This window comes from Methylobacterium sp. 275MFSha3.1 (assembly GCF_900108435.1).
Classification (GTDB): Bacteria; Pseudomonadota; Alphaproteobacteria; order Rhizobiales; family Beijerinckiaceae; genus Methylobacterium.
Genome location: NZ_FNWP01000027.1, coordinates 1 through 91403, shown reverse-complemented (window position 1 = coordinate 91403; position 91403 = coordinate 1). Strand labels below are relative to the sequence as shown.

88 protein-coding genes and 3 pseudogenes are annotated in these 91403 nt (G+C 69.1%); 65 read left to right on the top strand and 26 right to left on the bottom strand.

The window, feature by feature from the left end; translation table 11 throughout:
* Positions 1 to 508: 508 nt before the first annotated feature.
* The 6 genes and pseudogenes from BLW78_RS25830 to BLW78_RS25805 form a co-directional block, all read left to right on the top strand.
* Positions 509 to 1308, top strand: a pseudogene (locus BLW78_RS25830) (IS5 family transposase); the annotation flags it as partial.
* Between the two features lie 53 nt (positions 1309 to 1361).
* Positions 1362 to 2570: pseudogene (locus BLW78_RS25825) on the top strand (IS3 family transposase).
* A 144-nt stretch (positions 2571 to 2714) separates the two neighbouring features.
* Positions 2715 to 4640, top strand: a complete 1926-nt coding sequence (locus tag BLW78_RS25820) for a heavy metal translocating P-type ATPase (protein WP_091682959.1) — start codon at positions 2715 to 2717, stop codon at positions 4638 to 4640.
* 99 nt (positions 4641 to 4739) lie between these two features.
* Complete coding sequence (locus tag BLW78_RS25815; RefSeq protein WP_091682958.1) at positions 4740 to 5552, top strand: universal stress protein; 813 nt, start codon at positions 4740 to 4742, stop codon at positions 5550 to 5552.
* The gene (locus tag BLW78_RS25810) at positions 5552 to 5878 is read left to right on the top strand and encodes a c-type cytochrome (RefSeq protein WP_091682956.1); all 327 of its coding nucleotides are present in this window, start codon (positions 5552 to 5554) and stop codon (positions 5876 to 5878) included. Before BLW78_RS25815 ends, BLW78_RS25810 begins: the two co-directional genes overlap by 1 nt.
* An 81-nt stretch (positions 5879 to 5959) precedes the next feature.
* The gene (locus tag BLW78_RS25805; RefSeq protein ID WP_091682954.1) at positions 5960 to 6364 is read left to right on the top strand and encodes a BLUF domain-containing protein; all 405 of its coding nucleotides are present in this window, start codon (positions 5960 to 5962) and stop codon (positions 6362 to 6364) included.
* 272 nt (positions 6365 to 6636) lie between these two features.
* Here BLW78_RS25805 and BLW78_RS25800 read toward each other — a convergent pair whose 3' ends face one another.
* Positions 6637 to 7497 (bottom strand): universal stress protein, encoded by an 861-nt coding sequence (locus BLW78_RS25800; protein ID WP_091682953.1) that lies wholly within the window; start codon positions 7495 to 7497, stop codon positions 6637 to 6639.
* 262 nt (positions 7498 to 7759) lie between these two features.
* Between BLW78_RS25800 and BLW78_RS25795 the strand changes: the two genes are divergently transcribed.
* The 3 genes from BLW78_RS25795 (at position 7760) to BLW78_RS25785 (ending at position 10395) form a co-directional block, all read left to right on the top strand.
* Positions 7760 to 9310, top strand: a complete 1551-nt coding sequence (locus BLW78_RS25795; RefSeq protein ID WP_091682951.1) for a PAS domain-containing sensor histidine kinase — start codon at positions 7760 to 7762, stop codon at positions 9308 to 9310.
* Entirely contained in the window at positions 9300 to 9908 is a 609-nt protein-coding gene (gene fixJ / locus BLW78_RS25790; RefSeq protein ID WP_091682949.1) for a response regulator FixJ, read from the top strand. Before BLW78_RS25795 ends, fixJ begins: the two co-directional genes overlap by 11 nt.
* 88 nt (positions 9909 to 9996) lie before the next feature.
* Complete coding sequence (locus BLW78_RS25785; protein WP_091682947.1) at positions 9997 to 10395, top strand: response regulator transcription factor; 399 nt, start codon at positions 9997 to 9999, stop codon at positions 10393 to 10395.
* A 577-nt stretch (positions 10396 to 10972) separates the two neighbouring features.
* On the opposite strand, the gene BLW78_RS25780 is transcribed toward BLW78_RS25785, so the two are convergent.
* A complete protein-coding gene (locus BLW78_RS25780) occupies positions 10973 to 12052 on the bottom strand; it encodes a PAS domain-containing protein (protein WP_091682946.1) in 1080 nt (359 codons plus the stop codon).
* A gap of 441 nt (positions 12053 to 12493) precedes the next feature.
* Between BLW78_RS25780 and BLW78_RS31520 the strand changes: the two genes are divergently transcribed.
* From BLW78_RS31520 to BLW78_RS25745, 10 genes are all read left to right on the top strand, one after another.
* A complete protein-coding gene (locus BLW78_RS31520) occupies positions 12494 to 12631 on the top strand; it encodes a hypothetical protein (protein WP_170855247.1) in 138 nt (45 codons plus the stop codon).
* Positions 12624 to 15029, top strand: coding sequence for a putative bifunctional diguanylate cyclase/phosphodiesterase (locus BLW78_RS25775; protein WP_091682944.1), 2406 nt, complete (start codon positions 12624 to 12626; stop codon positions 15027 to 15029). The genes BLW78_RS31520 and BLW78_RS25775 overlap by 8 nt, the downstream gene beginning before the upstream one ends.
* Positions 15030 to 15172: 143 nt before the next feature.
* Complete coding sequence (locus BLW78_RS25770; RefSeq protein WP_091682942.1) at positions 15173 to 16870, top strand: methyl-accepting chemotaxis protein; 1698 nt, start codon at positions 15173 to 15175, stop codon at positions 16868 to 16870.
* Between the two features lie 138 nt (positions 16871 to 17008).
* Complete coding sequence (locus tag BLW78_RS25765; RefSeq protein WP_091682941.1) at positions 17009 to 17329, top strand: hypothetical protein; 321 nt, start codon at positions 17009 to 17011, stop codon at positions 17327 to 17329.
* A 440-nt stretch (positions 17330 to 17769) separates the two neighbouring features.
* Positions 17770 to 19230 (top strand): methyl-accepting chemotaxis protein, encoded by a 1461-nt coding sequence (locus tag BLW78_RS25760; protein ID WP_091682939.1) that lies wholly within the window; start codon positions 17770 to 17772, stop codon positions 19228 to 19230.
* Positions 19231 to 19509: 279 nt separating this feature from the next.
* The gene (locus BLW78_RS31080; RefSeq protein ID WP_139307748.1) at positions 19510 to 19896 is read left to right on the top strand and encodes a hypothetical protein; all 387 of its coding nucleotides are present in this window, start codon (positions 19510 to 19512) and stop codon (positions 19894 to 19896) included.
* Between the two features lie 285 nt (positions 19897 to 20181).
* Positions 20182 to 20385 (top strand): hypothetical protein, encoded by a 204-nt coding sequence (locus BLW78_RS31075; protein ID WP_139307747.1) that lies wholly within the window; start codon positions 20182 to 20184, stop codon positions 20383 to 20385.
* A gap of 492 nt (positions 20386 to 20877) precedes the next feature.
* Positions 20878 to 21246 carry an SPW repeat protein gene (locus BLW78_RS25755; protein WP_091682937.1) on the top strand — a complete coding sequence of 123 codons (369 nt, stop codon included), beginning with the start codon at positions 20878 to 20880 and terminating at the stop codon, positions 21244 to 21246.
* A gap of 90 nt (positions 21247 to 21336) precedes the next feature.
* Positions 21337 to 21558: a hypothetical protein gene (locus BLW78_RS25750; RefSeq protein WP_091682979.1), complete on the top strand. Its 222-nt coding sequence runs from the start codon at positions 21337 to 21339 to the stop codon at positions 21556 to 21558.
* Between the two features lie 121 nt (positions 21559 to 21679).
* A complete protein-coding gene (locus BLW78_RS25745; RefSeq protein ID WP_091682935.1) occupies positions 21680 to 22372 on the top strand; it encodes a helix-turn-helix domain-containing protein in 693 nt (230 codons plus the stop codon).
* Here the strand turns inward: BLW78_RS25745 and BLW78_RS25740 are convergent.
* Positions 22329 to 23276, bottom strand: coding sequence for a LysR substrate-binding domain-containing protein (locus BLW78_RS25740; RefSeq protein ID WP_244527059.1), 948 nt, complete (start codon positions 23274 to 23276; stop codon positions 22329 to 22331). The two genes, BLW78_RS25745 and BLW78_RS25740, sit on opposite strands and share 44 nt — an antisense overlap.
* Before the next feature lie 336 nt (positions 23277 to 23612).
* Here BLW78_RS25740 and BLW78_RS25735 point away from each other — a divergent pair, with 336 nt between their 5' ends.
* From BLW78_RS25735 to BLW78_RS25725, 3 genes are all read left to right on the top strand, one after another.
* Entirely contained in the window at positions 23613 to 23891 is a 279-nt protein-coding gene (locus BLW78_RS25735) for a hypothetical protein (RefSeq protein WP_091682933.1), read from the top strand.
* A 323-nt stretch (positions 23892 to 24214) separates the two neighbouring features.
* Positions 24215 to 25915, top strand: a complete 1701-nt coding sequence (locus tag BLW78_RS25730) for an ABC transporter transmembrane domain-containing protein (RefSeq protein ID WP_091682931.1) — start codon at positions 24215 to 24217, stop codon at positions 25913 to 25915.
* Positions 25899 to 26921 carry an efflux RND transporter periplasmic adaptor subunit gene (locus tag BLW78_RS25725; protein WP_091682930.1) on the top strand — a complete coding sequence of 341 codons (1023 nt, stop codon included), beginning with the start codon at positions 25899 to 25901 and terminating at the stop codon, positions 26919 to 26921. The genes BLW78_RS25730 and BLW78_RS25725 overlap by 17 nt, the downstream gene beginning before the upstream one ends.
* Positions 26922 to 27140: 219 nt before the next feature.
* On the opposite strand, the gene BLW78_RS25720 is transcribed toward BLW78_RS25725, so the two are convergent.
* The 4 genes from BLW78_RS25720 to BLW78_RS25705 form a co-directional block, all read right to left on the bottom strand.
* The gene (locus tag BLW78_RS25720; protein ID WP_091682928.1) at positions 27141 to 28001 is read right to left on the bottom strand and encodes a universal stress protein; all 861 of its coding nucleotides are present in this window, start codon (positions 27999 to 28001) and stop codon (positions 27141 to 27143) included.
* Positions 28002 to 28116: 115 nt separating this feature from the next.
* Complete coding sequence (locus BLW78_RS25715) at positions 28117 to 28413, bottom strand: hypothetical protein (RefSeq protein WP_091682926.1); 297 nt, start codon at positions 28411 to 28413, stop codon at positions 28117 to 28119.
* 51 nt (positions 28414 to 28464) lie between these two features.
* On the bottom strand, positions 28465 to 31089 hold the full coding sequence (locus BLW78_RS25710; RefSeq protein ID WP_091682978.1) for a cation-translocating P-type ATPase: 2625 nt from the start codon (positions 31087 to 31089) through the stop codon (positions 28465 to 28467).
* An 85-nt stretch (positions 31090 to 31174) separates the two neighbouring features.
* Positions 31175 to 31576 (bottom strand): DUF6455 family protein, encoded by a 402-nt coding sequence (locus BLW78_RS25705; RefSeq protein ID WP_091682925.1) that lies wholly within the window; start codon positions 31574 to 31576, stop codon positions 31175 to 31177.
* Positions 31577 to 31792: 216 nt separating this feature from the next.
* On the opposite strand from BLW78_RS25705, the gene BLW78_RS25700 reads away from it, so the two are divergent.
* From BLW78_RS25700 to BLW78_RS25660, 9 genes are all read left to right on the top strand, one after another.
* Positions 31793 to 33319, top strand: a complete 1527-nt coding sequence (locus BLW78_RS25700) for a bifunctional aminoglycoside phosphotransferase/ATP-binding protein (protein ID WP_091682923.1) — start codon at positions 31793 to 31795, stop codon at positions 33317 to 33319.
* Between the two features lie 220 nt (positions 33320 to 33539).
* The gene (locus BLW78_RS25695; RefSeq protein ID WP_244527058.1) at positions 33540 to 34829 is read left to right on the top strand and encodes a S41 family peptidase; all 1290 of its coding nucleotides are present in this window, start codon (positions 33540 to 33542) and stop codon (positions 34827 to 34829) included.
* Between the two features lie 38 nt (positions 34830 to 34867).
* Complete coding sequence (gene mgtA, locus BLW78_RS25690) at positions 34868 to 37468, top strand: magnesium-translocating P-type ATPase (protein ID WP_091682920.1); 2601 nt, start codon at positions 34868 to 34870, stop codon at positions 37466 to 37468.
* Positions 37469 to 37557: 89 nt separating this feature from the next.
* Positions 37558 to 37905: a DUF1476 domain-containing protein gene (locus tag BLW78_RS25685; RefSeq protein WP_091682918.1), complete on the top strand. Its 348-nt coding sequence runs from the start codon at positions 37558 to 37560 to the stop codon at positions 37903 to 37905.
* A 71-nt stretch (positions 37906 to 37976) separates the two neighbouring features.
* Positions 37977 to 38627: a BON domain-containing protein gene (locus BLW78_RS25680; protein ID WP_091682976.1), complete on the top strand. Its 651-nt coding sequence runs from the start codon at positions 37977 to 37979 to the stop codon at positions 38625 to 38627.
* Between the two features lie 11 nt (positions 38628 to 38638).
* On the top strand, positions 38639 to 38953 hold the full coding sequence (locus BLW78_RS25675; RefSeq protein ID WP_091682917.1) for a hypothetical protein: 315 nt from the start codon (positions 38639 to 38641) through the stop codon (positions 38951 to 38953).
* A gap of 112 nt (positions 38954 to 39065) precedes the next feature.
* Positions 39066 to 39542, top strand: a complete 477-nt coding sequence (locus tag BLW78_RS25670; RefSeq protein WP_170855246.1) for a hypothetical protein — start codon at positions 39066 to 39068, stop codon at positions 39540 to 39542.
* Positions 39539 to 39781 (top strand): hypothetical protein, encoded by a 243-nt coding sequence (locus tag BLW78_RS25665; RefSeq protein WP_091682915.1) that lies wholly within the window; start codon positions 39539 to 39541, stop codon positions 39779 to 39781. Before BLW78_RS25670 ends, BLW78_RS25665 begins: the two co-directional genes overlap by 4 nt.
* A 449-nt stretch (positions 39782 to 40230) precedes the next feature.
* Entirely contained in the window at positions 40231 to 40941 is a 711-nt protein-coding gene (locus BLW78_RS25660; protein WP_170855245.1) for a Crp/Fnr family transcriptional regulator, read from the top strand.
* 46 nt (positions 40942 to 40987) lie between these two features.
* Here BLW78_RS25660 and BLW78_RS25655 read toward each other — a convergent pair whose 3' ends face one another.
* Together BLW78_RS25655 and BLW78_RS25650 are read right to left on the bottom strand one after the other, a co-directional pair.
* The gene (locus BLW78_RS25655) at positions 40988 to 42103 is read right to left on the bottom strand and encodes an acetate/propionate family kinase (protein WP_091682912.1); all 1116 of its coding nucleotides are present in this window, start codon (positions 42101 to 42103) and stop codon (positions 40988 to 40990) included.
* A gap of 9 nt (positions 42104 to 42112) precedes the next feature.
* Positions 42113 to 44668, bottom strand: a complete 2556-nt coding sequence (locus BLW78_RS25650; RefSeq protein ID WP_107645859.1) for a phosphoketolase family protein — start codon at positions 44666 to 44668, stop codon at positions 42113 to 42115.
* A 127-nt stretch (positions 44669 to 44795) separates the two neighbouring features.
* Here BLW78_RS25650 and BLW78_RS25645 point away from each other — a divergent pair, with 127 nt between their 5' ends.
* The 6 genes from BLW78_RS25645 (at position 44796) to BLW78_RS25620 (ending at position 48843) form a co-directional block, all read left to right on the top strand.
* Positions 44796 to 44996 carry a hypothetical protein gene (locus BLW78_RS25645; protein ID WP_091682911.1) on the top strand — a complete coding sequence of 67 codons (201 nt, stop codon included), beginning with the start codon at positions 44796 to 44798 and terminating at the stop codon, positions 44994 to 44996.
* Positions 44997 to 45027: 31 nt separating this feature from the next.
* Positions 45028 to 45672: a BON domain-containing protein gene (locus BLW78_RS25640; protein WP_091682909.1), complete on the top strand. Its 645-nt coding sequence runs from the start codon at positions 45028 to 45030 to the stop codon at positions 45670 to 45672.
* A gap of 13 nt (positions 45673 to 45685) precedes the next feature.
* Positions 45686 to 46669, top strand: coding sequence for a zinc-dependent alcohol dehydrogenase family protein (locus BLW78_RS25635; protein ID WP_091682907.1), 984 nt, complete (start codon positions 45686 to 45688; stop codon positions 46667 to 46669).
* A gap of 123 nt (positions 46670 to 46792) precedes the next feature.
* Positions 46793 to 47608, top strand: a complete 816-nt coding sequence (locus BLW78_RS25630; protein WP_091682906.1) for a universal stress protein — start codon at positions 46793 to 46795, stop codon at positions 47606 to 47608.
* Positions 47608 to 47943, top strand: a complete 336-nt coding sequence (locus tag BLW78_RS25625) for a c-type cytochrome (protein WP_091682904.1) — start codon at positions 47608 to 47610, stop codon at positions 47941 to 47943. The genes BLW78_RS25630 and BLW78_RS25625 overlap by 1 nt, the downstream gene beginning before the upstream one ends.
* Positions 47944 to 47955: 12 nt before the next feature.
* Positions 47956 to 48843: a universal stress protein gene (locus BLW78_RS25620; RefSeq protein ID WP_091682903.1), complete on the top strand. Its 888-nt coding sequence runs from the start codon at positions 47956 to 47958 to the stop codon at positions 48841 to 48843.
* A gap of 65 nt (positions 48844 to 48908) precedes the next feature.
* On the opposite strand, the gene BLW78_RS31860 is transcribed toward BLW78_RS25620, so the two are convergent.
* From BLW78_RS31860 to BLW78_RS25580, 8 genes are all read right to left on the bottom strand, one after another.
* Positions 48909 to 49172 carry a hypothetical protein gene (locus BLW78_RS31860; protein ID WP_091682971.1) on the bottom strand — a complete coding sequence of 88 codons (264 nt, stop codon included), beginning with the start codon at positions 49170 to 49172 and terminating at the stop codon, positions 48909 to 48911.
* 11 nt (positions 49173 to 49183) lie between these two features.
* Positions 49184 to 49993 (bottom strand): universal stress protein, encoded by an 810-nt coding sequence (locus BLW78_RS25610; protein WP_091682901.1) that lies wholly within the window; start codon positions 49991 to 49993, stop codon positions 49184 to 49186.
* Between the two features lie 72 nt (positions 49994 to 50065).
* The gene (locus tag BLW78_RS25605) at positions 50066 to 50713 is read right to left on the bottom strand and encodes a BON domain-containing protein (RefSeq protein ID WP_091682899.1); all 648 of its coding nucleotides are present in this window, start codon (positions 50711 to 50713) and stop codon (positions 50066 to 50068) included.
* A gap of 48 nt (positions 50714 to 50761) precedes the next feature.
* Positions 50762 to 51214 carry a response regulator gene (locus BLW78_RS25600; protein ID WP_091682898.1) on the bottom strand — a complete coding sequence of 151 codons (453 nt, stop codon included), beginning with the start codon at positions 51212 to 51214 and terminating at the stop codon, positions 50762 to 50764.
* A gap of 70 nt (positions 51215 to 51284) precedes the next feature.
* Positions 51285 to 52613 carry an NRAMP family divalent metal transporter gene (locus BLW78_RS25595; RefSeq protein WP_091682896.1) on the bottom strand — a complete coding sequence of 443 codons (1329 nt, stop codon included), beginning with the start codon at positions 52611 to 52613 and terminating at the stop codon, positions 51285 to 51287.
* The gene (locus tag BLW78_RS25590) at positions 52610 to 52861 is read right to left on the bottom strand and encodes a hypothetical protein (protein ID WP_091682895.1); all 252 of its coding nucleotides are present in this window, start codon (positions 52859 to 52861) and stop codon (positions 52610 to 52612) included. Before BLW78_RS25590 ends, BLW78_RS25595 begins: the two co-directional genes overlap by 4 nt.
* 10 nt (positions 52862 to 52871) lie before the next feature.
* The gene (locus BLW78_RS25585) at positions 52872 to 53087 is read right to left on the bottom strand and encodes a hypothetical protein (RefSeq protein ID WP_091682893.1); all 216 of its coding nucleotides are present in this window, start codon (positions 53085 to 53087) and stop codon (positions 52872 to 52874) included.
* 85 nt (positions 53088 to 53172) lie between these two features.
* Positions 53173 to 53691, bottom strand: a complete 519-nt coding sequence (locus BLW78_RS25580; protein ID WP_091682892.1) for a potassium channel family protein — start codon at positions 53689 to 53691, stop codon at positions 53173 to 53175.
* Positions 53692 to 53869: 178 nt separating this feature from the next.
* Between BLW78_RS25580 and BLW78_RS25575 the strand changes: the two genes are divergently transcribed.
* The 8 genes and pseudogenes from BLW78_RS25575 (at position 53870) to BLW78_RS25535 (ending at position 59694) form a co-directional block, all read left to right on the top strand.
* The gene (locus BLW78_RS25575; RefSeq protein ID WP_091682970.1) at positions 53870 to 54109 is read left to right on the top strand and encodes a biotin/lipoyl-containing protein; all 240 of its coding nucleotides are present in this window, start codon (positions 53870 to 53872) and stop codon (positions 54107 to 54109) included.
* Positions 54110 to 54126: 17 nt separating this feature from the next.
* Positions 54127 to 54498, top strand: coding sequence for an SPW repeat protein (locus BLW78_RS25570; protein ID WP_091682968.1), 372 nt, complete (start codon positions 54127 to 54129; stop codon positions 54496 to 54498).
* A complete protein-coding gene (locus BLW78_RS25565) occupies positions 54495 to 54869 on the top strand; it encodes a c-type cytochrome (protein ID WP_091682890.1) in 375 nt (124 codons plus the stop codon). Before BLW78_RS25570 ends, BLW78_RS25565 begins: the two co-directional genes overlap by 4 nt.
* 2 nt (positions 54870 to 54871) lie before the next feature.
* Positions 54872 to 55867 (top strand): glucokinase, encoded by a 996-nt coding sequence (locus tag BLW78_RS25560; protein WP_091682889.1) that lies wholly within the window; start codon positions 54872 to 54874, stop codon positions 55865 to 55867.
* 70 nt (positions 55868 to 55937) lie between these two features.
* Positions 55938 to 56756: a universal stress protein gene (locus BLW78_RS25555; protein ID WP_091682887.1), complete on the top strand. Its 819-nt coding sequence runs from the start codon at positions 55938 to 55940 to the stop codon at positions 56754 to 56756.
* Positions 56757 to 57226: 470 nt separating this feature from the next.
* Positions 57227 to 57906: pseudogene (locus tag BLW78_RS25545) on the top strand (DDE-type integrase/transposase/recombinase); the annotation flags it as partial.
* 126 nt (positions 57907 to 58032) lie between these two features.
* The gene (locus BLW78_RS25540; protein ID WP_244527057.1) at positions 58033 to 58497 is read left to right on the top strand and encodes an MFS transporter; all 465 of its coding nucleotides are present in this window, start codon (positions 58033 to 58035) and stop codon (positions 58495 to 58497) included.
* A gap of 15 nt (positions 58498 to 58512) precedes the next feature.
* Positions 58513 to 59694 carry an SRPBCC domain-containing protein gene (locus BLW78_RS25535; protein WP_091682885.1) on the top strand — a complete coding sequence of 394 codons (1182 nt, stop codon included), beginning with the start codon at positions 58513 to 58515 and terminating at the stop codon, positions 59692 to 59694.
* 1310 nt (positions 59695 to 61004) lie between these two features.
* Here the strand turns inward: BLW78_RS25535 and BLW78_RS25525 are convergent.
* From BLW78_RS25525 to BLW78_RS25490, 8 genes are all read right to left on the bottom strand, one after another.
* Entirely contained in the window at positions 61005 to 61592 is a 588-nt protein-coding gene (locus BLW78_RS25525; RefSeq protein ID WP_020095775.1) for a TetR/AcrR family transcriptional regulator, read from the bottom strand.
* Positions 61589 to 62053 carry a nuclear transport factor 2 family protein gene (locus BLW78_RS25520; protein WP_020095776.1) on the bottom strand — a complete coding sequence of 155 codons (465 nt, stop codon included), beginning with the start codon at positions 62051 to 62053 and terminating at the stop codon, positions 61589 to 61591. The genes BLW78_RS25525 and BLW78_RS25520 overlap by 4 nt, the downstream gene beginning before the upstream one ends.
* A 244-nt stretch (positions 62054 to 62297) precedes the next feature.
* Positions 62298 to 65441, bottom strand: a complete 3144-nt coding sequence (locus BLW78_RS25515; RefSeq protein ID WP_091682883.1) for an efflux RND transporter permease subunit — start codon at positions 65439 to 65441, stop codon at positions 62298 to 62300.
* Positions 65442 to 65459: 18 nt separating this feature from the next.
* Entirely contained in the window at positions 65460 to 66638 is a 1179-nt protein-coding gene (locus BLW78_RS25510) for an efflux RND transporter periplasmic adaptor subunit (protein ID WP_091682881.1), read from the bottom strand.
* Positions 66639 to 66664: 26 nt separating this feature from the next.
* Positions 66665 to 68473 carry an ABC transporter ATP-binding protein gene (locus BLW78_RS25505; RefSeq protein WP_091682879.1) on the bottom strand — a complete coding sequence of 603 codons (1809 nt, stop codon included), beginning with the start codon at positions 68471 to 68473 and terminating at the stop codon, positions 66665 to 66667.
* 18 nt (positions 68474 to 68491) lie between these two features.
* On the bottom strand, positions 68492 to 69088 hold the full coding sequence (locus tag BLW78_RS25500; RefSeq protein ID WP_020095780.1) for a TetR/AcrR family transcriptional regulator: 597 nt from the start codon (positions 69086 to 69088) through the stop codon (positions 68492 to 68494).
* A gap of 273 nt (positions 69089 to 69361) precedes the next feature.
* Entirely contained in the window at positions 69362 to 70774 is a 1413-nt protein-coding gene (locus tag BLW78_RS25495) for a sensor histidine kinase (RefSeq protein WP_170855244.1), read from the bottom strand.
* A complete protein-coding gene (locus tag BLW78_RS25490) occupies positions 70771 to 71436 on the bottom strand; it encodes a response regulator (RefSeq protein ID WP_020095782.1) in 666 nt (221 codons plus the stop codon). Before BLW78_RS25490 ends, BLW78_RS25495 begins: the two co-directional genes overlap by 4 nt.
* A 116-nt stretch (positions 71437 to 71552) precedes the next feature.
* Between BLW78_RS25490 and BLW78_RS25485 the strand changes: the two genes are divergently transcribed.
* Both BLW78_RS25485 and BLW78_RS25480 read left to right on the top strand, forming a co-directional pair.
* Positions 71553 to 72629, top strand: coding sequence for an ABC transporter substrate-binding protein (locus tag BLW78_RS25485; protein ID WP_091682877.1), 1077 nt, complete (start codon positions 71553 to 71555; stop codon positions 72627 to 72629).
* Positions 72630 to 72821: 192 nt separating this feature from the next.
* Positions 72822 to 74114 (top strand): MFS transporter, encoded by a 1293-nt coding sequence (locus BLW78_RS25480; protein WP_020095784.1) that lies wholly within the window; start codon positions 72822 to 72824, stop codon positions 74112 to 74114.
* A 158-nt stretch (positions 74115 to 74272) separates the two neighbouring features.
* On the opposite strand, the gene BLW78_RS25475 is transcribed toward BLW78_RS25480, so the two are convergent.
* Complete coding sequence (locus BLW78_RS25475; protein WP_091682964.1) at positions 74273 to 75061, bottom strand: GntR family transcriptional regulator; 789 nt, start codon at positions 75059 to 75061, stop codon at positions 74273 to 74275.
* Between the two features lie 163 nt (positions 75062 to 75224).
* On the opposite strand from BLW78_RS25475, the gene BLW78_RS25470 reads away from it, so the two are divergent.
* The 18 genes from BLW78_RS25470 to BLW78_RS25385 all read left to right on the top strand — a co-directional run.
* Positions 75225 to 76649, top strand: a complete 1425-nt coding sequence (locus BLW78_RS25470; protein WP_026605338.1) for an MFS transporter — start codon at positions 75225 to 75227, stop codon at positions 76647 to 76649.
* 139 nt (positions 76650 to 76788) lie between these two features.
* Complete coding sequence (locus tag BLW78_RS25465) at positions 76789 to 77580, top strand: sterol desaturase family protein (protein ID WP_091682874.1); 792 nt, start codon at positions 76789 to 76791, stop codon at positions 77578 to 77580.
* Between the two features lie 50 nt (positions 77581 to 77630).
* Positions 77631 to 78020 (top strand): hypothetical protein, encoded by a 390-nt coding sequence (locus tag BLW78_RS25460; protein WP_091682872.1) that lies wholly within the window; start codon positions 77631 to 77633, stop codon positions 78018 to 78020.
* A 28-nt stretch (positions 78021 to 78048) separates the two neighbouring features.
* The gene (locus BLW78_RS25455) at positions 78049 to 78264 is read left to right on the top strand and encodes a hypothetical protein (RefSeq protein ID WP_020095789.1); all 216 of its coding nucleotides are present in this window, start codon (positions 78049 to 78051) and stop codon (positions 78262 to 78264) included.
* Positions 78264 to 78584, top strand: coding sequence for a DUF6166 domain-containing protein (locus BLW78_RS25450; protein WP_091682870.1), 321 nt, complete (start codon positions 78264 to 78266; stop codon positions 78582 to 78584). Before BLW78_RS25455 ends, BLW78_RS25450 begins: the two co-directional genes overlap by 1 nt.
* Before the next feature lie 152 nt (positions 78585 to 78736).
* Entirely contained in the window at positions 78737 to 80026 is a 1290-nt protein-coding gene (locus BLW78_RS25445; RefSeq protein ID WP_091682869.1) for a cystathionine gamma-synthase family protein, read from the top strand.
* A gap of 237 nt (positions 80027 to 80263) precedes the next feature.
* Entirely contained in the window at positions 80264 to 81556 is a 1293-nt protein-coding gene (locus tag BLW78_RS25440; RefSeq protein WP_170855243.1) for a YjgN family protein, read from the top strand.
* 3 nt (positions 81557 to 81559) lie between these two features.
* Positions 81560 to 82696: a M48 family metallopeptidase gene (locus BLW78_RS25435; protein ID WP_091682867.1), complete on the top strand. Its 1137-nt coding sequence runs from the start codon at positions 81560 to 81562 to the stop codon at positions 82694 to 82696.
* 175 nt (positions 82697 to 82871) lie between these two features.
* Positions 82872 to 83243: a DUF971 domain-containing protein gene (locus BLW78_RS25430; protein ID WP_020095794.1), complete on the top strand. Its 372-nt coding sequence runs from the start codon at positions 82872 to 82874 to the stop codon at positions 83241 to 83243.
* Positions 83244 to 83307: 64 nt separating this feature from the next.
* Entirely contained in the window at positions 83308 to 85059 is a 1752-nt protein-coding gene (locus BLW78_RS25425; protein WP_091682865.1) for a fumarate reductase/succinate dehydrogenase flavoprotein subunit, read from the top strand.
* A gap of 26 nt (positions 85060 to 85085) precedes the next feature.
* Entirely contained in the window at positions 85086 to 85319 is a 234-nt protein-coding gene (locus BLW78_RS25420; RefSeq protein WP_091682863.1) for a 4Fe-4S dicluster domain-containing protein, read from the top strand.
* An 8-nt stretch (positions 85320 to 85327) separates the two neighbouring features.
* Positions 85328 to 86293 carry a HEAT repeat domain-containing protein gene (locus BLW78_RS25415; protein WP_020095797.1) on the top strand — a complete coding sequence of 322 codons (966 nt, stop codon included), beginning with the start codon at positions 85328 to 85330 and terminating at the stop codon, positions 86291 to 86293.
* A 165-nt stretch (positions 86294 to 86458) separates the two neighbouring features.
* Positions 86459 to 87235: a Crp/Fnr family transcriptional regulator gene (locus BLW78_RS25410; RefSeq protein WP_091682861.1), complete on the top strand. Its 777-nt coding sequence runs from the start codon at positions 86459 to 86461 to the stop codon at positions 87233 to 87235.
* 164 nt (positions 87236 to 87399) lie between these two features.
* Positions 87400 to 88824, top strand: coding sequence for an ABC transporter substrate-binding protein (locus tag BLW78_RS25405; RefSeq protein ID WP_244527056.1), 1425 nt, complete (start codon positions 87400 to 87402; stop codon positions 88822 to 88824).
* Between the two features lie 6 nt (positions 88825 to 88830).
* Positions 88831 to 89721: an ABC transporter permease gene (locus BLW78_RS25400; RefSeq protein WP_091682858.1), complete on the top strand. Its 891-nt coding sequence runs from the start codon at positions 88831 to 88833 to the stop codon at positions 89719 to 89721.
* A 73-nt stretch (positions 89722 to 89794) separates the two neighbouring features.
* The gene (locus BLW78_RS25395) at positions 89795 to 90655 is read left to right on the top strand and encodes an ABC transporter ATP-binding protein (protein WP_091682857.1); all 861 of its coding nucleotides are present in this window, start codon (positions 89795 to 89797) and stop codon (positions 90653 to 90655) included.
* 23 nt (positions 90656 to 90678) lie between these two features.
* Positions 90679 to 91017 (top strand): ferredoxin FdxA, encoded by a 339-nt coding sequence (gene fdxA, locus BLW78_RS25390; protein WP_091682855.1) that lies wholly within the window; start codon positions 90679 to 90681, stop codon positions 91015 to 91017.
* Positions 91018 to 91035: 18 nt separating this feature from the next.
* On the top strand, positions 91036 to 91403 hold a 368-nt coding region (locus tag BLW78_RS25385; protein WP_244527055.1), incomplete at its 3' end, for an FAD-binding oxidoreductase.

The following is a 91403-nucleotide window of genomic DNA, read 5'->3' as shown; positions in this document are numbered from 1 at the left end:
ACCACATCTTGGCACCGAGATGCCGTCAGTCGGAGCGGGAGCCATCCACCCCATCTGCTTTTCTCGCGGACCTTCACGGAAGCGGACCGGCGGCTTTCGGCCATACTTCGTCACGCCGAATTACCGGCGCGCAGGACCTGACATTCGGCTGCGCGCCCATTCCAGTCACTAGATGGCCCTCTTGTGCGTCTCCGAAGCAGACATCGATCAAGCCGGCGGCCGCGACATCCTCCGGAGGGGTCGCCCCGATCAGGTCCCGAGCCTCTCCAGGGCCTTGATGGCCTCCTGCACCTGCTTAGCCTCGTCGGCGAGGCCGCCGTCCCCCTGCTTCCAAGCGCCGTCCATGGCGAAACGCACGGACAGCGCCATCATCGCACCGGCGATGACAACCGCCGTCAGTGCCTTGAAGGTCGAAGTAGCCCACCACCTTCGCCGCGTCCGTCACCTTGGGCCTAGGGCGTCTCTGCAGGGGGTTCACAGGCCGCGGGATCGGCCCCATGTGGGCCTGATGCGACGCTTTGAACTGACTGACGCGCAGTGGGAGCAGATCGCCCCGCTGCTGCCTGCGCAGAAGCCGCGCACGGGCCGGCTTGCGGAGGATCACCGGCAAGTCCTCAACGGCATGCTCTGGTTCCTTCGTACCGGTGCTCCCTGGGAGGACCTGCCGGCCCGCTACGGGGCGGTCGGAACCGTGTCGAGCCGGTTCTACCGCTGGCGCAAGGCCGGCGTGTTCGACCGGGTGCTGCAGCGCCTGCAGGCGCAGGCGGATGCGCGCGGCGACCTCGACTGGGACCTGCACTTCGTGGACGCCACGGTGGTGCGCGCCCACCAGCACGCCGCCGGGGCACGCCGGTCCGGCGCCATCGGGGGGTGAGGCGACCGTCGAAGGCGTGGGCGAAGCGCTCGGGCGCAGCCAGGGCGGCTTCTCGACCAAGCTGCATCTGCGTGCCGAGGGCGGAGGTAAGCCGATCACGGCGGTGCTGGCGGCGGGCGAGCGCCACAAGCAGTTTGCGTTGGATGCTCTCATGAAGGGGCGCGGTGCCACGTCCAGGGCGAGGCCGCCCGCGCCTACGTCCCCGCCGGACGGCAGGCGACCAGGGCTACTCCAGTCCGCCGGGCCGTCGTCGCCTCCGACAACGCCGGGTCGAGCCGGTGATCCCCACCCGCAAGGATCAGCCCCGCCAGCTCGATTTCGACAAAGCCGCCTATCGCCAGCGCAACAAGGTCGAGCGGTTGATCGGTCGGCTCAAACAGTATCGCCGCATCGCCACCCGCTACGAGAAGCGAGCCGCAAACTACCTCGCCATGGAGTTGACCCGGTCTCGTGGAGCCCTTCAGACTTTCCGCACGAGGTGCGCTCCATGCCTCATACACGCCCGCCCTACGCCCCCGAGTTCCGCCGCCAGATGGTCGAATTGGTCCGCGCCGGACGCGACCCGGCCGATCTCGCCCGCGAGTTCGAGCCCTCCGCCCAGGCCATCCGCAACTGAGTCGCTCAAGCCGACCGCGGTGAGAGCCGTGGCGCCTCCAAGAATGACGTCCTGACGCTCGCCGAGCGGGAGGAACTGGCCCGCCTACGCCGCGAGGTGCGGCAGCTTCGGTTGGAGCGCGACATCCTCTCAAAAGCCGCGGTCTGGTTCGGACGGGAGAGCGGCGCGGTGCCGTCGGGCTCTTCCAGTTCATGAGCGCGAATCAGGTCGTCTTCCCCATTGCGGCCATGGCACGCAGCGGGCACCCCATCGCGGCCTGCCGCGATGGGAACCCTGCTCGGCGTGTCGGAGGCCGGCTATCACGCTTGGCGGCAGCGCACGCCCTCCGTCCGTGCCGTGGCGGATACCGCGTTGTTGAAGCAGATCCGCACCGCTCACGCTGGTTCGGGCGAAATCTACGGTGCGCCGCGCGTGCACGCTACGCTGGCAGCGCAGGGCGCACGACACGGACGCAAGCGCATTGCGCGGCTGATGCGCGAGGCGGGCCTTGTCGGCGTCAGCCGCCAGCGCGGAGGCGTCGTGACCACTCGACGCGACCGGGAGGCTCGCCCCGCGCCCGATCTCGTGGACCGCACCTTCTCGGCCGAGGCCCCCAACCAGCTCTGGGTCGGTGACATCACCTTCGTGCCGACCGCCGCGGGCTTCCTCTACCTCGCCGTGGTGGTCGACGCCTGGAGCCGGCGCGTCGTGGGCTGGTCGATGGCCAGCCACCTGCGGACCGAACTCGTGCTCGACGCACTGGAGAGGGCCATCATGCAGCGCCGGCCGCGCGATGTGATCCACCACTCCGACCAGGGATCGCAATACACGTCGCTGGCCTTCGGCGGTCGCTGCCGCGAAGCGGGCGTGCGGCCCTCCATGGGCTCGGTGGGCGACGCCTACGACAACGCAATGTGCGAGAGCTTCTTCGCGACGCTGGAGTGCGAGTTGCTCGACCGCCGGCGCTTCGCCTCTCAAGCACAGGCCCGCATGGCCGTGTTCACCTTCATCGAGGGCTTCTACAATCCCGAGCGCCTGCACTCCGCGCTCGGTTATCGCTCACCCATCCGCTACGAACAGGAGATGCTCGCCAACCCTTGATCCGCAAGCGTTCCACCGCTCCACCAAAACGGGTCAACTCCAACTCCAGCTGACTCCGCGGTCCCGCCACGACGCGTTGATCCAGCGCAAGGCCCGCGAAGCCGGACCGAGCTCATCTCGTAGGCTCAAACGGGAGGGGCAGACATGAAGACGTCAGCCCTAAGCTCGCCCGGGACGGATCGACCGGTGACCACCGGATGGATGCCGGGCGTGCACGGGTGGCTTGCAGCCCTGCCGCTTGCCGGCCTCTGTGTCGGCTTGGCTGTGCAGGTCATCGGTCGAGCAGATATCGCGGCGGCGGCCTGGACCCTCGCGACCCTGGCGGTCCTCGGAGCCCTCGTGTTCCAGGTTGTGACGAGCCTGGCGAAGGGCGACGTCGGGCTCGACCTCGTCGCCCTGCTCTCGATGGGCGGCGCGCTCGCCCTTTCGCAGCCGCTGGCCGGCGCCGTCATCGCCCTGATGTACGCCGGCGGCCAGTCGTTGGAGGCGTACGCGTCCGGCCGCGCCGGCAGGGCGATGACCGCGCTGGTCGCGCGTCAGCCACGCACCGCCATGCGCGAGGACGGTGGCGCCCTGACGGAGGTGCCGCTCGCGGCGCTGGTCCCGGGAGACCGCATCCTGGTGCGCGTCGGCGACGTCGTGCCGGTCGACGGGCGGGTCGCCGCAGGTCGCGCCATCCTCGACCGGTCCAGCCTCACCGGCGAGCCACTGCCGGTCAGCTTCGGCGCGAACGAGGCCGTGTTGAGCGGTACGGTGAACGCGGGCACGCCGTTCACCTTAGTGGCGGAGCGGCCCGCGGCCGAGAGCACGTATGCCGGGATTGTCCGCCTCGTAGAGGCGGCGCAAGCCCGGAAGGCGCCGATGGCACGCCTGGCGGACCGGTACGGGCTCGTTTTCCTCGTTCTCACGCTGCTGCTGGCCGGAGGCGCTTGGCTCGCCACCGACGACCCCGTTCGGGCGCTGGCCGTGCTGGTCGTCGCCACCCCGTGCCCGCTGATCCTGGCGGTGCCCGTCGCGCTCGTCTCCGGCCTCTCCCGCGCCGCCGGCCTCGGGGTCCTCATCAAGGGCGGTGGCGCCCTCGAGATGCTGGCCAAGGTCCGCGTCCTGGTCGTCGACAAAACCGGCACCCTGACCCACGGCACCGCCCGGATGGTGTCCATGCGGATTCTCGGCGCCTTTTCCGAGGACGAGGTGCTGGGACTCGCGGCGTCTCTCGAACAAGCCTCGGGGCACCCGGTCGGGCAGGCACTGGTCGAGGAGGCGCGCCGACGAGGTCGGACGCTCTCTCAACCCGAAGCCGTCGTGGAGACGCCCGGGGAAGGCGTGACCGGTCTCGTGGAGGGGCGGCACCTCGTCGTCGGGGGGCTGCACCTGATGCGAATCCACGGGATCGACTTCCGGATACCGGACGAGGCGCGAGGCCTGGCGGCAGCCGCGGCGACGGTTCTGGTCGCCATCGATGGCGCGCCGGCCGCCATCCTGGAGTTCGCCGACCCGCTCCGTGCGGACGGCGGCATCGCGCTTCTAAAACTTCGCGCGTGCGGCATCGAGCGGGTAGTGCTCGCGACCGGAGATCGGTGTGCCGTCGCCGAGGCGCTCGTTGCCGGTCTGCCCGTCGACGCCGTCGCCGCCGACCTCGACCCGACGGCGAAGACGAACACCGTGGCCGCCGAACGTCGCAACGGGCCCGTGATGATGGTCGGCGACGGGGTGAACGACGCGCCGGCATTGGCGGCCGCCGATCTCGGCGTGGCACTCGGCGCGAGGGGGGCGGCGGCCGCGGCCGAAGCCGCGGACGTCGTCCTGCTGGTCGACAGCCTGGCCCCGCTGCCCGATGCCATCCGCATCGCCAAGCGGACCCGCACTATCGCGCTTCAGAGCGTGTGGATCGGCCTCGGCCTGTCGCTCGCCGGCATGACTGCGGCGGCGCTGGGCCACCTCTCGCCCCTTCAGGGCGCGTTGCTCCAGGAGGTTATCGACGTGGCGGTCATCCTCAACGCCATGCGTGCGCTCGGCGGCTCACAGGACGCTCGCAAGCCGACGGCGCGACAAGTTGCGCGGCATCCATGAGGCCGTCGACGGCCCGCGGAACTTGCGATGGATCAAGGTGGCCCGTTCCCGCCAGGACCAAGCTCCCTTCGTCGGCATCGACGCACAACGGAGGCCGCCATGGACTACGCGAACATCCTCGTGTCCGCCGACCTCGGCGAGGCCGCACCGAATCGGATACGGCTTGCCGCCGACCTGGCCCGACGCTTCGGGGCGACCCTGACAGGTGTGGCCGCCCACACCGTTCCGGCCCCCATCCTGGTGCGGGACATCTACGATGCCATTGACCAGGAAGGCCGCAACAAGGCGCAGATACAAGCCATCCTGGAACAGGCGCACGCGTCGTTCGAACGCTTCGCCGGGGATGGCATTCCCACCGACTGGCGCTGGTGCTTCGCCGACGCCACCGCACATCTCATCGAGCAGGCGCGCGCCGCGGACCTCGTGGTCGTGAGCCGGAAGGGTCCCGGAGACCAGGATCCAGGGCCTCTCGGCGTGCCGCCCGGGCCCGTGATCATGGAGGCAGCCAGGCCGGTCCTGGTCGTGCCGCCGAGGACCGCGCACCTGAAGGCGGCGCGCATCTTGGTCGCCTGGAAGGATAGCCCCGAAGCACGACGGGCGGTGTCGGCCGCGCTGCCTCTCATGCGGGAGGCGGACCAGGTCCTCGTCGCGACGGTCGGCACGGACGCACACCTTACGGGCGCGGAAGACGTCGCCTACCACCTCGCGCGGCACGGTGCCCACGTCACACCGCACCGCCTGCACACGAAGGACGACGACGGCTCGGAGATCCTGCGCTTCGCCCTGATGCAGGATGCCGACCTGATCGTCCTCGGCGCCTACGGCCATTCCCGGTTGCGGGAGTGGATATTCGGCGGCGTGACGCGAGACCTGTTGGACCGCTCGCCCCTCTGCAGCCTGATGTGCCATTGATGACCGGCAAGCGTGTCCTGCTCGTTGCGAGCGTCGCGCTCCTACTGCTCGCCGGGCCTGCCGCGGCGGAGGAGGCTTCCGCCGCGCGCGGTCGGGCCCTGGCGGGCATCGTCTGCGCTCGCTGTCACGCAGTGCGTATGACGGGCGAGAGCCCGATGCGCGAGGCGCCTCCGCTCCGCAAGCTCGCCGAGAGCTTCCCCATAGGCGACCTCGCCGACGTCCTGGACGAAGGCGTCGAACGCCGGCATCCCGCCATGCCGGACTTCCGGCTCGACCCGAGCGATGCGGCCGACCTGACGGCCTATATGCGGACGCTGAGGCGGTGAGACGGACGTCAAGGCGCCGGCAGCCGCGAGACCAAGGACGAGGGTTCGACGGGACGCCGAGCCCCGAAGGGAACGAGCACCATGGAAGGGTCGCTTCTCTACGTCAGCCGGCGGATGTCCACCGATGCTGAGGTCCGGAATATCGTCGAGACGTCGCTGGCCAGGAACGCCCAACTCGGCGTCACGGGAGCGCTCGTCGCGTCGCGCGGGCGCTTCGCACAGATCCTCGAAGGCCCCCGCGCCGCGGTGGACGCGCTGATGGACAGCATCCGGCGCGATCGGCGCCATGCAGGCGTGGAGGTGCTGGTCTACGATGACATCGACAGGCGGCGCTTCGCGGACTGGACCATGGCCTATTCCGGCGCCTCCGTTTTCGTCGATGGGCTGATCGGAACTCTAACCGAGCGCGCCACGCCCCTGCCGCATCGAGGCGACGTGCGCCGCTTGATCCAGGCCATTGGGGAACTCGCGCGCGCACGAATTTGACGGCCCGGCAAACCCGGGCCGCCTGAAGCGGTGCGCGGCCGCTCTACTCGACGAAGCTCCAGCCGGCCTTCAGGGCGGCGCGCTCCTCCTCGTTTATCGGGCCGGGCCACTCCGGCCTGTTCGGTGCCCGCACCTGAGGCGGCACCTCCCCGACATCGAGCTTTGCCGGTGCGGATTGGCTGCGCGCGCTCGAGGTACCGCGTCTCCGGGCGGCCCGACCGGTCGGGCCGCTCCCTGAAGATCCTTGCTTGAACACGGTCGGCCTCCCGGGCTCAATGGGCGAGGAACAGCGGTGCCGGGCTGCCCCTCAGGAAGGAGCGGGTCACCCCGCCGAAAAAGTATTCACGCGTGGGAGAGTGCCGGTAGGCACCCATCACGATCATGTCGGCCCGGAACAAGCCGGCCTGGGCGCGCAACGTGTCGGCGACGCTCTCCCCCTTCGGCAGGTCGTTGACGCTGACGTTTACCCCGTGCCGCGTGAGATGGGGTGCGAACTCGGCGCCTGGCACCCCTTCTTGGATCTCTGCCTCGGTGCCGACCGAGACGATCTCGACAGCCTCGGCCGAACGCAGGAACGGCAAGGCGTCGTTGGCGGCGCGGGCGGCCTGGGCGCTGCCGTCCCAGGCGACGATGATCCGCCGTGCCGCGAAGGCGTCGTGTCTCGGCGGGACGGCGATGACCGGCCGGCCGCTGTGAAACAGCGCCTTCTCGACCATTTCGCGGTCGAGGTCGTACGTCCGCGGACCGATGTCGAGGACCGTCAGGTCGTGCAGGCGCGCGCGGGCGGCGAGACGGTTCACGATCTCCGGATACGGCAGGCTCGGCGTCTCCGTCGTGCAGACCACGCCGGCCTGCGCGGCATCCCCAGCCGAGCGCTCGGCGACGGAGCGGGCCAGGGCGTCGAGCCGGCGGTCCATGACCGAGACGCCTTCGTAGTCGAACTTGCCGAGCCAGGCGTCGTCGCCCGAGAGGCGCCACGAGGCCGACTGGACGGTGAGGTGGGCGCCGGCGGCCTTGGCCAAGGTCAGGCCGTAGCCGATGGCCGACGAGGCCTCCTCGCGCTCGCCCTCCACGGCGGTGCCGACGAGGACGTCGCGAATGCCTGCGAGGTGCGAAGGGCTGAATCTGGACATGGAAGTTCTCCGGGTTGAGCCGATCCCATGATTCCTCCCGTCGTGGCTGCGCGGCGTTGATCCATCTCAAGCGACCGGAGCGACGCGGTATCGGTGCCGGTTCGGCCCAAAGAGCTACTCGACCCGGGCCGCGAATACGCACCTGCGGCTGTTCCCCACTCCGAAATCGCAGTAATAACTGGGCACGAGATGCAGCCGGGTGGCGGTCGGACACGGGCGAGTTCCACAACGGCCGCGCGCAGGACTTCTCCGGGTGCGCTCGATGACGGACACCGTCGACCGGCCCAGCGCCGACCTTGAGCGTGACGTCACGCGAGCGAGCGACGAGCTTCGGCAGACCCTCGACGAGGTCGGGATCTGCGTCTGGTCGCTGGACATCCCGACCGGGCGGGCCACGGTCTCCCCGACCTGCGCGCGCCTGTTCGGGGTGCCGCCCGAGCGGCTGACCACGTTCGCTGATTCACAGGCGTTGGTTCACCCGGACGACCGCCAGGCCCGCGCTGACGCCATCCAGAAAGCGCTGCGTGAGGGCGGGAGCTACGAGGTCGACTACCGCGTCGTGCGGCCGGACGAGTCCGTCTGCTGGCTGCGCTCGCGCGGGCGGGTGAACCTCGACGCGGCTGGCAGGCCGGCGCGCCATCGCGGGGTTGTCCAGAGCATCGACGAGCAGAAGCGGGCCGAAGAGGACATCCGGGCGCGCGAGGCGCACCTGCGCTCGATCCTCGACACCGTGCCCGAAGCCATGGTCGTCATCGACGAGGCGGGCCTCATCCATTCCTTCAGCGCCGCAGCCGAGCGGCTGTTCGGCTACGCGGCTGGCGAGGTGGCCGGGCAGAACGTCCGCATTCTGATGCCGGAACCGATGCGGGGCGAGCACGACGGCTACCTCGACCATTACCGGCGGACGCGGGAGCGGCGCATCATCGGCACCAACCGGATCGTAACCGGCCGGCGGGCCGACGGCACGACGTTCCCGATGGAGCTCGCCATCGGTGAGATGCGCTCGGGCGAGCAGGTGTTCTTCACCGGGTTCATCAACGACCTCACCGAACACCAGAAGACGCAAGCCCGGCTCCAGGAACTCCAGACCGAGCTCGTCCACGTCTCCCGCCTGAGCGCGATGGGCGAGATGGCGTCCACCCTGGCGCACGAGCTGAACCAGCCGCTCGGTGCCATCGCGAACTACACTAAGGGTTGCCGTCGGTTGCTCGCGCGGTCCGGCCCGGAAGCCATCGCCAAGTCGTTGGACGTTCTCGACAAGACCGCCGAGCAAGCCCTGCGGGCCGGCCAAATCATTCGCCGGCTCCGGGAGTTCGTTACCCGCGGGGAGACGCAGCGACGGCTGGAGCCGGTCTCGCGGCTGATCGAGGAGTCAAGCGCCCTGGCCTTCATCGGTGCCAGGGAACAGGGCGTCGTTGCTAAAATCCGGGTGGCCCCCGGCCTGAAGGCCGTACTGGCCGACCGAGTCCAGATCCAGCAAGTCTTGGTCAATCTCATGCGGAACGCGCGCGAGGCCATGCAGCAGAGCGAACGGCGCGAGATGACCGTCGACGCCCATGCGCTATCCGCGAAGATGGTCGAGATCACGGTGTCGGACACCGGCCCCGGCATCGCGGACGAGGTCGCGGACCGCCTCTTCCGGCCGTTCGTGACCACCAAGGCCAGCGGGATGGGCGTCGGCCTCTCGATCTGCCGCACCATCATCGAGGCGCATGGCGGCCGCCTGACGGCCGAGCGCAACGCAGCCGGAGGTGCCACATTCCGTCTGACTTTGCCGACCGCCGCCGAGGGAGACACGGCCAATGGCAGTTAGCCTCGTGCACGTCGTGGACGACGACCCGGCGATGCGGGATTCGGTCGGCTTTCTGCTCGACACCGCCGGCTTCGAGGTCGCGCTCTATGAGGCCGGGTCGCGCCTCCTCGAAACGCTGGCGAAGCCCGCCGCGGGATGCGTCCTGACCGACATCCGCATGCCCGGCATCGACGGGCTGGAACTGCTGCGCCGTTTGCGGGCGATGGGACACACCTTGCCGGTGGTCATGATGACAGGGCACGGGGATGTGCCGCTCGCGGTCGAGGCGATGAAGCTCGGCGCCTGCGATTTCATCGAGAAGCCGTTCGACGACGAGGCGCTGATCCAGGCGCTTAGGTCGGCCTCGGAGCGTGGCGGGGTCGCCGGAACTGTCGACCCGACGGTGCGCGATTTCGTTCGACGCGTTGGGACCCTTAGCGAGCGCGAGCGGCAGGTTCTGGATCATCTTGTGGCCGGCCGCACCAGCAAGGAAATCGGCCGCTCGCTCGACATCAGCTCACGCACCGTCGAGATCTACAGGGCCAAGCTCATGGCAAAGACGCGAGCGGAGAGCCTGCAGGAATTGGTACGCTGGTCAGTGCTGGCTGGGCTCGTCTGACGCCGGCTTGAGGCAGGTCAAGGCGAGCGCCCGGTCCTTTCCGCATGGTGGCGTCTTCAACCGCGAGCCACACCGGACGGCGACCCCCATGCCATCGGCCCCTCAGAGCCTCATCTACGTCGTGGATGACGATCCGGCCGTCCTGCACTCCACCCGCTTCCTGATCGAGTGCGAAGGTCACCGCGTCGAGACCTTCGCTGACGGCCACGATCTGCTGGCGGCCTTCCCCGGTCCGCGACCGGCCTTCGTGCTGCTCGACCACGTCATGCCGGGGATGGATGGTCTTGAGGTGCTTGGCCATCTGCGCGAGCTCGACGCACATGTGCCCGTCGTGCTGATCACCGGCCATCCCGACCCGGGCATCCGGGCGCGCGCCAGGGCCGCGGGCGTTCCCCTAGTCGATAAGCCGCTGGTGTTTGACGCGCTCCTCGGCCTGCTCGCCAAGGAAGCGGCTGAGGTTTCGGCCAAACGAGCCTTACGGAGCTGAAACGAGGCCTCGACCGCGCCACTGCGCCCTGACGGTGGAAATTGGATGCCTAATACCCGCTCCGGGACGTCCGAGAAGGGTGGTTTTCTGCCAGGCCACTTTCGGAACCCGGAGCCAGAAGATCGGATTTGCAGCGAGTAGGATTGCCCAGGTTCGATGTAGACAAAGAACGCTTTCGCGTGAGGTGCTTTCCCGATGCCTAAGCCCGTTCTCGCTAACCACTGAGTTTTGTCGGCAGATGATCGATCTGGAGAGCGCCAGCCGCAGTCCGGCGCACTTCGCCCGCAAGTTCCAGTCCTCCGCTCAGGCCATTTGTGACCGTGCGACAGAGGCCGAGCGTAGCGTAGGTCGACAGGGGGCGAAGCCACGGGCCGCCGATGAGGGATCAAAGACACGAAGCGCGACAATCTCCTCTCACTCGGGTGAGAGGTCAAACCGTAAAGTCTGGAGCGCGGTAAGCGTTGTCATGCGACACAGCTGTCATACAATAACCACTCTCTCTGCTCGGTTCTGAAATGCCGGCGAGGTCAGGTGCCGAATGCACCGGACGGTCGAGCGGCCTGAAGCTGAAGCGCGGTTAAGCCTCGCGGACGCCGGGCTTCTTGCCTGCCTCGAAGATGAATTCGACGCCCGCCTCTTCCAGCGCATGACGCACGGCGAGCAGGGTGTCCGAGCGCGACCGAACCGCCGAGGTCGGGTCCTCCAGCCGATTGAGTGTCGAGACCGAGACATTGGCCAACGCGGCAAGATCATCCTTAGAAAGGCCCGTGATCGCACGGGCCGAGCGGATTTGGCTCGAAGTCAGGGTCTCGTCAGCGGGCGCGGCCTGCACGATTCCCTGCTGCAGTCCAGCATCGGGCGGCGGGGCCCCGTAGCGGGTTCGCCCCGGCACGTTGAGGCACACGCCGACCCATTCTCGGACGGAGCCGTCCTTGTTCAGGACCGGCGCGCCGCGGGCATTGAACCAGCGATAGATCCCGTCCGCGCACAGGACGCGATAGTCCGTGTTGTAGGGCGCCGTGTGCTCCACCGCCGTGGTCCAGGCCGCGAGCGTGCGGGAGCGGTCGTCCGGATGGACGGCGTCGAGCCAGCCCAGACCCTGCATCTGCGCGTGAGACTGACCGGTCAGGGCCATCCACTGCGGCATCTCGCTCGGCTCACCGTTCGCCTTGTTGACCCAGAAGACCGCTGCCGTCGCGGCGATCAGCGCGTTCAGGCGGTCATGCCGCTGCATGAGCGCATTCATGGTCTCGTGCTGCGCCGTGACGTCGAACACGACGCCCATGCCCTGGCTCGGGCGCCCGTCCGCGCCGAGCATGACCTCGGCGTGGTGCAGGAGCCAGCGCTGGGTCCGGTCCGGCCGGATGATGCGGAACTCACGACTGACCGGCTGGCCGGAGCGCAGCACGGCGATCTGGTCGCCGTGCGCGGCTTGATCCTCCGGGTGGATCATGTCGAGCCCGAAGCCGAAGGTCATCTCTGTGGTCGGGTCGAGGCCCAGAATCCGGTAGAGGCCCGGCGACGCGTCCAGCCGCTCGGAGCGCAGGTCCGCCGACCAGAAGCCGATTTTTCCCGTATCCTCGATCAGTTTCAGGTAGTGGCGCGAGGAGAAGCCGCGCGGGGCGACGCCGATCTCGGTCTTCGCCTGCGGACGCATCAATGCACGTGTCGGCATCGCCTCACCCCGATCGCCAGCGCTCCAGAACTGAGATGCGAAATGCCATAATCGTGGCCGTGGAAGCGTTAATAAGACAGCATTCGATCCATATTGACTGACATTTGATGGCGGCTGTCAGCGTCGCGCAGGCCATCGATCGCTTAGAGAAGGAAGCCTGCGTCGGCTTCCTTCTTGGCGATCGATGGATACCAGAATTCGACGAGGTATCTATCGGTCGAGCGCGATGGATATGCCGCAGAATGGAACAAAAAATTCCAATGCGCCCGAAGCTTCGGATGTGTCCGGCGGAATGACAGGAAATTCGATCCCCTCGAGCGCGATTGAACAGGAATTCCGGCGATCGGCTTGAGACTCTGGCAGTCCGAAGCGGTCATCCTCGCACCGGAGACGCGGCGAGCCGTCTCCTGCCTGGGTACCTGAATGTCGCTGCCGAATGCCGAATACCGGGCGAAGTCGAGCACCCTCGACAGTGCACCGGCGTCGATCCAGTTCGACCTCCGCGGCAGGGTGATCGCCGCCGACGGTTCGACGTCCTCGAACGGGCGCGGCCATGAGTGAGATCATCCTGCCGATGGGCGTCGACGACGCGGTGCACCTGCCCGACGAGGACGCGCGCCTGCGCGAGGCGATGCGCGCCACGATGCTCGCCGAGACGCTGCAACTCGGCCGATACTCGGCGGTGACGCAGGCCGCCGTCGTGCTCGCGCTGGCCGCCATCTTCTGGGGCATCGTCTCGCACGCTTACCTGTCCGGTCTCGCGGTGGCGGTGACGGCGCTGTGCGCGGTGGCTATGATCGCGATGCGCCGCTATCGCGGCCGCCTCGGCGACCGATCGATCGCCCGGGAGGCCTTCGCCGTCCTTCACGGCCTCGCGCTCGGCCGCGGTCTCGCCTGGGCCAGCATGCCGGCGATCCTGCTGCCCTCGGTCGACAATGCCTACCGGATCGTGGTCGGGGCCGTCTGCGCCGCCCTGATCTCGCACGCCTACGTGGCAGGCCCGATCTTCTCCCTGGCACTCCTGGCTGTGGCGCCGGTGGTGGCCGGCATCTTCGTCGGGCTCGCCGGTTGCGAGAGCCCGGTCGGCGAGTACGTCGCCGTGCTGCTGTCGCTGTACGCGGCCTTCGTCTTCGTGAGCGCGCGTCGGATGTGCCGGCACTCCTACCAGCGCCTCTGCGACCGCGTCATGGTGCAGGCGCAGAGCGAGACCATCGGGTTCCTCCTCAAGGATTTCGCCGAGGGCACGAGCGACTGGCTCTGGGAAACCGACACGGTCGGGCGCCTTCGGCAGGCCCGCGCCGCTGTCGCCGCCCTGCTCGGCGTCGAGGTCGCCGGGCTGCGCCACCGGCCGCTGTCCGAGCTTCTGCGCGCGTTCGCCGACCCGGACGGCGACGGCGCGGACGCCCAGGCCGTCGCCGCGGCGATCGCGGCGCGCGCGCCTTTCCGCGATCGCACCATCCGGCTCCGTACCGCGGCCGGCACGCGCTGGATCACGCTCAACGGCAAGCCCGTCTTCGACGCGCAGGGAGCGTTCGCGGGCTATCGCGGCGTGGGCTCGGACGCCACCGAGAGCCGTGAGGCGCAGGCCCGCATCGCCTTCCTGGCGGGTCACGACAGCCTGACCGGACTGCCGAACCGCAGCGGTTTCCAGGACGCGCTGGGGACGCTCTGCCGCACGGTTCGCACGGCGGAGAGACCGAGTGCGCTGTTCTATCTCGACCTCGACGGCTTCAAGGCCGTCAACGACAGTCGCGGCCACCTCGTCGGCGACCGATTGCTGCGCGCGGTCACTGCACGCCTGCTCGCCATCGGTGAACCGCACAGCCTGTTCCGCCTCGGCGGCGACGAGTTCGCGATGGTCGTCCGCGATCTCGGTCGGCCCGCGGCCGAGGCCCTCGCCGCCCGCGTGGTGGCCGAGCTGCGCCGCCCGTTCCAGATCGACGAGGCCCGGCTGGAGGTCGGTGTCAGCGTCGGCATCGCCTACATGCCGGACGACGCGATCGAGCCTGCCAGCCTGCTCATGCGCGCCGACCTCGCCCTCTACGCCGCCAAGGCGGACGGCAAGGGCTGCTGGCGGACCTTCGATCCGTCGCTGGAGGAGCGGGTCGTCCGTCAGCGGCAGTTCGACCTGGACATGCGCGCGGCCCTCGCGGCGGACGAGATGGAGCTGCACTACCAGCCCCTGGTGGACATGCGGAGCGGTCGTGTCGCCGGTTTCGAGGCGCTGCTGCGGTGGAACAAGCCCGGGTACGGCTGGGTCTCGCCGGGGGAGATCATCCCCATCGCTGAGGCGACCGGCTTCATCGTCGAGATCGGCCGCTGGGCCCTGCGCCGTGCCTGCACCGACGCCCGCACGTGGTCCGACCTGAAGATCGCGGTGAACATCTCCTCCATCCACGTGCGGATGCCGGGCTTCCACGCCGAGGTCGCGGCCGTTCTCCGCGAGACCGGCCTCGCGCCAGATCGGCTCGAGATCGAGATCACCGAGTCGGTGCTGCTCGACCACGGTCCGGAGGTTCTGGAGAACCTGAAGCGCCTGCGCGCGACGGGCGTGCGCATCGCGCTGGACGACTTCGGCACGGGCTACTCGAGCCTGAGCTACCTGACCGAATTCCCGTTCGACAAGGTGAAGGTCGACCGCTCCTTCGTGCGCGATCTGCAAGGTCGCCCCGAGAAGGTCGCTGTGGTCGAGGCCATCGCCCGAATGGCGCGGGCCCTGTCGATGAGCGTCACGGTGGAGGGCGTGGAGACCCGGCAGCAACTGGACGTCCTCCGGGACAAACGCTGCGACATCGCGCAGGGCTTCCTCTACAGCCCGGCGCGTCCGGTCCACGAGGTCGCGGCGCTGATCGCGCGCATCGAGGGTGCTGCGCCGCCGTCAAGCGTGAGCGCCAGCGATCCGGACGGGAGCCCGACCGCCGACGCGCGCCCGGTCCTGTCGCTGGCCCGCGCCTCGTAGTTGACGGGCGGCGCATCGCGTCACCGCCGAAAGGCAGAAAATCTCTCTTGTCGCGCTGAGGACGCCCTCAAGAGCGCGATTGCCAGGCAACGCGTCCTTAAATGCGGCGACTTCAAAATTCAGAATTAGTGGAGCATCAGTACATGTCGCGCCTGTCCGACCTCAAGATTGTTACCAAGGTGACGATCCCGCTGCTGCTGGTCGCCGCCGTCGCCGGCGGGCTCGTGTATCGCGCGCACGGCGTCTTCGATGAGTTGAACGAGAAGACGCAGCACATCGTCGATGTTCAGTCCGCGCGACTTGAGAATATCCTGACTGTTCGCACGAACGTCCTCGAGGCGACGGTTCAGAATCGGAACATTCTCATCGAGGACCGGCCGCCCGAGCAGGCCACGTACCGATCGCGCTACGACGAGGCCGTGAAACAGGCCTACGTGGCGGTCGACAGGCTGATCGCGCTGTCGAACTCGCCCGAGCGGCGGGCCGTCAATCAGAAGCTGCGCGAGGCCGTCGAGGCCTATTTCCACATCGTCGGGCGCGCGAACGCGGCGGCCCTCGACAGGGACGCCGAGACCGCGCGGACAATCGTGCTTTCCGAAGGTCTCGCGGCCCGCAACAAGGTCCGCGACCTCGTCCAGCCACGCATCGACAATCTCGCGGCCGAGCTCGCCCAGGCGAAGGCGGAGGCCCAGGCGAGCGCGGAGCGGGCGACGACGGTCCTCGTCACGGCCGCGGTCGCCGGGTTGCTCGCGGCCCTGGCCATCGCGTTCGCCATCGTCCATTTCGGGCTGACGCGGCCCCTGACGCGGCTGGTCGCCGTTCTGCAGCGCATGGCCGGGGGCGATATCGATGCCGACATCGCAGAGGCCGCCCGTCGCGACGAGATCGGCCAGGTCGGCAAGGCCGTTGCGGACATCCGGGCCATGGTCGCGCGGAAGGCCGTCGAGGACGCGGAGATGAAGCGCGCCGCCGACGCGGAGGCCGGCGCCGAGCGACGGCGCCTCATGATGGACCTCGCGAACGGCTTCGAGCGGGCCGTCGGCGGCATCGTCGGGATGGTCTCGGCCTCCGCGACGGAGTTGCAGGCCACAGCCGCGACGATGACGGCAACCGCGACCGAGACGGCCACGCAGTCCACGGCCGTGGCGGCGGCGGCCGATCAGGCAGCGTCGAACGTCGGCACTGTGGCGGCGGCCTCCGAGGAGCTTGGGAGCTCGGTTCAGGAGATTGGCCGTCAGGTACAGGGATCGGCATCCCTCGCCCAGGCCGCTGTCGGCGAGGCCGACCGGACGGCGCGGCTCGTCGAGGACCTCACGACGGCCGTAGCGAGAATCGGCGACGTCGTCGCGATGATCTCGGCCATCGCTGGCCAAACCAACCTCCTGGCGCTGAACGCGACCATCGAGGCGGCGCGGGCCGGCGAGGCCGGCAAAGGCTTCGCGGTCGTCGCAGCCGAGGTCAAGGAACTCGCTTCGCAGACGGCCCGGGCGACGGACGAGATCGGCGGCCATATCGGCCGCATCCAGGGCGTGACAGGCGAGGCCGTCTCGGCCATCGGCGCGATCACGGGGCGCATCCGCGAGATCAACACGGTGGCGGCCAGCATTGCCGCCGCCGTGGAGCAGCAGGGCGCGGCGACCCAGGAGATCGTGCGCAACGTCGCCCAGGCGGCGACGGGCACCGCGGAGGTGACCGGCAACATCGCCGGGGTCGCCTCAGCGTCGGAGGCTACCGGCGCGGCGGCGACCCAGGTGCTGGCGTCGTCCGGCGAGCTGTCGCGACACGCCGAGCAGCTCGCAGCGGAGATGACGCGCTTCCTCACCACCGTGCGCGCGGCCTGAGGCGATCCCGATGGCGTGCAGCACAGCCAGCGTCCCGGGCCTCTGGGCCAATCCCACGCTTCGGCCGGGTTGCCGGGGAGATGCCGCGGCGGGGCACCGGCGTTGCGGCCCGTACCAAGTCGGGCAGGCGTGATCGCCATGGCCGACATCATCCCTCTCGGCACCATCCCGGGCGCCGAGAGCGCCCGCGCGATGCTTCTGGACCTGCGCCGGCGCCTCGATTCCGGCGAGGACATCGGTCCGCGGATCGCGCAGATCCGTCAGGCCGCGGCGTCGATGCGGGCACTGGCCGGCGGCCTCAGACGGGTCCTCAAAGCGCCGGACGAGAGGCTGGCCGCCGAGCCGGAGATGCTGGCCGCGGCCTGGAAAGTCCTCGCCTTGGCGGAGCGCAACGTCGCGAAGGTCGAGGAATTCCTTCGGCTCTCAGACGAAGAGGACTTGGAGCAGGCTTCGCGGTAGCCTTTGCCATAATCTCGAGAATGCGGGATAGGCGATCCGGATCACGGCTCTGTCCCAGACTGAGCGAGTTCCGTACACCGGACGGACGCTTCGGCGCGGATGAAGGCGCAGGTCAAGCGACCGGAAATACCACGTTCGACCTGACGCGCGGATCATGCCGTCGCCAGCCGTGCCACCGCGCGCAGCAGCTCCCGACGCGCGCGCTCGGACCGGCTCTGGTCATTTGACAACCGCTGTCCGCTCGCCGGCAGCAGCGAAGACTGAAGGCGAGGATCCAACTGACACGGAATAGTTCATGATCCGACCGATATCTGTATCAGGCTCCAAAAATTCCTCGAAATGAAACGTGGCGCTGCACGTTCCGGGCCGGATTCGGAGGTGCTGCTAAGTCCAGCTTATTGTCTCTAAGTCAAGATATGGCGTCCAATGAAAGTTGCGCCATGTTCCGTAAGTCTGCCTATAATGAAACCCAGGCCACTATCGACGCGCTAACGCGCTCATTGGCCATCATCGAGTTCGGTATGGATGGCACGATCCTGCGCGCCAACCCGAATTTTCTGGCCGTCGTGGGCTACGATCTGGCTTCCCTGCAGGGAAAACACCACCGGATCCTAGTCGGCGAGGAGATGGCCAATAGTTCGGAATACGACGAATTCTGGTCGAAGCTGCGAGCCGGCGAGTTTGCGTCCGGCGAATTTCCGCGCCGCGCGCGGTCCGGCGCGAAGGTCTGGCTCGAAGCCACCTACAATCCGATCCTGGGCTCCGACGGCAAGCCGTTCAAGGTCATCAAGTTCGCCAGCGACATCACGGCCAAGAAGAGCGAAACCAACCGACTGCTGCGCATGATCGACGAGATGCCGGTCGCCGTCATGACTGCAGACCCAAAAAACGACTTCAAGATCAATTACATCAACAACACCTCGCGCAAGACGCTGGAAGCTATCGAGCGGTATCTGCCGATCAAGGTCTCCGAGATGATGGGTCAGTCCTTCGACGTGTTCCACAAGAATCCGCATCATCAACGAAACATGCTCGCTGACGCGCGCCGACTGCCCCACCGCACCAAGATCAAGGTCGGACCCGAGACCCTCGACTTGCAGGTCTCCGCCATCACCGACGCGGATGGAGCCTATGTTGGGCCCATGTTGACTTGGTCGGTCATCACCGCACAGCTCGCCATGGCCGAAGACGTCGCTGGCGTCGTCGAGGCGCTCGGGACCGCAATCGGCGAGATGAAAGATTCGGCGGAGGGCCTGAACCGCTCGGCAGATGCGGCGAGCGAGCGCGCGAACTCCGTGGCGGCGGGATCCGAGGAGATGACCAGCTCGATCCACGAGATCTCGGGCCAGGTCGGGCGGGTCTCCGAACGCACCCAGCAGATCGCCAACCAGGCGACGGCGACGGACGCAACGGTGCGCAATCTCGCGGCCAACGCCGGCGAGGTCGACGCGGTGGTGGGAATGATCAAGTCGATCGCCGACCAGACCAACCTCCTCGCGCTCAACGCCACGATCGAGGCGGCGCGTGCAGGCGCGGCCGGGCGCGGCTTCGCGGTTGTGGCCACGGAGGTCAAGGAACTTGCCGGCCAGACGGCGCGGGCGACCGGCGAGATCACCCACAAGGTTCACGCCATCCAGAAGGCGACCGGCGAGGCCGTGACGGCGATCCGCTTGATCACCGACGAGGTGGCCGAGCTCTCGAAACTCACGCTGGCCATGGCGAGCGCCGTCGAGGAGCAGGCCGCCTCGACACAGGAGATGTCGTCCAACATCACTGGTGTCTCGGCCGCGGCCGGAGAGACGGGACAACTCGCAGAGATGGTCCGGCGGATCTCCGACAAGCTCGAGGCGCATTCCGCCGGCCTCGGTGCCAGTATGGAGAAGTATCTCAAGGCGGGTTGATGAGAGGCATCAGGAGGCCAGTCCAGCTTTCCGCTTCAGGCTCCCCAAGGGCGGCCTGAAGCGAACGCTGCTCGATCGCCCCTTCGTGAAGGCGCCGGCCCGGGCATGCTTTGCGACGCGCCAGATTGAGATCGTGCACGGCAGGATGCGGCATTCGTCTCCGCTATTGCCGAGACGAGTAAGCTTCGAGCGAATCAATGACATCGCGGGACGCAGCGCTGTTTCAGGTAGAGAGTTAAACGCTCTGTGATGATTAATTGCACAACACCGATAATCACTATGAATGACGGCGAGGCGGTGATCAGACGCTCCGGCGAGCGGAGCGTCGAGGGATTATTGCAGGATCCCGCAACGCGGGAGGTGCGACGATCACATGCCGGCCTCCTTGTTCTCGATTCGGACCACCGGCGCAGACAAACAGGCCAAGCGGTGAGCGATCTATTGAAGAAGACACAAGGCGAACGCCTCGCTTTGATCGGTGCACGCAACCGCGAGATGGCGGCCGACGATACGCGAAATCTCCTTCTGGAACGTCTGGGTCTTATCCAACGGATCGGAGGTCCGCGCCTGCATCATCTGCGCGGTAATTCCGTTATTAAGTGGACCATCACAGAGGCAGGCATGACTGCCCTCTCTGAGTTCATGATTGCGATAAATTGGGTCTGACCCACTAGAAACCGAGAAGTTCGCACGACGTTTGCGCTACGGTGGGATCCCCGTACTGCTGGCCGCATCGCTCCCACTTGTGAGGTCAGATTGGGAGGACGTGGATAGCTGCCATGTTCGCTTTAGGCGGGGCACTCTGTATAGGCAATCGATTGAAGCTGACCCGTCGCTTGCAAACGGCGCTTGGAACAGCTTTTCCGTAAAAGCTAGGTGCTGGTGCTATCCTTGGCGAGAACATTTTGCGTGCCAGCAGCGCCTGACAATGATAATCTAAGTTAGCCGTCGATGATGAGCACCGAGGCAAAATTAGCACTGCGACCATTTGAAAAGATTGCAACGATCGAGTATCATGGCACTCAATCAGGTGATTTTATTCAATTTACTGAATACAGTAGGAATTCACTGATTGGCCGTAATGCGCGTATTACTGCCTCAGAGGCAGCACTCGATGCGTCCGCTTCTGGGATCGACAAGGTCGCAGTTAATTGACTGTTGTGGGTCGTCAGCAGACCCAGGGTATGGGTTCCATCCATCAGAATTCGACCAGTAGCATGCGCTCGACCTGATCCTCGGGCCGTCTGTGACCATAGCTGGATTGCGCCAGTTCAAGGTCGTTTGGCGGCCTTCACGCCAGCCTGGAAGCCAGCCGGAACGGGGATGGCACCCGAGGTCCCTTCGACGTTGGGCCCTGGGCCGTTCCGCGTAAACCGCCGCACCCGCGAAGTCCAGCGGCGGGCTGCACGCTTGGGGACCGTCAATCAATCATCTGATCAGGTACGGGCCGGGCCGCCGGCTCCACGCATGCCGAGTGCCTGCGGGCTAAGGCGACGGGAGCTCCTCGCTCATCTTGAGCCACATCAATGCTTCGAAGCGACATGGTCGGATGCTCGATCTCAGGAGGCGGCAGGCCGTCTGCCGCCCCGGGGCCCCGTGTTCAGTGTGTCCGGTCCCGGTTCTCCCCTCTTCCGTAAGGAGGCAACGATGCGAACCATCGAGAACCGAACCGAGGACATGATCCCAAACGCCCTCAATGCCTTGCTCGGCGTCGCTCTGCTCATGATGCCCTGGTACCTGAGCCTCGGAAGCGAGACCGCCGGGGCCCAAAACGCTTTCGTGTGCGGGATGGCCATCGCAATTATCGCGGTGCTCGCCCTCAGCAAGTCCTACGACTGGGAGGAGTACATAAACCTCGCCGTCGGCCTCTGGGTGTCCATTGCCCCGTGGGCGCTCGGCTTCGCGGACTCGGCCGTGCCAACGTGGACACACGTCGTGATCGGGCTCGCGGTCGCCGCCCTGGCCGCATTCGAGCTCTGGCGGCTGTTCGTGTCCACCCAGGCGCACTCGGTCTGACCGACCGTCCGTCGCCGCAGCGGCCGCCCCGGTACCTCGCCCGATGCGGCCGTGGCCGATCTCCCCGGAGCCCCCTTCCCGGAGGCCGTCATGCCACTCGACCCAGTCGCGCTCGCCGACGCGACCTTCACGGCCGGCTGCGCCGGCATCTACGCCCTTCGCCGCCACGCCGACGTCGTCACGCTCGTCCTGAGCGGTCTGGCGTACGAGCTCACCACCGCCATCGGCTGGATGCTCGCGGGACGCAGCGGTCTGCTCGGTTTGTCCGATCCCGTTCCCGCTTGGGCGCTCGTGGCGACCGCCAGCATCTGACCGCGGCCAACGACGCTACGTAGTTGCCCTTAAGCGGGCCCGCTTAAGAAGCCGACCGGAATTTCGTCGATCCACGACCGACGCCAATCTCTTCTCATCGACGCAGGTGAGGAGCGAAGCGATGAGCACCGAGCACACGGCACGGACATCCACGCGGGTGCCGGTCGGCCATTTCGCTCCCGTACCGGGCCTCAACGAAAGCGTCCTTTTCGCCGGTTGTCCCGAGGTTATCGGTACGCCTTTCTCCTACACCCGCGAGGAGGAGGTCTACGGCGAGGGTGAGGAGGCCGAGTATGTCTACAAGGTCGTCGGCGGCGCGGTGCGCACACACAAGCTGCTGAGCGACGGCCGGCGACAGATCACCGGCTTTCACCTGCCCGGCGACCTGTTCGGGTTTGAGCAGGGAGAAAGTCATCGCCACACCGCCGAGGCCCTGACCGATACCAAGGTGCTGATCTTCAAGCGCCGGCAGGTCGAGCGCGCCGCTACCGGCAGTGCCGAGGTCGCGTGCCAGCTCTGGGGCATGGCCACGAACGACCTGCGGCACGCCCAGGACCACATGCTGCTGCTCGGGCGCCGCTCGGCGGCGGAGCGCGTGGCGACCTTCCTCATCGAGGTGGACGAGCGCCTTGGCGGCACCGGGACGTTCGCCTTACCGATGACCCGCCGCGACATCGCCGACTTCCTCGGCCTGACCATCGAGACCGTCTCGCGCACCCTCTCGCAGCTTGAGGAGGACGGCGCCCTGCAACGCGTCGGCGGCCGTCACGTTAGCCTGAGGCGCGCCCGGCTCCGCCGCGTGGTCGAGGACTGAGCTGGCCTTCGAATAGACTTGCGCTGGGGACGGCGACCCGCCGCTCCAGCGCTGCGATGACCGTCGTCGATAGAAGCTCCGCTGCCGGCGGGACGTGGCCTGGAGCCTGGTAGAGGACGATCTCCGTATCGGGGAGCTTCGGCAACCCGAAGCGGCCCGAGATTGACACCATGTCCGCTGGGATCATCTCCGTCGGCAGCACCGTCACCCCGAGACCGGCCTGCACGGCAGCCTGCAATCCGGCCAGGCTTGGGCTGGTGTAGACGATGCGCCAATCCCGACCCGCGGCATCGAGGGCCGACAGCGCGCGCTTGCGATAGACGTCCGGCGCCGGTGACAGGACGAGCGGGATCGGGCCGCCGTCTCCCGCGACCAGACGCGGCGACGCGACCCAATCGAGCACCTCCCGCCAGACCTTCGTCCCGCCGGCTGGACCTTGCGGCTCTCGCTTGAACAGGATCAGGTCGTACCGGCCCTTTGAGAAGTCATCGAGCAGGTTGACCGTGAAGTCGCAGTTCACTTCGAGCGCAACCTGCGGGTGAGAGCGGGCGAAGCACGCCAAAACCTCCGACAGGTGCGTGGTCGCGAAATCCTCTGGCGTTCCTAGCCTGACCACCCCCGTGAGTTCCGGAGTGACGATCCGAGAAAGGGCCTCGGCTCCCAGCTTGAGGATCTGCCGTGCATAGGTGAGCAGCACCTCGCCCTCGGGTGTCAGCTTGAGTCCCCGGCCGTCACGGTCGAACAGGCGACAGGTGAGGCCGTCTTCTAGGCGCTTGATCTGAAGCGACACGGTCGACTGTGTCAGGCGCAACCTGCTGGCCGCGCGCGTGAAGCTCCCATTGTCGACGATGGCGACAAAGGTGCGCAGCAGGTCGAGGTCGAAAGGCAATGATGGGCCGGGCATCGACCTCACGTCAGGTCGTCGGGGCCGGATCTCAAGCTCCCAGATCGAGCCTCCACAGGGTCGGACCGACTCTTGATGGCGCCATGTGACTCAACACACATCGGCTGCTCGTTGGATGCTGCGAACGAGGATTAAACATCGAAAGGCCTTTTACAGCGCATTGAGTATCATTTGCTTTTGCAATGACTCCCATTAAAGTCTGGAAATTGTAGATCGTAGCTCATCGCTACAAATCATTCGCGTGGATGAGGCGAGCGATATTGGTGAACATGGATCCGCTCCAACCTTGATCCACGGGAAGGTCATAACGACCGCAAACCTGATCGGAGACGAGCGATGAAGGCGTCGAAGAAGTTATCCGTCGTGTCCGTCGCGGCCGCGCTCAGTGTCGCGCCGCTCTCCGCTGCGTTCGCCGATTTGCGCGTAGGCCCTGGATCGCGACCCCTCCCGCAGACGACATGGGACGGCCTCTCAACCGGCTCGATCTTACCCGGTGAGGTCCTGACCCCCGCGGTCGGAGGCTGCCGCCGGAGTTCGGCCCAGGAAGGCAACGCCGACCAGCAGCACTTCCCTGTGCAGCAGTACGGCCAGACGTCGGGTGGCTACCGCTGCTGAAGCGGGTGCCCTGCCTTGACCCGATAGCCGTCCGGTTCACGGGAATAGCCGTTGCCAACGTGCTCCGCCGTGTCACCCGGTATGGCGGACCGCGCTTGCAATCCCTGCCTTCAGGGCAGCCGCCGCACGCCCGGCGGCTGACCGCCTGTCTCTTCGATCCAAGCCCGTGAGAATCGAGCGTCGCCCAAGCCAGGCGGCCCGAGCCGGTTTCGCAATCCTGCACCACCACGATTTTCAGCGTTCTCCGAGGCCGCGCTCCGCACTTGGCCGGAATCGCCGTCCTCCTCGCACGCCCTCGTTCCAGGCTGGAAAGCTCTCGCCCCATGGATGCCACGCACCACACACCCCTGACGGTCGCGAAAGCCTGCGGGCTCATCTGCCGCCTTCTCAAGCCGGAGGCCGGCTTCGTCGGGACGGCGGTCGTCTACGGGATTGCCGTGGCGCTCCTGGGCCTCGCCGTGCCGGTGTCTGTTCAGCTTCTGATCAACTCGGTCGCGAACACGGCGCTGCCGGCGCCCCTGTTCGTCCTGTCCGGGCTACTCCTTGGCCTGTTGCTCACCGCCGCTCTGCTGAGCGCCGCGCGGATCTATGTTCTGGCGCTGTTCGAGCGGCGCGTGTTCGCGAGAACGGTCGCGGACATCACCCTTCGCGCCCTCCATGCCAGGAACCCGCATTTCGACGATGGCCGCCGCAGCGACCTGTTCAATCGCTTCTTCGACCTCATGACGGTCCAGAAGGCGGTCCCACATCTTCTGGTCGGCGGCTTTGCGATCCTGCTGCAGTCCGGGATCGGTCTCGTCCTAACGAGCTTCTATCACCCGTTCTTCCTCGCCTTCAATCTGGTGGTTGCCGCCGTGCTCGTCGTCATCGCACTTCTCTGGGCGGGGCCGGCGGTCCGGTCCGGCGCGGCGCTGAGCCATGCCAAGCATGAGATGGCGCGCTGGCTTGAGAACATCGGCAGTTCGAATGGCTTCTACAGGGACGGCGGCCGGCTCACGACCGCTCTGGCCCGTTCCGAGGCGTTGACGGCCACCTACGCGAAGGTGCATCGCCGCCACTTCCGACACACCTTCGCGCAGACCATCGGATTCCTCTTGGTCTACGCGGTCGCGAGCGCCGGCCTCTTGGCGATGGGCGGTTGGCTGATCCTGCAAGGGCAGTTGTCGCTCGGACAACTCGTGGCCGCGGAACTCGTCCTGTCGAGTGCCTTCTACGGGATTTCGCAACTCGGCTCCCATGCGAGGACCTTCTACGACCTCGCCGCCGCGCTCCACGAACTTTCGCTGTTCGAGGGTATCGAGCAGCTGGGCGGCGACGGATGGAGCGGCCCGGGCCCCGCCGATGGGAACCTGCGCCTGCGCGACGTCGAGCACGACGGCCTCCGCTTCGACTTCGCAGTCGAGAGCGGCGAGATCCTCGCCGTTGCCGCGGACGAGGGTGTCGAGCGGACGCTCGCGGCGCTCATTGAGCGGAGGGTTCGGCCGCAGCATGGATGGGTGATGGTCGGGGGAGCCGACATCGCGGCGTTCGGTGCGGAGCGGCTGCACTCGGAAATCGTCGTCCTGGACCGGCCGACGCTCGCAGAGATGACCATCCGCGAGTACCTGTCGGCCGGGAATGGGACGTGCCCCGCGAGGATCCACGAGTGCCTGGATCGTGTCGGATTGGCAGACCGCATCCGACGCCTGCTCTCCGGGCTCGACACGACCCTATCCGCGTCCAGCTCGCCGCTCTCGCCGGGCGAGGCCGTCGCGTTGAAACTGGCCGCCGTCCTGCTCCATCCCCCAAAGCTCGTCGTCCTTTCGGTGCTGTTCGACCTGCTGCCACCGGATCGCGTGGCGGCAGCGCTCGCAGGGTTCCGAGCGGTGGGCACGACGGTGCTGCACGTCACCGGCCGCCCCTTGCTGCCGATCCACGACGACCAGATCCGGCTGGGTCCCAACGGTTATGGTCGCTTCACCGAACGTGAGGCACCGCTCGATAAGGCGCTACCGAGGGAGAGGACGCATGCTGTCGCGGCCTGAACACCTCCGTCATTTCCCAACCCTGACCGGGATCCGGCCTCCCCGCGCGGCGGTCGCCCTCGGGTGGATCATCGGTATCGGGACCGTTCTCGCGGTCCTGATCCTCCTCTACGTGCCCTGGGCTCAGACATCGGCTGGGATCGGGCGCATCATCGCGCCGAACCCAGCCGACCGGGTCCAGACGGTCACGGCCCTGGTCCAGGGCCGGGTTGAGCAATGGTACGTTGAGGATAGCCAGCGGGTTCGCGCCGGCGATCCCATCGCCCGTCTCGTCGACAACGATCCGTTCCTTCTCAAGCGGCTCGCCGCCGAACGGGAGCAGATCGAGGCCGAGATCGCGGCTGCCGATCAAGCCGTTAAGGTGGCGGAGAGCCAGGTCAGCCAGACGCGCGAGGCCGCCGAGAAGGGCTTCGTGACCCGGCGCAACTTCGAGTCCGCGCAGATCCGCGTGGCGGAGCAGCGCGCCAAGCTGGCCGGGGCCAAGGCCAAGCTCAGCCGCCTCGACGTGACAGTGAACCGCCAATCGGCGCAGCTCGTGCGCGCCCCGAGGGACGGTCGCATCCTGCACATCAACGCCGCCGCGGCCGGTACGCTGGTGAACGCGGGGGACACCCTGGCCACCCTCGCGCCGCACGCGCCGGAACGCGTCGTCGAGCTGATGGTCGACGGGCGAGACATCGCCCTGATCCGGCCTGGTCAGAGCGTGCGCCTCGCCTTCGAGGGCTGGCCCGCCATCCAGTTCAGCGGCTGGCCCTCGATAGCCCACGGCATGTTCGATGGGCGGGTCCGTGCTGTCGACCCCTCGGCGCAACAGAGCGGCTTGTTTCGCGTGCTGGTCGAGCAGGACCCCGAGCGACCCACATGGCCTGACGTTGATTTCATCCCGCTCGGAGCAAAGGCGCGGGGCTGGATTCGGATGGAGACGGTGTCGATGGGCTACGAGCTCTGGCGGGTGCTTAACAATTTCCCGCTGGAGTTTCCAAAGCAGCCCAGCGCTTCGTCCTGAAAGATCGCCCAAAAAGCGGAGCGGGGACGGAGCCCAGGCCGAATGGCTGTCCGGGGCCGAGCTGCCTCCTGTGCCGGGATAGGCCTTGCGGAGCGCGTGTGGCGCCGGACTATGGCGTGCCGGTGTCAGCGTCTGCGCGCCAGGGAGTCTTCCGACCCTCGCGAAGCTTTGGGCGCAGGTGCCGGAAAAGCCCGGGCGCGACACCCGGCGCGTGATCGTTCAATGGGCGAGGAACAGCGGTACCGGGCTTCGGGTCAGGAGTGACCGGGTTGCGCCGCCGAGGAACCATTCCTGCAGGCGCGGGTGTCGGTAGGCTCCCATCACCAGCATGTCCGCGCGGAACAGTCCGACCTGGGCCCTCAACGTCTCCGCAACGTCATCGACGACAGGCAGGACGTTCACCGAAACGTTCACGCCATGACGCGCGAGGTGCGGCGCGAATTCGGCGCCGGCGGCCGAGGCCGACAAGTCCTTCTCGCCGACCACCGATACGATCTCGACCGCCTCGGCAGCGCGCAGGAACGGCAGCGCGTCGTTTGCGGCCCGGGCAGCCTGTGCGCTTCCGTCCCAGGCGACGACGACCCGCCGCGCGGAGAACGCCGAGCGGCCCGCGGGCACGACGACGAGCGGACGTCCGCTCCCGAACAGGACCCCGTCGATCAGGTCGCGGTCGAGATCCACCTCCCGCGACTCGGCATCCAGGACGGTCAGGTCGGCGAGCCGAGCGCGAGAAGTGACTCGTGCGATCAGGTCCGGATAGGCGAGCGCAGGCGCCTCGGCCGTACAGGTCACGCCCGCACTCGCGGCGTCCCCGGCGACGCGTTCGGCAACGGACTGCGCTAGGATGCGCAAGCGCCGGTTCTCGCCCGCGACGAGGTCGTTGACGAACCCCAAACCCGCTCCGCCGACCATGGTCAAACGACGTGCAGCGGACTGCACGGTCAGGTGAGAGCCCGCCGTGGCGGCAAACGTGAGGCCATAGCCGAGCGCCGTCTCGGGCTCGTCGCCGCGGCCCTCCTCGGTGACGGCGACCAGAATGTCGCGGAACGCGGCGAGGGGGGAGGAGGACGGGAGGGACATGAGGGGTCCAGACTGCCTTGTCGCCCAAGTCTCCATCGTAGCGGCGGGCCCGCCTTGATCCAGCGCAACACCGGGACGTTCAACGACTGCGCCAGGTCATCTGCATCCGGCCCGATCATGGCTTCCGGAAGCGGGAAACGGCGCGCTCGACGGCCCTGGCGAGCGTCTCAAGCCGCGGCTTCAGCGACGGGATGTCCTCGCTCAAGAGGGCGAGGCCAAGGGGGAGCATCCAGAGGCCGAGGATGGGCAGGAACGACAGCAGGCCACCCCCGATCAGCGCGAGCGCCGCTGCAAGCCGCACCGGGCGCCGCGATGGCTTTCTCAGCCACGTGACCGCCTCGCGCAGGCGCACGGGAAGGCGGCCGGTTAACCGCTCAACCCGTGCATCCCAATCGGCCGCAATCGGGTTCATCGCTATCCTGCTCCCGTTTGAAAGCTCGCAAGGATACCCACGTCGCCGGTGTCAAAGACCGTCGGACCTCAAACGGTGCGGCCCTCGCGCGGACCGCTTGATTACTCCTGCGACGAAGGTCCCGAATTGGACGACCAAGAGCGGCGCGAGGCTCGCCGGTAGTACGATTGCCCAGCCGTTCCAGCCGAGAGAGGCAAGGCCGAGCACGGCGCCGACGGGAGGAAGGTAGGCCGGTCCGACGAGCAGCGCCGTGCACAGGAGCAGCGCGGCCCAGACCCAGGGATTGCGCGTGACCTCGTTCCGGAAGTGCTTCGAACCGGAGGCACGCATGTTGAACACCTGCCAGAGCTGGGAAAAGGCGAGCGTCAGGAACGTGACCGTCACGATGGAGGCTCGGTCGAGGGCGAGCCAGAACTCGGCAACGGCCAAGGCGCCGAAGGTCGATGCCGTCATCGCGCCGGCATGCAGGACGATCCGGACCCATTGATTTCGCCCGAGGATGGGCTCCTTGGGGTCCCGCGGCGGCCGCTGTAAAATGTCGTCGCGACCCTCTCCCAACGCCAACGCGAATGCCGGGAAGACATCGGTGACGACGTTCAGGTAGAGGATCTGCAAAGGCAGGATCGGCAACGGCAAGGTCGACACGACCGCCAGCCCGACGACCATCACCTCGCTCAAGTTACAGGCTAGGAGGTAGGCGACGAACCGGCGGATGTTGTCGAAGATGACCCGTCCCTCCCGGATCGCGCCGACGATGGTCGGAAACGCGTCGTCGAGGAGGACCATGGCGGCTGCCTCGCGCGCCACGTCCGTCCCCCGCTGACCCATCGCGACACCGATGTCCGCCTGCCTCAGGGCCGGGGCGTCGTTGACGCCGTCGCCGGTCATGGCGACGACCTCGCCCACGTCCTGATAGGCACGCACCAGCGCCAGCTTCTCGGCCGGGCTCACCCGCGCGAAGACCGCGATGTCCTCGTGCCCGTCCGGCAGGCCGCCAGCGGGAGCCCCTTCCGCAACCTTGTCCTCCGGTCGGGCGAGCCCGATTGCGCGCGCGATGCTCCGCGCCGTGACGGCGTGGTCGCCGGTGACCATTACGACGCGTATGCCGGCAGCGCGGCAGGCTGCCAGCGTCCCTGGAACGTCCTCCCGGGCGGGATCCTCCAACCCGACCAGCCCGAGGAACGTGAGCTCCTCGAACGGATGGATGTCCCTCTCGTCCGTCATCTTCTCGGCACAGGCGATGACCCGCAGGCCCCGTGCGCCGAGATCCTCGACCCGCCGCCGCCACAGGTGGCGGTCGACAGCGTCGAGCGGGCGGTCGCGCTTTCCATCGCCGGTACATCGCGAGGCGGCGAGCACGGCCTCCGGAGCGCCTTTGACCGCCACCAAGTAGCGCGGCCCCGAAGCGTGGACGGTCGCCATCATGCGGGTGTCCGCCTCGAAGGCGTGCTTCCCCACCTTCGGCCGGTCGTGCAGTAGGGCTTCGCGGGCGAGGCCCACGGACCGCCCCGCTCGCAGAAGCGCCTGTTCCATCGGGTCGCCGCTGCCCTCTCCGACGCCTGCTCCGAGGGCGGCATCGTTGCAGAGCACGGCGACGCGGAGCAGGCGTCGAGCTTCGTTGGACGGGTCGCACCCTCTCTCGGATACGGGCAGATCGCCCGAAGGCGACGACAAATGCCGCACCGTCATCCGGTTCTCGGTGAGCGTGCCCGTCTTGTCGGTCAGGATGAGGGTCGTGGCCCCGAGCGTCTCGACGGCCGAAAGGCGCTCGATGAGCGCGTTCCTGCGCGCCATCCTCCACATTCCGCGCGCGAGCGTCAGGGTCGCCACGATGGGCAGCCCTTCCGGAATGGCCGCGACCGCCAGTGCGATGCTGGCTTCGATCGTCAGGCGGAGGTCCTTGCCGGTCGCCACGCCGACGCCGGCGAGGAGAACGACCACCATCAGGACGACCCAGACCATCTGCCGGGACAGGTGTTCCAGGCGACGCTCCAGTGGTGATCTCTCCGGCTCGGCCTGCTCCACGAGGCGGGAGACGCCGCCGAGCTCGGTTCCGGCGCCGGTCGCCACGACGACGCCGGTGGCACTTCCGCGGGTGACCAGCGTTCCCCGGAAGAGCATCGACGAGCGCTCGGACAGGAGCGCGTCCGGAGCGACCGGGTCCGCCGACTTGTTCGCGGGCTTGGATTCCCCCGTGAGCGACGACTCGTCCGCGCCCAGGTTCGAAGTCTCGACCAGCCGGATGTCGGCCGGGACCGCATCCCCGCCTTCCACCAGCACGATGTCGCCCGGGACGAGATCCTCGGCCGCCAGCACCCGGACCTGCCCGTCACGACGGACGCGGGACGAGTGCGTCCCGAGCGCCCGCAATCCCTCGACGGACCGCACCGCCCTCAACTCGGTGAAGAAGCCGAGACCGGTGTTGACGGCCAGGACCGCTACGACGGCGACGACCTCCCGCCAATCGCCGAAGTAGAGCGAGAGCCCACCGGCCGCCGCCAGCAGGTAGACGACGGGGCTGGCAAGCTGGTGCAGGAACAGGACGAGCGCGCCGGTCGGCTCCTTCGTGGCGATTACGTTTCGACCCGCTCGGGCGAGCCTTTGCCGGACCTGCGCCTCCGTAAGGCCTATGTGCACGCTCGTCCCGAAGTGCCCGGGAACGTCCTCGACCGGCATGGCATGAGCCTGCCCCATAGCCGGCATGGCACGGTCGGTCGCCACCTGCGGGTCGGACGACAAGGGTTCGATGGCCGCTCCCGGTTCAAGCATGTCGTAACCGGTCGAGGCGAACGGCATTCGGGCAGTATTCCGGGTAGGCGTCGGACGCGGTTCCGGCCCAGAGCTCGCGCGCGCAACGGCTGCGTTCCGTACACTTCAGGCAGGCCGCTTCAAGCTCTCGCATGGCCCCGGGCTGGTGCAGCCGGACAGCTTCGGGGTCGATGTTCAGGCTTCGCATGAGGTTTGCGATGTTGCGGACCTTCGCGGCGGCTTCCGGCGACAGGCCGATGGAAGATGAGGCGTCAGCCTCCGTCATCGCCTCCATCATCTCCTGGTCGATGTCTCTGAGTTCTCGGGCCGCCTTCAGCAAACAACACCATTCGTTCATCGAGGCGGCGACGCCGAACGGGTCGAACGGGTCGGTTTTGTCGGTTCGTGCGGCCATGGCGGCCTCCGCAAAGCCCCTGACTGCACCTCCCGGGCCGCGGCTCCCTTGATCCATCTCAAGGTCGATCAGGTGGTGCCGACGCAAGGCTCAACCGACGGGTGCCGGTCACCCGGCGACCGCGTCTCGCCAGTCGCACACGGAGCCCGAACGCCGATGCACGTCGACCTCGGCCTGCGCCGCGTCCAAGGTCGAGGCTCCCGAGGACCAACCCGCATGTCGCCCTTGGACCAGTCTTGTGTTGGCGAGTTCCTGAAGCAGGCCTTATCGCGCACGGGGACGGTGGACACGGCAACCACGCACATCTCCAGGCTGTTCCTGGCAGGGGACCGCGTATTCAAGTTCAAGCGCGCCGTGCGCTTTCCCTACCTCGATTTCTCCACGCCCGAGCGCCGGCTCGCGGCTTGTGAGGCAGAGGTGGCACTCAACCGGCGCACGGCTCCTACGCTCTATCTCGGCGCCCGGCGGATCACGCGCGAACCGGGCGGGACACTGGCCTTCGACGGGTCCGGGGATCTCGTCGACGCCGTGGTGGAGATGCGCCGCTTCCCGGAGGCGGACCTGTTCGACGCCATGGCGCGCGACGGTCGCCTCGGGCCCAGCCACGTCGCGGAACTCGCGCAGGTCATCGCGAACTTCCATGCCAACGCGGAGATCCACCGGGACGGAGGCGGGGCCGCCGCCATGGCGACGCTCGTCGACATGAACGACGCCGCTCTCCGGGCGACGGGGCTCCTCACGGCCAAGGGGACGAAGGCTCTCACTGCTCGGTTCCGGTCGCACCTGACGCGGCACGCCCCTCTGCTGGATGCGCGCCGCACGGCAGGCAAGGTCCGCCGCTGCCACGGCGACATGACCCTGCGCAACATCTGCCTGTTCGAGGGAAGACCGACGCCGTTCGACTGCATCGAATTCAGCGAGACCATCGCGACGACTGATGTCCTGTACGACCTCGCCTTCACCCTCATGGATCTCTGGCACCGCGACCGCTTCGACCTCGCCAACCTCCTCCTCAACCGGTACCTCGATTTGGCGGACGAGACCGACGGGATCGGGCTGCTGCCGTTCCTGATGGCGTTGCGCGCGGTGATCCGCGCCCACGTCATTGCGGCGCAAGCGGCGGATGGAACTGGCGATGTCGCCGCCGCGAAGACGGCCGAGGCGCAAGCCTATCTGGCCCTCGCGGAGAGTCTGCTTACCGACAAGTCTGTCGTCGTCCTGGCGGTCGGCGGCCTCAGCGGTTCCGGCAAGTCGACCGTTGCGGTCGCAGTTGCCCCGTGGATCGGGGCGGCCCCGGGTGCCCGCATCCTGTCGAGCGACCGCATCCGCAAGCGCCTGCATGGCGTCGACGCCCTCACGCGGCTGCCGGCATCGGCCTATGCTCCCGCAGTGTCACGTCGGGTCTACGAGATCCTGCGGTCGGAGGCGGCCTGTGTCCTGGCCGCTGGCCATTGCGCCGTCGCCGATGCCGTCTTCGACCGCCCTGCGGAACGTGAAGGCATCGAGGCGGTCGCCCGGGACAACGATGCCGGGTTCCTCGGCGTTTGGCTGGAAGCGCCGGCCGCGACGCTCGCAAGCCGCATCGAGAAGCGTGTCGGTGACCCCTCGGACGCGACCGCGGCGGTCCTGACGGCCCAGGTCGCACGCGGTTGCGGCGCGCTCTCGTGGCATCGTCTCCAGTCAGACGTGCCGCTGGACATTCTGCGCTCGACTGTCCTGTCTCTCGACGGGCCGTTGCCGTGACGGGGCAGCCGACCGCCCGTCCTCCTCAGGCGGTCCCGAGATCCGGCCAGAACGGTCGGGGGGGCGCACCACGGCGTCCGTTGACGCACGTCAATGCGATGCCGGGTGCGCATAGCCACCCTGAAGGCGCATCAGCAATTCGGGCCAGACGATGCCGTTCAGATCGACCGAAGGCGAGCCGGCACGCGACCGGTCAACGCCCGGTCGCGGTCTCACGTGCTTGATCGTCGGGTTGGCCGGGTTAGCCGGGACGGTCGGCACGGTCCTGATGACGCCGGGCTCACCCGATGCCGGCATTTGGCCCGACCGATCGCGCGAGTCCTCGTACAGGGATCTGCTCGCCTTCGGGGCCGCGTTCCACGTCGTCCGAACACGAGCGGTCGACATCCCCACCGATGGCCGCTTGGTCGACGCGGCCATCGCCGGGATGGTCGCATCCCTGGACCGGCATTCACGCTACCTGACGGCGACCGAGTTTCGTCGGCTCGACGAGCAGAATACCGGGACCTACGCGGGCATCGGCCTGGAAGTCGAGGCAGGTGGGCGGGTTCGGAGCACGCTTCCAGGCGCCCCCGCGGCGCGAGCCGGCTTGAAGCCCGGGACCGTGATAGTGCGCATCGATGGCGACGCCGTCGAAGACCTCGGGGTCGATCAGGTTGCCGACCGCTTGCGGGGCGAGCCGGGCTCCACGGCGCGACTGCAGATCGTGCAAACGGAGGCGCCAGCCCCGGTCGAGGTGATCATGACCCGGGAATGGCTACCGCTGCACCCGATCCGCATACGGGTCTTCGATGCCATCGCCTATATCGGTGTCGATCACTTCGACGAGTTCACCATCGGCAGGCTGGTCAGCGCGGTCGCGACCCTGAAGAACCGCATTGGTCGGGACCGGCTCCGCGGCTTCGTAGTGGACCTACGCGGCAATCCAGGCGGCCTCGTGGTGCAGGCCGTTGCGGTGGCCGGAGCCTTCCTTGGGCACGGTGAGATCGTGCGCCTAGTCGGTCGCGGTCCCGACAAGGTCGAGCGGTTCGCGCTGGACGGGACCGGAGGTGACTTGATCGATGGACTTCCGCTCGTCCTGCTCGTGGATGGCGGCACGGCCTCCGCGGCCGAGATCGTCGCCGGAGCGCTCCAGGACCACCGACGCGCGACCGTCATCGGCACGCGCACCTACGGCAAGGGCGCCGTTCAGACCACCTACGCGCACCGGGACGGGCGCGGTCTGCGGCTGACCACGGCCTGGGTCGTCACGCCTGCAGGCCGCAGCGTGGAAGGCAACGGCATCGAGCCCGACCGCGAAGTGCCACCTGACGGAATGGCGGCGGAAGATGGCGGAAGACCGCCGGAGAGGCCGTACGGGAACGGCGGGTCCTTGCAGGACGGCATCGTGGAGGATGGCCTGATCGACCCGACGCGGGACCGGCAGCTGACCGCCAGCCTGAGGTATCTGCGGGCAGCCGGCCAGGGCGGCGGCTTGATCCAGCGCAACGACCCCATCGCCCGCCGATGATGTCGTCCGCCACGAGCGGAAGGCGATGGACCTGCCCCATGGCAATGACAGCGGCTCCGGTCCTCGCCCGGGACATCTCCTCGCTGCCGGACCAGCCGCCATCCGTGTCCGCCGCGGCTTTCTGGACGCGCGGATCCGATGCGCTCTGCTCCGAGCTCGGGTGCGGGCTCGACGGACTCGACTCATCCGAAGCGGCGCGCCGGCTCGAACGCTACGGGCCGAACAGCGATGCCGGCGCGCGGGCTGATGGCGCGCTGCCAGCTGTGCTGCGCCGCCTGCTCGAACCGCTCGCCTTGATCCTGCTCACGGCCGGGCTCGTGTCGGTTGCGACCGGAGACGTGGTCGGGGGCGCGATCATCGTCGCCATCCTGGGGTTGTCCGTCGGTCTCGACACCGTGCAGGAGGGTCATGCGACGAGGGCGGCGGAGGCTCTGCGCCACGCGGTGGCGCTGAAGGCCGAGGTACGGCGCGACGGCCACTTCGTCGCCGTCCCGGTGGAACAGGTGGTCCCGGGCGACCTCCTGCGCGTTCGAGCAGGAGACATCGTTCCGGCAGACGCCGTCATCATCGAGAGCGATGCGCTCACGGCCGCCGAAGCCGCGCTGACCGGTGAGCCCTACCCGGTCGAGAAGCGCGCCGGACCTGTGACGGCCTCCGAGCCGGCCGAGGCCTCGAACGCCCTCTTCCGCGGCGCCGTCGCCCAGACGGGCGAGGCGACCGCCCTCGTCGTCGCGACCGGTCGCTCCACGATGTTCGGCGCGGCAGCCTCGGCGCTGGTCGAGGCTCAGGCATCTTCGCCCTTCCAGCGTGACCTGCACGCGTTTGGGCTCGTCGTCGCCCGGCTCACCATCGGCTTGGTGCTCTCCGTCCTGGCGTTCCGTGTCGTCCTCGGCCGGCCGGTGCTCGATTCGCTCCTGTTCGCCGTGGCCCTCGCGGTCGGGCTGACCCCGGAGCTTCTGCCGATGGTCACCACCGTGACGCTCTCCCGGGGCGCGCTGCGCATGGCGGCGCGCAAGGTCATCGTGAAACGCCTGGCCGCCATCCACGACCTCGGCGCGATGACCGTGCTCTGCACCGACAAGACCGGGACGTTGACCTCCGCCGAGATCGCGCTGGCGCGCAGCCTCGACCCGGCGGGCCGGGACAATGCGCGGCCGGCGCGGCTCGCGGCCGTCGCCGCCGACCTCGGCGGCGACCGTGGTTCGCTCGACGCCGCCTTGGCCAAAGCCCATCCGAACGCCGGGCAGGGGTGGGGCCTCTCCGGCCGGCGGGCGTTCGACTACGGGCGCCGCACCGGGTCGGTCATCGCGCAGGGACCGGAAGGGACGCTGCTGATCCTCAAGGGCGCCCCGGAAGCCGTCCTCGCGCTGTGCACCGCGCGCCGTGCCGGCGAGCGGACGGAACTGATGACCCCGGCGGCGCGCGGCGAGGCCCTCGGGCAGGTCCGAACGCTGGCAGAAGACGGATTGCGCAGCATCGCCGTCGCCTCGCGGGTTTGGTCCGGGCACGTGACACCGCCCGGAGGCACGGACGAGGTCAACCTCGTCTTTGAGGGGTTCTGTGCCTTCGCCGATCCGCCGAAACCCACGGCGGCGGCCATCGCGCGGCTCGCGCGGGCGGGCGTGCGCCTGAAGATCCTGTCCGGCGACGACCCTGTGGTCGTGCGCCGTCTCGCAGGTCTCGTCGGGCTGCATGCCGGCACGGTTTTGTCCGGCCCCGAGGTCGCGGCGCTCAGCGACGCGGCCCTCGCGGTGCGGGTCCGGAAGGTGGACGCCTTCGGGCGGCTGACGCCCGACCAGAAGGCGCGCGTCGTGCGGGCGCTCCAGGCCAAGGGCGCCGTAGTCGGCTTCCTGGGCGACGGCATCAACGACGCGCCCGGCCTCGCGCAGGCCGACATCGGCCTTTCGGTCGACGGCGCGACCGGTGTGGCCCAGGCCGCCGCCGACATGATCCTGCTCGCCTCCGACCTAGAGGTCGTCGCCGACGGCGTCGAGGAGGGACGGCGGACCTTTGCCAACATCCTCAAGTACGTCCGCATGGGGGCGAGCTCGAACTTCGGCAACATGCTCTCCATGGCGGTCGCCTCGGTGGCGCTGCCGTTCCTGCCGATGCTGCCGACGCAGATCCTCCTCAACAACCTGCTCTACGACCTCTCGGAGGTCGGCATCCCGTTCGACCGGGTGGCCTCGTCCGCGACCGCCCGGCCCCAGGTCTGGGACATGGCGAACGTACTCCGTTTCGCCGCGGTGATGGGGCCGCTGTCGTCGCTGTTCGACCTCCTGACCTTCGGTGTGCTGCTCCTCGTCTTCGGCGCCTCGGCCGAGGAGTTCCGCACGGCCTGGTTCCTGGAGTCGATGGCGACGCAGATCCTGGTGATCTTCGTCATCCGGACAAACGGGCATCCCTGGGAGGACCGTCCGAGCGCGGCGTTGGTTGGTTCATCGCTCGCAGCCCTCGGGGCCACGTTGGCCCTTCCGTTCTCGCCGCTGGGGAGCTGGTTCGGCTTCCAGATCCCAGACCTGCCGACCCTGCTCGCCATCGGGCTGATCACCGTCGCGTACCTGGCGGCGGTCGAGGCCGTGAAATCATGGGTCGTCCGCCCGCGGCACCACGCGCAGGGCCGACGTCCGGGAGCTTGATCTGCCTCAAGGCTGGCCGCCGGGACCGGTCGAAAGATAGCTGATCGGCCGCCGGTCCGGTCCGGCGCTGCACCGGATTGGAGGCTTCCATGACCACGACGTTCGACGAGCGCGAGCGGGCCGCCGAGCGCCGCTTCGTCCAGGAGGAGGAGGCGCGCTTTCACGCCCGCAACCGGCGCAACCGGCTCTTGGCGACTTGGGCCTGTGAACGGATGCGCCTGACCGGCACGGCGGCCGAGGGTTACGTCACGTCCTTCGCGGAGGGCGCGGTCGTCACCGACGACGACACGCTGATCGCGAGGCTTCAAACCGACCTGAAGGCGGCCGGCATCGAGGCGACGGTAGATCGCTTGAGCACGGAGATGACCCGGTGCGCCGCGCTGGCACAGGCCGAGCGGCGCGTCGGGGTTGCGCTGGATCAAGGCTCCTCCGGCTAGGCCGCGCAGGATCGACCCAACCATTCCTGCCACCCGGCACGAATCGGAGAGACGTCATGAGGAAGGACGCCATGACCGACAAGGATCTGCGCCGCGACGTGCTCGACGAGCTCGACTTCGACCCCAGCCTAGATGCCGGCGACATCGGCGTCGCCGTCTCGGGAGGCGTGGTGACCCTGACCGGCCACGTCGGCAGCTACGCCGAGAAGGTCGAGGCCGAGCGCGCCGTTCGCCGGGTCAGGGGCGTGCGCGCCATCGCCCAGGAGATCGAGGTCCGCTACGCCGACGACAAGAAGGTCGCCGACGACCAGATCGCCGCGCGGGCGCTGGCCATCATCGACTGGTCGGTGCACCTCCCGAAGCAGGCCATTCAGGTGAAGGTCGCCGGCGGCTGGGTCACGCTGACTGGCACGGTGGACTGGCAGTACCAGATGGCGGGCGCCGAGGCGGCGGTGCGGAAGCTGTCGGGCGTCCATGGCGTGACCAACCTCGTCGAGGTCAGGCCGCGGGAACCGCCGACGGCGGTCAAGGACAAGATCCTGGAGGCGTTCAGGCGCAGCGTCATGTTCGAGGCCGACGGGATCAAGGTCACCGTCTCGGGCGACAAGGTCACGTTGGAGGGCGCCGTATCGGCCTGGGCGGAGCGGGACGCCGCCGAGCGTGCGGCCTGGTCGGTCCCGGGCGTGCGTGCCGTCGAGGACCGCATCGTCGCCCTGAGTTGAGGAGAGCGGCCATGTTCCACGGCACGTGCTCGCGTGGTGGCTCCTGGAGGGAGGCGAAGGTCACGGCGCTATCGCTCCCGTTGGGCGTCGCGGGGATCCTCCTTGGCTTTTGTGTCCCGCTGCCGGTGCTCGGACAAGACGCCGACGGCTCGGGATCGAACCGGGTTGCGTCGAGCCGCTCCGATTACGTGACCAAGAGCGGCGAGACGGTGCCGCGGCCGGACAAGCTCGACCTCGGGCCGGGCAGGGACATCCAGCGGCGGACGCCCGAACAGGAGCGCGACGATGCGGTCACGCGGGGCATCTGTGCCGGTTGCCTACGCTGACACCGGCCCTTCGTCCGCGCCACGGCCGCGGCGCCACATCGAGGATCCGCCTGACAGGTGCTCTGCGTCCGGTTTTCGGGACGCACATCGTTCTGAAACGAGGAGGCTCACAATGGCTCATGGAACGCATGGAGCGGACGCCATCGCCCCGGGGGCGGTACCGCGTACGGGCAAACCGAGCGCACCCGCCACGCTGCAGCGCGTGACCCTGACGCTGGCGCGCTGCCCGGAGCATCCGGACGGCAGCGGCGGACGGGGCTACGAGATCGTGGCACCGCTCGGACCGGACGGCCACCTCGACGCGACGCTGTGGCGGGAAACCCGGGACCATTGCCGCGCTCGGCGGTTCTGGATCGGCGAGTGCGACCGGCATGGCCGGCTCGTGCACCGCGCCGGCGGCGAGGGCGGCGCGACCTGGATGATCGACTATGATGACCGCACCGACGAGGACGACGAGCCCGGCTATCGTCTTGGGACCCATGCCTTCGTCGAGGGCGAATACGTCTCGATCCGCGATGCCGGTGACGGGACTGAGCGCACCTTCCGCGTCGCCCAGGTCAGCCGCGTCGAGGCAAGGATCAAGTCATGACGCGAGGGTCGTCGGACCTTCCGGCGCGCCCTCCGTCCTCGGAGTTCGAGCTCGCCGAGAATGCCTTGCTGACGCTCTGGCGCACGTTCTGGCTCGACCTCCCGCTGGCCTGGGCAAGCGAAGTCGACCGGCTTCTGTACCGATGGATACAGCCAGCGGATACCGAGGACCGTCTTCTCGGCCTCGATGTCGGAAACGCAGGTCGTATCGACGAGGGCCAGGACAGCCAGCGTCAGTGACTGCCGATCCTGGTTCCAAACTCGGTCAAGCTATGCAATCGACATTGATCGTCAAGCCAGCCCGCGGAGGTGTCCAGCATAGTGTGGAGGGTCGGGAAAGCCTTGCGCACCCATGATGGCCTGCTTCGGCCTGCCCCGACGGATATCCAACCGGCATTGGACCGGCCGAGGCGGATGGTGCTCCCGACCATGATTTTTTGATTCATCGCAAGGCGCGAGGGCATCGCGCCGCCAACCTGCCATCCGTCCTGTGGAACCGGGGGGCGCACATGTCCAACACCGATGGGGATACGCGTTCGAGGCCGGGCCAAGCGGCGGCACCGGACAGAGGTGATGCCGCGCAATCGACTCCAGCCTCGACGCGCCCACCGACAGTCTTGCGAGACCCGCAATCGCGCAACGGTAAGACGGCAAGCGAACGTGCCCGCGCGTCGGGCGTGGATTGGACCTTGAGCCTCAGGCGCAGGCTGGACCGGTGCGGTGTCTCGGCCCCGGAGATCGACGCCCTCGCCGCGTCCGTATCCCGGGTCGCAACAATCGAGGCCGACAGGGAGATATTACGCGAGGACGACGTTACGGTTCATTGCCGGATTCTTCTGGATGGCTGGACTTGTAAGTACATCCCCCTGGAGACCTTCAGGCCGCAGATCCTGAGCCTACAAATCCCGGGCGACTTCCTTGACCTGCAGGGCCTTTTTCGAGGGCGGATGGATCACGTGGTCGCTTCGCTCACGCCATGTCGCATCGGCGTCATCCCGCATGATGCCTTCAAACGCCTCATGGAGCGGCATCCGCGCATCGGCCGCATGGTGCAGCTCGAAGCAGTCGTCGAGTTGGCCACGGCCCGTCGCTGGCTCCTGAACGCCGGCCATCGCCAAGCGTACGAGGGGATGGCGCACCTGATCTGCGAGCTCTTCACGCGGGCGGCAGCCGCCGGCTTGGCCGAAGCGTCCCGATTCCCCATGCCGTTGACGCAGACGGAACTCGGCAGCGCCCTCGGACTGACGTCGGTCCATGCCAACCGTATCGTGAGAAGGCTTGCCTCGGCCAAGCTCATGTCGTGGCGAGGCCGGTGGATCACCATAGAAGACTGGGATGGGTTGACGGAGGTCGCCGAATTCGACCCCGCCTACCTCAAGCCGGAGCACGCGGCGCTCTGATCGAAGAGGTCGGGGTCCACCGGCGATGCGTCGGCGAGCGGCGCGCTCACAGCGGCTCGAGCGCATCGGTCACCGACAGAGCGATCTCGCGCTCCTCGTTCGCGGGCGCGATGCGAACCGAGACCGCCGAGCCGGACGCCTCGATCATCGCCTCGCCGCCGGCATTGGCTTCTTCGTCGAGGCTGACGCCAGCGAAGGACAGCCCGCGGCAGATGGCGGCGCGAACCTGCACGGCGTGCTCGCCGATGCCGCCCGTGAAGACCAGGGTGTCGACGCCGCCGAGGGTGGCGATGAGCGAGCCTGCCTCCCGCACGATCCGGTAGGTGAACAGATCCAGGGCCTCGCGCGCGGCCGAAGCGTCGCTCGCCTCCAAGACCCGCACGTCGTCGCTTATGCCGGAGACGCCGAGGAGGCCCGACCGCTCGTTCAGGAGATCGGCCACCGCGTCGGCTGACAGGCCGCGCTCCCGGATCAGGTACAGAACGAGGCCCGGGTCGACCGCCCCGCTGCGGGTGCCCATCATCAGCCCGTCGAGCGTGGTGAAGCCCATCGTCGTAGCGACGCTTCGCCCGTCCCGGATCGCGCACAGGCTCGCCCCGTGCCCGAGATGGGCGGCCAGGATCCGCCCGTGCGGAAGCGTTCGGGCGAGATGGGCGTAGGACAGTCCGTGGAAGCCGAAGCGCACGAGCCCCTTGTCGATAAAGGCGCGCGGCAGCGGGTAGAGTTGGGCCAACCGGTCCTGCGTCCGATGGAAGGCGGTGTCGAAGCAGGCGACCTGCGGCAGATCCGGCCAGACCTCCCCGACCGCGCGGATGCAGGCGAGCGCCTGCGGCTGGTGCGCGGGCGCGAGCGGAATAAGCCCTTCAAGCGCCGCGAGGATCTCCGCGTCGAGCCGCACCGGCGCTGCGAGATGCAAGCCGCCATGGACGACGCGGTGTCCCACCGCGGTCGGTGCCGCGGGAAGTCGCACGAACAGCCAGCGGGCGACGGCGGCATGGTCGCCCGCCGGTGGGCGCTCACCCCCGACGGCGGCGCCGTCGACGGAGAGCCTTGGATCATGCCCGATCTCGGCGACGTGCGCTCGCCACGCCGGCTCGTCGGCGCCCGGCCGGAAAAGGGCGCAGCGCAGGCTGGAGGAACCGGCGTTGAGCACGAGGATCATCGCCCGGCCTCAGGTCACGACCGTCCACCCGTCCACCGTCCCCGCCTGCCCAGGCTTGGCCGTGTCGGTCGGGCCGCACTGCATGATGTCGCCCTGGATCCGGCGGTCGCGATCCTCGGGGGCGTGCCGTTCCGGCCAGACCCAATCCCGCACCTCAGGCAGGTCGTCGCCGGTTCGGCGAACATGCTCGCGATGGGTGGCCAGCGCCTCGCGAAGCGCCTCCTCGGCGTGCTCGGCCCGGGCGCCCAGTCGCGGGACGGCCCGGATCGCGGCCTGGGCGAGATGATAGCGGTCGAGCCGGTTCAACACGCACATGTCGAAGGGCGTCGTGGTCGTGCCCTCCTCAATGAAGCCATGGACGTGGAAGTTGCCGTGGTTCGTCCGCTTGTAGGTCAGCCGGTGAATGAGCCACGGATAGCCGTGGTAGGCGAACACCACCGGCCGGTCGCGCGTGAACAGGCTGTCGAAAGTCGGGTCGTCGAGACCGTGCGGATGCGTCTCGGGCGCCGGCAGCGTCATCAGGTCGACCACGTTTACGACCCGGACCCTGAGTTCCGGGACGTGCCGGCGCAGCCAATCCACCGCGGCGAGCGTTTCCATCGTCGGCACGTCGCCCGCGCAGGCCATCACAACGTCGGGCTCCGTGTCCCCCTCGTTCGAGGCCCAGTCCCAAATGTCGATGCCGGCCGCGCAGTGCGTGACGGCTTCGTCCAGGGTCAGCCACTGCAGCGCCGGCTGCTTGCCGGCCACGACGACGTTGATGCGGTCATAGGTTCGCAGGCAGTGATCCGTGACGCACAGCAGGGTGTTCGCGTCCGGCGGCAGGTAGATCCGCGCCGTATCCCCGCGCTTGTTCGCCACGAAGTCGATGAAGCTCGGATCCTGGTGGCTGAAGCCGTTGTGGTCCTGCCGCCAGACGTGGGACGAGAGCAAGATGTTCAGGGATGGCACCGGTCGTCGCCAGGGCAGGTCGCGCGAGGACTTGAGCCACTTGGCGTGCTGGTTCACCATCGAATCGACGACGTGGGCGAAGGCCTCGTAGGTCGCGAACAGGCCGTGCCGGCCCGTGAGCAGGTAGCCTTCGAGCCAGCCCTCGCAGAGGTGCTCGCTCAGCACCTCCATGACCCGGCCGTCGCGCTGAAGGTGGTCGTCGCCCGGCAGGGTCGCCTCCTGCCAGACGCGCCCCGTCACGTCGAACACCGCGTCAAGCCGGTTCGAGCTGGTCTCATCGGGACCCATGATCCGGAAGTTGCGGGCGTGCTTGTTCAGGGACAAGACCTCCCGCAGGTAGCCGCCGAGCGTGCGGGTGGCCTCGGCTCGGGAGCGGCCAGGTCCCGGCACGGAGACGGCGAAGTCCATGATGTCCGGCAGCCGCAAGGGCGCGCTCTTATGCGCGTTGGCGTGCGGGTTGGCCGAGATGCGCCGCGGCCCCTTCGGCGCCAGGGTGGCGAGTTCCTGAACGAGCGAGCCGTCCTCGTCGAACAGCTCCTCCGGTCGGTAGGAGCGCATCCAGGCTTCGAGAATCGCGCGGTGCTCCGGGTTTTCCCGCGTGGCCGCGACGGGAACCTGATGCGAGCGCCAAGTTCCCTCGACCGGCTTGCCGTCAACGGCCTTCGGTCCCGTCCAACCCTTGGGGCTGCGCAGCACGATCATCGGCCAGCGCGGTCGCCGGGCCTCGCCGCAGCGCGCGGAGTGCCGGATGGCTGCGATCTCGTCGAGGACCGCGTCGAGGGCCTTCGCCATGGCCTGGTGCATGGCGGCCGGTTCGTCGCCCTCGACGAAGGTCGGCTCGTAGCCGTACCCGACGAGGAGGCTGCGAAGCTCATCCGCGGGCATCCGGGCGAGGAGCGTCGGGTTGGCGATCTTATAGCCGTTGAGGTGCAGGATCGGCAGTACGGCTCCGTCGGTGGTCGGATTCAGGAACTTGTTGGAGTGCCACGACGCGGCGAGCGGCCCCGTCTCCGCCTCGCCGTCGCCGACCACGCAGGCGACGATCAGGCCGGGGTTGTCCAGGGCAGCGCCGAACGCATGAGCCAAGGAATAGCCGAGCTCGCCGCCCTCGTGGATGGAGCCGGGCAGCTCCGGCGAGGCGTGGCTCGGTATGCCCCCGGGAAACGAGAACTGCCTGAACAGGCGCTCCATCCCCTCCGCGTCCCGCGCAACGTCGGGGTAGATCTCGCTGTAGGTGCCCTCCAGGTAGGCGTTGGCGACGAGCCCCGGCGCGCCGTGACCCGGCCCCCACACCGCGATCATGTCGAGGTCGCGCTGCCGGATGACCCGGTTCAGGTGGACGTAGATGAAGTTGAGGCCCGGTGTCGTGCCCCAGTGGCCGAGAAGCCTTGGCTTGACGTGCTCGGGCCTGAGCGGTTCGCGCAGGAGCGGGTTGGCCATGAGGTAGATCTGGCCGACCGACAGGTAGTTCGCAGCCCGCCAGTAGCTGTCGATCCGCCTGAGGCTGTCGGGCCCGAGCGGCCCCGGCACGAAGGCCAGGTCGTGACCGCCGTCCGCACGGCCGCCGTCGCGGCGTTCCTCGTGGGTCTTCGTCGGCTGGCGCCTCGCGTCCATGTCGGCCTCCCGGTTGCGGATCCCGGACGACCGTGCAGGCAGCCGAGGCTAGCGGCGTTGAGCTGGATCAAGGCGGCTCCCCGGAGGGACGGCAGGATACCTTCCGTCAGCAGGACGGGAGCGAACGATGGCCCTGGTGCTTCGAACCACCTTCATCACGACGGTACGCCGGGCGCGGGTGCCGGTCATGCTGGCACCGACGAACGACTCCGAACCCCGGGTCGTCACGGACGCGGCGCGCTACCGGTCCATCGGCAGCCTGCAGGCGCTGGCGCTCGCCATCGCGGCCTCGGTGGTGACGCCGGCGCTGCTTTGGCTGGCTCTCTGAAAAAAATCCCGGCGAATCGAGGAGACCCGCGATGGACGACATCAGCGTACGCCGTCAGGTGCTCGACGAATTGGAATACGCCCCCATGGTCGACGCGGCGCAGATCGGCGTCGCGGTCGACGACGGTGTCGTGACGCTCACCGGCCACGTCCGGAACTACGCCGAGAAGAGCATCGCCGAGCGCGTCACGCTCCGGGTGCGCGGCGTCCGGGCCGTGATCGAGCGGATCGAGGTGCGGTATCCGGAAAATCCGCGCGTCGGCGACGAGGCCCTGGCCGAGCGGTGCGCCCGGGTACTGGAGTGGGACGTGCAGATCCCGGAGTGGTCGGTCTCGCTCAAGGTCGAGAAGGGCTGCGTCACGCTCGAAGGATGCGTGCCGCACTACCACCAGAAGGCGGCGGTCGATGAGGCGCTGCGGCGGCTCGCCGGCGTCACCGACATCGTCAACCTCATCGCGGTGAAGCCGCATGTCCGACCCACCGAGGTCAAGGACAGGATCCTCGCCGCCCTGAGGCGCAGCGCCCGGGATCCCGACACCATCCGCGTCCACGTGGACGGGGACAAGGTGATCCTGGACGGATGCGTCGACGTCTGGAGCGAGCGCAAGCTCGCCGAGCGTGCCGCGTGGTCGGCGCCCGGCGTCCGCGCCGTCGAGGACCGCCTGACGCTCGCATGACGGGGAGTTGCCGATGCTGGCGATGGTCCTGCAGGAGATCGGCGGTCCCCTCGTGCCGGAGGAGAGGCCCGATCCAATTCCCGGCCCCGGCGAGGTCCGCATCCGGGTTGAGGCCTGCGCGGTCTGTCGAACCGACCTCCACGTCATCGACGGAGAGCTTCCGCGGGCCGTCTACCCCATCGTGCCCGGCCACGAGGTCGTCGGCATCGTCGAGGCTATCGGCGAAGGCGTGACCGATCCGGCCCCGGGTCAACGCGTCGGGGTGCCCTGGCTCGGGCACGCTTGCGGCCACTGCCGCTACTGTAAAACCGACCGGGAGAACCTGTGCGATGCCCCCGGCTTCACCGGCTGCACCCGCGACGGCGGGTTCGCCACCCAGCTCTTGGCCGAGGCCGCCTTCACCATCCCGCTCGACACAAGCCTGGACCCGGTCGCGACAGCGCCGCTCCTCTGCGCAGGGCTGATCGGTTGGCGCACGCTGCGGATGGCGGAGGACGCCGATACTGTGGGGCTCTACGGCTTCGGGGCGGCCGCGCACATCGTCGCCCAGGTCTGCCGTTGGCAGGGCCGCCGCGTGTTCGCGCTCACCCGACCCGGCGACCGGAAAGCCCAGGACTTCGCCCGCTCCCTCGGGGCGGAATGGGCCGGTGGGTCGGACGAGGCGCCGCCCGAGCCGCTGGACGCGGCCTTGATCTTCGCACCCGACGGCCGGCTGGTGCCGACCGCACTCGCGGAGTTGCGCAGGGGCGGATGCGTTGTCTGTGGCGGCATCCACATGAGCGACATCCCGCGCTTCCCCTACGAACTGCTCTGGGAGGAGCGTTCGGTGCGCTCGGTGGCGAACCTCACCCGCGCGGATGCACGCGGTTTCTTCGAGGTCGTGCCGCGGGCCGGCATCGTCAGCCGCACGCGCACGTTCCCGCTCGTCCAGGCCAACGCGGTGATCGCCGCCCACCGGTCCGGCGCCCTTCAGGGCGCCGCCGTTCTCGTGCCCTGAACCGGTCTCGTCCGCTGCATTTGAACTGCCCATCGAGTGCCCTTGCGATGGATCAAGGTCGTCCCCGCGAACCGGGGCCAGAGTACCTCCATCGCGCCGGCAGCCCGGCCAAGGGAGGTGGTCATGAAGATCTCCAACATCATGGTCTCGGTCGACCTCGGGCCCGCGGCGGCGGACCGAGTCCAATTGGCGGCCGGCCTCGCCCAACAGTTCGGGTCCAAGCTGACCGGCGTCGCCGCACGTCCGGTCCTCGGACCCATGCCGGTCGGCGACATGCTGGAGGTCGAGCGTGTCTGGGCCCTTGAGGAGCGCCTGACCGATGAGCAGCTCGCGGAGGCCAAAGCGCTTTTCGAGCGCGAGGCCGGGCAGGCGCCTAAGACGAGCTGGCGCTCCGCACCGACCGATCCGTTGGCTTTCCTCGGTGCGCAGGCGCGCACCGCCGACCTCGTGGTCGTCGGCCGGCAGGGACCTGCGGACGGTGATGCCGGTCCGATGGCGGTCTCCACCGGGGGGCTGCTGATGGAGGTGGGGCGTCCGGTGCTGGTGGTCCCGCCGGGCATCGAGCACCTCGCGGTCAAGCGAGTCGTGGTGGCTTGGAAGGATACGCCCGAGGCCCGTCGAGCCCTTCACGACGCTTTACCGTTCTTGAGACAGACCGAGCAGGTTTGCGTGGTGGCCGTGGGACCGGACGCGCAGCACGTGGGCGCCGAGGGCGCGGCCGAGTACCTGTCCGGGCACGGAATCAAGGCCACGACCCACCTGCTGCGCAAGCCGGAGATCGGCCCCGCCGACGAGATCCTTCGGTTCGCCGGGCGGGAGGACGCGGACATCATCGTGATGGGCGCCTACGGGCATAGCCGGCTGCGCGAGTGGGCCTTCGGCGGCGCCACCCGCGAAGTCCTGCAATCGACCCCCGTCTGCTGCCTGATGAGCCACTGATGCCCTCGGCGACCACCATCCACGCGGGCGCTCTGGTGCTGCTGTCCATCCTTATCGGCACCGGCTCCGCCCAGGCCTGGGACCGGCAGGTCAAGCAGGGCGAGTCCCTCGCCAGGACCAACTGTGCCCGCTGCCACGCCGTCGGGCGTGTCGGGGCGAGCCCGCTGCGCGCCGCGCCTCCCTTCCGCGAACTGCACAAGCGCTACCCCGTCGAGGATCTCGGCGAGGCGCTCACGGAAGGCATCCGCACCGGTCATCCGAGCATGCCCGAGTTCCGGTTCGACCCTGACCAGGCGCAGGACCTGATCGGCTACATGAAGTCGCTCGAACGCTGAGGGAGAGTCTCGATGTACCTCCGCTGTCTTCTCGTCCCCACAGCCCCAGGCATCGATGTCACCCGCCGCCTGGAGGCAGCCCTTCGCCTTGGTCGGCGCCTGCACGCGCACATTGGGGTCGCCTTCATGGCGCCGGACCCGGGTTACGTCATGGCCAGCATGACCGGCATGGTCGGCATCGCCAGTTTGGCCAGCGTCATGCCGATGGACTGCGCGACCATCGAGGCCATCGAGCGGGGCGTGCGCGAGGCCGCGGCCGAAGGCAAGGCGGCCCTGGAAGCCTGGTGCGGACGCGAGGGCGTTCCGCTGGTCGCCAAGACCGAGCGCCTGGACGCCACTTTCGCGACCTGGACGGAGCTGTCGGGCGAGGTCGAGCCGCTCCTGACGCTGGCCGGGCGAGTGAACGACTTGATCATCGTCGACCGACCCGATCCGGCGCGCTCGTTCACCGGGCGGGCGCTGGACACGGCCCTGTTCTCGATCGGACGACCGACGCTGATGGTTGGTGAGGTAGTCCCGTACGACCTCCTCGAACACGTCGTGATCGCCTGGAACGGCAGTCTCGAAGCGGCACGCCTGATCGGGCAATCCATCACGCTGCTGCACGAGGCCGCCCGCGTCACGGTCGTGCATGCGAGGACGGAACGCTTCGAGGAAACGCGGGCCGCGGACCTGTGCGCCTACCTGCGCTGGCACGGCATCGTGGCCGAGGACGTCACCCTGCCGGTCGGGGATGGGATCTCGGTCGGCGCGGCCATCCTGGACGAGGCCGAGCGCCGGAACGCCTCCTTGCTGGCGATAGGTGCCTACACCCACAGCCGCGTGCGCGAGTTCCTGCTCGGTGGCGTCACCCGGCATGTGGTCGAGCACGCGCGCATCCCGGTACTCATGGCCCACTGACGTATCGCGCTTGCAGGACGGCCTTTCCGGGGTGGTCCCGTCGCGAGACCTCGGCGGCCCCGCTCTCAACGCCTCGGGTCGTGGCAGTGCATGCGAGGAGGCGCCGTGCCGCAATCCAGGCTGCAAGTCTGGTGGGGCTTGCAGAACCACTGCAGGGCGCCGCTTCTCAGGCAGGCCCCTGCGCAATGCCGATGGTGCGCGTTTGCAGGCTCGACGAACGTCCCTTTCGCATCAGGCGAGCCGGCCGTCGGTCGCGCCTGAGTTGGCGACGCGCTTACCACGACCGCGGCGAGAACCAGGAGGGCTGCACATGACGTGGTGCTCCGCATGATGCCGGGCATCAATGGCTCATCAGGCAGCAGAGGGGGGCATAGGCCAGCAAATCCCGAGTGACGCCGCCGAACGCCCACTCGCGGAGGCGCCCGTGACCGTAGGCGCCCGCGACGATCAGGTCGGCCCCGTGCTCGGTGGCCGCTTCGACGAGTGCCTCGGAGGTCGAGGCACCCAGGGCATCGTGTCTGACGCGGATGGCTGAGACGCCGTGCGCCTGGAGGAGACGAAGGGTGTCCTGACCCTCGGAGCCGGCGCCATCGTCGACCGAGACGACGAGCACCTCGGACGCCCGCTTCAGGAACGGCAGCGCGTCCAGCACCGCGCGGCGCGCCTCGCGGGTGTTCTTCCAGCCGACCACGACGCGCTTGGCGTCGAGATGATCGACGCCCGGCGGCACCACCAATACCGGGCGCCCAAGATGCATGACCGCGTCGGCCGGATCGACCGCTAACAGCGAGGGCCCGGGGTCCGTCCCTCGGCCGACCACCACGAGGTCGGCGGCCGCCGCCTGGGCGACCAGGAACGCCAGCGGGAAATCGAGGTTGGAGCGCCACTCGACGCGGCTGCGTCCGCCGGCGGCTTCCTCGAAGGCCTCGTGGGCCACCCGGAGGTCGTTCAGGACCGCCTCCTGGATCGAGGGGATGCCGAACGACCCTCCCGGCGTCGGGCCGGCCGGAGCCCAGCTATAATCCGGCATCTCCGCCGCGACGCCGGTCAAACGGGCGTGGAAGGCGTCGGCAAGGTGCGCGGCCAGGCGCACGCGGCTTCGCGCCCCGTCCGTCAGGTCCACGACGACCATGATGCTCGCGTAGGTCATGGAACGTCTCCGGGTCGGCAGGCGATGGAACGGGTGCGGGCGGCCCTTGCGGCCTCGCCCACTCCTATGGTTTCAGCCAAGCGTGAGGTGGTCCTCGACGGCGCGCACGCCCGGAGCCGACCACGCGGCGGTCTCGGCGAGACGTCGCTCGTGCCAAGCGTTGACCCTGCCCTCCAGGACGACCCTGGCGTCCTTGACCGTCACCTTGATGGCGTCGGCCTCAAGTTCGGCATTCCGCTTGAGCGCCGCCAAGATCTTCGCGCGAACGTCGGGCGCGCTCGCCTTCGGCGCCACCTCGATGTTGTTGATGATGCCGGTCACGCCGGCGAGCCGCTTGATCGACCGGTAGGCCTCTTCCTTCTGGTACTGCCAGTCGACCTTTCCGGAGAGCGTCACCCAGCCGGTCTGGACCTTCACCTGCACGGCATCCTTGGGCACCGTCGCGGACCAATCGAGCATCTGTACCGCGCGTTGCGCCAGGTCCTCGTCGCGCGGCGGGGTCTCGCCGGCGAAGCGCACCGTGATCTTCTCGACGACGCCGCGGACGCCGCGCACCTTCTGCGCGGCCTTCTCTGCGGTCACACGTTCCGCATAGTTGGCGACGTGACCGGTGAGGGTGACGATGCCCTTCTCTACGGCGACACCGATGTGGGCGGCGTCGATGCTGGGGTCGAAGTCGAGCTCGTCGATGACGTTCTGGCGGATCAGCTTGTCGCCCATCGTAAGTCTCCTCGATGAGGTCCAGGTCGCGCCTGACCGAGCCCGAGGCTATGCGCGGCAGGCGGTCGGACATTGATCCAGCGCAAGCTCTTGCCCGGCCGTGATACGACCCAGCATCGGGCATGCCCGGGGGCAGCCCGGGACGGCGCAGCCGGCGGTCACGGCGGAGACTATGTCCCGGGCATCGAACAGCCGGCCGAGCAGCGGCACGTCCGCGAAGGCCTTCGGGACCCGGGCGTTCCCGGCAATCAGGGCGAAGGGGATGCCCCTCCGGCGCAGGGCGCAGGCCAGCGGGAAGCACGGCCCCTCGTTCAGGTCGACGCTGACCACGGCGAAGTCCGGACGCTTCGTGTCGAGGCTTCCGATGGCATCGCCGCCGGTTCCGTAGGGGCCGCTCACCGCACAGCCGGCGTCCGCGAGGGAGTCCTCCAGCCAAATGCCCGGCAGCGCCTGCGGCTCGGCGACCAGCACGACCGGCCGCCCCTCCGTTCCGTTCTCCATCGCCCGATTCCCATTTCCGGTTGCGATGGGGCGAGGATGGATCGGGCGGATCCGTCCGCTTTGCGCTGGGTCAAAGCAGCGTGACCGTGCCGAACATGGCCAGGACAGCGAGCAGCATGCAGGCAGTCGCGATCCATCCGAGCAGCCGCAGCGGCCCACGCACCGCGAAGGCGCCCATGATGTCGGAGCGGGACGCGGCCAGCATCATCACGGCCATGACAGGCACCGCGATGATGCCGTTGACCACCGCGCTCCAATAGAGCGCCCGGATCGGATCGACAGCGCCCAGGCTGATGACCATGCCCACCAGGGTAGCGAGCGCCACCGTCCCGTAGAAGGCGCGCGCCTCAAGGATGCGTCGGCCGAAGCCCACCGGCCAGCGCCGCGCCTCGCCGACGGCGTAGGCCGCCGAACCCGCAAGCACCGGAACCGCCAGAAGTCCGGTCCCAACGATACCGAGCGCGAAGACCGTCGCGGACAACGGGCCGGCCAGCGGGCGGAGCGCCTCCGCGGCCTGGGCCGAGGTCTGGACGTCGGTGACGCCACGCGGGTGCAGTACGGCGGCGGTGGTGACCATGATGGCGAGCGCCACGAGGTTCGAGAAGGCCATGCCGACGAGCGTGTCCACCCCGATGCGGCGCAGCGCGGCGCCACCCTGCTCGGGTGCGTGCAGGAGGTCGCGCCGGCGCGGGAAGGCGTTCAGGTCCTCGGCTTCCTCCGCGGCCTGCCAGAAGAACAGGTATGGGCTGATCGTGGTCCCGAACAGGGCCACGAGAGTAGTCAGGCCGGTGCCGCTGAAGTCGACCCTTGGTACCGCCAGGGCCAAGCCGAGATCCCACCAAGAGACGCGGGCAAAGATCACCACGCCGAGATAGGCGAACAGGCTGAGCGTCAGCCATTTCAGGACGGCGACGTAGCGCGTGTACTGCAGGACGAGTTGCATGAATGCGCAGACGCCGGCGAAGAGCACGACGTAGAGCCAGCGTGGCCCCGGGAGGAGCAGGTCGAGCGCGTCCGCCATCGCGCCGAGATCGGCCCCCAGATTCAGGACGTTGGCGGTGAGCAGGAGGAACACCACGGCCTGGAGCAGGCTATCCGGGTAGTGCTCGCGCAGCACGCCGGCGATGCCATGGCCGGTGGTCCGCCCGATCCGGGCGGAGACCATCTGCACCGCCGCCATCAACGGCAGGGTGTAGATCATGGTCCAGCACAGGCCGTAGCCGAGCTGCGCCCCGGCCTGGCCGTAGGTGGCGATACCGCTGGGATCGTCGTCGGAGGCGCCGGTGATCAGGCCGGGCCCGAGCACCGGCAGTAGGCGCGGCTTCGAGGGACCGACGGCGGTGCGCGCCACCTCCGGATCATCGGCCTCCCTGGCCGCGGCACGTGACGAGTTGCTCATGCCACCGGCTTCACGCCGGCTTCTTCGCCCCGCAGGGCGCGCGCGACCCTCAGGGCCGCGTCCAGGTCGTTGCGATCCGTCCCGTAGCGCCGCCATAGACCGTCCAACCATTCCGGCCGTCCGGCCTCGGCGTCCGGGATCTCGGAGAACGGAATGTGGTACATGCCGTCGAGCGCCTCGATGCCGTAGCCAGTGACGGCCCATTGCCTCCCTTCCCAGCGCACGGGTTCGGTGAGTCCGTGGCTCATTTCCGCCTCCTCACGCCGCCTGCCCGTCGAGCTCGGCCACCTCGCAGGTGTCGGCCCGCATGCGCCAGTCGACGGTACCCGCCGTCTGACAGAACAGCGCCTGGGCCGCGCAGGCGGCGGCAGCCTCCGAGTGGGCGGAGACGACGGTCTGCCGCTGGATGGCGGTGTGTTCGTGGCCGATGTCGTCCGGCACGACCTTGTGGAAGGTGACCAAGTACTTGTGCATGGCGCGCCTCGTATTGCGATATTGCGGAGACGGTGGGCGCCCGCGGGAGCGGCGGCCTTGATCCAGCGCAAGGCTCGACAAGCGATCAGGCTTCTGGTGCCGGCGGGAAGAGGCGTTCCCGACCCGGTTCGGGCCCGTTGTCGTGGCCTGTCCGCGCGGTTCGATGCGCGTGCGCCTTGCCGTGCAGCGGCCAGTATCGCTCCATCGCCAGGTAGGTGAACGACGCGGACCAGCCGATCAGGAGCAGGCCGTTGAGCGCCTCGACGCCGGCGAGCAGCCGGGTATGGGAGGTCGGGAAGTGGTCGCCGAAGCCGAGCGAGGTGTAAGCCACCACCGAGAAGTACAGGCAGTCCTCGAAGGACGTGACCGGCGCGCCCGCGAAGGCGCCGACGCCGAGGCGGAGCACGAGAAGCCAGTAGGCGCCGGCGTAGATCCAGACCGCGACGGTGTGCCCGACGAAGGTCATCAGCACCACGGCGAGGATCCGGGCGCGGGGCGGGACCGGCAGCTCGGACAGGTGCTCCGAGGTCAGCCGCAATGTCTCGTAGAGCACCAGGATCGTGGTCGTGACGAGGACGACGCTGGCCGTCATGGCGAGGAGCATGCGCGGCCCCGGGTGAGCGTGGCGGCCCGAGCCTGCCTGATAAGGCGAGCGCGTCCTTGGCCTAGCGCTAGTGTGCAGGCGTTGAGGCGCCTTTGACCGAGATCAACGCCGTCCCTCACGGAACGGCATTTCCTCACCGGAGCGCCGCGAACCAGGCGCCGGGATCTCGGAGGTGACCATGGCCGACGTGCATGTTGCCGAGGAGCTCTGGTCAACGGGGATGCAGCCCGAAGGCATTCTGGAGCGGTGGTTCGTGGCGGACGGGGCGCTTGTGCGGGCCGGAGAGGCCGTGGCGACCGTGCGCATCGGCGAGGCCTTGCACGACATCGCCTCGCCGACCAGCGGCCGCCTCACGGTCCTGGCGCCCGTCAACGAGGTCATCGACCCCGGCTGCATTATCGCCGAGGTCCACGCGTGACATCCGGGAGGCAGACCATGTCTCAACTCGACGCGGCCACGTCATCACCGACTTGGCGGACGCAAGAGATCCTGATCGGCGGCCTTCAGCACGCCGCCGGCGTCACGCTGGTGCTGACGGCGTGGGTGCTGGTCTTCACCGATCATGCCCGCGCGGCCGGGTCCGCGCTCGTGCCGGGCTTGCTCATCGTCACGCTCTACGGCGCCAATCAGATCCGCTTCCGGGCGGTGCTCGAAAGGGCTGTGCTGATAGTCGGGGCCTGGACGCTCGTCGCGCCCTGGGCGCTCGGGTTCGTGGCGAACGACGGCGCGACCTGGGCGCACGTCGCGCTCGGTGGCGTGGCCATCGCGACCGCCGTTGCACTGCTCCGCACCGCGAGGCGGCCATGACGATTCAGCCGGCCGCCACCCGCGCGGCCGTTCTGGCCGCCCTCCTGGCGGCTTGCATCGGCGCTTCGGTCGCCGGTCCCGAGGAAGACCATCGCGTCCGTGGGCGGCCCATCGCCGCGCAGCTCTGCAGCGAGTGCCACGTCATCGGCCGCGCCTCGCAGCCCGGCGCGTTCGCTGGCCCGGCCTTTCTACGGGTCGCCAACATGCCGTCGACGACCGGTCCGGCGCTCGCGGTATTCCTGCAGAGCCATCACCAGCGGATGCCGAGCCTGAGACTCGACCGGGACGAGATGGACGCGGTCATCGACTACATCCTCAGCCTCAAGGCCCGAACGGCCGCGACGCCTCCGGGCATCACCTCGGAGGATTGAGGGTGACGCTGCCGCATCCCGTGCTGCTGGCCGATATCGGCGGCACCTACGCCCGCTTCTCAATCCTTCCGGAGCCAGGAGGACGTCCAGGCCCGATCCGGAAGGTGCCGACGGCCGGCTTCCCCGGCCCGGTCGACGCCATTCGGGCCCATGTCGACCGACAGGACGCGGTCCGGCCGCGCTCGGCCTTCCTCGCCGTCGCGGGGCGGATTACCCCTGGCATCACGCGTCTCGCCAACGCGCCGTGGCAATTCGACCCTGGCGGGATCGGCGAGGTGTTCGGCTTGGAAGCGGTGCGACTGGTCAACGACTACGTGCCGCTCGCCGCCGCCGTCACCGTCCTCGACCCGGACGACCCGGCCGAATTGGCGCGGATCGGGCCGGCTGTCGAAGGGGTCGGGCCACGGCTCGTCCTGGGGCCGGGCACGGGCCTGGGCGCGGCCGTCCTGATCCCGGCGGGCGACCGCCTCCTGATTCAGACGACCGAGGCCGGGCACATCGGGTTCGGCCCCTGCGAGCCCGACGACAAGATGCCCTGGTCGGCCCTGATGGCCGCCGAGGGCAGGCTCACGGCCGAGACCCTGCTGTCGGGTCCGGGTCTCGTCAGGCTCGTGCGGGCCCTCGCGGCGACGCGCGGTGCCGCCGTCGGCTGGAGCTCGCCGCCCGAGGTCCTCGAAGGCGCGAGGTCGGATCCGGTCGCTAGGGAAGCGGTCCATCAGTTCGCCCGCCTCCTCGGCAGGTTCGCGGGCGACATGGCGCTGGTGTTCTCGGCCACGGGCGGCGTCTTCCTCGCCGGCGGGATCGCGCCACGCATCGTCGACGTCCTGCGGGGCGAACCGTTCAGTCAGGCCTTCGAGGACAAGGCCCCGTTCCGCGAGGCGATGCTGGCGCTCCCGCGCGCCGTGATCCTGCATCCGGAGCCGGCCATCGACGGTCTCGCGGCGCTCTTGGCCGACGAGGACCGCTTCCTGTTCCCGGCCCAGGACTGGCGGGCTTGAGCCAAGTCAAGGCCGGTCAGTCCATGCCCCCTCACGGTGACGGTAGGAGATTTGATCCGAGGAGACCACCATGTCCTATGCCAGCATCATGGTCGCGGCCGATGACGGGCGTCACGCGCCGGCGCGGGTGCGTCTCGCCGCGGAACTGGCGCATCGTCTCGGCGCGCGTCTCGTCGGCGCCGCCGCCTGCCTACCGGACTATCCTCGGGGCTATGGCGAGACCGCCGTGCCCATGGGCATGGTCATCGAGGAGATCCGCCAGGCGGCGTTGGGTCGGCTCGCGGGCGTCGAGCAGGTTTTTCGCTATGCCTCCTGCCTGAACGACCGCGTCGAGTGGCGCTCGGACCTTGGCTCGTCGGCCTCGTTCCTCGAAAGTCAATCGCGGGCAGCGGACCTCGTCGTGATCGGGCGCTACGCGGATGACGAGGGTGTGACGGTCGGCATGGCCGTCGATGCCGGCGACGTCCTGATGCGGTTGGGGAAGCCCGTCCTGGTAGTCCCGGCCGGCGTCGAGCACCTGGAGGCCAGGCGCGTGCTGGTCGGCTGGAAGAACACCCCGCAAACGCGACGGGCCGTGTCTGACACCCTGCCCATGCTCAGGCGTGCGGAAGCGGTGCAGGTGTTCCGCGTCTCGGACGGCGACGACCGGGCCGAGGTCGAGGACGTAGCCCGCTACTTGGCGCTGCACGACGTAAACGCGACCGCGCATCTGGCCAAGCCATCGGGCTGGACCGTCGCCGACGACGTCCGGAAGGCGACGCGCGATTTCGACGCCGACCTGATCGTGACAGGCGCCTACGGCTACAGCCGCCTGCGCGAGTGGTTCTTCGGCGGGGTCACGCGGGACCTGCTGGCGCAGGCGTCCGTCTGCTGCCTGCTGTCCCATTGATCGGAGGGCGTTTCGATGGCCAACCCAGGCAATCCTGACCGAGGCGAACCGGGCTTCTCGCCGCCTTCGCCCACGCGTCCCCCGGACCAGGGTCAAGACCCCCTACCCGAGCCGGTCGGGGTGCCCATGCTCGGACAGGACGACATGCCGCCGATGAACGAGCCCCCGGGGCGTCCCGGGAGGCATGCCGACGAAGCTCGTACCTGCCGGCGCGAGGTGAGGGAGGCGCTTGGAGCTCCCAGCGAGACAATTTGCGTTGAAGTTGCCTTTGGGCGCCCCGGGGTGAAGGTGGTTTGAAGCCAAGAATGTCATGGCCGCCGGCTTAACCGATGTCCGCTTTAACTGTCTGCCATCAGCGCTCGTGAGACAGATTGAGGCCGTTCACGAACGGAGGATGTCTGGTTCATCGTAGCCTCAGGAGCGAAGATGAAGCAGACATCCGGGCCGGCTCGGAAGCCGGCAGAGACCGTTCGGAGGCGAGCGTCTACCGCCTGCTCAAGGCCCAGGACCTGATCACCAGCCCGGCCGACATCGTGATCAAAGCCGCCGACGAGTTCCGGGACAAGACCACCGCGTCCAATCAACTCTGGCAGACTGACTTCACCTATCTGAAGGTGCTCGGCTGGGGCTGGTACGACATCTCGACCGTGCTGGATGACTTCTCGCGCTACATCGTGGTGTGGAAGCTGTGCGCGACGATGCAGGCCAGCGACGTCACCGCCACGCTCGACCGCGCGCTGGCAGCCGCCGGGCTCGACCACGTGCACGTGGTCAGCGGCCTCGGCGGCTCTCCGACAACGGGCCGAGCTACGTCGCGGGGGATCTCGCCGACTGGCTCGGCAGCCGGGGCATGACCCAAATCCGCGGTGCGCCCCGCCATCCTCAGACGCAGGGTCAGATCGAGCGTTGGCACCCGACGCTCAAGAACCGCATCCGGCTCGAACACGCCGACCTGCCCGGCGAGCTGGAGGCGCGGGTTGCCGCCTTCGTCGAGCCTTACAACCAAGCTCGGGCTCACGAGAGCCTGGGCAACCTCACCCCCGCCGACGTCTACTTCGGCCGCGGCAAGGCCACCCTGCAGGAGCGGGCGCGGATCAAGCGCCAGACCCTTATGGACCGCCGCTTGCGCCACCACGCGCAGGCTGCCTAACCTCTCAACCCAGGTGGACCAAAGCCTCCCTTCCTGAGCGTCCCAAATCGTCTCAAATCATCTGACAACGGACAGGCCAAGCTCGGCATCCCCTATGCGACGCGCGATCTGCCGGTCGGCAGCCCGGTGCGGATCGAGATCGGCGAGGCGAGTCTCGCCTCCTTCGACGGGACCGGGCTCGACAAGGCGACGCTCGGGGCACGGACAGCCGAGTTCGGCAAGGCCCTGTCGAGCGCCGTCGCGGCCGCGGGCTACCCGGCCGAGGCCGATCCGGCCAAGACGAACCTGCCGGCGCTGATCGCGCTCCTCAGCCTCCTCAACGTGTTCGTGGCCCTGGCCTCGGCCCCGCTCGCGGCCTGGATGATCGAGCTGTTTCCGACGCGCATCCGAACCACGGCGCTGTCCGTGCCCTACGCCGTCGGCGGCTGGTTCGGAGGCTTCCTGCCGGCCATCGCCTTCTCGGCCTTCACGGCGACGGGGAACATCTATGCCGGCCTCTGGTACGCGCTGACCGTCCTCGCCGTCGCCTTCCTCGTCGCGGCGCTGTGCCTGCACGAGACGCGGGGCCGTGCCCTCGACGCCATCGCCTGACGGATCGCCCACGCCATGTCCGACACCGCGCCCGACGCCGCGCCCGACGCCGCGTCCGGCCCCCCGCGGATCGCCATCGCCCTGGTCCGGCAGCTCGATGCCGCCGCTGCCCTGGTGTTCGAGGCCTGCACCGACCCGCGCCGCCTCGCCCGCTGGCTCACGCCGGGGGCCGGCGAGGTCCGCGACGCGAGCTGCGACCTGCGGGTCGGCGGCCGCTTCAGCCTCGAAGGCTGCAATCCGGACGGGCGCGCCTACGCGGTGTCCGGCGAGTACCTGGAGATCGTGCCGCCGCGGCGCCTCGCGATGACGTGGCACTTCGCCGGCGACGGACCGCTCGCCGGACCGCCGTCGCGCGTCGAGATAGACCTGCGTCCCCTCGGGGTCGACGTGACCGAGCTGACGCTCTCTCATACGCGGCTCGACCGGCAGGACACCGCCGACCGGTACAGGGCGGCCTGGGCGATCTGCCTCGAACGTCTGCGCTGGAGCACCGCGCCGAAACCCGACGCGGCCGTGTTCGCGCCGCCTCTGGGCGCGATCAGCAACCTCTACGGTCCCCGTCACCGGGTCTTCCAAGAGGCGTTCGAGACGGGCAACCTCGCGAACCGGCTGCGCAGCCTGTCGGTCACGAGCGAACTCACCGCGACCCAGCAGGCCTTCATCGCGCGCCAGGATCTGGTCTTCATCACATCCGTCGACCATCGGGGATTTCCGACCTGCTCGTACAAGGGCGGTGCGCGGGGCTTCGTGCGCGTGGCGGGCCCGCGCGTCATCGAGCTGCCGAGCTACGACGGCAACGGCATGTACCTCACGGCCGGGAATCTCGCGGCCAACCCGAAGCTCGGCCTGCTGTTCATCGACTTCGAGACGCCGCACCGCCTGCGCCTCCACGGCACGGCGCGGATCGCCCGCGACGCGAGGGACCTGGAACGTCATCCTGGCGCCGAGCTGGTGCTCAAGATCGACATCGCCGAGGTGTTCGTGAACTGCCCGCGCTACATCCACCGGTACCGTCGGGAGGCTACGTCAGGCTTCGTGCCGGGGCGGGCACGAGCGGGCGAGCTCCCGGCCTGGAAGAGGATCGATCTGTTCGCGGATGTCCTGCCCGACCGCGATCGGCGAGCGATCGACCCGCGCGACACCGGGACAATGACCCTGGCCGATTACCGCCTGCTGTTGGAGCGTGGGGAAACCTGACCCTGCACGGCCGCGGCTGGCTGTCAGGCCGGAACGTCTCGACCGTCTGCGACGGGTCGCCAGCCCATCCTCTCGATCGGTCCCGTCCGGAGCCCGCTCGTCAGCCCTGACCCATCGATCCGCAGGATGCGCGATCTGCTGGATCGGCCTCCGACAAGGCGTGAGGCGCCCACGGCCTTACCAAGTTTCCGGTTCGCGCCCTCGTCACTGGCGGCGCTCCGAGAGAGCCACCGCCCGTCACGCCACGACCCGGGTCTCAACTGCACGGCAGCGGCGACGGGCGAAAGATCCGAGCCTCACCACGCCTGCTCGAGGACGAAGCGTCCGTGATCCTGCTCGCGCCGGGATGGCTCCTGATCGTTCCGACGATCATCGATGCTGACGATCACGGTCCCCCGGCGATCTTTGCCAATCCAGAGCTTCCCCGAGGGGCCTCGGAAGCCCGCATAACCGTTCGCACAAGAGACGGTCCCCGCACTCTCCGTACACAGCTGGGCTACGGCGGCCGGTCCCGCCGCGAACAGCGCGGGGGCGAAGGCGACGGCGGACCCCGCAGAGAGCAACACGGAGGCGAGGCCAATGGCGGATGTGACGCGCATAGCCGCAGATTATGCAGCCTGCGGTTGAGTCTCAAGACAACTGCGCAACCTGACCCCGGAGCTTCCCAGGACATCGAACGGCTTGGTAAATATCGGTCGGCTGTCGGGTCGATCGAGGGACCGGCACCCGGCGGCCGCGATCGCTGTACCACGCCGGATTTCCCGAGACAGTTTGGTTCAGCTTGCGAGCCGCGACACGGCTCGGTGCGGCCTGGACGTCGGCCCGATCGAGCCAGGCAGATGGCGACCGCGGCCATCCCCGAGATTACGGAAGATCGGGGCGCCTGCGGAACGAAGTCGTCCGCTCCGATGCCCCTGCAGCTCGGAAACGGAACGGCAGAGATTCACCCGTCGGAGACGCTCGTGCGGGCGGTTTGCGGCGGCCGATGCTGGCGGACGCCGGGTGATCGGCACGGAAGGGGCCGGCTGCCGGAAGAGAGGACGGACGCCTCGCGACCCAACCCAGCCATTCCGGCCTGTTCAGCGGCATCCCCGAACCGGACATTCGGATGCAAGCAGCGGTGTCACCGTCTCATATGCCGAGTGCAGTTCACGACGAGAAATGCGGACTTGATCGCGGTGGAGACGGATCGTCGCCGGGCACACTCGATCGGGCGAACAATCCGTCGCGAGCGTCAAATGTTACAAATTTCGACTGATCGTTGAATATGTAATTGTCATGGCAGGCCACTGCGAATGATCAGACCTCCATCATTCCGCACTAGAATTGGCGAATGCATCGATCAAGACGGAACGCTGTCGATGAACCACCCGGAGAAAGACGGCATCGTCCTCTAAGGCTCGCGCCAGCACGATCGCGCCCTGTATCCCCGAAACCGCCTCCTCAGCGAGCTGCGAGGCTTGCGGTTCGTGAACGCCGCCGGCTCTCAGGCACCGGGCCAGAGCCGATATCCAGCGCGCGAAGTAGCTCCTTATCCGCTCCGCGAAAACGGCTCCGGAGGCATTCAGGCCAATGCAGCCGACGAGACAGACTCTCCTGCCGGATCGGAAGTATTCCGTCACATCGTCGATCATGGACGTGACGGCCGCTGTCGGATCGCGCGCATGCTCCAACGTCGAGAAGATGACCTTCTCGAACCAAGCGTCTATGTCGGCGAGAACCGCCTCCATCATCTCTTCCTTCCCGCCGGGAAAGAAGTTGTAGAGGCTGCCCTTGCCGAGGCCAGTCGCCTTCGACAGCACCGACAGGCTCGCGCCCTCGAACCCGTGCTCGCGGAACGCTTCCGCGAGTGCCGGCACGGCACCGGCACGTTCGGTGAGGACGCGCTTCGTGCTCAAAGGCCCAGGTCACTCAGCGAGGGGTGATCGTCGGGTCTGCGCCCGAGCGGCCAACGGAACTTCCGTTCCGCCTCGGTGATCGGCATCTCGTTGATGCTGGCATGCCTGTGCGCCATCAATCCGTCTTCGGCGAACTCCCAGTTCTCATTGCCGTAGGCGCGGAACCAGTGCCCGCCGTCGTCGCGATACTCGTAGGCATAGCGCACCGCGATACGGTTGCCGGTGAAGGCCCACAACTGCTTGATCAGTCTGTATTCGTGCTCCTTGTTCCACTTCCGAGTGAGGAAAGCTTGCGCCTCCTCGCGATTGGTCGCGAACTCGACGCGGTTCCGCCAGCGCGTGTCGGGCGTATAGGCCTGCGCGACCTTGGCCGCATCGCGCGTGTTCCAGCCATCTTCGGCAAGACGCACCTTCTGGATCGCGGATTCCTCGGTGAACGGGGGAAGCGGGGGTCGGGACATCGGGATCACCTCTCAGGACCATGTTGTACCGTTCGGTACAACATGGTCGCCGATAGATCAAGCGCCCTGAAAGCCCTCCGGCTCTCGGTCGGGAAATCTGCAAGCGGCGAAGGGCATCCTTTCCGGAGTGCCGTTCCCGAAGCGGACCCGCGGAAGCCCACCCGACCCCGTCGGTCACCTGCGGCTGCGCGGCTCGCGTCAGCGGAGGGATGTCCCGCCGCGCCCCTGGCAAGGACGAGCACCCTCAGGGCACCGGGATGCCGCGCCGGACGGGACCGGCCTCCGGCTGGCCGGCCGCCGCGGAACCGAAGACCCGCGCGATCAGGACGTAGAAGAGCGGCGTGACGAAGACGGCGAGCACCGTCGCGGTGACCATGCCGCCGAGAACGCCCGTGCCGATGGCCCGCTGGCTGTTCATGCTGGCCCCCGTCGCGACGGCGAGCGGCACGACGCCGAGGATGAAGGCGAACGAGGTCATGACGATGGGCCGGAAGCGCAGCTCGCACGCCTCCAGCGCCGCCTCCCGGACGGGCACGCCCCTGGCCACGAAGTCCTTGGCCACCTCGATGATCAGGATGGCGTTCTTCGCGGTCAGGCCGATCACCGTGATCAGGCCGACCTTGAAGTAGACGTCGTTCGGCATGTCCCGCATCAGCATCGCGAAGACCGCGCCGACCACGCCGGTCGGCACCACGAGCAGCACGGCGAGGGGGATCGACCAGCTCTCGTAGAGCGCGGCGAGGCAGAGGAAGACGCAGAACAGCGCCAGCGCCAGCAGATAGACCGCCTGGGAGCCCGACAGCTTCTCCTGCAGCGATTGCCCGGTCCAGGCGAAGTCGAAGCCCGGCGGCAACTGCCCCGCCAGCCGCTCCATCTCGGCCATGGCGTCGCCGCTGGCGTAGCCGGGGGCGGCGCTGCCGGAGATCTTGATGCTCGGGTAGCCGTTGAAGCCCACGACCTGCGACGGGCCCATCGTCCATTGCACCCGGGCGAAGGACTGGAACGGCACCATCTGCCCCTTGGCATTGCGGACGTTGAGGTCGAGCAGATCCTCCGCCTTCATGCGCCGGGCCGCCTCGGCCTGGACGATCACCCGCTGCATCCGCGCGTGGTTCGGGAAGTCGTTGACGTAGGCCGAGCCGAGGCTCGTGGAGAGGGCGTCGTTGATGTCGGCGAAGGTGACACCCAGCGCGCTGGCCTTCTGCCGGTCGAGGACGAGCTCGATCTGCGGCGCGGTCGGCAGGCCCTCGACGTAGACGCCCTGCAGGATCGGGCTCTGGGACGCCGCCTTGACGAGCTGGTCGCGCGCGGCCGCCAGCGCCGCGTGGCCCTGCTGCGCCTTGTCCTGGAGGCGGAAGGCGAAGCCGCTCGAATTGCCGAGCGAGTCGATGGCCGGCGGCGAGAGCGACATGGCGATGGCGTCGGGCAGGCCGCCGAGGGCGGCGTTGGCGCGGGCCGTGATGGCGTCGGCGCTGTCCTGCGGCCCGCGCTCGCCCCAGGGCTTCAGCCCGACGAAGTTGATGGCCGCGTTCTGCCCCTGGCCCGAGAAGCCGAACCCGAGGAGCAGCGTCTGGCTGTCGATGCCGGGCTCCTTGGCTATGTGCTCCTCGATGCGCTTGGCCACGTCGAGCGTGCGGCCGGTGGCGGATTCCGGCGGGGTCTGCGCGTCGACGATGACGTAGCCCTGGTCCTCGATGGGCAGGAAGCTCGACGGCATGCGCCAGTAGCCCCAGCCGAGCGCGGCCACGAGGAGGCCGTACACCAGGAGCGCCCGAACGGGCCGGCGCAGCAGGCCCGCCACGCCGGACCGGTAGGCCCCCGTGCCGGCGTGGAAACGGCGGTTGAACCAGCCGAAGAAGCCGCCCTTGGCATGATGGTGGCCCTTCTCGACCGGCTTCAGCAGCGTGGCGCAGAGCGCGGGCGTCAGCGAGAGGGCCAGGAAAGCCGAGAAGGCGATCGAGGTCGCCATGCTGACGGCGAACTGCCGGTAGATCACCCCGACCGAGCCGGGGAAGAAGGCGAGCGGCACGAACACCGCGACCAGCACCGAGGTGATGCCGACGATGGCGCCGGTGATCTGGCCCATCGCCTTGGCGGTGGCCTCCCTCGGCGGGAGCCCCTCCTCGCCCATGATGCGCTCGACGTTCTCGACCACCACGATGGCGTCGTCGACGAGGATGCCGATGGCCAGCACCATGCCGAACATGGTCAGCACGTTGATCGAAAAGCCGGCGAGCAGCAGCGCGCCGCAGGTGCCGAGCAGCGCCACCGGCACCACGATGGTCGGGATGAGGGTGTAGCGGACGTTCTGCAGGAACAGGAACATCACCGCGAAGACGAGCGCCATCGCCTCGGCGAGCGTCATCAGCACCTTCCGGATCGACACCTCGACGAAGGGCGTGGTGTCGTAGGGCACCGTCACCCGGATGTTGGCGGGCAGCGTGCGCTGGAGCTGGGCGAGCTTCGCCTTGACGCCGCCGGCGGCCGCGAGCGCGTTCGCGCCCGGGGCGAGCTGGATGCCGATGCCGGCGGCCGGGCGCCCGTCGAGGCGGGTCTGCATCGTGTAGGACTGGCCGCCCAGCTCGACCTCGGCCACGTCGCGCAGGCGCACGAGCGACCCGTCGGGGTTGGCGCGCAGCACGATCTCGGCGAACTCGGCGGGCGTGGTCAGCTGCCCCTTCACCAGCACGTTCGCGGCGATGCGCTGGCCCTCGGCCGCGGGCTGCGCGCCGACGGTCCCTGAAGCGACCTGCGCGTTCTGCGCCCCCACCGCGGCCGTGACGTCGCCCGGCGTCATCCCGAACCCGACGAGCTTGACCGGGTCGATCCAGATGCGCAGCGCCTTCTCGGACGAGAACAGGGTGGCCCGGCCGACGCCCGGCACCCGCCGCAACTCGCCGAGGAGACGGCGGGCGGCGATGTCGCCGAGGTCGGTCTCGCTCAAGGAGCCGTCCTTCGAGGAGACGGTGACGAACTGCAGGAAGCTGGTGCTGGCCTCCTCGACGATGACGCCCTGCTGCGTGACCGCCCGGGGCAGGCGCGCCTCGATGCGCTTGATCCGGTTCTGCACCGCCACCGTCGCCTTCGACGGGTCCGAGCCCGGCGCGAAGGACGCCATGATCTGCGCCATGCCGGACGTGTCGCTGGTGCTCTCGAAGTACATCAGCCCGGGGATGCCGTTCAGCTCCTCCTCGATGATGCGCGTGACCCCGTCGTAGAGCCGCTCGGGCGGAGAACCGGGATAGGTCGCGCTCACCTGGATCGTGACGGGCGCCACGTCCGGGTATTGCGACACCGGCAGGAACGCGAGGGAGATCGCCCCCACCAGCACGATGAAGATGGAGATCGCCCAGGCGAAGATCGGGCGCGCGATGAAGAAGCGGGTCATGGTGCGGTCCCGGCGCGGTCAGGGCTTCGCGGAGGCGGAGGACGTCCGGGCGCCCTGCCAGGGCGCCGGGTTCACCGCCATGCCGGGCTGTATCCGCTGGAAACCCTCGACCACGACGGTCTCGCCGGCCTTGAGCCCGTCCTCGACGATCCAGCCCGCATCCGTCAGCGCCCCCGCCCGCACGGGGCGCAGCGCGACAATCCTGTCCTCCCCGACCACGAAGACCTGCGCGACGCCGGCACTCGACCGCTGGATGGCCTGGGCCGGGACGACGACCGCGCCCGGCACCGTCCCCTGCGCGAGGCGGATACGGACATAGGTGCCCGGCAGCAGGACGACCTTCGGGTTCGGGAACGTGGCCCTGAGCGACACCTGCCCGGTGCCGGGGTCGACGCTCACATCCGTGAACAGCAGACGCCCGGCATCGGCGTGGAGCGCGCCGTCGGGCAGGACGAGGCGGACCGCCGTCTCCTCCTTGCCCGTGGCCCGCTCCGCCAGCCGGCCCGGATCGGCCGCGGGGGCATTGAAATCGGCGAAGATCGGATCGACCTGCTGGATCAGCGCGAGCTTGGTCGCCTCGCCCTGGCCCACGAGGGCGCCCTCCGTGACGAGGGCCCGGCCGATGCGGCCGGCGATGGGCGCGCGCACGGTCGCGTAGTCGAGGTCGATCCGGGCGCGGGCGAGCTGCGCCTTCGCGCTCGCGACGTCGGCCTCGGCTTGGCGCAGGGCGGCGATCGTGAGGTCGTGCTGGGCGGTGCTGGCCGCCTGACGCTCCAGAAGGGTCTCGGTGCGCTCGGATTGCTTCAGCGCCTGCACCCGCGTGGCCTCGGCCCGGTCGAGGGCCGCGGACTTGGCATCGACCTCGGCCCGGTAGACGGCGGGGTCGATGCGGAAGAGGACATCGCCCTTCCGGACGAGGCTGCCTTCCTCGAAAGCGCGCTCCTGGATGATGCCGGCGACCTGGGCCCGGACCTCGGCGACCCGCGTGGAGGTGAGGCGACCCGGCAGGTCGAGGGTGCGGGGCACCGTCCCGGGCTCGGCCCGAGCGGTCGAGACGTCGGGCGGCGAACCCGCCGATCCGGGACCGCCCGGTGCCTGACCGTCCGCCCCGGGCTTGCAGCCCTGCAGGGCGAGCGCCGCGACGAGGCCGAGGGCGGCGAGTGTCGGCGACCGCCGGGCCGGTGCGTGTGATGGCATGGAGATCCGTCCTACAATCGTGGCCGTCAGGCCGCCTTGCGCACGAGGCGCGCGTAGGCGCCTCCGCGGGCGAGCAGGGCTTCGTGCGTGCCGCATTCGACCACGCGCCCCCGATCGAGCACGACGATCTGGTCGGCCCGGCGGACGGTCGAGAGGCGGTGGGCGACGGTGATGGTCGTGCGGGGCTTGCCCGGACGGGCAAGGGCCTCGACCATCGCCCGCTCCGTCGCCGTGTCGAGGGCGCTCGTCGCCTCGTCGAGCAGCAGCACGCGCGGGTCGCGCAGGATGGTCCGTGCCAGCGAGAGGCGCTGCCGCTCGCCGCCCGAGAAGCGGTGCCCGCGCTCGCCCACCAGCGTGTCGTACCCGTCCGGCAGGGCGGCGACCATGTCGTGCAACTGGGCCGTCCGGGCCGCCGCGACCATCTCCGCGACCGTTGCATCCGGCCGGGCGAAGAGCAGGTTCTCGGCCACGCTGGCATGGAGGAGGAACGGGTCCTGCGTCACGACCCCGAGCACCTCGGAGAGGGAGGCGAGACTCAGGTCGCGCACGTCGACGCCGTCGTAGAGCACGGCGCCGCCATCGACGTCGTAGAGCCGGGCCAGGAGATGGCCGAGGGTGGACTTGCCCGAGCCGGTCGCGCCGACGATGGCGGTGTGCGACCCGGCCGGGATATCGAGCGTGACGCCGGCGATCGTGGCGGGGCCGGCTCGGTCGTAGGAGAACGTCACGCCGTCGAGGCGCACGTGGCCGGCGACCTCGGCGGGGTCGAGGGTGACGGGGTCGGGCCGCTCGGTGATGCCGACCGGCTTGTCGAGGTACTCGAAGATGCGCGCGAACAGGGCCCGCGTCTTCCGGGCCTCGACGCCCGTGCGCAGGACCTCTTCCAGCGGGAACAGCATCTGCTCCTGCAGCGCGATCATCGCGACGAGGGTGCCGATGGTCATGGTCGTCCCGGCGCCCGCCATCCAGCCGCCGAGGAACAGGGTCAGGGCCGGCAGGGCTTGCAGCACGAGGTCGATGACCGACCACTGCCACTGCCCGGCCGTGTGGGACCGGACCTCCAAGTTCGCCACCGCGCGCGAGGCCCGCGCGAAGCGCTCCGCGAGATGGGGGACGCGGCCCATCGTGCGGGCGAGGACGATGCCGGAGACCGAGAGGGATTCCTGCACCGCGGACGTCATCTCGGCGATGCGTTCCTGCTGCGCGTAGGTTGTCTCCTCGCGCAGCCGGCCGACGCGGACACTGATCCAGGTCGCCGGCGGCAGGACCAGGAACGAGAACAGGGCGAGCCGCCATTCCAGCAGCAGCATGGCCGCGGCGGTCATCACCACCGCGCTGGCGTTGCGCGTGGCCTCACCCGCCGTGTGGGTGACCAGCGCCTGGAGGGCGCCGATGTCGCTCGCGATGCGGGACTGGATGTCGCCGGAGCGGGTCGCCGTGAAGAACCCGAGCGGAAGCGACTGCAGGTGCGCGTACACGCGGACCCGGAGGTCGTGCATGAGGGCCTGCCCGACCTTCGCGGTGACGAGGGCCTGCAGCACGCCGATGCCCGCCCCGAGCGCGGCGAGGCCGACCATGCCGGCGGCGAGCCGGCCGAGCAGTCCGAGGTCGGCGCGCGGCAGCGCGACGTCGACGATCTCGCGGAGCAGGAACGGGGCGGCGAGCCCCGCGGCGGAGGCGAGCGCGATCAGCCCGATGACGAGCGCGATCCGGCCCGCGTAGGGGCGGAACAGGGTGAGGATCCGGGCGACGGAGACGTGCCGCGCGGCCAGGTCGCCGTATTCCGCGGCATCGCCCGGCCCGTCCGCGCCGCGGGCGGGGGCGAACCCATCCATCGAGGTCGATCCCATGGCTCAGTCCCGGTCGCCGCCCGGGTGCGCGGACGGTTCAGCCAATGTCATCGCGACGAGGCGGTCGCGGAGCGCGTCGAGGGCGGGGACCGGGTCGCTCGGCTTCTCGCGCACGAGGTAGGCGAGCCACGCGCCGTCGGCGGCGAGCCGGACAAACTCGAGGTCGGCACTCCCGTCGGTGTCGCGGTGGCGGTGCAGGCGCTCCGCGAACCAGGCCGACACCATGCGGCGCAGGGGCGGCTCGGCGAGGATCGAGATGTGGAGAGCGGCCCACTGGCTGCCCTCGGTCATCATCGGGTCGTGCAGCGTGATGTCGACGTAGGCGCGGGTGTACCGGCCGTACGGCCGGGGATCCTTCGCCATCGCCGCGTCGATCTCCGCGTCGAGCTGCGCGATCAGGTCGGCGACGACGCCCTCGACCAGGGCCTGCTTGCTCGGGAAGTGGTGGAACAGGGCCCCTTTGGTCACCCCGGCGGCGTGGCAGACCGCCTGCACGGTGACGGCGGACAGGCCCTGTTCCAGGGCGAGCTTGGCTGCGCAATCGAGCAGCGCGCGCCGGACGAGCTCGGGACGCTTCTTGCGATGATAGGCGGTCGCCATGGCCCCTTCCCGGGAGTGACGGGAATCGTCCCCGCCTCGAAGATACCTACCGTGCGGTATCTTTCAAGTGCCGTGATCGGACGACGTGTCAGAGACGCCGGCGCGCAGGTGCGCAGCTCCCCGTCGGCTTCAGCTTACCGTAGGGCGTCGGCCTGTTCCGGCCGGGCACGAGAGCAGGCCGGCGCAGATCCGAGCCGGCAACCACGGCGAAGGCGACCCGGGTCGGACGGCCGGACAGGGCCGAACGCACCGGACCGTCGTCTCGTGCAGCGACTACGGCGCGCGGAAGCTCGCCCGCGCGACCAGTCCCGATCCGCCTGCGCGGGAACCGAGCGTGACCGCCCCGCCGATCCGGTCCGCGAGGGCTCGGACGATCGCGAGCCCGAGGCCGCTGCCGTCAGGACCGTCTCGCGTCGCGACACGGTAGAATCGCTCGAAGACCTTCTCGCGCACCTCCGGCGGTATGCCCGGGCCCTCGTCCTCGACGTCCACGCAGGCGCCGGTCTCCGTGCGCCGGACACGGACGACGGTGGTGCCTTCGGGACGGTTGTAGCGGATCGCGTTGTCCACGAGATTGGTGAGGATCTCGCCGACGATGAACGGATCGCCCACGACCGGCACCGCGCCGTCGGGGCGATCGAGCACGATCTCGCCCCCGCGCGCGAGGGCGTGGGGCACCTGCTCCGTGACCACGCGGGCCGCGATGTCGTTCAGGTCGGTGATCGCCGCGGCGGCGTCCGTGGCGGCGTCCGTGGCGGCCGCGCCCGCATCGGCGCGGGCGAGCGCGATCAGTTGCGCGAGGAGGCGTTCCAGGCGCCGCGCGGCTCCGTCGATATCGTCGATCGCCGCGGCGTGGGCCGGTTCCCCGGGCGTGAGCCTGCGGAGCAGTTCCACGTGCATCCTGAGCACGGCGAGCGGCGTCCGCAGCTGGTGCGAGGCATCCGACGTGAAGGTGCGCTCCCCCGCGATCGCCTGCTCCAGGCGCTCGAGCAGCGTGTTGAGGGCGAGCACCGGGGCCAGCGCCTCGCGGGGCACCCCGGCCACGTCGAGCGGCTGCAGGTTGATCGCCCCCGGGACCGCCCGCCGGTCGATCGCGTCGCTCAGCCGGGTCAGCGGCCTCAGGCTGCTGTCGATGCTGTACCACGACAGGGCCCCGATCAGGCCCATCAGCCCCAGTTCGGCCAGCGCGAGCCCGGCGAGCAGGCGTCGCTCCAGGCCCTGGCGGGCCTCGCGCGTCTCGGCGACCTGCACGAGGACCGGGTCCGGCTTCCCGTAGACCCGCCGGGCCTGGGCGGCGATCCGCACGGCCGCCCCGCGGACGATGCCGTCGCGATGGGTCGTCACCCCGAGCGGGAGCGTATCGACGTCCAGGCCCGGGAGGTCGCGATAGCCGGTCACCAGCGCCCCGCCGTAGGTGACGCTGTAGTAGATCCGGTCCTGCGCCTGGCTCTCCAGCATCCCGAGGGCGACGCGGGGCAGGTCGACCGACACCTCGCCGTCCTCCACGGTCAGCCGCTCGGCGATCGCCAGGACGGACCCGTCGAGCAGGCGGTCGTGCGTCGTCTCCACGACGTTCCGGATCACGAGCGCGCCGGCGAAGCCGAGCAGCAGCGCGAGCGCCAGGGCCGGGAGCAGCATGCGGACGAGCAGGCGCCGCCGGATCGAGGGCGCGCGCGGCGGGGTCACACCGGCATCAGCAGGTAGCCGAGGCCGCGGATCGTGCGGATCTCGGGCCCGTCCGGCTGCAGCTTCTTCCGCAGGCGGGCGACGTAGAGTTCGAGGGCGTTCGGGGCGACCGCCTCGTCGAAGCCGAAGATCTCGGCGCTGAGCCGTTCCTTCGGGACGGGTTTCCCGGCGCGCGTCATCAGGATGGTCAGGACGGCGAGTTCCCGGCGGCGCAGCGCGACGGGCGCCCCGCCGAGGGTCACGGTGCCCGCGGCGCGGTCGAGCTCCAGCGCGCCGCAGCGCAGGACCGGGTTCGGCACGGCCTGCCCGCGGCGGACGAGCGCCCGCACCCGCGCCTCGAACTCGGCGAGGTCGAACGGCTTGAGCAGGTAATCGTCCGCCCCGAGATCGAGCCCGCGGACGCGGTCGCTGATGGCGTCGCGCGCGGTCAGGATCATGACCGGAACGGTCGAGCCGGCCGCCCGGACGGCCTTGAGGACCTCGAAGCCCGGCAGGCCCGGCAGGCCGAGGTCCAGGACGATGAGGCTGTAGGGTTCGCTCAGCGCGAGCTGCACCGCGTCCGCTCCGTCCGCCTCGTGGTCGACGGCGTATCCGCCGTGCCTGAGGGCGGCGACGAGGCCGCGCGCCAGGGCGGCATCGTCCTCGACGACCAGAACGCGCATGCTCCTCCCGTCATCGATCGTGTTGGCCGAAGCGGTCCTCCGAGTTTAGCATTCCCGCCCGGTCTCTGCACGGCGAAGCTGCGGGGACTCCCGCGGCTCTCGAAGGGCAGACCCTGGTGCGCGCTCCCGCTGTCGTCGGCCTCGTCCTGCTGCTGATGGCCGGTCCGGGCCCGGCCTCGGCACAGGTCGAACCATCTTCGGCGGCCGAGGGGACCGGGTCCGCCGCGGCCCGCGGCGAGACCGTCGTGGTCGTGCGGGCGACGACCGACGAGGCCGAGGTCGCCGACCTCCTCGCGGGCTTCCGCGAGGCCCATCCCGGCGTGGCGGTCTCCTACACCAAGATGAACTCCGCGACCCTGTACGCCGGCTTCGTGGAGGAGGCCGCGGCCGGCGCGGTCGAGGCGGACATCGTGTGGAGTTCCGCCATGGATCGCCAGATCAAGCTGGTGAACGACGGCTACGCCGCCCACTACGCGTCCCCCGAGGCGGCCTCCCTGCCGGCCTGGGCCGTGTGGCGCAACGAGGCCTTCGGCGTCACGGCCGAGCCGATCGCCATCGCCTACAACAGGACGCTCCTCCCGCCGGAGCAGGTTCCCCAGACCCGCGCCGACCTGATCCGAGCCCTGACGGACCACCCCGAGACGTGGCAGGGGAAGGTCGCCGCCTACGATCCGGAGCGGAGCGGCGTCGGCTCGCTGATCCTCGCGCAGGACGCGGACGTGACGCCCCGGACGTGGGACCTCGTCTCCGCCCTCGGGCAGGCCGGCGTGAAGCTCTACACCCGGACGGAGACCATGCTCGACCGCATCGCCGCGGGCGAGGCCGTCCTCGCCTACGGCGTGTTCGGCGCCTACGCCCTCGAACGGGCCCGGCACGATCCGGCGATCGGCCTCGTGCTGCCCACGGACTACACGCTCCTCGTCTCGCGGATCGCCTTCATCGCGAAGGACGCGCCGCATCCCGCTGCAGCCCGCATGTTCCTCGACTACATGCTCTCCCGCGAGGGGCAGGCGCGGCTCGCCGCCCGGTCGCTCACGCCGGCCCGGACGGATGCCCGCCGGGCCGACGACCCGGTCGCGTCCGCCCCGGCCCTGCGGCCGGTCCCGGTCGGGCCGGAGCTGCTGGCCAATCTCGACCAGATCCGGCACGCCCGCATGCTGCGGCGCTGGCGGCGCGCCATGGAAGGCCGCTGAGACCGGGTCCCGCGACAGCTTCGTGACAGGTTGACCGGCGTATAGCGGCGTCAAGCGCTGCGAAGTCGGCGCGAATACATGGGAGGATTGGTTTGCGGCTGCAGCCCGATCGCCACGAGCGATCGTCAGCCGTTCAGAACCGACGCTTCCCTCGTGCGGTTGCGACCGCTCCGGCGCCTGAGGGAGACAGCAATGATACAGGCCCATCCGTCGAGTTCCAAAGTCGCCACGGTCCTGCGCGTGACCAGCGGCAACTTCCTGGAGATGTTCGACTTCTTCCTGTTCGGCTTCTACGCCACCTACATCTCCAAGACCTTCTTCCCGGTCGGCAACGAGTTCGCCTCGCTGATGCTGACCTTCGTGACGTTCGGCGCCGGCTTCCTGATGCGGCCCCTCGGTGCGATCTTCCTCGGCGCCTACGTGGACAGCATCGGCCGCCGGAAGGGGCTGATCGTCACGCTCGGCATCATGGCGGCCGGCACGATCCTGATCGCCTTCGTCCCCGGCTACGGCACGATCGGCCTGTTCGCGCCCTTCCTGGTCCTCGTCGGGCGCCTGCTGCAGGGCTTCTCGGCCGGCGTCGAGCTCGGCGGCGTCTCCGTCTACCTGTCGGAGATGGCCACCCCCGGCAACAAGGGCTTCTACGTGTCCTGGCAATCCGGCAGCCAGCAGGTCGCGGTCATGTTCGCCGCCGTGATCGGCTACATCCTCAACCACGCCCTCTCGCTCGCCGACATGAACGACTGGGGCTGGCGGATCCCGTTCTTCATCGGCTGCGCGATCGTGCCGTTCCTGTTCTACATCCGGCGGTCGCTGGAGGAGACGGAGGAGTTCCTGAAGCGCAAGCACCGCCCCTCCATGAAGGAGGTGTTCGGCTCGCTCGCCAGCAACTGGCAGATCGTGCTGCTCGGCATGCTGCTCGTCGGCATGACCACGATCTCGTTCTACACGATCACCGTCTACACCCCGACCTTCGGCAAGGCCGTGCTCAAGCTGTCCGACACCGACAGCCTTCTGGTGACCTTCTGCACCGCCCTGTCGAACCTGTTCTGGCTGCCGGTCATGGGAGCCCTGTCCGACCGGATCGGGCGCAAGCCGCTCCTGCTCGTCTTCTCGGCGCTGACCCTGCTCACCGCCTACCCGGTGCTGGGCTGGCTCGTGGCCAACCCGAGCTTCGGGAACATGCTGATCGCCCTCCTGTGGCTGTCCTTCCTGTACGGCAGCTACAACGGCGCGATGGTGGTCGCGCTGACCGAGGTGATCCCGGCGAGCGTGCGCACGGCCGGGTTCTCCCTCGCCTACTCGCTGGCGACGGCGCTCCTCGGCGGCTTCACGCCCCTCGTCTCCACGTGGCTCATCGAGGCCACGGGCAACCGCGCGGCCCCCGGGCTGTGGATGGCCTTCGGCGGGGCGTGCGGCCTCGTCGCCACGCTCCTGATCTACCGCCGCGCGACCCAGCCGGTCGCTCTGGGAGCACCCGCGTGACCGGCTCGCCGGGAGCACCCCGCCTCGGAGACTCCGCGCGCGTCGCGTCGTAGGGGTCACGACAGAGGGGCGGCCGGGACCGGATCGCCGGCCGCCGCCCGCCCCTCCCCTGACTGACCGCCGCGCCGACCGCCCGACACGGGTCCCGTCGCGCGACCTCAGAGATCCAACGTCTTGCGGGCGAAGCTCTCGATGTAGTCGACGAGCCTGTCCGACGCGGCGCCGGCAGCCTCGACGTCGCGTCGCGCGACCGCCTCGCAGACGTCCGCGTGGAGGTTGGCGGTCAGCGGCAGATCGGCCGCCTGCTTGTAGTGCTGGTACCAGAACCGCCGCGACAGGCCCGCCATGCTCTCCAGCGAGCGCACGGCGAACTCGTTGCGCGAGGCCGTCGCGATCAGCTCGTTGAACTGCCGGTCGAGGCGCATGAACGCCAGATCGTCCGACGCCGCGGCCGCGTCGCGCATGTCCTGCGCGAGCCCCGCGAAGACCTCGCGCTCCTCGCGGGTGGATCGCTCCGCGGCGAGGCGGGCGATCAGGCGCTCCAGGACGCGCCGCGTCTCAAGGAGCCGCAGCTGCGAGCGCACGTTGATGTCCGACACCAGGATGCCGCGCCGCGGCATGACCACGACGAGCCCGTCGCGCGCGAGGCGCTGAAGGGCTTCCCGGATCGGGGTCCGTCCGATCCCGAGCCGTTGAACCAGGTTCTGCTCGCCGAGCACGAGGCCGGGCGGGAGCACCAGGGTCGTGATCATCTCTTCCAGCTGCTGGTAGGCCCGGTCGGTCAGCGTCAGGTCGGGCAGATCGTCGTTACCGCCCGCGGCATGGGTTGCCTCCTGGGCGGCCTCCTGAGACACCTCCTGGGACGCCCCTTTCACGGCCTTCCGCGCCCGCTTGCGGCCCGGCTCGGCGGCGCGGATGGACGTCGTCTTCCCGGTCACGAAGTTCATGGACGACACCCCCGCCACGGCCGGGCCCGCACACCACGCCGCCATCCGCGTGCATGGGGCGGGCCCGCGCACCGCGCAAGGGCATACGCCTGATATATCTTGCGCATCTTAGTAATATCCTGCATGACGACTCGCCGCATATAACTGCGAGGGAGGTTGAGCCATGGCAGGGCCTGTAGCGATTTCCGCCGGCGACGTGCTGCCGGATCGGGTGACCGCGGACGCCACCGCCCGCGCCGCGGTCGGGTCGGGCGCGCTGATCGCGGCGCGCCTCGAGCGGCTGCCGATGACCGCCTTCCAGCGCAACATCTTCCTCATCATCGCCACGGCGTGGTTCTTCGATTCGATCGATCTCGGCTCGCTCACCTTCCTCCTCGGGTCGATCAAGACCGAGTTCGGCCTGACGACCGCCCAGGCGGGACTGCTCTCAAGCATGAGCTTCATCGGCATGTTCGCGGGCGCGGCCCTGTCGGGCATGCTCGCCGACCGGTTCGGGCGGAAGGTGGTCTTCCAGATCAGCATGGTGTTCTGGGGGCTCGGCAGCCTCTGGTGCGCCTACGCCCCGGACGCGACGATGCTGGGCTATGCCCGCCTGCTGCTCGGCTTCGGCATGGGCATGGAGTTCCCGGTGGCGCTCGCCATCGTCTCGGAGTTTCTGCCGACCGCCAAGCGCGGCCGCTACCTCGCCATTATGGAAGGGTTCTGGCCGCTCGGCTTCATCGCGGCCGGCTGCCTCAGCTACGTGCTGCTCAGCTATTTCGACTGGCGCGCTGTCTTCCTCGCGCAGGCCGTGCCGGCGCTGTTCCTGTTCGTGATCCGCTTCCTCGTGCCGGAATCGCCCCGCTGGCTCGCCGACCGCGGCCGGCACGCGGAGGCAGACCGTGTGATGGCGCAGATCGAGCGGCAGGTCGCGCTGCGCCTCGACGGGCGTCCGCTTCCGGAGCCGACCGTCCTGCCCGAGCCGGCGCGGGGGGAGCGGCGCTTCTCGTTCCTCGAACTCTGGAGCCCCGGCTATGCCAGCCGCACGGTGATGATCTGGCTGACGTGGTTCTTCGCCCTCTTGGGCTTCTACGGCCTCACCACCTGGCTCGGCGCGCTCCTGCAGGAGGCCGGCTACAGCGTCGCCAAGTCGGTCACCTACACGATCCTGATCTCGCTCGCGGGCGTGCCGGGCTTCATCGCCTCGGCGATCCTCGTCGAGCGCTGGGGCCGCAAGCCCACCGCCGTCCTGATGCTCCTCGGCAGCGCCGTTGCCGCTTACCTGTACGGGCACTCGCCGTCGTTCGGCTGGCTCATCGCCTACGGGCTGATGATGCAGTTCTTCCTGTTCGGCATGTGGTCGGTGCTCTACGCCTACACGCCCGAACTCTACCCGACGCGGGCCCGCGCCACCGGGGCCGGCTGCGCCTCGGCCATCGGCCGCGTGGGCTCGCTCATCGGACCCTTCGCCATCGGCCTGATCCTGCCGGTGCTCGGCCACGGCGGCGTCTTCGCCCTGGGCGCCGGCTCGTTCGTCATCGCGGCCGCGAGCGTCGGGTTCCTCGGCATCGAGACCAAGGGCAAGTCCCTGGAAGCCATCTCGCACTGACCGGACCGGCCCCGACCGGACGGTGGCGACGCGGCCGCCGTCCGGTCAGGTTGACAACTGATATATCACCGGTATCTCTAGCAAGACAGATCCCGGGCGGGGGCGCGTCGTCACCCCCATCCCAGCGAGGAGACGCACCATGGAACTCGCCAACACCCGCATGAGCGAGCGGCAGCGGAACTACCGCGCCAATTACCGCCAGCGCGTGGCCGGCTGGTACAACGGCGTCCTGCACATCGCGATCATCTACACGATCGGCCTGACGGCCCTGTACATCTACGTCTCGAACATCCACGCGCCGAGCTGGATCGAGCTCGCGACGGTCCCGGTCGTGTTCCTGTTCTGCAATTTCTTCGAGTGGTGGCTCCACCGCTACGTGATGCACCGGCCGCAGAGCAATCCGATCGGGCGGGCCGTCTATAATCGGCACACGCTGCAGCATCACCAGTTCTTCACCGACCACGAGATGCGCTTCGCCGACCACCGGGACTACCGGGTGACGTTCTTCCCGCCCTACGCGCTGGCGACGTTCACGCTGATGTCGATCCCCGGCGCCGTCGTGCTCGGCAACATCTTCACGCCCAATGTCGGGTGGCTGTTCATCACCACGACGACCAGCATCTACATGATCTACGAGTTCATGCACTTCTGCTGCCACGTCGAGGAGAACTGGTTCGTCCGCAACATGCCGTTCATCAACACGAACCGGCGGCACCACACGGCCCATCACGACCAATCGATCATGATGGAGCGGAACATGAACCTGACCTTCCCGATCATGGACTGGCTGTTCGGCACCTCGGACCTGAACCGCGGTCTCATCGGGACGCTCTTCAACGGCTACGACACGCGCCACGTGAAGACCGACATGCGCAAGACCGCGCGCACGCCCGGTGCCCCCGAGCCCCGGGCCATGCAGGCCGCCGAGTGACCCGCCGCGCAACCCGCCGCCTAGACTGACGAGCAGCCCGGAACGCCGCCATGGACATGATCGAACCGAACGTCGCCGCGCTCGCGTGGTTCGCCCTCTTCGCCGGGGTCGCCTGCACCGGCTTCTACGTGCTGGCCGGGATGTTCCCGCTGGAGACCCGCCCCGACCTGAGGGCGCGCCCCCTCGGCCTCGCGCTGATCGCGGCCAACGTCCTCCTGCTCGCGGCGCTGACCGGCGGGATGCTCGCCTACGGGGTCGCCGAACTCCGCTGGTCGAGCCTCGTGATCGTGGGCGGCTTCGCCATCCTGTTCGCGCCCGGCCTGTTCAACGTCTGGCCCCAGCGCTGGCGCGACGGCATCGCGGGCCTGGCGATCGTGCTCGCCGCCCTCTGCGGCGCCCTCGGCCTGCTGCAGCAGGTCGGCGCCGTCTTCGTCCTCTGACCCGCACGCGCGATCCGGGAGGGATCCGATGCCGTTTCCGATCAAGTTCGGCCTGTCGGTCGCCGTCGCGCTCGCGGCGCTCGCCGGCTGGTTCTACATGGGCCATCTCGGCCAGACCGGGCCGCGCTGGGCCGTGGCCTTCCTCGGCCCGTTCATGGTGGTCAGCCTCTGGATCTTCCCCGAGGTGATGCGCAACCGCTCCGACGGCCGCACCCCGCGCCACCGGATCCGGGAGGCGCGGTGATGGACAAGGTCTATGCCGGGGATCGGACGATCGACGGGATCGTCGTCACGGTGAACGGGGCGCCGCTGCCGGATCGGGCCGAGGCCAAGTGCTACTCCCGGAACGGCTTCGAGTGGAGCTACGAGGGTCCCGAGCCCTCGCAGCTCGCCTACGCGATCCTGGTGGATCATCTCGGCGACGCGGCGGAGGCGGAGCGCCTGCAATTGCGCTTCATGCGCGGCGTCGTGGCCAACTTCCAGAACGAGTGGGAGATGACGACGGCCGACGTCGCCCGCGTCCTGGAGCGCCTGGATTCGGGCGGCGCGGCGCGGTCCAGCTGAGACTTGCGGCGCCCTCCGCCGCGGCGCGTCGGGACCGCGGCGGCGTTCCGTAGCGGCCCTGCCTGTGCCATGCTCCCGCGTCCGGAATCCCGGAGTCAGAGCGCAACCGGGCTGCCCAGCCCCGGGCTGGGGCCTGTCGGAGCGAGGCCAGCATGTCCGACGACCGCTACCACCGGAGGGCGCTCGGCGACCGCCCGCTCCGTCCCGAGACGTTGATGCTCGGTTACGGCTACGACCCGGCCCTGTCCGAGGGCGCGGTGAAGCCGCCGGTCTTCCTGACATCGACCTTCGTCTTCACCTCGGCCGAGCACGGCAAAGCCTTCTTCGACTACGTCTCGGGACGGCGCGAACCGCCGGTCGGCGAGGCGGCGGGGCTGGTCTACTCGCGCTTCAATCACCCGAACAGCGAGATCGTCGAGGACCGGCTGGCCGTCTTCGAGGAGGCCGAGGCCGCGCTGGTCTTCTCCTCCGGCATGTCGGCGATCGCCACCACGATCCTGGCCTTCGCGCGGCCCGGCGACGCGATCCTGCACTCGCAACCCCTGTACGGCGGCACCGAGACCCTGATCGCCAAGACCCTGGCCGGGTTCGGCATCGCGCCGTTCGGGTTCTCCGACGGCACCGATCCGGCGAGCGTGCGCGCCGCGGCCGACCGCGCGGCGGGCGCGGGACGCGTCAGCGTCGTCATGGTCGAGACCCCCTCGAACCCGCTCAACACCCTCGTCGACCTCGGCCTCGTCCGGGCGGTCGCCGAGGAGATCGGCGCCCGGCAGGGCGGCGAGGCGCCGGTCGTCGTCTGCGACAACACCCTGCTCGGGCCCCTCTTCCAGCACCCGTTGCGCGAAGGCGCCGACATCTCGGTCTACTCCCTGACGAAGTATGTCGGCGGCCACTCGGACCTGATCGCCGGCGCCGCCCTCGGCTCGGCGGCGCGGATGAAGCCGGTGCGACTTCTGCGCTCGGCGATCGGGACCGGTCTCGACCCGCATTCCTGCTGGATGCTCGGGCGCTCGCTCGAGACCCTGTCGCTGCGGATGAGCGCCGCCAACCGCAACGGCGAGATCGTCGGCGGGATGCTGGCGGCGCACCCGAAGGTGGCGCGCCTCCACCACCTCGCGCATCTCGAGCCGGGGTCGCGGCAGGCGCAGGTCTACGCCAAGCAGTGCGCGGCGCCGGGCTCGACGTTCTCGTTCGACATCGTCGGCGGCGAGGCCGAGGCGTTCCGGGTTCTCAACGGCCTCCAGCTGTTCAAGCTCGCCGTCAGCCTGGGCGGAACCGAGTCGCTCGCCAGCCACCCGGCCTCCACGACCCATTCCGGCGTGCCGAAGGCGGTGCGCGACCGGCTCGGGATCACGGACGCGACCATCCGGGTGTCGATCGGGATCGAGCACCCGGACGATCTGGTCGCCGACCTCGCGGCCGCTCTGTCGGTCCTGGGCTAGGGACGCGCCGAACGGCGGCCGGGCGCGGTGCGCACCCCGTCGCGGCGGCTCGGTCGCATCGCCCGGCAACGCGTGTCCGGCAACCGGAGACCGCGCGTTAACGACGCCCCGCATTTCGAACAGTCGCGGCACGACATTGCGGGGACGGGACAGAATTCCGGCCGCGCGGAACTGGTCAGCGCAGGCCTTCCTTCCTAGTGTCTGGCCGCGAAACGCGACGGGACGATCGACGGATCCATGAATTTGGCAATCGGCACCCAGTTCGACACGCGGAGCGGCGCTCCGGGCACGCGCGTGGCCGCCGTAACCTTCGACCCGCGGGTGAAAGGTCTCACCTGGCTGGCGCTGAAGGGCTTTCTGCTCTCGATCGTGACCTTCGGCATCTACAGATTCTGGTACGTCACCAATCTGCGCCGCTTCTTCTGGGAGCGCACCGCGCTCGACGGCTCGCCCGCCGAGTATACCGGCACGGGCAAGGAACTGTTCCTCGGCTTCCTCGTCGCGCTCGCGATCCTCGTGCCGATCTACGTCGCGCTGTTCGCGCTCTCGCTCGTCGCGCCCGCGCTCGCCCCGTTCTCGGTGGTGATCTCCTTCGTGTTCCTGTTCCTGCTGGGACAATTCGCGATCTACCGCGGGCGCCGCTACCGCGCGATGCGGACGCTCTGGCGCGGCATCCGCCTCGGGCAGGACGGCTCGGGCCTCGCCTACGCGGCCCGCGCGGGCGGCTGGTGGCTGCTCACGCTCGTCACCTTCGGCCTGGCCTTCCCGTTCATGCGGGCGAGCCTGGAACGCTACCGCATCGACCACACCCTGGTCGGGACCAGCCGGATGCACTCGACGGCGCGGGGACGCAGCGTGCTCGGTCCCTGGCTCCTGCTGTACGGGGTCGGGCTGGGGCCGCTGATCGGGCTCGGCATCGCCCTCCTGGTCGCGGCGGATTTCTCGCTGCCCACGGATCTTCTGGTACCGAAGCCCGGCGGCAAGGCCGGCCAGACGATCCTCAATCCCGCCTACGCGGCCTCGAGCATCGGCATCCTCCTCCAGGCCATGGGGTTCGTGGCCGCGATCTGCGTGCCCGCGGCGCTGGTCCTGCTCCCGTATTACCGCGCCCGCGAGACGCGGGCGTTCATGGGCGCCGCGAGCCTCGGTCACGCCCGCCTCGCCTCGAGCCTGAAGGCGCGGCAGTTCTACTGGCCGTACATCGTCTACATGCTGTCGCTCCTGGGCTTCCTCGTCGTGCTGGGCCTCGTCGCGGCTCTGCTGATCTTCGCCGCACGAGCGGCGGGCGATCTCAGCATGCTCCACTGGCTCGTCGTCCTCATCTACCTGGTCGGCGCGCCGCTGTTCGCGGTGCTCTACGTGCGCGTGGTGCAGGCTCGCCTGTGGGCGGCGGTCGCGACGAGCACGACCGTGACGGATCCCGAAGCCCTGGATGCCGTCCTCGCCTCGTCCCGCGGTGCCGGCAGCGGTCTGCAGGAGGGCCTCGCCGACGCGCTCGACGTCGGAGGCGCGCTCCAGATCGGCTTCTGACGCTTGACCCGCGCTTCCCAGGCGATCGACGCGACGCCGATCGAGGTCGAGGGCCGCTTCTTCGACGGCGTCAGCGCGCGGGCACATCCCGTCGCGCTGCGCCTCGACGACCGCTTCCGCGTCTCCGGGCCCGGAATCGCCCAGGACTGGAACCTGCTCGACCTGCGCGCCGCCGTGTCCGTGCCGCCGCTGATGCGGATCGGTCCGGCCGGCGAGCCGGTCCGCGTGGAGTTCTCGGACGCGACGCTCGCCGCCGCGCTCGCGGCGCGCTGCCCGGACCTCCATCGCCGGGAGCGCTCGGGCGGCACGGTGCGGCTCGTGCTCTGGTCTCTCGCGGCCGGTCTCTCGGTCCTGCTCGTGGCGGTCTTCGGCGTCCCGCAGATCGCCGGGCTGCTGGCCCCGCTGGTGCCGGACGCGGCCGAGTCGCGGCTCGGGGCGGTGGCGGAACCGCAGGTCCTGCGCTTCCTCGGCGCCCCGCCGGCCTGCGCGGAGCCGGCCGGCCGCGCGGCGCTCGACACGCTCGTGGCCCGCCTCGTCGCGGCCGGTCGGGCGGAGGGCTCGCTGCCTCCCGAGGTGGCCGTGAGCGTGCGCCGGCACGGCACGGCCAACGCCTTCGCCCTGCCGGGCGCCCGCGTGATCGTGCTCTCGAACCTCATCGCGCGGGCGCGCTCGGCCGACGAGGCCGCGGCGGTCCTGGCGCACGAGCTCGGCCACGTCCGCCGACGCGATCCGACCCGCTCCCTCATCCGGGCGTCGGGCACCTCGTTCCTGTTGAGCCTCGTCCTGGGGGACCTGACCGGCTCGACCATCATCATCGCGCTGGGCGACGCGGTGCTCTCGGCCGGCTACAGCCGCGACGCCGAGCGGGCGGCGGACGCCTACGCGGTCGACCTCATGACCCGCGCGGGCGGCAACGGCGCGGCGCTCGCCGACATCCTCGAGCGCATCGCCAAGGACAAGCACGACGGGAAGAGCGACGTGCTGGACCTGCTGCGCAGCCATCCCTTCACGCGCGAGCGCGCCGCCGCGATCCGCGCCCAGGCGGGCCCTGCGGCGGCCGAACGCCAGATCCTGTCCGGCGCCGCCTGGACGGCACTCCGGGGCATCTGCGGGCCCGAGACGAAGACGACCGAGCCGTAGGTCCGGATCACCGGGCGGTCGCTGTCCGCGGGCAGCCGCGGCCGACGACCCGGCTCCGGTCTCCGAGCCGGTCGGTGTCGCCACGGCCGGCGGCCTGACTGAGATTCTCAGCAACTAATTGCTGTCGGATCGCCCGCCCCTCGGCTTCTGTGACGCCGGCACAGAGGAGGAGCGGATGGCACACCACGCGACCGGGGTTCCGAACCCGCCCCCGTTCGATCCCGAGGCGATCCCGGAGGCCGCCACCCTCGCGCGCGGCGGGACCGGCCTCCGGTTGCAATGGCGCGACGGGCTGACCGCGACGCTGTCGGCGGAGCGGCTGCGGCTGCGCTGCCGCTGCGCGTGGTGCACCCGTGACCGGGTCGAGCGACGCTTACCTCAGGCCGCCGCCGACATCGCCGTCGCGCGGGTCGAACCGATGGGCGGCTACGCCGTCCACATCGCGTTCTCCGACGGCCACGCCCGCGGGATCTTCCCCTGGTCCTACCTGCGCGCCCTCGTCGCCGAGGCCGTCGACGACCCGCCCGACGCCGCGCAGGCCGCCTGACCGCGCGATCCGATCCTCCGGCGATCCCACACGCCCCGCCCCTGACCTGACGCGAGATCTTGCCATGAACGCGTTCGAATCCGCGACGAAGACCGAGATTATCGAGACCGACATCCTGGTAATCGGCGGCGGCACCGGCGGCCCGATGGCCGCGATCAAGGCCAAGGAAGCCGATCCGAAGCTCCGGGTCGTCCTGATGGAGAAGGCCAACGTCAAGCGCTCGGGCGCGATCAGCATGGGCATGGACGGGCTGAACAACGCCGTCGTGCCGGGCTACGCCACCCCCGAGCAGTACGTGAAGGAGATCACCGTCGCCAACGACGGCATCGTCAATCAGAAGGCGGTGATGGCCTACGCGCAGGGGTCGTTCCCGATGATCCAGTACCTCGACAAGCTCGGGGTCAAATTCGAGAAGGACGGCTCGGGCGAGTACAACATGCGCAAGGTCCACCACATGGGGACCTACGTGCTGCCGATGCCGGAAGGGCACAACGTCAAGAAGGTCCTCTACCGGCAGCTCCGCCGCCTCCAGGTCGGCGTGACGAACCGGTACATGGCGACGCGCCTGCTGAAGGGCGCGGACGGGCGCATTGCCGGAGCGATCGGCGTCAACACCCGCACATCCGAGTTCCTGGTGGTGAAGGCCAAGGCGGTGATCCTCGCCTGCGGGGCCGCCGGCCGCCTCGGCCTGCCGGCCTCCGGGTACCTGTTCGGGACCTACGAGAACGCGGCGAATTGCGGTGACGGCTACGCGATGGCCTACCACGCGGGCGCGCAGCTCGCGAACCTCGAGTGCTACCAGATCAACCCGCTGATCAAGGACTATAACGGCCCCTCCTGCGCCTACGTCACCGGCCCGTTCGGCGGATACACGGCCAACAATCGCGGCGAACGCTTCATCGAGTGCGATTACTGGTCCGGACAGATGATGCTCGAGTTCTGGCGCGAGCTGCAGGGCGGCAACGGCCCGGTCTTCCTCAAGATGGACCATCTGCGCGAGGAGACGATCTCCGAGATCGAGACGATCCTGCACTCGAACGAGCGCCCCTCCCGCGGACGCTTCCACGAGCGGCGCGGCACCAATTACCGCCAGCGTCCCGTGGAGATGCACATCTCCGAGATCGGCTTCTGCTCGGGCCACTCGGCCTCGGGCGTGTTCGTCGACGAGTTCGCGCGCACGACGGTCCCCGGCCTCTACGCGGTCGGCGACATGGCGAGCGTGCCGCACAACTACATGCTGGGCGCCTTCGTGAACGGCGGCATCGCCGGGGCCGACGCCGCCGCCTACTGCACGGCCAACGCCCTCGCCGACCATGACCCGGCGGACATCGCCGTCGAGCGCGAACGGGTCCTGGCGCCGACCCGGCGCGTCGACGGGCTCACCCCGCACGAGATGGAGTTCAAGACCCGCCGCTTGGTGAACGACTATCTCGAGCCGCCGAAGGTCACGGCAAAGATGGAGCTCGGCCAGCGCCGCTTCGCCGAGATCCGCGAGGACCTCGACCTGCTCTGCGCCCGCGACCCGCACGAGTTGCACCGGGCGCTCGAGATGCAGACGATCCTCGACTGCGCCGACATGGCGGCGGCGGCCTCGCTCTACCGCACCGAGAGCCGTTGGGGCTTCTACCACCTGCGCATCGACTATCCCGAGACGAACGACGCCGAGTGGGCCTGCCACACGGTCCTGTTCAAGGACGGCCAGGGCCGGATGGCCCACGCGAAGCGCGCCGTCGACCCGTTCATCGTGCCGGTCGCCGCCGAGGAGATGGGCGCCTACCACCAGCTCCGCATCAAGACGCCGGCCGCCGCCGAGTAATCCCGCCCCGTACCGGAGATCGATCCATGCCGATCATCAATCAGGCCAGCAGCGCCGCGGTCGTCATCGACGACGCCAAGTGCATCGCCGAGAAGGGCTGCCGCGTCTGCGTCGACGTCTGCCCGCTCGACATCCTCGCGATCGATGAGATCCGGCAGAAGGCCTACATGAAGTACGACGAGTGCTGGTACTGCATGCCCTGCGAGGTCGATTGCCCGACGAACGCGGTCAAGGTCAATATTCCCTACCTGCTGCGCTGAGGCCGACCATGAGCCCCGTGTTCGATTCCTTCGACGACGATCTCGACGACGTGGCCGAGCGCTGCGCGAGTGCCGACGCCGGCGTCCGGCGCGTCGCGATGATGGAGCTCGCCGAGGCCGTCGGCCCCGCGGCGAAGGTCCTGCTCCTCAAGGGCCTCGGCGATCCGGACGCGGCCGTCCGCGCCGCGGCGGCCAAGGCGCTGGACGAGCACGACGGCGCGGACGTCGTCGAGGGCCTCGTGCGGTCCCTGGAGGACGACGACGAGGCCGTGCGCCGCACCGCCGCCGATACCCTGGCCGAGAAGAAGGAGCCGGCCTGCGGACCGCTCCTGATCGAGCGCGCCGCGCACACCGACCCGTTCGTGCAGGCCTCCGCCCTGCGGGCCCTGCGCGAGCTCGTCCTGCCGGACGCCCTGTCGGCCGCGCTGAAGGCGCTCCAGAGCCCGTCCCCGGAGGTGCGCCGCGAAGGTCTCGGCGTCATCGGCTACCTCAAGGCCGAGGAGGCGCTGCCAGCGCTGATCGCCACCGCGGGCGACCCCGACCCGACGGTCCGGCGCGCCACGATGGCGGCGCTGGTCTTCCTGCGCCCCGGCGGTCCGGGCATCGGCACGTTGATCGCCGGCCTGTCCGACGAGCACTGGCAGGTTCGCGAGGAGGCGGCCGTCTCCTGCGCCAAGATCCGGCTGCCCGAGGCGACGGCGCCCCTGATCGCCGTGATGGACGATCCCGTCTGGCAGGTCCGCACCAAGGCGGCCAATGCCCTGGGCCGGATCCGGGCGCCGGCGGCCGTCGAGATCCTGGGCCGGGCGCTGACCTCGGAGGTCAGCAACCTGCGCAAGGAGGCGGCCGCAGCCCTCGGCGAGATCGCCGACCCGCGAGGCCTCTCGGCCCTTGAGGCGGCCGCCAACGATCCCGATCCCGACGTGCGCAAGCTCATCCAGTGGGCGATCGGACGCTGTCAGGGACGCCCCTGATCGATCCGGCCGTCTCGGCCTCGTCGCGGCGCCGCATCCTCCGGGTGCGGCGCCGCTTCACGTCCGCTCGGCTCCGCGATATCCAGACGCTGCCGGTGCCGGCGGCCAGTTTAGAGCTGGTACAGGGTTTGCTGCGCCGCGGCAGGTAGGATGCTGGAGGCGGCAATGCAGACCACGGCGCCGATACGCCCGTCTCAGGCCCCGGCAGGGCTCCAGACCCAGGCGAGCGCCCTCCTGCTGTCCGAGGCCGCGCCCAAGGCCGGAACCGGGCAGCGCCCTCTCCTCGACGGGCTGACCGAGCGCGAGGTCGCCCTCGTGCTGGAGAAGGGCCGGCGCCGCGTGCTCTACCGCGGCGCGACCCTGTTCACCCAGGAGACGCCCAACGACGGGATCTGGATCGTCGAGAGCGGCCGCATCCGGGTCTTCTACGCCGCGCCGTCCGGTCGCGAGATCACGCTGGCCTACTGGTACCCCGGCAACTTCGTCGGCGGTCCCGACGTGTTCGGCGCCGGCCTCCACAAATGGTCGGGCATGGCGGCGAGCAATTCCAGCGTGCTGCACCTGCCGGCCAAGGCGCTCCGGCAGCTCGTGACGCAGATCCCGGCCCTCGCGATCGGGGTCATCGACGGCCTGACCTTCAAGGGCCGCTGCTACTCGACCCTGGCCCAGATGCTCGGGACCCGCTCGATCACCGAGCGCCTCGCCCACCTGCTCCTGCACCTGTGCGACCTCTACGGCGTCGCGGAGGAGGACGGGACGGTGATCGCGGCGACCTTCACGCACGCCGACCTCGCCCACATGGTCGGCGCCACACGGCAATGGGTGACGATCAGCCTGAAGCGGCTCTCGGAGCAGGGCGTCCTCGTCACGCGGCGCACGCAGATCGTCGTGCTGCGTCCCGACATCCTCGCGGCGATGCGCGGCGGCGAGGAATGCGCCTAAAACGCGAGCGTCCCGCACAAAACCGCAGCACATCCGGAGCCGCTCGACTTTTTTGCGCAACTAATCGACCCGCAGGCGTCCTCGGCATTTGATCGGACGCGCCGCAGCGCCCGATCATGCCGTCGATGTCTTCGCGACATCAGGCCGAAATGTTGGAGCGGGCGATGACTGGACGATTTCCCGGGCTCAGATCGGTCTCCGCTCTCGCGCTCCTCGCGCTGGCGGGAGCCGGGATCGGGGCACCGGCCCGCGCCGAGACCCTCACCGTCGGCATCGGCACGCAGGACACGACGACCAACACCGCGACGGTCGGCGTGGTGATCCGCCAGCTCAAGCTGCTGGAGAAGTACTTGCCCAAGACCGGCAAGTACGCCGGCACGACCATCCAGCTCGACTGGCAGAACTTCACGTCCGGGCCGCCGGTCACGAACGGCATGATGGCCGGGAAGCTGCAGTTCGGCGCGATGGGCGATTACCCGCTCGTCGTCAACGGCGCGACGTTCCAGAACAATCCCGAGAGCCAATCGCGGCTGATCGCGGTCGCCGCCTACAATCTCCACGGATCCGGCAACGGGATCGTGGTCAACAAGGCTTCCGAATACTTCTCGTTCGAGGATCTGAAAGGCAAGGTCGTCAGCGTGCCCTTCGGGTCGGCGGCCCACGGGATGGTCCTGAAGGCGCTGCAGGACAAGGGCTACCCGGCCACCTATTTCCGCCTGGTCAGCCAGAGCCCGGAGGTCGGCTCGACCAATCTCCAGGAGCGGAAGATCGACGCGCACGCGGATTTCGTCCCCTTCGCCGAACTTCTGCCGTTCCGCGGCTTCGCGCGCAAAGTGTTCGATGGCGTCGAGACCAACCTCCCGACCTGGCACGGCGTGGTCGTGCGCTCCGACTTCGCCGACCGCTACCCCGAGATCGTCGAGGCCTACCTGAAGGCCGTCCTCGACGCCGACGCCTGGGTCAAGGCCGATCCGAAGCGCGCCGCCGAGCAGATCGCGGCCTGGACCGGCACCGACAAGGAGGTGGTCTACATCTTCCTCGGGCCCGGCGGGATCATGACCGTCGATCCCACGATCAAGCCGCAGCTGGTCGAGGCCGCCCGCGAGGACGTCAAGGTCCTGCAGCGGCTCGACCGGATCAAGACGTTCGACGTCGGTCCGTGGGTCGACGACGGGGCGCTGCGCAAGGTCTTCGCCGAGCGCGGCCTGGACTACGCGCAGCAGCGCGCGAGCACCGCCAATTACGAGGTGCGCGGCGAGGACACGTACTGCAAGAGGCCCGTCACCGAGCCGCGCAAGGCCGGCGAGATCTGGGTGAAGGGCGGGGCGATCCAGCCCTACGCGAGCGCGGCCTGCACGCTCGGCGCGCTGAACGAGATGAAGTCCAAGGGGCAGGCCGTCGACGTCGCCTACGTCTTCGACACGGCCCGCGGCATCAAGCTGTTCGCCCGGGAGGCCTTCTACGTCGTCGACGGCAAGGGCGGCATCGCGCCGTTCCTGCTGAAGCAGGACGCCGAGGCCGCGGCGCGGGGCGGCGGCACGGTGATGCCCTACGACGAGGCCCTGAAGGCCGCTGTGACGGGAGGCTAGAACCGCATGGAAGCTGTCGCTCTCCGGCCCGCCGCCGAGTCGCGCCCGCCGCGGGCGGCGCCCCTCCCGCCCCCGGCCGCGTCCGCCCGGCCCGCGACCGGCCGCGTCCGCCGCTGGCTGCGGCTGCATCACGGCGCGTTCCGAGCCGCGCTGATCGGGCTCACCTCCCTGATCCTGTTCGTCGCGCTCTGGCAGTATCTGACCGCGAACCGCGTGACCCTCTACGTGCGGTTCCTGAACATCCCGACGCCGATGGACGTCGTGGACCGCGCGGCGATCGCCCTGCGCAGCCCGAACTTCGGCGACCACGTGCTCATCTCCTGCCGCCGGATCCTCTTCGGATTTCTCCTGGCCGGCGGCGTCGCCGTGCCGCTCGGGCTCCTCATGGGGCGCTACCGCCTCCTGCGCGAGATCGCCTTCCCGATCTGCGAGGTGCTGCGGCCGATCCCGGCGATCGCCTGGGTGCCGATGGCGATCATGCTCTGGCCGACCAACGAGGGCTCGATCGTCTTCATCACCTTCCTGGGCTCGTTCTTCCCGATCCTGATCAACACCCTCCAGGGCATGGTCCAGGTCGACCCGGTCCTGGTGCGGGCCGCACGCTGCCTCGGCGCCCGCGAGGCGGCGGTGTTCCGCGAAGTCTACCTGCCGGCCTCGCTGCCGCAGATCTTCACCGGGCTGACGGTCGGCATGGGCGTGGCCTGGGTCTCGCTGATCGCCGCCGAGATGATCTCCGGCCAGTTCGGCATCGGCTACTTCACCTGGGAAGCCTACTCGCTGGTCCAGTACCCGGACATCGCCCTCGGCATGATCACGATCGGGCTGCTCGGCCTCGGCTCCAGCTTCGCGATCCGTCTCGTGGGCCGCCTCGTCATGCCCTGGGCCGCGGCCCGCTAAGGCCTCGGCCGGCCGCCCGGCGCGGCCCTCGCGGGACCGGTCCTCCACGCGCGTCACCAATCGGGAGCTTGCCATGGCCGAATCGAGCCGGGGCCTGATCGAGGTCAGCGACTTCTGCCTGCGCTACGAGACGATGGAGGGGTCCGTCGAGGCCGTCTCGAACGCCTCGCTCACCGTCCATCCCGGCGAGTTCGTGTCGATCATCGGGCCCTCGGGCTGCGGGAAGTCGACGCTGCTCAACGCGCTGGCCGGCTTCCTCAAGCCGTCGTCCGGGCGGGTCACCGTCGACGGCGAGGCGATCGCGGGACCGAGCGCGGATCGCGGCATGATCTTCCAGCAATACTCCCTGTTTCCCTGGAAGACGGTGCGCGAGAACGTCGAGTTCGGCCTGAAGATGAAGGGCGTCCGGCGCAGCGAGCGCGAGCGACAGGCGCGGACGCTGCTCGGCCTCGCCGGGCTCACGGCGTTCGAGAACCACTATCCGGACCGATTGTCCGGCGGGATGAAGCAGCGTGTCGGCATCGTGCGCGCGCTCGCCACCGGCCCGCGCATCCTGCTGCTCGACGAGCCGTTCGGCGCCCTGGACGCGCAGACGCGGCTGATCATGCAGCAGATCCTCACCAACATGTGGCAGCGCCTGAAGATCTCGGTGCTGTTCGTGACCCACGACATCGACGAGGCGATCTTCCTCTCCGACCGCGTCTACGTGATGACCGCGCGTCCCGGGAGCATCAAGGCCGAAATCGTGGTGCCCCTGCCCCGCCCGCGCCAGCCGGCCCTGACCCTGTCGTCCGAGTTCCTGGGCCTGCGCCGGGGCCTGATGTCGCTGATCCGCGAGGAGAGCCTGCGCGCGATGGGCGGCGAGGTCAGCGCCGAGGCGATGAAGGGGCTGGCGATCGATCTCGAGGGCCAGGATCTCCCCGCGCTGCTCTGACCCCTGCGCCGAGGTGCGAAGTCATGACCTATGTCGTCACCGAGAACTGCATCCGCTGCAAGTACACCGACTGCGTCGAGGTCTGCCCGGTCGACTGCTTCTACGTCGGCGAGACCATGCTGGTGATCAAACCGGACGAGTGCATCGATTGCGGCGTCTGCGAGCCCGAATGCCCGGCCGATGCCATCAGGGCCGACACCGAACCGGAGATGGCGGCCTGGAAGACCTTCAACGCCAAGTACGCCGATCTCTGGCCCAACATCACCGAGAGGACCGAGCCGGCCGACGACGCCGCGGCGTGGGACGGCCGCGGCGGCAAGCTGCTCGACCTGTTCGGGACTGCCGACCCGGCGTCCGCCTGAGCGAGGACTGATCCGTCGATGAGCAAGTTCTACGAGGAGCGCGTTCTGTCGGTCCACCACTGGACCGACAACCTGTTCTCGTTCCGCACGACGCGGGATCCGGCGTTCCGGTTCCGCAACGGCGAGTTCACCATGATCGGGCTGGAGGTCGAGGGCCGGCCGCTCCTGCGCGCCTACTCGGTGGTCTCGGCCAACTACGAGGAGGAGCTGGAGTTCTTCTCGATCAAGGTCCAGGACGGCCCGCTGACCTCGAAGCTGCAGCACCTGAAGGTCGGCGACCCGATCATCGTCGGCAAGAAGCCGACCGGCACGCTGGTGCTCGACAACCTGCTGCCGGGCCGCAACCTGTACCTGCTGGGCACCGGCACCGGGCTGGCGCCGTTCCT

Bases quoted from the DNA above. Each gene is read 5' to 3' on its own strand.
- BLW78_RS25820 (WP_091682959.1), top strand. From the start codon at position 2,715: ATGAAGACGTCAGCCCTAAGCTCGCCCGGGACGGATCGACCGGTGACC.
- BLW78_RS25815 (WP_091682958.1), top strand. From the start codon at position 4,740: ATGGACTACGCGAACATCCTCGTGTCCGCCGACCTCGGCGAGGCCGCA.
- BLW78_RS25810 (WP_091682956.1), top strand. From the start codon at position 5,552: ATGACCGGCAAGCGTGTCCTGCTCGTTGCGAGCGTCGCGCTCCTACTG.
- BLW78_RS25805 (WP_091682954.1), top strand. From the start codon at position 5,960: ATGGAAGGGTCGCTTCTCTACGTCAGCCGGCGGATGTCCACCGATGCT.
- BLW78_RS25800 (WP_091682953.1), bottom strand. From the start codon at position 7,497: ATGTCCAGATTCAGCCCTTCGCACCTCGCAGGCATTCGCGACGTCCTC.
- BLW78_RS25795 (WP_091682951.1), top strand. From the start codon at position 7,760: ATGACGGACACCGTCGACCGGCCCAGCGCCGACCTTGAGCGTGACGTC.
- fixJ (WP_091682949.1), top strand. From the start codon at position 9,300: ATGGCAGTTAGCCTCGTGCACGTCGTGGACGACGACCCGGCGATGCGG.
- BLW78_RS25785 (WP_091682947.1), top strand. From the start codon at position 9,997: ATGCCATCGGCCCCTCAGAGCCTCATCTACGTCGTGGATGACGATCCG.
- BLW78_RS25780 (WP_091682946.1), bottom strand. From the start codon at position 12,052: ATGCGTCCGCAGGCGAAGACCGAGATCGGCGTCGCCCCGCGCGGCTTC.
- BLW78_RS31520 (WP_170855247.1), top strand. From the start codon at position 12,494: ATGTCGCTGCCGAATGCCGAATACCGGGCGAAGTCGAGCACCCTCGAC.
- BLW78_RS25775 (WP_091682944.1), top strand. From the start codon at position 12,624: ATGAGTGAGATCATCCTGCCGATGGGCGTCGACGACGCGGTGCACCTG.
- BLW78_RS25770 (WP_091682942.1), top strand. From the start codon at position 15,173: ATGTCGCGCCTGTCCGACCTCAAGATTGTTACCAAGGTGACGATCCCG.
- BLW78_RS25765 (WP_091682941.1), top strand. From the start codon at position 17,009: ATGGCCGACATCATCCCTCTCGGCACCATCCCGGGCGCCGAGAGCGCC.
- BLW78_RS25760 (WP_091682939.1), top strand. From the start codon at position 17,770: ATGTTCCGTAAGTCTGCCTATAATGAAACCCAGGCCACTATCGACGCG.
- BLW78_RS31080 (WP_139307748.1), top strand. From the start codon at position 19,510: ATGAATGACGGCGAGGCGGTGATCAGACGCTCCGGCGAGCGGAGCGTC.
- BLW78_RS31075 (WP_139307747.1), top strand. From the start codon at position 20,182: ATGATGAGCACCGAGGCAAAATTAGCACTGCGACCATTTGAAAAGATT.
- BLW78_RS25755 (WP_091682937.1), top strand. From the start codon at position 20,878: ATGCGAACCATCGAGAACCGAACCGAGGACATGATCCCAAACGCCCTC.
- BLW78_RS25750 (WP_091682979.1), top strand. From the start codon at position 21,337: ATGCCACTCGACCCAGTCGCGCTCGCCGACGCGACCTTCACGGCCGGC.
- BLW78_RS25745 (WP_091682935.1), top strand. From the start codon at position 21,680: ATGAGCACCGAGCACACGGCACGGACATCCACGCGGGTGCCGGTCGGC.
- BLW78_RS25740 (WP_244527059.1), bottom strand. From the start codon at position 23,276: ATGCCCGGCCCATCATTGCCTTTCGACCTCGACCTGCTGCGCACCTTT.
- BLW78_RS25735 (WP_091682933.1), top strand. From the start codon at position 23,613: ATGAAGGCGTCGAAGAAGTTATCCGTCGTGTCCGTCGCGGCCGCGCTC.
- BLW78_RS25730 (WP_091682931.1), top strand. From the start codon at position 24,215: ATGGATGCCACGCACCACACACCCCTGACGGTCGCGAAAGCCTGCGGG.
- BLW78_RS25725 (WP_091682930.1), top strand. From the start codon at position 25,899: ATGCTGTCGCGGCCTGAACACCTCCGTCATTTCCCAACCCTGACCGGG.
- BLW78_RS25720 (WP_091682928.1), bottom strand. From the start codon at position 28,001: ATGTCCCTCCCGTCCTCCTCCCCCCTCGCCGCGTTCCGCGACATTCTG.
- BLW78_RS25715 (WP_091682926.1), bottom strand. From the start codon at position 28,413: ATGAACCCGATTGCGGCCGATTGGGATGCACGGGTTGAGCGGTTAACC.
- BLW78_RS25710 (WP_091682978.1), bottom strand. From the start codon at position 31,089: ATGCCGGTCGAGGACGTTCCCGGGCACTTCGGGACGAGCGTGCACATA.
- BLW78_RS25705 (WP_091682925.1), bottom strand. From the start codon at position 31,576: ATGGCCGCACGAACCGACAAAACCGACCCGTTCGACCCGTTCGGCGTC.
- BLW78_RS25700 (WP_091682923.1), top strand. From the start codon at position 31,793: ATGTCGCCCTTGGACCAGTCTTGTGTTGGCGAGTTCCTGAAGCAGGCC.
- mgtA (WP_091682920.1), top strand. From the start codon at position 34,868: ATGGCAATGACAGCGGCTCCGGTCCTCGCCCGGGACATCTCCTCGCTG.
- BLW78_RS25685 (WP_091682918.1), top strand. From the start codon at position 37,558: ATGACCACGACGTTCGACGAGCGCGAGCGGGCCGCCGAGCGCCGCTTC.
- BLW78_RS25680 (WP_091682976.1), top strand. From the start codon at position 37,977: ATGACCGACAAGGATCTGCGCCGCGACGTGCTCGACGAGCTCGACTTC.
- BLW78_RS25675 (WP_091682917.1), top strand. From the start codon at position 38,639: ATGTTCCACGGCACGTGCTCGCGTGGTGGCTCCTGGAGGGAGGCGAAG.
- BLW78_RS25670 (WP_170855246.1), top strand. From the start codon at position 39,066: ATGGCTCATGGAACGCATGGAGCGGACGCCATCGCCCCGGGGGCGGTA.
- BLW78_RS25665 (WP_091682915.1), top strand. From the start codon at position 39,539: ATGACGCGAGGGTCGTCGGACCTTCCGGCGCGCCCTCCGTCCTCGGAG.
- BLW78_RS25655 (WP_091682912.1), bottom strand. From the start codon at position 42,103: ATGATCCTCGTGCTCAACGCCGGTTCCTCCAGCCTGCGCTGCGCCCTT.
- BLW78_RS25650 (WP_107645859.1), bottom strand. From the start codon at position 44,668: ATGGACGCGAGGCGCCAGCCGACGAAGACCCACGAGGAACGCCGCGAC.
- BLW78_RS25645 (WP_091682911.1), top strand. From the start codon at position 44,796: ATGGCCCTGGTGCTTCGAACCACCTTCATCACGACGGTACGCCGGGCG.
- BLW78_RS25640 (WP_091682909.1), top strand. From the start codon at position 45,028: ATGGACGACATCAGCGTACGCCGTCAGGTGCTCGACGAATTGGAATAC.
- BLW78_RS25635 (WP_091682907.1), top strand. From the start codon at position 45,686: ATGCTGGCGATGGTCCTGCAGGAGATCGGCGGTCCCCTCGTGCCGGAG.
- BLW78_RS25630 (WP_091682906.1), top strand. From the start codon at position 46,793: ATGAAGATCTCCAACATCATGGTCTCGGTCGACCTCGGGCCCGCGGCG.
- BLW78_RS25625 (WP_091682904.1), top strand. From the start codon at position 47,608: ATGCCCTCGGCGACCACCATCCACGCGGGCGCTCTGGTGCTGCTGTCC.
- BLW78_RS25620 (WP_091682903.1), top strand. From the start codon at position 47,956: ATGTACCTCCGCTGTCTTCTCGTCCCCACAGCCCCAGGCATCGATGTC.
- BLW78_RS31860 (WP_091682971.1), bottom strand. From the start codon at position 49,172: ATGCGGAGCACCACGTCATGTGCAGCCCTCCTGGTTCTCGCCGCGGTC.
- BLW78_RS25610 (WP_091682901.1), bottom strand. From the start codon at position 49,993: ATGACCTACGCGAGCATCATGGTCGTCGTGGACCTGACGGACGGGGCG.
- BLW78_RS25605 (WP_091682899.1), bottom strand. From the start codon at position 50,713: ATGGGCGACAAGCTGATCCGCCAGAACGTCATCGACGAGCTCGACTTC.
- BLW78_RS25600 (WP_091682898.1), bottom strand. From the start codon at position 51,214: ATGGAGAACGGAACGGAGGGGCGGCCGGTCGTGCTGGTCGCCGAGCCG.
- BLW78_RS25595 (WP_091682896.1), bottom strand. From the start codon at position 52,613: ATGAGCAACTCGTCACGTGCCGCGGCCAGGGAGGCCGATGATCCGGAG.
- BLW78_RS25590 (WP_091682895.1), bottom strand. From the start codon at position 52,861: ATGAGCCACGGACTCACCGAACCCGTGCGCTGGGAAGGGAGGCAATGG.
- BLW78_RS25585 (WP_091682893.1), bottom strand. From the start codon at position 53,087: ATGCACAAGTACTTGGTCACCTTCCACAAGGTCGTGCCGGACGACATC.
- BLW78_RS25580 (WP_091682892.1), bottom strand. From the start codon at position 53,691: ATGCTCCTCGCCATGACGGCCAGCGTCGTCCTCGTCACGACCACGATC.
- BLW78_RS25575 (WP_091682970.1), top strand. From the start codon at position 53,870: ATGGCCGACGTGCATGTTGCCGAGGAGCTCTGGTCAACGGGGATGCAG.
- BLW78_RS25570 (WP_091682968.1), top strand. From the start codon at position 54,127: ATGTCTCAACTCGACGCGGCCACGTCATCACCGACTTGGCGGACGCAA.
- BLW78_RS25565 (WP_091682890.1), top strand. From the start codon at position 54,495: ATGACGATTCAGCCGGCCGCCACCCGCGCGGCCGTTCTGGCCGCCCTC.
- BLW78_RS25555 (WP_091682887.1), top strand. From the start codon at position 55,938: ATGTCCTATGCCAGCATCATGGTCGCGGCCGATGACGGGCGTCACGCG.
- BLW78_RS25535 (WP_091682885.1), top strand. From the start codon at position 58,513: ATGTCCGACACCGCGCCCGACGCCGCGCCCGACGCCGCGTCCGGCCCC.
- BLW78_RS25520 (WP_020095776.1), bottom strand. From the start codon at position 62,053: ATGTCCCGACCCCCGCTTCCCCCGTTCACCGAGGAATCCGCGATCCAG.
- BLW78_RS25515 (WP_091682883.1), bottom strand. From the start codon at position 65,441: ATGACCCGCTTCTTCATCGCGCGCCCGATCTTCGCCTGGGCGATCTCC.
- BLW78_RS25510 (WP_091682881.1), bottom strand. From the start codon at position 66,638: ATGCCATCACACGCACCGGCCCGGCGGTCGCCGACACTCGCCGCCCTC.
- BLW78_RS25505 (WP_091682879.1), bottom strand. From the start codon at position 68,473: ATGGATGGGTTCGCCCCCGCCCGCGGCGCGGACGGGCCGGGCGATGCC.
- BLW78_RS25500 (WP_020095780.1), bottom strand. From the start codon at position 69,088: ATGGCGACCGCCTATCATCGCAAGAAGCGTCCCGAGCTCGTCCGGCGC.
- BLW78_RS25490 (WP_020095782.1), bottom strand. From the start codon at position 71,436: ATGCGCGTTCTGGTCGTCGAGGACGATGCCGCCCTGGCGCGCGGCCTC.
- BLW78_RS25480 (WP_020095784.1), top strand. From the start codon at position 72,822: ATGATACAGGCCCATCCGTCGAGTTCCAAAGTCGCCACGGTCCTGCGC.
- BLW78_RS25475 (WP_091682964.1), bottom strand. From the start codon at position 75,061: ATGAACTTCGTGACCGGGAAGACGACGTCCATCCGCGCCGCCGAGCCG.
- BLW78_RS25470 (WP_026605338.1), top strand. From the start codon at position 75,225: ATGGCAGGGCCTGTAGCGATTTCCGCCGGCGACGTGCTGCCGGATCGG.
- BLW78_RS25465 (WP_091682874.1), top strand. From the start codon at position 76,789: ATGGAACTCGCCAACACCCGCATGAGCGAGCGGCAGCGGAACTACCGC.
- BLW78_RS25460 (WP_091682872.1), top strand. From the start codon at position 77,631: ATGGACATGATCGAACCGAACGTCGCCGCGCTCGCGTGGTTCGCCCTC.
- BLW78_RS25455 (WP_020095789.1), top strand. From the start codon at position 78,049: ATGCCGTTTCCGATCAAGTTCGGCCTGTCGGTCGCCGTCGCGCTCGCG.
- BLW78_RS25450 (WP_091682870.1), top strand. From the start codon at position 78,264: ATGGACAAGGTCTATGCCGGGGATCGGACGATCGACGGGATCGTCGTC.
- BLW78_RS25445 (WP_091682869.1), top strand. From the start codon at position 78,737: ATGTCCGACGACCGCTACCACCGGAGGGCGCTCGGCGACCGCCCGCTC.
- BLW78_RS25440 (WP_170855243.1), top strand. From the start codon at position 80,264: ATGAATTTGGCAATCGGCACCCAGTTCGACACGCGGAGCGGCGCTCCG.
- BLW78_RS25430 (WP_020095794.1), top strand. From the start codon at position 82,872: ATGGCACACCACGCGACCGGGGTTCCGAACCCGCCCCCGTTCGATCCC.
- BLW78_RS25425 (WP_091682865.1), top strand. From the start codon at position 83,308: ATGAACGCGTTCGAATCCGCGACGAAGACCGAGATTATCGAGACCGAC.
- BLW78_RS25420 (WP_091682863.1), top strand. From the start codon at position 85,086: ATGCCGATCATCAATCAGGCCAGCAGCGCCGCGGTCGTCATCGACGAC.
- BLW78_RS25415 (WP_020095797.1), top strand. From the start codon at position 85,328: ATGAGCCCCGTGTTCGATTCCTTCGACGACGATCTCGACGACGTGGCC.
- BLW78_RS25410 (WP_091682861.1), top strand. From the start codon at position 86,459: ATGCAGACCACGGCGCCGATACGCCCGTCTCAGGCCCCGGCAGGGCTC.
- BLW78_RS25405 (WP_244527056.1), top strand. From the start codon at position 87,400: ATGACTGGACGATTTCCCGGGCTCAGATCGGTCTCCGCTCTCGCGCTC.
- BLW78_RS25400 (WP_091682858.1), top strand. From the start codon at position 88,831: ATGGAAGCTGTCGCTCTCCGGCCCGCCGCCGAGTCGCGCCCGCCGCGG.
- BLW78_RS25395 (WP_091682857.1), top strand. From the start codon at position 89,795: ATGGCCGAATCGAGCCGGGGCCTGATCGAGGTCAGCGACTTCTGCCTG.
- fdxA (WP_091682855.1), top strand. From the start codon at position 90,679: ATGACCTATGTCGTCACCGAGAACTGCATCCGCTGCAAGTACACCGAC.